Consider the following 90,448-nt stretch of genomic DNA (forward strand, 5'->3'; position numbering starts at 1 on the left):
GCAAGACGAGGCGGAGGACGAGGCGAGCCAGTCGCCGGGCGGCGCGAATGATGCCGATTCGGCGCCGGAGTAGGGCACCGGAGTAGTTGCTGCCGGCACCGGGAACGCGGCTCGGCCTACGGCGGTTCATCGCTGAGCGGGGTGGCCCCTCGAGGGGGCAAGGGGACCGAACCGATGTAGCCCGGAGGACCTGTCCGCCCGTGCTTCCCCCAAAGCGAGTTTGAAAGCAGGCGGGCGAGCGGATGAGGGGAAGGACGAGGAGCCGAACACGAACATCAACCTTCGAAACCGCCGCTACCGGCGTATGCAGCGGCGGGGCCATTGCCCTGGCCAATCAAAGACGATCGTCGCGGGTATCTACTACGCGTGATCGTAGATGTCTACTAGAGTGACCAGTGTGACTAGGGAGAATAACCTGCCCACCCCCGGTTTGGGTCGTCGACCCTTTCTCAAAGTGGCGGCTGGAGGCGCTGCCGTGACGTCGGTAGGTGTTGCGGCGCGCCTGTACCCCGGCGGCGGGCCCACGACGGACGGAGTGCTTGCTCTTTCGACGCACGCCGGCAGCGACGTGCAGTCGTTGCACGTGCCATTGGGGGACGAGCTGCTCCTGCAGGCAGGTTCGCGCCGGTGGGAGTCTCGCCGTCTCCCCACATCGACCCACTCGATGGTTGCCTTCACCTGGAGCGACCAAGATCAGCCGCCGGCGGCGCGAATCCGCGCTCGCCGTGGCGGCTCCTGGACGCCATGGATGTTGGTTCCCGCCGATCTTGACGTACCGGACGGCGAGGATGTCGGGGGCAACCGTGTGCGGGGCACCGATCTGATGTGGATCGGCCGCGCCGACGGCGTCCAGATCCGCATTGATGGTCGCCGTCCCTCGGACCTCGTGCTGGTGCTCTTGTACCCCGAACCGCGACTCAAAGATGACTTGCTGGAGGGTCCCGCCGGGCGGGCAGTTGCACCGAGGAGCACCGATGACGCACGGGTCCCGTGTCCCGAGCTGGTGACTCGCAAGGACTGGGGCGCCAACGAGTCCCTCCGTGACGGCGATCCGACGTACAACCACACTCTCAAGCAGGTCCACATCCACCACACCGTCAATGCGAACGACTATTCTCGCCGTGACGTGCCCGCGCTGATCCGGGGGATGTACGCCTACCACACCCAGACCCTGGGATGGTCCGACATCGGCTACAACTTCCTCGTGGACCGATTCGGGCGTGCCTTCGTCGGCCGCGCCGGCGGTCCCCGCAGGCTCGTCCGTGGGGCTCACACTTTGGGCTTCAACGCCGAGTCCACCGGCGTGTCGGCGATCGGCAACTACGAGACCGCACAACCGACTGACGCCATGCTGAACGCCATCGCAGGCATCGCGGCGTGGAAGTTGGATCGGTTCGACCGGGACCCCCGCAGTACCGTCCGGGTCGAGTCGGAGGGCAGTGACAAGTACCCCGCTGGGCGGACGGTCCGCCTGCCGGTGATCGACGGACACCGCGACACCAACGACACCGCCTGCCCCGGCCGCCATCTGTACGAAGCTCTGCCCAAGATCAGACGGCGTACAGCACGACGCATCGAAGCGGCACACCAGCGTCCCATCGTCGTGGAACGACCCGCCGAGATCACGGGAATTGCGAGCTTGGGCGAAGCTCTCAGGATCGAGCCTGGCATCTATCAGCCCGAAGAAGCCACGCCCACTTACCAGTGGCTGCGAGGCGCGGAACCCATATCCGGCGAGGTAGACCAGACCTACCTGCTACGCGCTAAGGACGTCGGGAGCACTGTGGGATGCGCGATGACCCTGACCCAGCCCGGCGTGGATGCCGTCGTACAGCGACCAACACTCTCCGCTGCGGTGACCGCTCGTCCGGCGCTGGATGTGGTGTCGACTGCGCGCCGTCGCGTGGTGCGTGTTGCCGTCAGTGTCGTCGCGCCCACAGGTGTCACCGCCTCACCCGAAGGACAGGTGACTGTCACGGTCGGCGAGCGCACCCGAACGGTCGAGCTCACGGACGGCCGCGCCGACGTTCAGTTCGGCCGCCGGCGGCGGATGGCCTTGGGAAAGCACGCAGTGCGAATCGTCTATGGGGGGAGCGCGACCTTCCTCGCCGCGGACTGGTCGGGAAGCGTGAGAGTCGACTGATGAACGTGGTGCGCTTGGGGCGACCGATGTGTGAGCAGGGAAAATCATGAGTCGTCGAATCTTGGGTCTGGCTGCCGCGGCGGCGATGGTTGCGCTAGGAGGCTTTCTCACATTCTTCGGACTCGGCGGCCTCGACGGCGAGGCAACGTCTCGATCGTGGGCGACCCTTGGTCCGGTCCTGGCCGGTCTCGGTGTGGCGCTGGCCATCGTGACCTTCAGACCGCCTGGCTGACCACGGCGCGGCCGTGTCCTGACCTTGGCGGGCTGCGCGGACGACAGCGAGCCGAGCAGCGACGACCAGAACAACGCCGAGGTCACGTTCGCCCAGAGCATGCCCAGACGGCCCGCGGTGAAGAGGACTCCTGGCTTAGGGGTTCTTGAAGACGTCGTGGTCACCCGCGCGGCGCCAGCGCACGCGCAGCTCGCCGTCGACGGTGAGGAGCTCGAACGTGGCACGGCCGTCGGGACTGGCGAACGACCAGGTCATCTCCAGCACTCCGGCGGCCGAGCGGACCGGCTTGACCCGCAGTGAGGCCGGCCAGGGTGTCGCGGGATCCGTGGCGAAGGCGTCACATGCCGGGACGAACTTGTCCCGCACGACCTTCTTGAACGCGGCCGCGTGCTCTGCCTTGAGGCGCCGGTAGTCGGCATCGAAGGCGGGGGTGGTCTCGAACTTCACTCGGCCGCGTCGAGGTCGTCGAGGTGGGCGAAGAAGTCCTCGCCAGTCTCGTGGACGAGCACCCGGCCGGCGGCCACGTGCGCGTCGACCTCACGCTCGCGCTTCTGCCACTGCTCGGTCCAGAACCACGCCTGGTCGGCCGGCACCGGTAGCGCTGGCCGCAGCTCGACGACGCCGTCGGAGCGCTCGGTGATCTCCAGCTGCGCCCCGGGCTCGTCCAGGTGCAGGCGCTGGCGCAGGTCGGCGGGCAGCGCGATCACGCCGCGGCGCTGGACGCCGACGTAGCCGTGGAATCCGGGGGGCTCGGCAGTCATGATCCCATCATGCCTCATCGGCCGTTCGGCCGCAAAACCGCTGGGCGGCAAATCGCCGATAACTAACCTTCCGTCTTCCTCATGCGCCCGACGGCGTGGGCTCTGTCGCCATGATCTTGCCTCCCTTGCCAGGTCCGCTTCGGTCTGCAGCGCTCGACCCGTCGAGGCGCTCGAGGTTCAGCACGTTGCCCCGGGGGCCACGTCCATCCCCTGATGGCACGCGCTCGGAGTCGCGGGGTTCCCGGCGGCCGTCTGTGCCCTCGGGCGTCATCGCCCAGTTTGCGGCGCAGCCAACCCAGGTGCACGTCGATCGTCTTCGAGGTGTCTCGATTCGGCGCCGCCCAGCCGGCCGCGGACCGAGCCGCGGCCGCGGGCAGCACTGCTGCCGTCGAGCGGCGCTGGGCACTGGGCTGGGTCGGGCAGTTCTCCACCGCCTGCATGCGGCGAGGGTAGCCGGAGGTCGCTGAGGCTTCGCCGGGAGGCCTACGCCGGTTTCGAGTCTCCGTCGTTCGATGATGTCCACGGCTGTGGGGGAGTTCATGTGGCGATACTCGAGCTCGCCGCCGTTGCCCAGCGGGCGGCGGACAGAACATCGGGCCTCGAGGGCCGCCTATGAGGCGTAGCCATGAGCGGGACTCTGTCCCACGACCGTCCTGCGCCGAAACATGCCAATCTGACCCTATCGAGAGGGACCGGATGGCCGTGTGCCCGACATCGCGTGGGGCTCTCGGACCTCATGACCCATGCGCCTATCCGAACCGACAGGCGACGGTCCTCCCCCCAGACCGTGCAGCGCCGCGACCGCGGAAGCGGCGATCGCGGCAGCACTCGTGGCACTACTGGCTGCGCGCATCGCCTCCGAGACTGGCGCCGGGACAGGGACCAGTCGTTTGGCGAGGATGTCGGCGGGGGAGACCCAGACGACGTCGCGGCCGAATGCCGGAGCAGTTGCAAGTCCGGCCTCGACGTCGTTGTGCGCCCTGCGCGACAGGGCTCGGGCCGGGCCGGTGAGGTCGGGTGCGTCGGCCTTCTCGGCGACGATCACTGCGAGCTCGGACCCGGCCTCGATCGCCCGCAGCGTTGCGGAGACGGCTTGGGGCAGCCCTGGGCGTCCGGCGATGACCTCGGGGATGGCCAGGGTGGTCTTGTCGTGGGTGATCTGGCGGAATGCAGCGCGGACCTCCGCGGCCGCGCGAGCCAGCGGCTCCTCGAGGCAGACTCCCGGGGGAGCGAGGTCGCTCCAGCGGCTGGCCAGGTTGCTCCAGGACCGCCCTGCCTCGGCGATGGCGGGGACCAGGCGCTCGGAACACTCGAGCACGCCGGCGGCCGCGGCCGCGTCGACGAGGACCAAGGTCGCGCCGGCGATGAGCCCCTGGGTGCGGGTGAGCAACAGGATGTTGGAGGGCTCGAGATTCCGGGCCAGCGCGCGGTGGGTCTGGATGTCCCAGTTGGCCAGTGCTTGCGCCAGCCGGCCGGGGTCGTCGGCGGGCCGCATCGCCTCGCCGGCGAGGGCTTGGGGGAATAGGGCGGTCAGGTAGCTGCGGGCGGTGTTCTCGCAGGCGGACATCCGGTCGATCCAGACACCGGTGGGGGCGATCGCGTAGGGGGAGTGGTGCTGTGCCAGGTGGATCCGTCGGCCGGCGCTGCGGGCGTCGTTGACGCGGTCGCGGCCGTGCTCGTGGAGCGCGACGTTGACGGCGTGGGCGGTCAGGTAGAGCCCGTGCATGATCCTGGTGCGTGCTGCCTCGAGGTCGCGGTGAGCGTCAGGCTGCTCGTGGGGGATCTCGGCGCCGTAGCGGCGGACCAACGAGGCGGCGTTGAGGAAGGTCTGGGTCATCTGGTCGATGCGGGGGCTGGTCGGGCCCTGCCTTGGCCAAGCCTTGCGGCCGGAGAGGCTGGTCTCGATGGTTGCGGCCTGGGCGGAGAGGCTGGTGATGGGCCGGTCGCGCTCGTCGGCGCCAGGACGCCGACCGGGCAGGGAAGCCCACAGGTCCTCGGCGGCCGCGACCATCGTCGGCCAGCTGCGCAGCAGCGGGCCGGCGGCGTCGCCGTCGATGTCCATGAGGAGTTGGCGCGCCAGGTAGTCGACGTCGAAGAGCATCTCGCCGACGCTGCGCACGTCGCGCGAGGTCATCGGGATCTGGTCGACGTCGAAGAGCTTCTCGTCGATGTCGGCGTACGCCAGCCGCAGGTCAGTAGCCAAGGCCGCGGGCTTCCCGGATGAGGTCGCACAGGTCGACGACCAGCTGGGAACCGTGCACCAGGTCGGGCCGGTGCAGCGGCAGGGGACGGGTAAGCTCCTCGGCCTCGGCGAGCAGCTGCAGCGGCGTGCGCTCCTCTAGCTCCGCGTCCTCGTCGTGGTCGGGCAGCTCGTGGTCGTCGGGCAGCAGGGCGCTGGCCTGGGAGTGTGCGAGATAGACACCGAGCCCGAGGTCGTGCAGCGGTGAGTCGGCGGCGGCCCGGTCGGCGTCGCTCCACACCTGGGTGGCGGCCTGGTGCAGCAGGAGGGCGATCGAGCCCAGGCGGTCCCAGGTGCCGTCAGCGTTGAGGGTGTCCACGGGTGTTCCTTTCGGTCGGAGGTCGGTCTGGCTCATGAACCCACGTCCGGGTCGGTCCTCGCTCTGCTGAGCGGCGGGCTGTGGATAACTCGGGGTCGTGTCGGCGGCTGGGCACAAACTGGTCTCGTTCGCCTATGTCGTACGGCGTTCGCCGGACGATCACCGCGAGCAAAGTCAAGAGATTCGCACTAGTGCTGACAGATGGAGGAGGGTCGCGATGATGAGGTTCCCGATGACCGTGCTGAGGGTGGTGACGCTGGCGCTGGCGCTGCTGGTGAGCCTCATCCTCACCGTGGTGGTGTGCGCCCTGCTCCCGCCGGCGCTCGGCCTGGTGGCGTTCCTGGCCGCCGTCGGCCTGCTCGTTGCACTGGCGATCGGCCAGCTCGAGGTGCCGGCGATCGCGGCACTGACCCGGTCGCGTCCTGCGACCGCAGCTGAGCTCCAGGTGATGGCGCCGGTGCTCGCCGAGCTGGGCGGCCGCGGCGTCGACGTCGGTGCCCTGTTCGTGCGCCGGCGTCAGGGTCCGAGCCCCCCGGTGGCTGTGGCGATCACGGATCGCGCGGTCGTGGTCACCCCCGGGCTGGTGGAGGCCACGTACCGCGGAGGAGTGACCACTGCGGAGGCGGCCGCCGCGATGGCTCATGCTGTCGGCCGGCGGCGAGCGATCCGGCCGCGGCTGGAGCTCGCTGTGCTGGCGGCGACGACGCCGTGGCGGCTGGTGGTCGCGACGTTCCGTGGCGTGGGCCGGGCCTTCGCCTGGCTTCCGTTCATGAGGCTGGCGTGGACACTGCGGGGTGTCGTCGGGGTGATCTGCATCGTGCAGTCGGTCGCTGAGGGCCGGGCCGCTCCGGGAATCCTCGGCGGTGCGGTGATCGCCCTGACCTACCTGGTGCCGGCGGCCGTCCGGCGGATCGAGGCCCGGTCGGAGGCCGCGGCCGACCAGCTGGTGGTCGCCCTCGGCCTGGGCTCCGTGCTGGCTGGCCTGCTCCAGCGGCATGGGCATCCGATGACGCTCGAGCGGCTGCAGCGCCTGGAGACGGCCGTCGAGCAGCCTCAGCGGCCGCGGCTGCACCTGGTGCACGGCTGAGGACACTCTCCGGGCGCTGCAGGTCCGCGGGCTACTGGTCTTCCTGGAAGCCGGACGTGGAGTGGTGCACGCAGCCGCGGCCGTTGCCCTCGTGCGGCTTTTGGTTCATGCAGGGCAGCGACCCCAGCTTGTGGGAGCAGTCGACCCAGCGGACCGTCGTGCGGCCGCTGATGCGGCGGGCATCCGATGATCCGAGTGCGGTAGCCATCGCGACCTCCTAGCGGCGCGGGCCGCGGCGGCGGCCGAGCTGGGGCCGCTGGTAGGCGGCCGCGTCGGTGTGGTCGTGCTGTCGACCGGACCGGTGGACCTGCGCGATCTCAGCGTCGGGGGAGGGGTCGGTGTCGGCGGCCGCGGCCTGGACGGCGGTCTTCTCGGTGGCCCTGATCTCCTCAGCGCGCTGACGAGCCTCTTCCTCGAGCGCGGCTTCGTCGCGAGCGGCGTCACTCATCTGAACTCCCATGGATCCCGTGGACCGGCACCGGCTGCGCCAGTCCTTCTTGGTCTCCTAAGTGCGGACCAGCGGTGGGAGCGATCACTTCGGCTGATCCGGTTGGCGGCCCCGGGCCGGTCAGGCCGACTGTGCCAGCAGCGTGGCTCCCAGCAGCTGCGCGGTGTGCTCGACGAACGCCAGCGATCCGTGCTCACCGGGGCGGTCGCAGCACGGATGGGTGTCGAAGCCCTCGTTAACGACGACGCGGTGCAGCTGGCCACCGCAGGCACGACATCGCCGGCCGGCGTGGGTGGGGCACTGGTCGACCGCCACGACGCAGGGCAGGCACGCTGCGGGCGTCGGTGGGCTCACTTGGTGATCACGGTCCCAGTCGCGTCGCTGGCGCAGCAGCGTGGCGGTCTGTCGCCACAGCGAATGCTCAAGGTGCGCCGGCGCCGGTCGACCGAGCGCCTGGTCGACGGCTGCTTTGAGCAGCTGCTCACCGCAGCCGAGGAGTCGTTCGTCGACGCCACGGGCGTAGCATCACTGGGCCAGCGTCTTCGCGGCCATCGTCAGCTGCTCGTCCATGACTTGCCTCCCTGGCTCTCAGCAGATGCCCCACAGGCCGCGCTCAGCGCCCTGGGCGTCCTCGGCGGCCGCCGCGTACGCCTCTTCCCGGGCAGGCGCCCGGTCGGCTTCGTAGCGGCGGGCGGCGCCGCTGGACAGGAGCTCGCGAGCTACGTCGACGTCGTCGTGGTCGACGTAGCGCAGCATCCGGTCGTACCGGTCGCGGCTGGGCTGGGCGGTGTCGGTGACTAGCTCGACGGTGCTGCCGACCGCCGCGAGTTGCGCGAGGAGGTCGGTGGCGTCCTCGGCGTAGCACTCGGCCGGCTCCGGCGGGCGGGCGACTTCGGGGGCGTCGATGCCGAGTAGCCGAACTCGGCCGAGCTGGCGGCCGGCGAGGGTCTCGACGCGGGTCGTGTCGCCGTCGACGACCGCGGTTACGCGCACCCGGCTGGTCGTGCCCTCGGCTGGTTCCGGGCCTGTCTGGGCTCCGGGAAGGGCGGCCTTGATCCCGTCGGCGGTCAGCGCGAGGATCGCGGCCGCAGCCAGGCCGATCAGGGCTTTCACCGGGCGACCCTCAGCTGCGGACGCTCGCCGGCAACGGGGATAGCAGGCTGCTGCTCGCGCAGCCCGGGGGAGCGGAAGCCGGTCTCCGGGGCCCGCTCGCCGACGTCGAGCCGGCCGGCGCCCGTGCCTGCCGGCTGCTCGGGGAGATCCGCGGCGATCTTCGCGGCCAGGTCCCGCAGCGGCGGGGTCTTCTCGATGCGCCGGGTCGCCTGCAGCACCGTGGTGTGGTCGCGGTCGAAGTGCCTGGCGATCGTGGGCAGGCTGTGGCCGTGCAGCCGGGCGGCGGTCATGGCCACAGCGCGGGCGTCCGCGGCAGCCCGGCTCCGGTCGGCACCCAGGAGGACCTCGGGTGTGGTGTTGAAGGCCGCGGCGGCCGCCACCACGGCGTGCTCGACCGAGCCATCGGACTTGAACATCGAGGCCGGCGGCTGCCGGTGGAGGTTGACCACGTTCTCCTCGGCGCGGGGGAGCCGGGCGGTGTAGCGGCTGTTGACGTGCTCGCTCACCCGGGCCGCGGCGTCGGCCAGCCGGGGCCGCTCGGCGGTGCGGCGGACTGCATGGATCACCGAGCCGTGATCCTTGTTGAAGTGCTCGGCGATCGCCGGGAGGGACAAGCCGGTCTCGCGGGCGGCGGTCATGGCCACCGCGCGGGCATCGCTGACCGGTCGGCTGCGTTCGGCGCTGAGGATCGCCTCCGGTGTGGTGCCGAACATCGGCGCTGCGGCGTTCATGGCCAGCTCGCACACCGCGGCGGGGCCGGTTGCCGAGGAGGCGGGGACGCTCTGGTCGACCCGGACGGCCAGCACCGTCACCAGGGATCGCAGCTGCTCGGCATCGAGCGGTGCGATCAGGTCGGCGAGCTGGTCGTGCTGGCCGCGGCCGGCCGCGTCGAGGATGAGGCCCGCCAGCTGGCGGCCGCCCTGGTCGAGGTCCATGGCTCCCCTACCGACTCGGGGACCGGGGCGTCGGGAGCGACGATGCGCTCGGGATCGGGTCCCGGCTCTGCTCGGACATCCGCCAGCGGGCGTTGTCGCTGATCTCGCTGGCGATCCCGGCCGACTCCCGGGCGCTGGCCGCGGCGTGGTCGACGACATTGCCGAGCAGGCGCACGTCCTCGTCGGCGCGGCCGAGCTCCTTGCCGGCGGTCGCGATGCTTCGCTCCAGGCTGACCGGCTCCAGCAGGCCCAGGGCAGTGACGTCCCGGCAGGCCTGGTGCGCGGTCTCGACGTGCTGGGCAGCCAGCTGGGCGACCGGCTTCGCGAGGGCGACCATCTCGCCGACGACCGCGATGCGCGGCTTGAGCCGCGCGATCTCGCTGGCGATGACGGGATCGGAGGTGTCGGCCAGGTCGAGGAGGGTGCGGGCGTCGGTGACGGACTGCCATGCACGGTTGAGGTGCGCGAACAGGTCGTGGGTGAGCTCCGGCATGTCGTTGCACCGTGTGCGCAGCCGGCCCAGGTGCTCGCCGGCGGCCTCGAGGTAGAAGGAGCCGCGCTCGGACAGCTTGGCCTTGGCCGAGTCAAGCTCGGCGTCGTCGAGCACGCGGAGTGCGGAGGCGACGGTCTCCTGGAGCTCCTCCACGACCCAGCACGCTCTGCTCACGGCCTGCTCGGCCTCGAACACAGCGTCGGCGCCGCTCAGCGTGGTGTCGGTGGTCATGCCGACTCACGGTCACCGGTTTCGGGCGGGGGAGCGGTGGTAGGCGGCAGCACCTCGCGGAGTCGATCGAGCGCAGCCAGGGCCTGCTCGAGGTGGGCGCGGGCCTCCTGAACCGGGTCACGGTCGCCCGCGGCGGACGGGGAATCGGTGGGCGTGCTCACGGGCAGCTCCTTGGTGGACCGGGGTCATCTCTCAGTCACCAAAGGAAGGTCGACCCGTCGGGGCGATCACCCGACGCGAAGAAATCTCGCGATGCTCAAGTGGGGCGGGTCAGGGCTCCTGCCAGGACATCGACTCCTGCACGTCGTCGACGCCCTGGCTGATGATGTGCGCGGTCGCGTTCCGCGCCGCGTTGAGGTGCTTGTGGAGGTTGACCGCGAGACCGCGGGCCTCCTCCAGGTGGAGGCGGGCGACGCCGATCGCCATGGCCGGGTCGGACTCGTCGGTCATCGAGTCCAAGCTGAGCACCTGGTGAGTCAGGGCCTGCTCGAGCGTGCTGGAGAGCTGCGAGAAGGCCTGGGGGAGCGCGGCCGTGAGGTCGGCGAACTCCGCCAGCTGGTCGGAGGTCTCGGCCGGGATCTGGTCGCGCTCCCACATCGTGGCGCGGTTGAAGCCGTAGACGTGCTCGCGGGCGGCCGTCGCGTGTCCGCCCGCTTCGAGCTGGTTGTTGTCGTCCACCGGGTTGTCCTTCCTGCCGAGAGGTGTCGCTGACTCGAGTCTCGCGGATCTCGCAGGCAGACGCGTGGCCGCCGGCGGCCGGCTGTGGATAACCGCAAGGTCCCCTCCATTCCTGCGAGGCGGGAGACTGAGCAGCATCGAGGACAAAGGGGCCCTGATCGCGTGGCGCGTTGCGATGTCCGCCCTGCGTGGTTCAACGCCCCCAGGAAGTCGAGGCCCGATCGCCGGCTCGCCTCGGCGGTCAGCGAGTGGAACGCCTACTGCGCCCCGACGACGGAGACACTGACGTCAGACGACTCCGAGTTGCTCGACGAGCTGGCCGATGTCGCGCCGCCGCAGCCCCTTGCCGCGCTGCTGCCCGACGCGACAGGGCCCATGTTGCGACGGGCCAGCCGCCAGCTCTAGCGCTATCGCGGTCCGTGTCGGCCCGCTCCAAGCCCCTTACACAGCTGCGTTATGTAACCGAATGTATGCCACCACCGGTCTGGTAGCGGTGCGCGCCGCCGCTCAGGAACGCGGCCGCCCAGATCCGCCGCTGGGCGGTGGCAACTGGCGGGGTTCGTTCTGCTCGCTTCGGCGAAGCATGTGCCGACCCGCGTGCGCTGCTGAGGGATCCAGCCCGGCGTTCGCGATCATCTTCTGCAAGCTCAGCAGTTCGGTCGCTGCTTCGGGTCGCGTGCGTTCGTAGTGGCTCAGAACGAAGCGGTTGAAGAGCGGGACCGCCATCGCCAGCTGGCCGCGCTTGGGTGCGTAGACGTCGCCCTCCTCGATGAGCTCCTCACGGAGCCAGGACAGCTCTTGCTGGGAGCGACCGAGAGTCTTGGCGATCGCCGCTGTCGAGGCCCGCCCGCCGTGCAGAGCGAGGGCGGCAAGGAACTCCATCTGTCGATCGCTGATTCGGTCCCATCGGGGGCCAAGGGTGCGGCGCTCGAGCATGTCGGCGACCTGGGGGAGTGCGGCTTCGACGTCGCCGAGGGTGATCTGGTCGGGCCCGGGCGCGGATGTCCAAATGGCGTGGGCGAACAGCTGCACGTGGGCCGGGTAGCCGTTGCTCGCCTCGACCACGGCTGCCGCCGCCTCGGGGGTCCACGCGACACCGGCCCGGCGTGCCGGCTCCACCACGGCGTAGCGGGCGTCATCGGGTTCGAGAGTGAGGGGGATGGGCTCCAGCACGAAGAGGCGATCTGGGTGGGTCACGCCAGCCTTGCGGAGCGCATCGGGAGTGAAGGGCAGCCCGGTGCCGGCGAAGAGGACCGGCGCGGAGGGGTGGTCGACGTTGAGTCGGTGCAGCGTCGCCGCGAGCAGGGCGAGGTCGGGACCAGAGGCGACCTGGAGCTCATCGACGGTGATCAGCAGGCCCCCGCTGTGGGCGTCCTTGCGGACCTCGGCCGCCAGCGTGGCCAGGGCGTCAGCGAGCGTTCCCGCGTCCGAGCCTGGTGCTGCGGCGTTGGATTGGCGAGTGGAGATCCCGGCACCGATGCCCGCGATGCTGAGGTTGACCCCACCGATCCGCTCGAAGGCCTTGCGGGCGCGCTGCCACGGGCCGGCCTCCTCGGCCATACGGGTGCGAGCGCGCTGGAGCAGCGCCTCTACCAGACCGGCGTGGCCCGAGACAGCCTGGAGGTTGACCACCTCGAAGCCTTGCTCCTTGGCGAGGTCCGCGAACGCGCTCACCGTGACGGTCTTCCCCACGCCGCGCGGGCCGGCAAGGATCATGTCCTGGGCGCGGACGCGGCCGCCAGAGACAATGTCGTTGAGCACCAAGTGCCAGTCACGGAGAAGGCCGTCGCGTCCTGCCAGGACGGGCGGGTTGTGGCCAGCGCCGGGCGTGTACGGGCTCTGATCCACCAGCGCCACCTTCCTAGACTCACCTAGATTTAGAGGGTTTTCTAGGTCAGTCTAGGTGGCAGTCGGCTCACTAGGCCGGAGGAGCGCTTCGCGCTTGCGACCGGCGCGTCAACGGCCGATCCGGGGTGGCGGGACAGGAGCCCCGCCGGCAGTGGACCGGTCAGCGCCGAGGCGGCGACGGGCTGCATGGTCGGGACTCTCAGGGGCTGGGCCGCACTCCTCGGCCCGGAGGGATTCGCCGAGCCTGTCGGCAAGCTCGGCGATATCGGCCAACAGCACCTGCTCGAGGATGTCGGCGATGCTGGCGGCGGAGCCGTCGCAATGGTCGACCAGATCGGCGGCGAGGCGATCGAGGGCGCGGTCGCCCTGCTGGGTGAAGGTGACGATGCCGGAGCCCGACTGCTCCGCAGGTGAAGTGCTCATTGGGTCCTCCTCTGCTTGGTCACCTAGGTGATCCCGGACCTTGGGAGCGATCAACTATGCGAGGGCGTTCGCCAGCTCCGCAGCGGGCGGCGGCCGGCAGGTTCGCCGCTCGCCGTGCCGCAGAACGCGCAGCGCACGGCGGAGTGGCACGGGGGGCATCGGATCCCCTGCAAGTTGCGCTCGACTCGCGGGGCGATGATTCGCCACCCGCAGGTTGGTTCGGGCGGGCTGAGTCCTTACTCGGGCGGCGATCCCCAGCAGAGAGTTTGTGATGTCGACGTGGCGGTCAGGATATCGCTGCGTTAGTCCAGTCAACCTTGCGTTGCCGGGCTAGCGCCCGCTAGCAGCGAGAGGGTTGCCCGAGTTCTCTGTCGGCCCTCTTCCACGTGGCGCCCGGCTGCGAAGGCCGCATCCACTGCTGCCCGGGTTCGCTCCGTGCTGCTGGGCATGAGATGGGTATAGGTGCGCAAGGTGAAGCCGGGGTCGCTGTGGCCGAGGTACTCGGACACAGCGCGAATCGATTCGCCGGCGTCTAGCAGCACGGAGGCGTACCAGTGCCGTAGGGCGTGCATGCCGTTGTCGCGCGATTGCTCTATAACGACACGGCCTTGCGCGGGCTTCCAGAGCCGTGTGTTGAAGTAGTTGCGGTTGAGAGCCGAACGCTCGCGCGTCGTGAGGATGAGCCCTGCGCTCGACTTCTTGTCCGCCTGGGGCATTCCCCACGGGAGCGTGACGCTTCGCCGTGGGTAGGTAGCGAGGTGGCTGCTGAGTTCCGTTGCGACACTCTCGGGCAAGGGGACGGTCCGGGTCTTGTCGCCCTTCGGCAGGCCAAAGACGAGGCGGTTTCCTCCGAATACCTTGACTTGTCGCCTGACCTCGACCACCCCGCGGAGGAAGTCGATGTCCTCGACCGCGAGCCCGAATACCTCGCCTTGGCGTAGTCCCAGCCCCGAACCTAACGTGACTGCGATCCTGTATTGGGGCGGAAGCGCGTCGTGCATGGAGGAGACCCATTCGGTCGGCCAAGGCACCACCTTGCGGCGCGACGTTGCGGGCCTTGTCACTGAACTGGCCTTGCACGGATTCTTGGCAATCATGTCGTCGTCGACCGCAGCCGAGAAGATGGCAGACACATTGGAGAAGATGACGCGTCGGTAGGTCTCGGCCATCTCCATCGATCGCAGGAGCTTCTGGATGGTCGACGGCTTGATCTGTCGCAGCTCGAGGTGTCCCAGCGTCGGGAACACATGGAGCCTGAGTCGCAACTCCGTCGCCTCATAGGTCAGTGGACTGAAGGTCCGGCTGTCGAGCCACTCCTCGGCATAGGCCCGAAACGAGATTCTGCCGGCGTCGACATCAAGGTAGGTTCCACGGAGTTTGTCCGCCTCAACCGTGTTGCGGAACGCGACCGCCTCGGCTTTGCGTCTGAAGGTCTTGCGGCGCTGCCGCCCCTCGGGATCTCGATAGTTCACAACGTAACGGGGGCTCCCGTCGCCCGCTGGCCTACCGGGACTAACGCTGGCCATGGCTGTCCTTGGCAGACTCCGACCGGGTGACCAGCAATGCTGACGAGCATCTGCGGCCTGGTCGCGCTGGAACCGATTCCGCCTGAGGCTGACGGCCTCTCGGGATCACTGATTCTCCTCGAGTTGCACCGTCCAATTGATCACGGTTGCTGCCCGCCAGCGCAGGTGCTTTCCGACACGGAAGCCGGCCGGGCCGTAGCCCGTCGTCCGCCAGGAGTAGATGGTCTGCTTGGTCACGCGAAGGTAGGACGCGACATCGTCGATGTCCCACAACTCTTGGGCGTCGACCAGCCTGGGTGCCCGGCTGCCGCGGCCTCCGCGCCGCCGCGGCCCAAAGATTCCCGATTCCATAGCCGGCACGTTCGAGTTCGTTGTCATCATCAAGCCCCTCCTTGCGGCGTTGACGGACAGTTGGTCTACGGGCACCTAGGTCCGACGGCGGCACCGGAGCGATCACGTCGGTGGGAATGATGTGGCAGCAAGATGACTCGGGCATCGCGGCGACGGTCGCCGAACTGTGCCATGCCAGGCTGGTGGCTGGGCCAACCGACCCGGGCCGCGACCTACCCGGAGTGGCTCCTAAGGACCGTGTGGCAAAGGAGGGCGCTACCCAAATTTGTACCGGATTTGTAACAGGCGAGCGGCTACCAACAGCAAACGCCGCCGAACGACCAAAAGGTCGCTCGGCGGCGTTTGTGCAGGTCAGCGGCTGTTCTTTGCGGTTGTTCGGCGTTGCTGAATGACCGCAGCCGGAGGCCCGGTTAGATGTCGTAGTAGAGCTCGAACTCGTGCGGGTGCGGGCGCAGCTGCACGGGGGCGATCTCGTGGGTGCGCTTGTAGTCGATCCACGTCTCGATCAGGTCGGGCGTGAAGACGTTGCCGACCGTGAGGAAGTCGTGGTCGGCCTCGAGCGCCTCGAGGACGGCATCGAGGGAGGTCGGCACCTGGTCGATCTCGGCCATCTCGTCCGGCGGGAGCTCGTAGATGTCCTTGTCGATCGGGGCGGCCGGCTCGATCTTGTTCTTGATGCCGTCGACACCGGCGAGCATCAGGGCCGAGAAGGCGAGGTAGGGGTTCGCCGACGGGTCGGGGAAGCGGGCCTCGATGCGCTTGGCCTTCGGGTTCGAGCCGGTGATCGGGATGCGGACCGACGCGGAGCGGTTGCGCGAGGAGTACACCAGCGAGATCGGGGCCTCGAAGCCCGGCACCAGGCGGTGGTAGGAGTTCACCGACGGGTTGGTGAAGGCCAGCAGCGCCGGGGCGTGCTTGAGGATGCCGCCGATGTACCAGCGGGCGAGGTCGGAGAGGCCGCCGTACCCGGTCTCGTCGTAGAACAGCGGGTCGCCGTCCTTCCAGAGCGACTGGTGGACGTGCATGCCCGAGCCGTTGTCGCCGAAGATCGGCTTCGGCATGAAGGTGACCGACTTGCCGGCCTCCCACGCCGTGTTCTTGATGAGGTACTTGAACTTCATCACGTCGTCGGCGGCCTTGAGCAGCGTGTCGAAGCGGTAGTTGATCTCCGCCTGGCCCGCGGTGCCGACCTCGTGGTGGGCGCGCTCGACCAGGAGGCCCGACGCCTCCAGGTTCTTCACCATCTCGTCGCGCAGGTCGCCGTAGTGGTCGTACGGCGCGACGGGGAAGTAGCCGCCCTTGAAGCGGGTCTTGTAGCCCCGGTTGTCGCCCTCCTTGCCCGAGTTCCACCAGCCCTCGACGGAGTCGATGTGGTAGTAGCCCTCGTTGGCGGTGGTGGAGTAGCGGACGTTGTCGAAGATGTAGAACTCGGCCTCGGGGGCGAAGAACGCGGTGTCCGCGATGCCGGTGGTGTTGAGGTAGGCCAGCGCCTTGCGCGCGATGTTGCGCGGGTCGCGGGAGTACGCCTCGCCGGTGATCGGGTCGTGGATGAAGAAGCTCAGGTTCAGCGTCTTGGCGGTGCGGAAGGGGTCCACGTACGCCGTGGACGGGTCCGGGAACAGCGCCATGTCGGACTCGTTGATCGCCTGGAAGCCCCGGATGGAGGAGCCGTCGAAGGCGAGACCGTCGTCGAAGACCGACTGGTCGAACGACGAGACCGGGACGGTGAAGTGCTGCTCGATACCGGGCAGGTCGACGAAGCGGACGTCGATCATCTCGACGCCCTCGTCCTTGATGAACTTGAGCAGCTCGTCGCTGTTCTGGAACATGCGTCCTCCTTGGCTGCTCTCGGGCGCAGCCGACATGGGTCACGGGCGGCCGGGGCGACGCTGCGCCGGACGTTGACCGCAACGTATGCACGGGCAGTTTCCCGACCGTATCCGCTTTGTTTCGGGCATGTAACAGGTGCCCGGCGACCGGACTTCCGAACCCTCCGCCTACGCTGACGCCCGTGCCCGAGCAGCCCCTGCCCTACGAGACCGCCTCCTGGGGACGCCGCGTCATCGCCCTGCTCGTCGACTGGCTCGTGTCGACGCTGGTGGTGGTCTTCTTCATCGGCTGGGACGACTACTCCCGGACCGGCAGCCCGAGCGGCCTCCTCGTCCTGCTGGTCTTCGTCGTGGAGTCGGCGCTGTTCACCGCCACCGTCGGCGGCTCCTTCGGCAAGATGGCGACCCGTCTGCGGGTGGTCCGGGTCGCCGACGGAGGCCGCCTCGACCCGCTCCGCGCCCTCGCGCGCTCGGTCGCCGTGGCGCTGGTGATCCCGCCGCTGGTGTTCAAGCGCGACCGGCGCGGCCTGCACGACCTGATCGCCGGGTCGGCCACGGTGACCCTCCAGGTCCAGAAGGCAGCCCAGAGGACAGCCGGGTAGCCCGTCCGGGCCAGGTTTGGCCCTGGGGTCGGCGGTTAGCCTGACTGGTATGCGCCAGACCACCCGCCACCTCGCCGTACGCCGTGCGGCCGCCGCGACCGTCTCCGTGCTCGCCCTCGGCGGGCTCGCCGCCTGTGGCGACGACTCCGGTGAGGGCGACGCGGGGACCGACTCCAGCAGCCAGGTCGCGGGGGAGAGCGGCGACCTCGAGGAGGGCGACGAGGTGGACGCGGCCGAGTTCGTCCGGACCGTCACCGACGGGCTCGAGGCGAGCACGACCGCGCACGTCACGATGACGATGAGCCTCGGCTCCTCGGGCGAGATGACCGCGGAGGGCGACCTCGACTACACGACCGACCCGCCGAACGTGGCGATGACGATGTCCTCGCCGCTCGGCGGCGGCGACATGGACATCCGCCTGGTCGACGGGATCGTGTACGTCTCGATGGGTCAGGTGACGCGGGGCAAGTTCATCGAGATCGACCCCGCGGACCCGCAGGGACCGCTCGCGGGCATGGGCCTGGACGGCATGGTCGACCAGATGGACCCGGGCAAGGCGCTCCAGAACCTCGAGGGCAGCATCTCCACGGTCGTGTACGTCGGCGAGGAGGACGACCTCGACCACTACGAGATCACCGTCGACCCGCAGCAGATGCTCGACCAGATGGGCAGCGACCTGCCGCCGGCCGCCGAGTCCGAGGTGCCGGACTCGCTGACCTACGACCTCTGGCTCGACGACGAGGGTCGATTCTCGAAACTCAGCATGGACGAGTTTCCGCTGGGCGGCACCAGCGGCTCGATGGAGATGACCGTCTCCGGCTGGGGCGAGGAGGTCGACATCGAGGCCCCCGCCCCGAGCGAGATCACCGAGATGCCCGAGCTGGGCTCGATGATGCAGGGGATGAACGGCGCGGCGTAGGCCTACCGGCCGCGCATGTTCTGCCGCATGCCCTTCATCGACGTCGGCACGGGGCCCTTGGGCAGCGGGATGTTCGAGCGGTTGGCGTCCAGCGCCTTGAGCCGGTTGATGATGTCGGTCATCTCGGCCGGCTTGACCTGGCGCCCCAGCTTGGTGATGTGCTTGACCAGCTTCGGCAGCGGGACCTCACCCTCGCCGTTGCCGCAGATGACCTCGTGGATCGGGGTCTCGGCGGCGACCCGCTCGTGCTTGCGGCGCTCGGTGGCGAGCAGCCCGCGCAGGCGGGTGTGGTTGCCCTCGCCGACCAGCACGATGCCCGGCGGGCCCACCACGCGGTGCACGATGTCCTGCTGCTTGTTGAACCCGACCATCGGGTAGGACCGCCAGCCGCGGCGCAGCATCCGGAGCGCGGCCGCGGCCGCGCCGGGCTGCCCCTCCATCTGGGCGTACGCCGCCCGCTGGGCGCGCCGGCCGAAGACGATCATCGCCAGCAGCGTGCCGAGGAGCAGGCCGCCGACGACGGCGAGGACGATGCCGAGCAGGCCGTCGGTCAGGAACCAGAAGGCCGCGAAGCCGATCGCGAAGCCGACCACGAAGCAGCCGAGCATCCAGAAGGGCAGCGCCCGGTCCGTGCGCTTGGCCATCCGGTAGGTCTCGAGCATCTGCCGGCTGCGGCCCATCTTCTCGGGGTCCACCGCCTGTGCGTCCTTCGCCATGCTTCCTCGTTCTACGTGTGGTGGGTCGAATCAGACGGCCGCGCGGGCGTCCATTGCCTGACGGTACAGGCGACCGGCGCGGTAGGACGAACGCACGAGCGGGCCGGACAGGACGCCGGAGAAGCCGATCTCCTCGGCCTCGGCGGCCAGCTCCACGAACTCCTCCGGCTTCACCCAGCGCTCGACCGGGTGGTGGCGCACCGACGGGCGGAGGTACTGGGTGATCGTGATGAGCTCGCAGCCCGCGACGTGCAGGTCGCGCAGCGCCTGGCTGACCTCCTCGCGGGTCTCGCCCATGCCGAGGATGAGGTTCGACTTGGTGACCAGGCCGAAGTCGCGGGCCTGGGTGATCACGTCGAGCGAGCGCTCGTAGCGGAACGCCGGGCGGATCCGCTTGAAGATCCGCGGCACGGTCTCGACGTTGTGGGCGAGCACCTCGGGTCGGGACTCGAAGACCTCGCGGAGCAGGTCCGGCTTGCCGTTGAAGTCCGGGATGAGGTTCTCGACGCCGGTGTCGGGGTTGAGCTCGTGGATGGCGCGGACGGTCTCGGCGTACAGCCAGGCCCCGCCGTCCGCGAGGTCGTCGCGCGCGACGCCGGTGATCGTGGCGTAGCGCAGGCCCATGGTCCGCACCGACTCGGCCACGCGGCGCGGCTCGTCACGGTCCAGCGGCTGCGGCTTGCCGGTGTCGATCTGGCAGAAGTCGCAGCGCCGGGTGCACTGGTCGCCGCCGATGAGGAAGGTCGCCTCGCGGTCCTCCCAGCACTCGAAGATGTTGGGACAGCCCGCCTCCTGGCACACCGTGTGGAGTCCCTCGGACTTCACCAGGCTCTGGAGGTGCTTGTACTCGGGGCCCATCTTGGCCCGGGTCTTGATCCACTCCGGCTTGCGCTCGATCGGGGTCTCCGCGTTGCGCACCTCGAGCCGGAGCAGCTTGCGTCCTTCTGGGGCAACCTGCGTCACGTGCACCAACTGTACGCCGGGGGAGAAGCGGGTCTCACGGCACGTCGCGGCGGCGGAACGACACCACCGAGCCGGCGACCGTGCCCAGCAGCGCGACGCCGTAGTAGCCGACCCCGTGCCACGGCGAGAGGTCCCGCTCGGGGTCGCACTCCGACTCCGGCTCGGGCTCGCGGTGGACCCGCCCGGAGTAGCAGGACTCCGGCACGGCCACGTAGTACGTCGTGCCGTCCTTGACGATCGCGGCGACGTTCTTCTGCGGCTGCCACTGCTCGCCCAGGCCGAGGGTGGCGATCACGATGCCGCCGGCGATCGCGACGCCGAAGAGCACGCCGACGGTGGCGACGGTGCTGCGGAACAGCATCGTCAGGGCGTAGCCACCGAGCGCCGCCGCGGCGGCGAAGCCGGCGCCGCGCAGCGCGAAGAGCGTCGTGTCCACGAGGCCCCCGTCGGCGACCGGGATGTCGCGCAGGTGCATCGTCCCCCACATCGCGAGCCAGTACGCCGCGCTGACGACCACCGCGGTCAGCAGAGCGACCAGCGTCACCGCGAGCGCCTTGGCCGTCCAGACCCGCCCGCGTCTGGCCTCGAACAGCAGCTGGTTGCTCATCGACCCGCTGTTCCAGTCGTGGCCGGCGAACGTGGTGCCGACCAGCAGCAGGAGTGCCGTCAGCACGGCGACCAAGCCCATGCCGACGCCGCCGAGCCGCTCGCGCGTCAGCGTGAGCTCCTCGCGGTGGGTGTTCCAGCTGACGATCTGCTTCTCGCACCGCTCCTCGTCGGCGGTGCTCGGCAGGCCGTAGCGCCGCGGCCGCTCGACGCAGCGCTCGATCTCACCGGCGTTGTTCTGGAGCACCGAGGCGATCTCGCTCTCGGAGACCGGGCGGGTCGACCAGGCGCGGGTGGTCCCGATCAGCGCCGGGATCGCGATGCAGAACAGCAGCAGCAGGACCACGGCGCGGCGCCAGCGCAGGCGGGTCAGCTCGACCCGGACGAGGCGGATCACCGGTCCGCTCCCGGTGTCGAGCCCAGCTCGGTGCCGGCGGTGAGCTCGAGGAAGACCGCCTCGAGGTCGCGCCGGACCGGGGTCAGCTCGGTGAGCCAGATGCCGGCCGCGCCCAGCGCTTGGGTCACGGTGGCCGGCCGGTCGGTGTCGACCACCAGTCCGTCGTGGACGGTGAACCCGGCGTCGGTGAGGACGCGGGTGGCGGCGGCGGGGTCGGGGGCGCCGACGCGGTACGCCGTGCTCGCCCCGACGAGCTCGTCGACCCGTCCGCTGGCGAGCAGCCGGCCCTGGCCGATGATCGTGGCCGACGTACAGACCTGTTGGACCTCGGCGAGGATGTGCGAGCTGAGCAGCACGGTCACGCCGGACTCGCCCAGGCCGCGGATGGTCTCGCGGATCTCGCGGATGCCGGCCGGGTCGAGGCCGTTGGTCGGCTCGTCGAGGATCAGCAGGTCGGGATCCTTGAGCAGCGTCGCGGCGATCGCGAGCCGCTGCTTCATGCCGAGCGAGTAGGACTTGTAGCGGTCCCGGTCGCGCCCGGTGAGGCCGACGGTCTCGACGGCGGCGTCCACCCGTGCGGATCCCGCGCCAATCGAGCGGGCGAGCAGCAGGAGGTTCTGCCGGCCGGTGAAGTTCGGGGAGAACTTCGGGCTCTCGACGACCGCGCCGACGCGGTCGATGACGTGGGCGAGCCGGCTCGGCACCGGTTCGCCGAAGAGCCGCATGCTGCCGCCGGTCGCCCGGGCCAGGCCGAGCAGCATGCGGATCGTGGTGGTCTTCCCCGAGCCGTTGGGGCCGAGGAAGCCGTGCACGCCGCCGGCGGGCACCGCGAGGTCGAGGTCCGCGACGGCCACACGCAGCCCGCGGCGCCCGCGGAACTCCTTGCGCAGCCCCGTCGCCTCGATGACGAGGTCGGTCACCACTCGATCCCAGCACGCGGCGCGCGGCCCGTGTGGAGGCGCGCCGGGTGCAGGCCTACCGCTGGGGCGTGAGCAGCTCGATGCGCGGGCCCTTGGCCGGGTCGGGGCGCGGGTCGTAGTCGGGGGTGGCGTCGTAGGGCGCCCAAGCGAGGAGCTCGACGAGCCGCCGCTGCACGATCGGCGTCACCTCGGCCACGGTGACGTCGCGCCCCAGCTCGCGGCTGAGCGAGGTGACGCCCGCGTCGGCGATGCCGCACGGGACGAACCGGTCGTACCACGCGAGGTCGACGTCGCAGTTGAGCGCGAAGCCGTGCATGGTCACGCCGCGGCTGACCCGGATGCCGATGGCGCCGACCTTGCGCTCGGGGCCCCGGTCGTCCTCGCGCAGCCAGACCCCGCTCCGTCCGGGCACGCGCGCGGTGGTGACGCCGAGGTCGGCGCACGCCCGGATCAGCGCCTCCTCGACCCGGCGGACGTAGTCGACGACGCGCACGTGGTCGGGGAGCGTGACGATCGGGTAGCCCACCAGCTGGCCGGGGCCGTGGAAGGTGATCTTGCCGCCGCGGTCGACGTCGATGACGTCGGCGCCCCCCGGGTCCAGCGGCCGCTCGTGCGGCTCCGTGCGCTTGCCCGCGGTGAAGACCGGCGGGTGCTCGAGCAGCAGCACCGTGTCGGGCTGCGCCCCGGCGGCGACCCGCTCGTGGACCTCGCGCTGGAGGTCCCACGCGGCGAGGTAGTCGACCAGCCCGGCCTCCTGGAAGTTCACGGCCTCGAGCCTACTGCGGCGCCGAGGAAGGCGAGCTCGTCGGGCAGCATCCGGCGCCAGTACGCCGCGTCGTGGGCGCCCGGCTCGAAGCTGACCTCGGCGTCGTCGGGCAGACCCTCGGCGTAGGCCTCGACGTCGCGGTAGAACGGGTCGCCGGTCCCGCAGTCCACGCGGACCGCGATGCCCTCGAGGTCGGCCTGGGCACCCATGATCGAGTACCGCTCGTACTCGGCCGCGTCGACGAAGCCCGACGTCGAGGCCTCCTCCGGGTCGCGCCACAGGGCCGGGCTCGCCGCGACGACGGCCGCCACCCTCCGGGACCCGAGCTCGCCGGCGAGCCGGAGCGCGCCGTACCCGCCCATCGACCAGCCGATCAGCCCGATCCGGCGGGTGTCGAGCCCGCGCTCGGCCAGCAGGGGCAGCAGCTCCGTGGTCACCATCGCGCCGGCGTCGTCGCCGTCCGGGCGCAGGTGCCAGTAGGTCGACCCGCCGTCGGCGGCGGCGATCGCGAAGGGCGGGACGCCGGCGGCGACCGCGGCGGCGAGGTACTGCGGCAGCCCCATCTCGGGTGACACGAGCGTGGCGTGGTCCTGGCCGAGCCCGTGCAGCGCGACGACGACCGGGAGGCGCTCGTGCTTGCCGGGCGGGCGGACGAGGCACCAGCCGGTCTCGGTGGCCAGGCGCGCGGAGGAGACGAACCGGCCGTACTCGACCGGCCCCGGCGCGACGTCGGGCACGGTGCCGGCCGGGCCGTTGAGGTGCAGGGTCGCCTGGAGCCACGGGCGTCCCGGGAGCACGCCCTGCTCCACGCCGTACCCGGCTCCGGCGACCAGGGCGGCGGCGGTGCCCCCGAGCAGGAGCGAGCGACGGCTCAGCACGCGGTGAGTGTGCCACCCCTGTGGAGGAGCGCGGACGCGACCCTCCGGGTGGGTATCCCTCTCCCCATGCTGCCTCTGATCCTCGCCCTCGCGGTCTCGCCAGTCGCCGTCCTGCACGCGTGGGACGAGCAGCGCGCCGGTGCCTGGGCGGCGGCTGACGCGCCCGCGCTGCGGGCGCTCTACACGCCCGGCTCGGAGGCCGGGCGGCGCGACGTGGCGATGCTGCGGGCCTGGTCGGCCCGGGACCTGCGGGTCGACGGGCTGCGGACCCAGCTGCTCGACGTCGACGTCCGCCGGCGTACGCCGGACCGGCTGGTGCTCGCCGTCACCGACCGCCTCGTCGGCGGCGTGGCGGAGCCCGCCGGGCTCGCGCTGCCGCGGGACCGGCCGAGCCGGCACGTGGTGGTGATGCGCGTCGTGGACGGGCAGTGGCGGGTCAGCGCTGTCCGGTCAGCCCGGCCCGGATGACGTCGTCGACGGTGCGGTCGCGGAAGGCGTAGCCGCTGTCCTCCAGGACAGCCGGGCGCAGGTTGATCGAGCCGAGCGCCTCGGGGGACAGCGGGCCGGCGCCGAGCCTGATCGCGGCCGACGGGGCGACGAGGAACGACTTGCGGTGGACCGCCCGGGCGAGGGCGTCGGTGAACTCCTGGTTGGTCGGCGTCTGCGGGCAGCAGAGGTTGGCGGGGCCGTCGACGTCGTGCTCGACCAGGTGTGCCGTGGCGCCGACCCAGTCGCGCAGGCTGATCATCGCCATGTGCTGGCGGCCGTCACCGAGCCGGGCACCGAGCCCCAGCCTCGTGAGCAGCGCCAGCTGCTTGAGCGGGGCGCCCGACCGGTCCATCACCGGCGCGGTGCGCAGGACGCTGACCCGGGCGCCGGCCTCGACCGCCGGTGTCGCCGCGTCCTGCCACTCGCGGGTGACCTCGGTGAGCAGGCTGTCGCCGCGGCTGTCGGACGCCTCCGTCACGACGGCGTTGCCGTGGTCGCCGTACCAGGCGATGGCGTTGCCGGCCAGGAACGCGGGCTTCCGGTCGCTGTCCGCGATCGCCCGGGCCAGCACCCGGGTCGTGGTGACCCGGCTCTCGCGCAGGTTGCGCGCCCACGTCCGGGAGTGGGGGTTGCCGATGGTCGGCGTACCGGCGAGGTTGACCACGACGTCGGCGCGCTCGAGTATCTCGCGGTCGTAGGTTCCGGCGTACGGGTCCCAGGAGGACTCGTGCGACGAGAGCGCCGGCCGGCGGACCAGCGAGACCACCGCGTGGTCGCGCGCCCGGAGCTCGTCGGACAGGTGGCTGCCCAGGAAGCCGGAGGCTCCCGCGATCACGACGTTCAGCGGCATGCGGTCAGCCTGACACGACCGTCAAACGCCGAGTCGGCGCCGTCTCAGCTGAGACAGCGCCGACTCGGCATGACGAGAGGGGCTCAGACTTCGAACTGGCCGGCCTCCAGGCGCTGCTTCACGTCCTGCAGGAAGCGGCCCGCGTCGGCGCCGTCGACCAGCTGGTGGTCGTAGGTGAGCGCCAGGTAGACCATGTGACGCACCGCGATCGTCTCGCCGAGGTTCGGGTCGTCGATCACGACCGGGCGCTTGACCACCGCGCCGGGGCCGAGGATCGCGACCTGCGGCTTGTTGATGATCGGGGTGTCCCAGAGGGCGCCGACCGAGCCGAGGTTCGTGATCGTGAAGGTGCCGCCCGACAGCTCGTCCGGACCGATCTTGTTGGTCCGGGTGCGCTGCGCGACGTCGGCGATCTTCTTGGCCAGGCCCGCGATCGACAGGTCGCCCGCGTCCTTGATCACCGGGGTGATCAGGCCCTTCTCGGTGTCCACCGCGAACGCGACGTTCTCCCGGTCGTAGTAGGTGATCTCGCCGGCCTCGGTGTCGATCGTCGCGTTCAGGGCCGGGTGGCTCTTGAGCGCGTCGATCGCGGCCTTCGCGAAGAACGGCAGGTACGACAGCTTCACGCCCTCGCGCGCCAGGAAGTCGGCCTTCACCGACTCCCGGAGGCGGGCGATGTTCGTGACGTCGACCTCCACGACCTGCGTGAGCTGCGCCGAGGTCTGGAGCGACTCGACCATCCGGCTCGCGATGATCTTGCGCAGGCGCGAGATCTTCTCGGTGGTACCGCGCTTCGGGTCCGGCGTGGCGGGCGCCGGGGCCGACGGGGCCGCAGCCGCCGCCGGGGCGGCCGACGCGGGCTGCTGCTTCTGCGAGGCGGCGTCGAGGACGTCCTGCTTGCGGATCCGGCCGCCGACACCGGTGCCGGTGACGCTCGCCAGGTCGACGCCGTGCTGCGCGGCCAGCTTGCGCACCAGCGGGGTGACGTAGCCCGGGCCGTCGCCACCGCCGACCGGCTCGGACTGCTCGGACTGCGCGGACTGCGCGGACTGCGCGGGCTGCTCCTGAGCGGGCTCCTGGGCGGGCTCGGGCTTCTTCTCGGGCTCGGGCTCCGGCTCCTTCTCGGGCTCCGGCTCGGGCTCGGGCTCCTTCTCCTCCTGGGCCGGGGCGGCGTCCGCGTCGCCGATCGTCGCCAGCTCGGCGCCGACCTCGACCGTCTCGTCCTCCTGCACCTTGATCTCGAGCAGCGTGCCCGCGACCGGGGAGGGGATCTCGGTGTCGACCTTGTCGGTGGAGACCTCGAGCAGCGGCTCGTCGACCGCCACCTCGTCGCCGACCGACTTCAGCCACCGCGTCACCGTGCCCTCGGTCACCGACTCGCCCAGCGCGGGCAGCGTGACCGACGTACCGGAACCGCCCGAGGACGGCTTCGCCTCGGCGGCCGGCTTCTCGGCCTCCTCGGCGGCGGGGGCGGGCTCCTCGGCGGCCTCGGGCTCCGCGGCCTTCTCCTCCTCGGGCTCCGGCTCCTGCTCCTGCTCGGCGGACTCGCCGCCACCGGAGTCGCCGGAGTCGCCGGAGGACTCACCCTCGTCGCCGATCAGCGCCAGGACGGCGCCGACCTCGACGGTGTCGTCCTCGTTGACCTTGATCTCGAGCAGCGTGCCCGCGACCGGGGAGGGGATCTCGGTGTCGACCTTGTCGGTGGAGACCTCGAGCAGCGGCTCGTCGACCGCCACCGTGTCGCCGACCTGCTTCAGCCAGCGGGTGACGGTGCCTTCGGTGACGGACTCGCCGAGCGCCGGCAGGTTGACTTCGGTGGCCATGGAGTTCCTTCGCTTCTCTTCAGTTTCGGGTCAGGTCTTCGGGGATCAGGAGTGTGCGTGGAGCGGCTTGCCGGCGAGCGCGAGGTGCGCCTCGCCGAGGGCCTCGTTCTGCGTCGGGTGGGCGTGGACGAGGGGAGCCACGTCCTCGGGGTACCCCTCCCAGTTGTAGATGAGCTGGGCCTCGCCGACGAGCTCGCCGACACGGTCGCCGACCAGGTGGACGCCGACCACCGGGCCGTCCTTGCGCCGCACGAGCTTCACGAAGCCCTGCGTCTTGAGGATCTGGCTCTTGCCGTTCCCACCCAGGTCGTAGGTGATGCTCTCGACGCCGTCGGCACCGAACCGCTCGGCGGCGGCGTCCTCGTTCAGGCCCACCGACGCGACCTCGGGGTGGGAGTAGGTGACGCGCGGGATGCCCGCCTCGTCGACGGGCCGCGGGTCGAGACCCGCGATGTCCTCGGCGACGAAGATGCCCTGCTGGAAGCCGCGGTGCGCGAGCTGGAGGCCGGGCACGATGTCGCCGACGGCGTACACGCCCTCGACGTTGGTGCGGCAGCGTTCGTCGGCCAGGACGAACCCGCGGTCCATCGCGACGCCCTGCTCGTCGTAGCCGAGGCCCTCGGTGACCGGGCCGCGGCCGACGGCCACGAGCAGCAGGTCGGCCTCGATCACGTCACCGCCCTCGACGGTCACGGCGACACCGGTGTCGGTGTGCTTGACGCTCTGGAACGGGGTGCCGGTGCGGAAGGCGATCTTGCGCTTGCGGAACGCCCGCTCGAGCGCCTTCGAGGACGCCTCGTCCTCGACCGCGAGCAGCCGGGGGAGCGCCTCGACGATCGTGACCTCGGCGCCGAAGGAGCGCCACACGCTCGCGAACTCGCAGCCGATCACGCCGCCGCCGAGCACGACGACCGACGACGGCGAGGTCTCGAGCTTCAGCGCCTGCTCGGAGGTGATCACGCGCTCGCCGTCGATCTCGAGGCCGGGGAGGCTGCGCGAGTAGGAGCCGGACGCGAGCACGACGTGCTTGCCGGTGTAGGCCCGGCCGTCGACGGTGACCTCGCGCGGGCCGGTGAGCCGGCCGGCGCCCTCGACGACCGTGATGCCGCGGCCCTTGATGAGGCCGGTGAGGCCCTTGAAGAGCCGCTGGACGACGCCGTCCTTGTAGGCGTTCACGCCCGCCATGTCGATGCCCTCGAGGCTCGCCCGGACGCCGAACTGCTCGGACTCGCGGGTCTGGTCGGCGACCTCGGCCGCGTGCAGCAGCGCCTTGGTCGGGATGCAGCCGACGTGGAGGCAGGTGCCGCCGAGGTTGCCCTTCTCCACCAGCCCGACGGTCAGCCCCAGCTGGGCCGCACGGAGGGCGCAGGCGTAGCCGCCGGAGCCGGCGCCGAGGATGAGCACGTCGAAGTCGGGATCGGCCACGGGCCCATCCTTGCACTTCTGGTCAACGTGTCCACGCCCGACCTCCTACGCCTCGGTAGCGTCAGGAGGCACACTTGTCCCCATGTCGTTCATGGACCGGTTCCGGCGCAGCGCGGGCACGAAGATGCGGGGCCCCGCGAAGGATGCCTACCGCATCGGCTCGACCCGCGTCCGGGCCTCGGACGCGACCGACGTCGAGCACCTCCAGACCTGGGTCTCGCAGCGTCGCGGGGTCGAGGGGTTCGTCGAGCCGCGCACCGCGGTCAGCGACGTGACGCTGCTGCTGGTCGCGCACGACGGCGAGTGGACGCGCCGCCGGGTCCCGTCGGTCGCCTGGGCGCACGACTTCTGCAACCGCTTCCAGATCCCGTCGTACGACGCCGCGGTCGTCGGCATCCCGCAGCGGATGCGCGACTACAACCGCCGCAAGAAGCTCGAGGGCGGGCTGTAGGCCGGGTCCGACCCAGGCCACCGCGCGTGGTCCTCGACGGCGAGGCGGCGGGGGCCGGCCGCTGCCGATTCATCACGGTAGGCAGGCCAGTCCGCGCTCCCCGGGGTGGGTATGCCGAGGGGAGTGCCGATCCATCTGCCTACCGTGATGAATCGCCGCCGGCGAGCAGCCCCCCACCGACGAGTCGACCGCCCGGAGGCGACCCCCCGCCTGCTCGGCGGGCGAGCAGCCCTACTTCTCCGCCGACATCGTCCGGGCGAAGTCGACCAGCGTGGCGACGGCGACGCCGGTGCCGCCCGGGGTGACGTGACCCCACGCGCCGCCGGAGTTGAACGACGGGCCGGCGATGTCGAGGTGCGCCCACGGGAGACCGGCGGTGAACTCGCGGAGGAAGGCCGCCGCGAAGAGCCCGCCGCCCCAGCGGACCCAGTCGTGCTGGGCCAGGTCGGCGATCTTGCTGCTGTGCACCCGCTCGGTCATCTGGTCGGGGATCGGCATCGGCCACATCTCCTCGCCGGCGGTGCCGGCGGCGGCGAGCACGGCGTCGACGACCTCCTCCGAGCCCATGACGCCCGAGACGCGGTCGCCGAGCGCGACGACCATGTGGCCGGTGAGCGTCGCGACGTCGAGGATGACGTCGGGCTTCTGCTCGGTCGCACGGACGAGGGCGTCGGCGAGGACCAGCCGGCCCTCGGCGTCGGTGTTCGAGATCTCGACCGTGGTGCCGCCGTACTGCGTCAGCACGTCGCCGGGCCGGGTCGCCGCGCCGGAGACCATGTTCTCGGCCATCGGCGCGTAGGCGGTGACCTTGATCGGCAGGCCCAGGGTCGCGATGGCGTAGGTCGCCTGCACGACCGCGGCCGCGCCGGCCATGTCGGACTTCATCTCGTGCATGCTCTGCGCGGGCTTGATGGTGAGGCCGCCGGAGTCGAAGGTGATGCCCTTGCCGACCAGCGCCAGGTGCCTCGTGGCGCCCTTGGGGGAGTAGCGCAGCTCGACCAGGCGGGGCGGGGCGGACGACCCGGCGCCCACACCGAGGATGCCGCCGCAGCCGAGCCGCTCGAGCTCCGCCTCGTCCAGCACCGTGATCGCGACCTTCGGGGCGCCGCGGCCCTTGGTGAGCTCCTTGGTGGCCTCGGCGACCGCGTCGGCGAACTTCGGCGGGGTCAGGTCGCCCGGCGGCGTGTTCACCCAGTCGCGGGTGGCCGCGACCGCCCGGGTCACCACGCGCGCCTCCTCGAACGCCGTGACGACGTCCTTCTTCCGCGCGGCGGGGCTGAGCACGACGACGTCGCCCGGAGCGTTCTTCTCGGACTCCTTCTTGTACGCCGTGAAGGTGTAGGCGCCGAGCTCGTAGCCCTCGGTCACCGCGCGCACCAGCTCGGGGGAGTCGGCCGGCAGGGCCAGCGCCACCGAGGCCGCGTTGGTGACCGAGCGGGCGGCGACACCTGCCGCGCGGCGTACCGACACGGCGTCCTCGGTCTTGCCCAGGCCGACGAGGACCAGCAGCGCGGACGAGATCGCACCCGACGTCGGCACCTTGACCGACTCGCCCGCCTTGCCGGTCACCCCGAGCGAGGAGAGCAGGGGCCGCAGCTTGCGCCCGTAGGCCTTGCCGACGTCGGCGCCGGCGTCGGTCAGCGCCGGCCCGTCGGAGGTCTGGAGCACCCCGACGACCACGGCGTCGCATCGGGTCTTGGCGGGGCTGGCGCTGCGCAAGGTGTACGAGGTCACCGGGGCAGGATAGGTCAGGCGATCGTCAGGTAGGTTCCGAGCCATGGCCGAGCTCCTCCAGTCTCCCCTCCACGACCGGCACGAGGCACTCGGTGCGAAGTTCGCGGAGTTCGGCGGCTGGTCGATGCCGATCGAGTACGCCGCCGGCGTCGTCAAGGAGCACACCGCGGTCCGCGAGTCGGTCGGGATCTTCGACGTCAGCCACCTGGGCAAGGCCAGCGTGACCGGCCCCGGCGCGGCCGACTTCGTCAATCGCACCCTCACCAACGACCTGGGCCGGATCGGGCCGGGCCGGGCGCAGTACACGCTCTGTTGCGACGACGCGACCGGCGGCGTCGTCGACGACCTGATCGCCTACCTCTACGCCGACGACCACGTCTTCCTCATCCCGAACGCCGCCAACACCGCGGAGGTCGTGCGGCGGCTCCGCGCGGAGGCCCCGGACGGCGTCGAGGTCACCGACCGGCACCACGAGCTGTTCGTGATCGCCGTGCAGGGCACGAAGTCCGACGAGGTGCTCGACGCGAGCGGGCTGCCGACCGGCCACGAGTACATGTCGTTCGCGGAGGCGCCCTTCGAGGGCGAGACCGTCGTGGTATGCCGCACCGGCTACACCGGCGAGCGCGGCTACGAGCTGGTCGGTCCGAACGCCGTCGCCGGCGCCCTCTGGGACGCGCTGCTCGCGGCCGGCGAGCCGTACGGCGTCCTGCCCTGCGGGCTCGGCGCGCGCGACACCCTGCGCACCGAGATGGGCTACCCGCTGCACGGCCAGGACATCTCCCTCGACGTCACGCCGAACCAGGCCCGGCTGGGCTGGGCGGTCGGCTGGCAGAAGGAGGCGTTCTGGGGTCGCGAGGTGCTGGCCGCCGAGCGGGCCGAGGGCCCGAAGCGCGTGCTGCGCGGCCTGGTGGCCACCGGGCGCGGCATCCCGCGCCCCCACATGGGCGTCAGCCTCACCGCGGACGTGCTGCTCGGTGAGGTCACGTCCGGCACGTTCTCGCCCACGCTGCGCAAGGGCATCGGGCTCGCGCTCGTCCCGTCGTTCGTCGACCCGGAGGCCCAGGTCGGCGTCGACATCCGCGGCCGCCGCGAGATCTTCCAGCTGACCAAGCCGCCGTTCCTCGAGCCGTCCGTCCGGGAGTCCTGACATGAACCTGCCCGACCAGCCGTCCACCGTCCGCCCGCCCTCGGCCGCCGACCGGCCGTGGTGGTGGCGCCTAGAGAACGCCGACGGTGCGGAGGTCGAGGTCACCGGCGACCTCGCGGGACAGCGGTTCGCCTCCCAGGCCGACGCCGAGTCCTGGGTCGGTGAGACCTTCACCGACCTCGTGGCCGAGGGCGTCGACGGCGTCACGCTCTTCGAGGGCGAGCGCCGGGTCTACGGACCGATGTCGCTGCACGCATAGGCACGCCTGACCTTCCCGTCCTTACCCGGCCTAGCCTGAGACATGGCCGAGGACGGCGCCGACTTCGCCGCGTACGTCGCCGCGCGCTGGTCGGACCTCGTGCGCACGGTCGTGCTCGTCGGCTGCCCGCGCAGCCACGCGGAGGACGTCGTGCTCGACGGCGTCGCCCGGTGCAGCGGCGACTGGGAGCGGGTGCTGCGGACCGACGACCCCGAGGTCCACGTCCACCGCGCCGTCGTCCGGGCCTGGCGCCAGCGGAGGCGGCTGCCCGCCGAGCCGCCCCCGACCGACGAGGTCGCCGAGCTCGAGCCGCTCCTGGCCGGCCTGACGCCGGAGCAGCGCGAGGTCCTCGTGGTGCGCGCGCTCTCCGGGCTGGCGCCCGACCAGGTCGCCGACGTGCTCGACACGAGCGAGGACACCGCGCGCAGGACCGTCCCGGGCGCGCCTCGCGACGAGGCCGTGCGGCACGCGGCGGCATCGGTCGAGGTACTGCCGGCGCCGTACGCCCACGTGACCGAGCGCGCCCGCGGCCAGCGCCGCCGGCGCCGCCGGATCGTGCTCGGCTCCGTGGCCGCGGGTGCCCTCGTGCTCGGGCTCGCGACGTGGGCCGGCGCCGCCCTGTCGCGCGAGGGCGTGGGGGAGCGGCCGACGCGCCCCGAGCGGGTGCTCAGCCCCGCCTCGATCGCGTGGTACGCCGAGGGCCGGCTGCACCTGCGCGAGGTGACCGTGCCGATCCCCGGCGTCACGGACCTCGTCGCGGTCGGCGACACCATGGTCTACCTCGACGAGGACGGCGTCGTCGGCCAGGTGTCGCCCGACGGCGACGTGGTCGAGGTCGGCCTCGCCCTCCCGGGCGCGCAGCTGCTCGGCGCGACCGACCACGGCTGGGCGGCGTGGGTGGAGCCGGGCGACCCGGAGGCGCGGCTGGTCGTGTGGGACGTCGCCCACCGGGTCGAGGTCGGCGGGCTGCCGGTGGAGGAGTCCGTGCGCCCGATCGCCCTCGACCAGGGGCTCGTCCAGTTCAGCACCGCGAGCGGCGACTACGCGTGGGACCCGCCCGACGCCGACCCGTACCGGCTGCCGCCGACGGGACTCATCGACCAGGCGTCGGCCACGCGGGTCTTCCAGCGCGAGCAGCGGATCGAGATCGTGCAGCCCCTCTTCGGCCTGAGCTTCCTCCGCGCCGGCGAGGGGGCCCAGCTGTCCTTCGGCGGCCGCTACGTGCTCAGCCGGGCGCCCGGGAGCACCGACGCTCGCGGGGCGTGGGAGCCGTTGCTCTACGACAGCCGGACCGGCGAGGCGATCGACCCCGGCGTCGCGCCGGGGGAGAGGGTCGTCGCGGGCGGCTTCACCCCGCTCCAGGAGGTCGCCTACCTGGTGGTCACCGGCGACGAGGAGCTGCTCCTGCTGCGCACCTGCGAGCCCGGCTCCGGCGCCTGCCAGGACGTCGCGCCGGTCGCGACCGGCGGCGACCCGGTGCTGCTCGCCGAGTAGGCCCCGCTGGATAGCGTCGGGCGCATGAGGTTCAGCCAGGTCGACGTCTTCTCCGCGCAGCCCCTGCTCGGCAACCCGGTCGCGGTCGTCCACGCCGCCGACGGCGTCACCGACGAGCAGATGGCGGCGTTCGCCCGCTGGACCAACCTGTCCGAGACGACGTTCCTGCTCACGCCCACCGACCCCGCGGCCGACTACCGGCTGCGGATCTGGACGCCGGGCGGCGAGCTGCCGTTCGCGGGGCACCCCACGCTCGGCAGCGCGCACGCGTGGCTCGAGGCCGGCGGCGTACCGGCGGGGGAGGACGCCCAGGACGTGATCGTGCAGGAGTGCGGCGCGGGCCTGGTGCGCATCCGGCGCGGCGAGCGCCTCTCGTTCGGCGCACCGCCGCTGACCCGCTCCGGCCCGGTCGACGATGCCGACCTGGCCGCGATCGGCGCCGCGCTCGCGATCCCGCGGGCCGACATCGTCGACAGCGCCTGGATCGACAACGGCCCCGGCTGGGTCGGCGTGCTGTTGCGCGACGCCGAGGCGGTGCTCGCCGTCGAACCGGACTGGGCGGCCTTCGGCGACCTCAAGATCGGCGTCGTCGGGCCGTACGCCGACGGCCCGCTCGCCGCCGAGCTGCGCGCGTTCCGTCCCGGCTACGGCATGCCGGAGGACCCGGTCACCGGCTCGCTCAACGCGGGCGTCGGGCAGTGGCTGGCGGGCCGCCGGCTGCCCACGTCGTACGTCGCCTCGCAGGGCACCGCCCTCCAGCGGGCCGGCCGGATCCACGTCGAGCTCGTCGGCGACCAGGTCTGGGTCGGCGGCGACACGCGCACGACCATCACGGGAGAGGTCTCGCTGGACTAGGGTCGGTCTCGTGCAGCAGTACCTCGACCTCCTCCAGCGCGTCCTCGACGAGGGCGTCGAGAAGGGCGACCGCACCGGCACCGGCACGCGCTCGGTGTTCGGCCACCAGATGCGCTTCGACCTGACGGCCGGCTTCCCGCTGGTCACCACGAAGAAGATCCACACCCGCTCGGTCTTCGGCGAGCTGCTCTGGTTCCTGCGCGGCGACACCAACGTCAAGTGGCTCCAGGACCGCGGCATCTCCATCTGGGACGAGTGGGCCGACGAGAACGGCGACCTCGGGCCGGTCTACGGCTACCAGTGGCGCTCGTGGCCGGCGCCGGACGGCCGGCACCTCGACCAGATCGCGCAGGTCGTGGCCGACATCCGGGCCAACCCCGACTCGCGCCGGCTCATCGTCTCCGCCTGGAACGTCGCCGACATCCCGGAGATGGCGCTCGCGCCCTGCCACGCGTTCTTCCAGTTCTACGTCGCCGACGGCCGGCTGTCGTGCCAGCTCTACCAGCGCTCGGCCGACGTGTTCCTCGGCGTCCCGTTCAACATCGCGTCGTACGCCCTGCTGACCCACATGGTCGCCCAGGTGACCGGCCTCGAGGTCGGCGACTTCGTGCACACGCTGGGCGACGCCCACCTCTACCTCAACCACCTCGAGCAGGCGCGACTCCAGCTCACCCGCGAGCCGCGGCCGCTGCCGACGCTGGTGCTCGACCCGTCGGTGAGCGAGCTCGACGCCTTCGATCTCGAGCACATCGCGGTCGAGGGCTACGACCCGCACCCGGGCATCAAGGCGCCGATCGCGGTATGAGGGTCGGCATGAGGGTCGTGCTGGTCGCCGCGGTGGCGCGCAACGGCGTCATCGGCAACGGCCCCGACATCCCGTGGAAGATCCCGGGGGAGCAGGCCGACTTCAAGCGGCTCACCATGGGCCACACGCTCGTCATGGGGCGGACGACGTACGAGTCGATCGGCCGACCGCTCCCGGGCCGCACCACCATCGTCCTCACCCGCGACCCGTCGTGGTCCGCCGAGGGCGTGCTCGTCGCGCACTCCCTCGACGAGGCCCTCGCCCGGGCCGCCGACCTGCCCGGCGACGTCATGGTCGTGGGCGGCGCCCAGGTGTACGCCGACGCGCTGCCCGTCGCCACCGAGCAGGTCATCACCGACGTGCCGCTGGAGCCCGACGGCGACGTGCTCTACCCGGCGTACGACGCCGACGACTGGGTCGAGTCGGCGCGCGAGGCGGGCGACGGCTACGAGCGCGTCTTCCTGCGCCGCCGGGGCTGAGCGGGCTCGGCGCCGCTCGCTGTAACGCCGGGTTATCTGCTGTGCCCACCGGGTTGCAGCACCGTGGGTACAGTGAGTAACCCGGCGTTACAACGGCTTGGACGCGCCTGACAGGCTGACGCCATGGAGCTGAGAGTCTTCACCGAACCCCAGCAAGGCGCGACCTACGACGGCCTCCTCGCGGTGGCGCGGGAGGCGGAGACGCTCGGGTACGGCGCGTTCTTCCGGTCCGACCACTACCTGACGATGGGCGGCGACGGCCTGCCCGGCCCCAGCGACGCGTGGGTGACGCTGGCCGGCCTGGCGCGCGACACCAGCACGATCCGGCTCGGGACCCTGATGACCAGCGCGACGTTCCGCCTGCCCGGCCCGCTGGCGATCTCGGTCGCCAACGTCGACCAGATGAGCGGCGGACGTGTCGAGCTCGGGTTCGGCGCCGGCTGGTTCACCGAGGAGCACACGGCGTACGGCATCCCGTTCCCCGGCACGCGGGAGCGGTTCGACCGGTTCGAGGAGCAGCTCGCGATCGTCACCGGCCTCTGGGCCACGCCGGAGGGGGAGCGGTTCTCCCACGACGGCACGCACTACCAGCTCACCGACAGCCCGGCGCTGCCCAAGCCCCCCCAGGCGAAGCCGCCGATCCTCATCGGCGGGCTCGGCAAGAAGCGCACGCCCGAGCTGGCGGCGGCGTACGCCGACGAGTTCAACCTGCCGTTCGTCGACCTCGACGTCATGAAGGCGCAGTTCGCGCGCGTGCGGGAGGCCTGCGAGCGCGCCGACCGCGACCCGTCGAGCATGCGCTGGTCCAACGCGCTCGTCGTCTGCGTCGGTGCCGACGAGGCGGAGGTGGAGCGGCGCGCGGCCGCCATCGGCCGCGACAAGGACGAGCTGCGGGAGAACGGCATCGCCGGCACGCCCGACGAGGCGATCGAGAAGATCCGGGCCTACGGCGACCTCGGCGCCGAGCGCGTCTACCTCCAGTTCCTCGACCTCGCGGACCTCGACCACCTCCGGCTCGTGGCCCACGAGGTGATGCCTCACGTCGGGTGAGGACACGGAGCGATAACCTGTAGGACATGACCGCCGCGCCCACTGCCCCGTTCGGCCACGTCCTCACGGCGATGGCCACCGCCTTCAAGGCGGACGGCTCGGTCGACCTCGAGGGCACCGCGCGGATCGCGACCCACCTGGTCGACCACGGCCACGACGGCGTCGTGGTCTCGGGCACGACGGGCGAGTCGCCGACCACCACCACCGAGGAGGACGGCGCGATCCTGGCGGCGGTCAAGGACGCGGTCGGCGACCGCGCGAAGATCGTGGCCGGCGTCGGCACCAACTCCACCGCCCACTCGATCGAGCTCGCCGAGCAGGCGGCCAAGATCGGCGCGGACGGCCTGCTGCTGGTGACGCCGTACTACAACAAGCCCGGCCAGGGCGGCGTGCTCCACCACTTCCGCTCGGTGGCCGAGGCGACCGACGTGCCCGTCATGCTCTACGACGTCCCCGGCCGCACGGGCACCCAGATCGCGCTCGAGACCTACGAGCAGGCGATCCGGTGGGACAACGTCGTCGCGGTCAAGGACGCGGTCAACGACTTCGCGCGCGGCGTGAAGCTGACCGAGCTCGGCTACGCCGTCTACTCTGGCGACGACGCCTGCAACCTCGGCTGGCTCGCGCACGGCGCGGTCGGCTTCGTCTCCGTCGTCGGCCACGTCGCGGGCGACGAGACGCGGGCGATGGCCGAGGCCTTCTGGGCCGGCGACCACACCAGGGCCCTCGAGATCTTCACGCGGCTGCTCCCCGCGATCGACGCCGTGATGGGCGTCCCCAACTACGGAGCGACCACCGCCAAGGCAGCCCTCCAGCTCCTCGGCGTGCTCGACAACCGCCACGTGCGCGGCCCCCTGGTGCCGCTCGACGACGACGAGGTGGCCGCCCTGCGAGCTGGGCTCGCGGCCTCCGGCCTCCTGTAAAGGACAGACATTGAGTCACCCCCACCCCGAGCTCTCCGAACCGGCCGCACTGCCTGAGGGGGGCCTCCGGGTCATCCCCATGGGCGGGCTCGGCGAGGTCGGCCGGAACATGACCGCCTTCGAGTACGACGGCCGGCTGCTCATCGTCGACTGCGGCGTCCTCTTCCCCGAGGACCACCAGCCCGGCGTCGACCTGATCCTCCCGGACTGGAGCTCGATCCGGGACCGCCTCGACACCGTCGAGGCGCTGGTGCTGACCCACGGGCACGAGGACCACATCGGCGCGACGCCGTACCTCCTCCGCGAGCGGCAGGACATCCCGCTGGTCGGCTCCGAGCTCACGCTGGCGCTGCTGGACTCCAAGCTGCGCGAGCACCGGCTCCGCGAGACCGTGCACCACAAGGTGCGCGAGGGCGACCGGCTCCGGCTGGGCCCGTTCGACCTCGAGTTCGTCGCGGTCAACCACTCGATCCCGGACGCGCTCGCGGTCGCGATCCGCACCGGCGCCGGCATGGTGCTCCACACCGGCGACTTCAAGATGGACCAGCTCCCGCTGGACGGCCGGATCACCGACCTGCGTGCGTTCGCGCGGCTGGGGGAGGAGGGCGTCGACCTCTTCCTCACCGACTCGACCAACGCCGAGACCCCGGGCTTCACGCCGGCGGAGAAGTCGATCACGCCGGTCATCGACCAGGTCTTCCGCGACTCCCAGCAGCGCATCATCGTGGCCTGCTTCGCCTCGCACGTGCACCGGGTCCAGCAGGTCATCGACGCGGCCGTCGCCCACGACCGCAAGATCGCGTACGTCGGCCGCTCGATGGTCCGCAACATGGCGATCGCCCGCGACCTCGGCTACCTCGAGGTCCCGGCCGGCGTCCTCGTCGACGCCAAGGAGCTCGCGGACCTCCCGCCCGAGCGCCAGGTGCTGATCTCGACCGGCTCGCAGGGCGAGCCGATGTCGGCGCTGTCGCGGATCGCGCAGCGCAACCACAACTTCGTGCACATCGAGGAGGGCGACACCGTCCTGCTCGCCTCGAGCCTGATCCCGGGCAACGAGAACGCCGTCTACCGGGTCATCAACGGCCTGGCCCGCTGGGGCGCCCGCGTCGTGCACAAGGGCAACGCGCTCGTGCACGTCTCCGGCCACGCCAGTGCCGGCGAGCTGCTCTACTGCTACAACATCGTCAAGCCGCGCAACGTCCTGCCGGTCCACGGCGAGATCCGGCACATGCTGGCCAACGGCGCGCTCGCCACGGCCACGGGTGTCGAGAACGTCGTCATCGCCGAGGACGGCGTGGTCGTCGACCTGGTCGACGGCGTCGCGGCGATCGCCGGCAAGGTCGAGTGCGGCTACGTCTTCGTCGACGGCTCCTCGGTCGGCGACATCACCGAGTCCGACCTCAAGGACCGCCGGATCCTCGGCGAGGAGGGCTTCATCTCGGTGATCGTGGTCGTCGACTCGGTCAGCGGCAAGGTCTCGGCCGGCCCGGAGATCCACGCCCGCGGCTTCGTCGAGGACGAGCACACCTTCGACGAGATCAAGCAGCCGATCGTCGACGCCCTCGACGCCCAGATCCGCGAGGGCAACACCGACTCCTACCAGCTCCAGCAGACCGTCCGCCGCGTCATCGGTCGCTGGGTCAGCAACACCCACCGCCGCCGCCCGATGATCATCCCGGTGGTCATCGAGGCCTGAGCGGGCGGCTGCCGGCGAGGCCGTCGTCAGCAGCAGGAACAGCGTCGGCGCCGTCCCACCCGGCCGGGTGGGGCGACGCCGACGCCTCTTGCCTACGGGGTGTGGACTACCTCTTCCTCACGACCCTCACCGTGAACCTGTCGCGGCTCGGCTCGGACGATGCGTTGCCGAGGTACGTCGCCACGAGCCGGTGCCTGCCGACCGCGAGGACCTTCTTCACGATCACCTGGGCAGTGCCGTTCGGCTTCAGCCTGGCCGACCCGAGAACCGTACGGCCCTTCACGACCTGCACCTTGCCGGTCGGGTCGTCGTCGCCGGTGACCTTGATCCTGACCTTGAAGGCGTCGCCGCGCTTGACCGGGTTGGGCTTGACCGACGTGACCTTCGTCGTCGTCGCCGACGGGGTGGCCTGCTCGCAGACCGTGACCTCGAGATCGTCGACGTACCAGCCGTCGACGCCGTTGCAGCCGTCCCGACCGAAGTCGAAGCGGAACTGCACGAGGTCGCCGGGGTGTGCCCCCATCCTGCCGAGGCTGATGACCGACGTGCCCCAGGACCCGGTCGGCTCGCCGCCGTCCGTGCCGGTGAAGGCGGTCTGTCCGGCGAGCGGGTTGCTGTTGCCCTCGGCTGCCGCAGCCAGGTGGCCCTGCGGTCCGTTGAGCAGCCAGGCGGCCGCCGGAATCTCGACGTAGTCGCCTCCGTTGATGCTGACCTTGACGTTGCCGCCGTCCCAGGTCGTCTCGCTCGCCATCAGGTGGTCGAAGGAGAGCCGCGGCTGGTACCCGTCGGGCACCTCGATCTCCGGGCTGATCAGACCGTCGCGCGAAGACTCGTCCTCCTCGTCACCCGCGCAGCTTCCCGTTGTCGGGTCGGCGGCGTAGGCGACGTTCGAGGCCGGGTGCTCGCCGGCGTCGCCGGGCAGGTCGGTCGTCAACGGGAGGTCGTCGGTCGTCACCCACGGGTGGTGGACGGCGCCGCCGAGATCGGGGAACCCGACGCCCGCGTAGTTGCCGAACTCGAAGTCCTGCTCCCAACCCTCGAGGCCGTCCTCGAAGTCCTCCGACCAGGTGGTCACGGACTCGAATCGAGCACCGCAGTCGACGTCGCCCTGCTCGAGCATCGGCTGGAAGTTGCACTGCACGGGCGGAACACGCAGCTCGGTCTCCGCGATCGCGTCGGCCACCGCGGCGCAGTCGGCCGCAGTGATCGGGTCGGCCGCCGCCGGGGTGGCCGCACCGTCGGAGCCGTCCGGCTCCGTCGGGTTGCCGAGCGTGACCGCGTTGATCGGGTCGCCCTGGAGGTCGGTGCACGAGGCCTCGAGGCCGTCGGCCAGGTTCTCGAAGTCCGAGATCGGCGTCAGGTAGTTGGTCTGCGTGTGCCAGAACAGGTTGGCGGCCTTGTCCAGACCGATCGCGGCGACGCCCGACGGCTCGTAGCCGTCGACCATGATCGCGAAGGTCCGATTGACGACGCCGGAGTTGGTGTGGACTCCGCCGTTGTCGTCGACGTCGCAGTGGTACTCCGCGTCCGAGACCTGCCCCGGGTCACCGAAGCAGTTCGGGTTCCACATGTCGCGGATCGCCCCGCCGAACGCGGGATCGGACTCGCCGGACAGCCACCGGTAGGTGTCGTCGACCGCGTTGGGATCCTCGAGCCGCTCGATCGTCATCGTGACCGGGCCCTCGGCGGACTCGACGTCGTCACCTCGCTCCGTCGTGATCATGAAGCCCGGGATGTCCGCGGTGCCCGACATCGACACCAGCCCGTCCTGGTTGTTGCCCACGACGATGCCCAGGGCGCCGTTGGCCTCGGCGTTGTCGACCTTCTGCTGGAAGGTGCAGAAGCCACGTTCGACGTAGACCCAGTTGCCGGCGACTGCAGCGGCGTTGTCGTAGGGGGTGCTGCAGCCGTTGACCGCGGTGTCGCCGGCGTCCGGGTCCTCCGCGTCCTGGGCCACGACGACGTCGACCGTCCGACTGCCGGTGAGCTCCGGGCCGAAGGCCGCGGGAGCCGCCTCGCACGGACCGGCGATATCGGCCGGTGCGTCGATGGTGACCCCGAGCTCGTACGAGGCAGGCTGGTAGATCGAGCACTTGCCGGGCTCGCGCAGCGTCGGGTCGTCCTGAGTCTCGCCACCCTCGTTGTGGCGGGTGTTGAGCATGTCGACCACCTCGCCCCAGATGTCGGAGTAGGCCTCGTTCATCGCTCCGGACTGCCACTGGTAGATCAGGCCGGAGGTCGACTCGGTGTAGGCGTGGCCCCACTCGTGCGCCACGGTGTCGTCACCGGTGACGCCGGTGCAGTAGTTCGTGGTCACGCCGTTCCAGTTGGCGTTCGGGCACTCGATCGTGGGGTCGTTGTTCACCGTGATCATCTGGCCGCCGGCGCCGTCCCAGGCGTCGTAGCCGAACGTGTTCATGAACATCCAGTAGGCCTCGGCCGTACCGAGCAGCTCGCTCTGCTGGTCCTCGTCGAGCGCGCCGGGGAACGCGTCTCCCTCGCTCCAGACGAGGTGCTCAGGGTCGTAGGCCTCCTCGTACAGCTCCCGGTCGAGGGCGTGGGCCATCATCGACCAGCGGTTGAGGTACTTGCCGGTCTGGGCGTCGAGGATCACGGTCTCGCGGACCGTCGATCGGTTCCAGACCTCGACCACCCACGCGAGCTTGTTGGCGCCGGCGATGCCGCGCGTCGAGCCCATCCGGTAGACCGAGAGCTCGGTGGAGCGGGCCTCGAGGCCGTGAGCGGCCGGCTCCGGCAGCGCCGACTCGTGGCCACTGGGCCGAGCGCGCACCATGCGGATCGCGCGCTCGGTCGCCTCGGACTCGCTGATCCGCGGGCTGGTGCTGAGGTTGATGTGGGGAGCGACGAACCCGGTGACGGCGCTGAGCCGGCCCTGGCGGTCGACGTGCGCCTTCAGCTCGCCGGCGAAGACCGGGAGGCCCTGGTAGGTCTGGTCGTAGGTGATCGACCAGCCGTACCGGTCGGTGAAGACCTCGCTCCGGTCCAGCTGGGCCGCCGTCGCCCCGAAGGCGAGCGCGTAGGTGTCGACGTACTGGTCGGCCTTGGCCAGCGCCTCGGCACGGGAGTCGGCGGCCACGCTGGGCAGCAGGTCCCCGCGCGGCGTCGTCGCTCGCACGAGGCCGACCTTGCCGGTCGCCGAGTCGGCGCGGACGGCGACCTGGCCGTCTGCCGTGGTGCGCATGCGTTGTACGAGGGTGGTGTCATCGGGGGCGGAGGCGCCGGACGCTGCGGTCTGCAGCGCCGGGACCGCCGCGAGGCTCGTGCCTACGAGTAGCAGGCCGAGCCCCTGGAAGAGGGGTCGCACAGGGAGGTCCTTCCGAGAGCAGGATGACGTGAGATCTGACTCACGTGGAGTGGAACCCTAGGCCTGTAGGCGCGAGCGGTCCAGAGGTGAGCTCGCGCGATCCGGGGGCCAAGACACGCGCTCCTGTGATACGTGTGACGGGAGTGACTGCTGCGTAGGGTGGACACCATGGCGACCCGTACGTCTTCCCCGCCGGGGTCGCGGAGCAAGAGCACGTCCACGACACGCAGCACCGGCAGTTCCTCGTCGCGGAGCTCGAGCACCCGATCCCGGAGTACCAGCCCCCAGCGCAAGCCTGCCTCGACGAGCTCGCGGAGCACGGCGAAGCGCAAGCCTGCCCCGCGGAAGACGACGCGCCGACCCGCGCCGCGGGCGGTCCGCAGCGGGCCGGGACCGGTCGCCCGCCTGTTCACCGCGCTGTTCCACGGCGCGGCCGCGGTCTGGCTGGCCGTCGCCCACGGCGTCGGCGCGGTGGCCCGCAGCGTCGGGCACACCGCCCGCGACCTGGAGCCGGAGCACCGCCGCGACGGCGTCGGGCTGTTCCTGCTCGGCATCGCCGTCGTCGTCGCCGGCGCGGTCTGGTGGCAGCTGCCCGGGTCGGTCATGGACGCGGCGCGCACCGTCGTCGCGGGCTCGGTCGGCAAGGTCGGCTTCCTGGTCCCGCTCGCGCTGCTCTTCGTCGGCTGGCGCACGATGCGCGATCCCGAGCACAACGGCCCGGTCGGTCGCCAGGTCGTCGGGTGGACGGCGTTCGCGTTCGGCCTGCTCGGCATGGTTCAGATCGCGGCGGGCAACCCGCAGCCCGAGCTGGGCGACACCTCCGACCTGCGCACCGCCGGTGGCGCGATCGGCTACGTCGTCTCGAGCCTCCTGCTCGACCTGCTGCGCTCCGAGTACATCGTGATGCCGATCCTCGCGCTGCTCTGCTTCTTCGGCGTCCTCATCATCACCGCGACGCCGCTCTACCAGGTGCCGGCCAGGCTGGCCGAGACCCGCGACCGGCTGCTGGGCCGTGAGCTCCCCGAGGAGGACGCGGACGCCACGCAGCCGGCCCGGGCGACCAGGAGCCGCCGCAAGCCGGCCGCGGACGAGACCGGCGAGATCGACCCGGAGATGGGCGACCCGGCGTACGACAGCCCGGTTCTCGCCGACCGCGAGATCCGCAAGCGCAAGAAGCGCCTGGAGACCACCGACGACGGCCTCGACATCTTCGCCCCGGAGGCGGCGCCCGCGCCGGTCAGCCCGGACCTGGTGGAGACGAGCACCGAGCTCGAGCCCCCGCCGCACACCCCGCTGCCACCGCGCGTCGAGCAGCTCGCGCTGTCCGGCGACATCGCCTACACGCTGCCCGGCAACGACGCACTCAAGCCGGGCTCGCCGCACAAGGCGCGCTCGAAGGCCAGCGACGACGTCGTCGAGCGGCTGACGCAGGTGCTCGAGGAGTTCTCGATCGACGCGCAGGTCACCGGCTACACCCGCGGCCCGACGGTCACCCGCTACGAGGTCGAGCTCGGCCCGGGCGTCAAGGTCGAGAAGATCACGAACATCCAGAAGAACATCGCGTACGCCGTCGCCTCGGCCGACGTCCGGATCCTCAGCCCGATCCCCGGCAAGTCGGCGGTCGGCGTCGAGATCCCCAACGTGGACAAGGAGATCGTCTCCCTCGGGGACGTGCTCCGCTCGAACACCGCGCGCGGCGACCACCACCCGATGGTGGCCGGCCTCGGCAAGGACGTGGAGGGCGGCTTCGTCGTCGCCAACCTCGCGAAGATGCCGCACCTGCTGGTCGCCGGTGCCACCGGCTCGGGCAAGTCGTCGTTCATCAACTCGATGATCACCTCGATCCTCATGCGGGCCACGCCCGACGAGGTGCGGATGATCATGGTCGACCCGAAGCGGGTGGAGCTGAACGCCTACGAGGGCGTCCCACACCTGATCACGCCGATCATCACCAACCCGAAGAAGGCCGCCGAGGCGCTCGCCTGGGTCGTGCGCGAGATGGACCTGCGCTACGACGACCTGGCCAACTTCGGCTTCCGGCACATCGACGACTTCAACAAGGCCGTCCGGGCCGGCAAGGTCACGCTGCCGCCGGGGAGCGAGCGCGAGCTCGCGCCGTACCCCTACCTGCTCGTGATCGTCGACGAGCTCGCCGACCTGATGATGGTCTCGCCGCGCGACGTCGAGGACTCGGTCGTCCGGATCACCCAGCTGGCCCGTGCCGCCGGCATCCACCTGGTGCTCGCGACGCAGCGGCCCTCGGTGGACGTCGTCACCGGTCTGATCAAGGCCAACGTGCCGTCCCGCCTGGCGTTCGCGACCTCGTCGCTCGCCGACAGCCGGGTCATCCTCGACCAGCCGGGTGCGGAGAAGCTGGTCGGCCAGGGTGACGGCCTGTTCCTGCCGATGGGAGCCTCGAAGCCGGCGCGCATCCAGGGCTCCTGGGTCTCCGAGGCGGAGATCGCCCAGGTGGTCAAGCACTGCAAGTCCCAGCTGGAGCCCACGTACCGCGACGACGTCACCGCCCCCGCGGCCAGCAAGCGCGAGCTCGACGACGACATCGGCGACGACCTGGACCTCGTGGTGCAGGCGATCGAGCTGGTCGTCTCGACGCAGTTCGGCTCGACGTCGATGCTGCAGCGCAAGCTCCGGGTCGGCTTCGCCAAGGCCGGCCGCCTGATGGACATCATGGAGAGCCGTGGCGTGGTCGGGCCCAGCGAGGGCTCGAAGGCCCGCGACGTGCTCGTGAAGCCCGACGAGATCGATGCCGTGATCGCGACCCTCCAGGGGGAGATGTGACCAGCCTGATCGAAGAGAAGACCGACGAGCAGCAGTCCCCGGTCGAGGTCCGGGCCGATGCCCGCCTCGCCGGCGGAGTGGGCGTGGTCGCCGCGATCGTGGCGCTGGCCTACCTGACCCGCGCCATCGGCGGCGGGGGCTGGCTCGACTGGGCTCTCGCCGTCGTCGTCGGCGCCATCGCGGCCGCGCACCTCCAGTCGCTGCTGGACGCGCGCGTGCCGCTGCTCGTCGTCGACGAGCAGGGCGTGCGGCTGCGCCGCGGGCGCACGTGGCACGGCCTGCCGTGGGCGGACATCGAGCACGTCGAGGTCGAGCCGCGCGGCGGCCTGTTCCGCGACGGCAGCGTTGTCCTGGTCCCGCGCGACGCCGACGCCCCGACCCAGGCCGTCCGGCTGTCGCTCTCGACCTGCGTGGTCGGCGACGACGGCGACCTGGTCGCGACGCTCGAGCAGCTGGCCGACCACCCCGGGCAGGTCGTCGAGCTCGGCGAGGTCGTCGAGGTCGACGAGGCCGGCGAGGTCGACGAGGCCGGCGAGGTCGTGCCCGAGGACCTCGAGGAGTGGGACGAGGAGTACGCCGACGATCTCGAGCTCGCCGACGAGCTCGACGAGGAGTCCGGCGAGGCGGACGAGCACCACGTGACCCGGCACGACCCGCGCCCCACGATCGCCCGGGGGATCGGCTTCCTGGCCGACCGGCTGACCCTGCGCCGCGACACCGCCCCCCAGGCGGCGCCGGTCGCCGAGGAGGCCGCGGAGGAGGCCGCGGAGGAGGCCGCGGAGGAGGCCGCGGAGGAGGCCGCGGAGCCCGAGCCCACGGTCGCGCTGCCCCCGATGGTCGCCAGCGCCACCCCGCTCCCGCTGCGCGACGCCGTGACCGGCGTGCGCTCCGAGGTGCGGTTCGAGGGCGCGGCGGCGCTCAAGCGGGACCCGATCGAGGACGAGCACGTGGCTCGGTTGGACCTCCCCGAGGCGCGCCAGCTGCGCCGCCCCGGCAGCGTCGACCTGGTCGAGGAGCCGCTCGACCTCGAGGGGACCGTCGTCTGGAGCGACCGGATCAGCCCGATCGCCCGCGAGGGCCACCCGGTCGAGCCGCTGGTGATCGACGACCTCGCCCCGGCCCCGGCCGTCGACCCGGTCATCGGACCGGAGCTGACCGCGGCCCGCACCCGGCTCTCGCTGAGCGTCGACCAGCTCGCCGACCGCACCCGCATCCGCCCGCACGTGATCGAGTCGATCGAGGTCGACGACTTCGCCCCGTGCGGCGGCGACTTCTACGCCCGCGGCCACCTGCGCACGCTGGCGCGGGTCCTCGGCGTCGAGGCCGCACCGCTGCTGGCGGCGTACGACGAGCGGTACGCCGACGCCCCCATCGACGCCCGCCGCGTGTTCGAGGCCGAGCTCGCCACCAGCGAGGGCGGCCCGATCCGGAGCACCCGGGGTGGTCCGAACTGGTCGGTGCTCGTCGCGGCCGTGATGGCCGTCGTCCTCGCGTGGTCCATCGCCCGGCTGATCATGGACAGCCCGATCGAGCTGCACGCCAAGCCGGTGCTCAACGGCTCGCCGTCCAGCGCCGCGAAGGTCGGCCCGCCGGTCCCGGTGGTGCTCGACGCCGGCTCGGGCGGGGCGCACGTGGTGGTCCGCGACGGGGCCGGGCAGATCGTCTTCAACGGCGACCTGGCCTTCGGCGACTCGCAGACCGTCGAGGCCGCTCCGCCGGTCCGCATCCAGTCCTCCGACGGCGGCCTCGTGGTCACCGTCGACGGCCAGGACCGCGGCCCGCTGGGCGCGCTCGGCCAGCCCGCGCAGAACACCTTCGCCGCCGCCGAATAGGCCCCGGCACCGGCCGGTTGCGATACTGGCTCGGTTATGACGACGGAGACTCAAGCCCTGCTCTCGGTGGCGATGGTGACCCTCGGGTGCGCCCGCAACGAGGTCGACTCCGAGGAGCTCGCCGGGCGGCTCGAGGCGGGCGGCTTCCTCCTCGTGGCGGACCCGGAGGACGCGGACACCGTCGTCGTCAACACCTGCGGCTTCGTGGAGTCGGCGAAGAAGGACTCCGTCGACACCCTGCTCGAGGCCGCGGACCTCAAGGCCTCCGGCCGGCCCCAGGCCGTCGTGGCGGTCGGCTGCATGGCCGAGCGGTACGGCAAGGAGCTCGCCGACTCGCTGCCCGAGGCCGACGCCGTGCTCGGCTTCGACGACTATCCCGACATCGCCGCGCGGCTGCGCTCGATCGTCGCGGGGGAGACCCACCAGGCCCACACCCCGCAGGACCGGCGGCTGCTGCTCCCGATCACCCCGGTCGAGCGATCGCTGTCCACGGCTCCGGTGCCCGGGCACGCCTCCGGCCCCGCGTCGGTACGCCGCCGCCTGGAGTCCGGCCCGACGGCGTCGCTGAAGCTGGCCAGCGGCTGCGACCGGCGCTGCTCGTTCTGCGCCATCCCGTCCTTCCGCGGCTCGTTCGTGAGCCGCCGGCCCTCCGACGTCCTCCAGGAGGCCCGTTGGCTGGGCGAGCAGGGCGTGCGCGAGCTGTTCCTCGTCAGCGAGAACTCCACTTCCTACGGCAAGGACCTCGGCGACCTGCGACTGCTCGAGACGCTCCTGCCCGAGCTCGCGGCCGTCGACGGCGTCGCCCGGGTGCGCGTCTCCTACCTCCAGCCCGCCGAGACCCGGCCCGGCCTGATCGAGGCGATCGCGACGACGCCGGGCGTCACGCCGTACTTCGACCTCTCGTTCCAGCACGCCAGCAACGCGGTGCTGCGGCGGATGCGCCGCTTCGGCGACCCGGACAGCTTCCTCGGCCTGCTCGACCAGGTGCGGTCGCTCGCGCCGGAGGCGGGCGTGCGCTGCAACGTGATCGTGGGCTTCCCGGGTGAGACCGAGACCGATCTTCAGGTGCTCTGCGACTTCCTCGTCGCGGCCCGTCTCGACGTCACGGGCGTCTTCGGCTACTCCGACGAGGACGGGACCGAGGCGGCGACGTACGACGACAAGCTCGACGAGGACGAGGTCCGGGCGCGGACGGAGCACGTGAGCGCGCTCGTCGAGGAGCTGACCTCCCAGCGGGCCGCGGAGCGCGTGGGGGAGACCGTCGAGGTGCTCGTCGAGCGCGTCGACGCCGACGGCACCGTCGAGGGCCGGGGCGCCCACCAGGGGCCCGAGGTCGACGGGTCGACCTACCTCGTCGACAGCGACGCGCGGGTTGGCGACCTCGTGCGGGCCACGGTCGTCGGCTCCGAGGGCGTCGACCTCTACGCTCGGGCACTGTGATGTCCACCCCACGAAAAGACTCGCTGCGCTCGCTTTCCGCGGGGACCCCGGAGAAGCCATGACCGAGGCGACCGAGACCAAGCCCAGCAACTGGAACGTTCCCAACGTCCTCACGACGCTGCGCATCGTCCTGGTGCCGTTCTTCGGCTGGGCGCTGCTGGTCGACGGCGGTGACTCGATCATGTGGCGCTGCGTCGCCTTCGCGATCTTCTTCGTCGCGATGGTCACCGACAAGATCGACGGCGACCTGGCCCGCAAGCACGACCTGATCACCGACTTCGGCAAGATCGCCGACCCGATCGCCGACAAGGCGGTCACCGGCATGGCCTTCATCGGCCTCTCGATCGTCGGCGACGTGTGGTGGGCAGTGACGATCGTCGTGCTGCTGCGCGAGTGGAGCGTCACGCTGCTGCGCCTCTCGATCCTGAAGAAGGTCGTGATCGCGGCCGCCGACCTCGGCAAGCTGAAGACCACGTTCCAGGCGATCGCGCTCGGCACGCTCTGCCTTCCGTTGAGGAACGACGACCTGGCCGGCTGGCTGGTGGTCCCGGGCGAGGTGCTCTTCTACGCCGCCCAGGCCTGCCTCGCGGTGGCCGTCGCGCTGACCCTCTGGTCCGGCTGGGAGTTCTACCGGGACGTGTGGAAGCAGCGGGCGACGCTCCGCAGCCGCTGACGTACCGGTCGGGAACGGCGTCGGCCCGCCCGGCGGTATGCCGAGCGGGCCGATGCGCATCGATCCGGTGATCAGTCCTGTCGGGTGATCCGGTCGGTCACCGGCGTGGTGACCGGGTCGTGGGCCTCCAGGTACATCCGCAGCGAGTCGATGTCGAGCCCGCCGAAGTAGGTGTTGGTCGCGTCCCGGAACACCGTGAAGCCGTCACCACCGCCGGAGAGGAAGTTGTTCGCGACGACGCGGTAGGTCGTCGCGTCCACGATCGGCACCATGGGGGTCGCCGGGTCACCGTCGGCGTCCACCATGACCGTTCCCGGCACCAGGGCGTCGGTGTCGGCCAAGGCGGCCTGCGATGCGTCCCAGGTGTAGGTCAGGCCCGAGACCTGGAGGATCTTGCGGCTCGACTCGTTGGCGCCGTTCCACTGCTGGTTCAGGATCGCCTTGATCTGGGCGCCCGTCAGGTCCATGGAGACCATGAAGTTGTTGAACGGCTGGACGGTGAACGCCGCACCGTAGGTGACGTCGCCCGCCTCGTTCTCGACCAGGTCGGCCCGGATGCCGCCGGGGTTCATCAGCGCGATCACCGGCTGGTTCGCGGTCGATCCGCTCGCGCCCGCCTCGATCGTGGTGGGGTCGGCGACCTGCCCGTCGGCGATCAGGTCACCCAGCGGCGACTCGCCGTCGGCATCCTGGGTCCGCGAGATCAGCGTGCCGTCGGCGATGTGCCCGATCACCTTGTTCGCGATGGCGGACACCAACGTCTTGTACGTGTCGATGATCGACTGGACCTTCGCGAGCGGCGAGACCGACTCGTCGTTGGTCGCGATCAGGTTCTCCGCGAAGGCGGCCGGCCGCACGATGTCGTGCGTCTTCCGATCGATGAGCAGGTGCAGCTTGGTGACCATCCGGCCGAACGAGAACGCGCTCGTGAACAGCCGGGGCTGGCCCTTCGGGTCCTGGACCACACAGTTGTAGGGCTGGTGCGTGTGACCGGTGACGACGACGTCGATCGCCGGGCTGAGGTTCTGCGCGATCTCGAGCCCCGCGCCGCTGACGCCCGAGCAGGAGTTGTAGGCCGTGGGGTCCGTCGGCGTGGCGCCTTCGTGCAGCAGGACGACGATCGACTTCACGCCCCGTTCGCGCAGCTTCGGGACGAGCGCGTTGGCCGTCTCCACCTCGTCGGCGAAGGTCAGGCCCTGGACACCCGACGCGGTGACGATGTCGGGCGTGCCCTCCAGCGTCATGCCGATGAAGCCGACCTTCTCGCCCCTCACCTTCATGACCTTCGTGGCCGGGAGGAGCGTCTTGCTCTGGTGGGCGCTGGGGTCGGTCCACCGGACGTTCGCGGCGAGGAACGGGAAGTCGGCGCCGTCGAAGTCCTGGTCGCCGGGGCAGGAGTTCTGCCCGTTGGCGCCGTCGGCGCCGTCGGCGAGGCAGCCACCGCGCTGGAGGCGGCGGAGCTCCTGCCAGCCCTCGTCGAACTCGTGGTTGCCGACCGAGGCGACCTGGAGCCCGAGCGCGTTCATCACCTTGATCGTCGGCTCGTCGTGGAACGCCGCGGAGAGCAGGGGCGAGGCGCCGACGATGTCGCCCGGTGCGACCGTGATCGGGACGGCTCCGGCCGCCCGGGACTTCGTCCGCTCGTTCGCCAGCAGGCGGCCGAGGTAGGCCGCGCCACCGGCGTTGGTGTTGTTCACCCGGCCGCTCGACCCGCTCGGCGGCTCCAGGTTGCCGTGGAAGTCGTTGAACGCCAGCAGGTCGAGCTTGACGAACTGCTTCTTGCCCTTCTTGCCCAACTTGTGGGCCAGCTTCGCGTAGGACGTCTTGGCTGACAGGCCGGACGTCCCGGCCCTGTCGGACTGGGCAGCGCCCCGATCGGGGGCGGCGGACGCGGTGGTGGTCGCGGTGGTGGCCGCGGCCCCGGCGAGCACCAACGATGTGAGCGCAGCCGCGACCGGGATGGCCCGAGCGGTACGACGGTTAGGTTGCATGTCGTCTCCCTAGGAATGGTTCCGAGGGCGGTAACTTAACCCGCTCGGGCGGTGTCGCGGGGCGTTCATCGGGGCGGCTCCTGATTCTCACCTCCGGACAGTGGTCAGCAGCCCGACGACGTCATACGGTCGTCACTCCACACCTGCATTCTCGGAAGGTCACCATGTCTCAGACGTCTCGGGCGTCGCGGGGGCTGGCGGTCGTCGCGGGCCTCGCCGCGACGGTCTCCGGTCTCGCGCTCCTCTCCAGCCCACCCGCCACCGCGGCCAGCACGGGCCTCGTCATCAGCGAGGTGTACGGCGGCGGCGGCAACTCCGGCGCCACGTACACGCACGACTTCATCGAGCTCTACAACCCGACGTCCGCGCCGATCAGCGTCGACGGCATGTCGGTGCAGTACCGCAGCAGCGCCGGCACCGGCGCGGGCAGCGTCACCCCGCTGAGCGGCTCCGTCCCGCCGGGCGGCCACTACCTGGTCCAGGAGGCGCAGGGCGCCGGCGGGACGACCCCGCTGCCGACCCCCGACGCCACGGGCACCATCGCGATGAGCGGCACCGCCTTCACCGTGTGGCTCGCCACCGGCACGACGGCCCTGAGCCCCACGGCGGACGGCGCCGCCGTCCGCGCCGGGATCGTCGACCTGGTCGGCGTCAACAGCAACACGTTCGAGACCGCGAAGGCGGCGGGCACCGCCAACGCGACGTCGTCGAGCCGGAGCGGCGCCGACACCGACAACAACGCGAACGACTTCGCGACCGGAGCGCCGAGCCCGCAGTCCGCCGGCTCCACCCCGCCGGAGGAGCCCGAGCCGGTCGAGGCGACCATCGCCGAGATCCAGGGGACCGGGGACGCCTCGCCGCTCGCCGGCGACCCCGTCATCACCGAGGGCGTCGTCACGGCGGCGTACCCCACCGGGGGCTTCAACGGCTTCTACCTCCAGACCGGAGGCACCGGCGCCGGCGCCGACGCGACGCCGGGTGCGTCCGACGCCGTGTTCGTCTACGGCAACGGCGGCGCCGGCCAGGTCGCGATCGGCGACTCGGTCCGCGTCACCGGGGAGGTCACCGAGTTCCAGGGGCTCACCGAGATCAACCTGGACCAGGTGACGCCGCTCGCGACGCCGCTGGCCCCCGTGGTCCCGCACGCGACCAGCGTCCCCGCCGCGGCCGACCGCGAGGCGCACGAGGGGGAGCTCTACGCGCCGACCGGCGACTTCACGGTCACGGACAACTTCTCGACCAACCAGTACGCCGAGATCGGCCTCGCCGCCGGCGACCACCCCCTCATCCAGCCGACCGACGTCGCGGACGCCCAGGACCACGCGGCGATCGCGGCGGTCGTGGCCGACAACGCCGACCGGGGGGTCGTGCTCGACGACGGCGCCAGCATCAACTTCCTGCCGTTCGGCGGCGGCGCCAACCAGGACGTCCCGCTGCCATGGCTCTCGAAGGCCAACCCGGTCCGGGTCGGCTCGGCCGTGGACTTCACCGGTCCGGTGGTGCTCGACTTCCGCAACAGCACCTGGAAGTTCCAGCCGACGTCCCGGGTCACCGGCAGCGGCGCCGAGGTCGCGACCTTCGAGAACACCCGCGCGGAGAACGCCGCCCCGGCCGCTGTCGGCGGTGACATCCGCCTGGCGACGTTCAACGTGCTCAACTACTTCAACACCACCGGGGCGGACTACGAGGCCGCGCACCCGGGTTCGTGCGAGTACTTCGTCGACCGCGACGACGACCCGGTGACCGTCGACGACTGCGGACCGACCGGACCTCGCGGTGCGGCCGAGGACGAGGACCTCGCCCGCCAGCAGGTGAAGATCGTCCACGCGATCAACGGCCTGCACGCGAGCATCGTGTCGCTGGAGGAGATCGAGAACTCGGTCGCCCTCGGTGAGGCGGACCGCGACGACGCGCTCTCCGAGCTCGTCGACGCGCTCAACGCCGACGCCGGTGCCGGCACCTGGGCGTTCGTGCCCTCGCCCGACCCGGCGGACCTCCCGCCGGTCGCCGAGCAGGACGTCATCCGGACGGCCTTCATCTACCAGCCGGCGGCGGTCGAGCCGGTCGGGGAGTCGGTGGTCCTCACCGGGAGCCCGGCCTTCGGCAACGCCCGCGAGCCGCTCGCCCAGGCCTTCAAGGGTGCCGGCCTGCCCGATGCCGAGGCCTTCGCCGTGATCGTCAACCACTTCAAGTCCAAGGGCTCCGGGACCCCGGACCCCGACGGTCAGGGCAACGCGAACGTCGACCGGGTCGCCCAGGCCGAGGCGCTGTGGCCCTTCGCCGAGCAGTTCGCGGCGTCGCGCGGCACCGACGAGGTGTTCCTCACCGGCGACTTCAACTCCTACACGCAGGAGGACCCGCTGCAGGTGCTCTACGGACACGGGTACACGAACCTGGAGTCCACGAGCGACCCGGACGAGACGACGTACTCCTTCGACGGCCTGTCGGGCTCGCTCGACCACGTGCTGGCCAACCCGGCGGCGCTGGAGATGGTCACCGGCGTCGACATCTGGCGGATCAACGCCGACGAGTCGGTCGCCTTCGAGTACAGCCGCGACAACTACAACGTGACCAGCTTCTACGAGGAGAACCCCTTCCGCGCCTCGGACCACAACCCCGAGATCGTCGGCCTGGAGCTGCCGGACCTCGGCCCGGTGGCCGCGACCGTGGAGGCCCAGGACACCGAGGCCGTCTACAGCAAGGAGCCGGTGCGGGTGCCGGTCCGGGTCATCGCCGAGGGCGTCGTGCCCACCGGGGTCGTGTCGCTCCTCGACGGCCACCGGGTGCTCGGCACCGCCACCCTCCAGGACGGTGCTGCCGTGATCTCGCTGCCGAAGAAGGCGCTCAAGCGGGGCACGTACACCTTCACGGTGACGTACGCGGGCGACGAGCAGGTCGAAGCGGGGTCGACGGAGGTGACGGTCCGGGTCACGAACCCCGCGGGGCACTAGCCTGACCGGCGTGACCGACCACGCCTCCGGGATCCACCAGCAGCTCCGCGCGGTCGGGGCGACCGTGGCCACCGCCGAGTCACTGACCGGCGGACGGCTCGCGGCCGCCCTGACCGCGACGCCCGGCGCCTCGGAGACGTACGTCGGTGGCGTGGTCACCTACGCCACCGAGCTCAAGGTCGCGCTGCTGGGCGTGCCGGAGCGGCTGGTCGACGAGCACGGCGTCGTGTCGCCCGAATGCGCCCGCGCGATGGCCGCCGGCGTGCGCACGCTGACCGGGGCGACGTACGGCATCGCGACGACGGGGGTCGCCGGCCCGGCCGAGCAGGAGGGCAAGCCCGCGGGCACCGTGTTCGTCGGGATCGCCGGCCCGGAGCTGGTGGAGGTGGTCGCGCTCGAGCTCAGCGGCCGGCGCGAGCAGGTCCAGGAGCGCACGGTCCGGGAGGCGGTCGAGGCCTTCGAGGGCGTCCTGCGCCGGGAAGAAACATCCCTCGGGTAGCGTTGGGAAGAACGAATCGGAAGGAGACGCGCATGGTGCTGTTCCGCCGCCTGCTGGGCGACGTGCTCCGTGACCTACGGATGCAGCGTGGCCTGACCCTGCGCGAGGTCTCCGCCGAGGCCCGGGTCAGCCTGGGCTACATCTCCGAGATCGAGCGGGGCCAGAAGGAAGCGTCCTCCGAGCTCCTCGCCTCGCTGTGCGCGGCGCTCGACGTCCCGCTCTCGGAGGTGCTGCGCGACGTCTCCGGCGCGGTCGCCCTCGAGGAGGCCGCCGCGAGCCTGTCCCGCATCCCGGTCGCGGCCGCCAACGGCCCGGTCGTCACCTCGGCCGCCTGACGCTCTCCCGCGCCGGCTGGCAGGTCGGGCACCAGTACGCCACGCGCTCGACGCCCGGCTGGCCCAGCTCCGCGCGCTCGATGCGCGTCCCGCAGCGCAGGCACCGCTCCTGGCCGCGGCCGTAGATCCACAGGCTCCGCCCGCGGCGCTTGTCGCCGGTCGTGACGATCTGCGCGTGGTGCCGGTTCTGCTCGAGCATCGTGTGCGCGAGCCGGACCATCCGCAGGGGGTCCTGGACGACCCGCACCGGGTCCCGGGGGTCGTACCCGGTGAGGAAGCACAGCTCGGTGCGGTAGATCGTGCCGATGCCCGCCAGGTTGCGCTGGTCGAGCAGCGCCTCGCCGAGCGGCCGGTCCGGGTCGGCGGTGAGGCGGCGGACCGCCTCCTCGTCGTCCCAGTCGGGGCCGAGCAGGTCGGGCCCGAGGTGGCCGACCACGTCCTCCTCGCGCTCGCGGGGGAGCAGCTCGACGATCCCGAGCTGGAAGCCGACCGCGGTGCGGTCGCCGGCGTCGAGCACGACCCGCACGAGGTGGCCGGGCTTGCCCCAGCGCTCGCCGGGCCGGTACACGCGCCACGCCCCCTCCATCTTCAGGTGGGTGTGGAGCGTCCAGTCCTCGGCCCCGTGGTCGGAGCGGGTACGGATGCGGGTCAGCAGGTGCTTGCCGCGCGAGACCGTCTCGACCACGGTGCCGCCCGCCAGGTCGGCGGTGGCGTGCTGCGGGACCCGGAAGTCGGTGCGGACCAGCGTGCGGCCGTCGAGCGCCTTGCGCAGCCGGTCGGCGGTGCGCCAGACGGCGTCGCCCTCAGGCATCGGTCGACCTCAGCCGGAGTCCCTTCGGTGTCGCGACGAATCCGGCCGCCTGGAGCGCCTCGCGCAGCGGCGTCGACCCCGACCCCAGCAGCTGCTCGCCGTCGGCCTTCTCGACGGTCATCCGGCCGAGCGTGCCCCGCCGCGCGGCCTCGGCCAGCGTGGCCGCCGAGGGGGTCAGCCGGTCGAGGTCGTCGGTCCAGGTGAGCAGGGTGCGGCCGCCGCGCTCGACGTACATCGTGAGGGCACCGTCGACCATCACCACGACCGCGCCGGCCTTGCGGCCCGGCCGATGGCCGCTGGTCTCGGGCCACGGGAGCGCGGCGCCGAAGGGGTTGGCGGGGTCGGTCGCCGCGAGCGCGACCGCCGTCGGCTTGGCCTCGGGCGCCACCTCGGAGAACGTACGCAGCCGGTCCACCGAGCCGGCGGTGCCGAACTGGGCCGCGCCCAGCCCGTCGACGAAGTAGCCGCGCCGGCACCGGCCGGTCTCCTCGAACGCCGCCAGGACCTTGTAGACGGCCGCGAACCCGCCGGCGACCCGCTCGGAGGTGACCGCGCCGCGGGTGACCACGCCGTGCCGGTCGAGCAGCCGCTCGGCCGTCGCGTGCGCCCGGCGCGTCGGGTCCGTGTCGACCTCGGGCAGCAGCGCCCAGCGGCCCGCGGTCTCGGGCGGACCGGTGCGGACCGGGCCGCCGCCGGGACGCCGGCCCAGCCGCGGCGGTGGGCGGCGGCTGCGGTGCGACGGGGAGCCGCTGCGGGTGAGCGCGCGGAGCGGGGCGAGGGTGTCGTTGCTGATCCGGCCCGCCCACACCAGGTCCCAGAGGGCGGCGGACAGCGCGGGGTCGCTCGTCGCGCTCACCTGGTCGGCGAGCTGGCGGAAGAACCACGCGCCGCCCGGTGCGAGCGCGTCGAGCACCGCCTGGTGCAGGTCTCCCAGAGATTCAGGGGAGTGCTCGAAGGGCGCCGGATCGGGGAGCGTGAGCGGCGCCTGGTCGGCGAGGTGGAGCGACACCCAGCCGTCGCTGCCGGGCAGGGACGCGTGCCCGGCCCAGACGACCTCGCCCGAGGCCGTGAGCTCGTCGAGGTACGACGGCTCGTAGTCGCGCACCCGGGAGGCCAGCACCAGCGGCTCGAGAGCACTGGCCGGGACCGCGCAGCCGGCGAGCTGGTCGACCACGGTGAGCACGCCGTCGATGCCGCGGTGCCGGCCGCCGACGTGCTGCCAGGCGGGCAGGAACCGGCCCAGGGTCTCCGACTCGACCGGCTCGATCTCCTGCCGCAGCCGGGCCAGCGAGCGGCGGCGGAGCCGGCGCAGGACCTCGGCGTCGCACCACTCGGTGCCGCTGCCGGAGGGGCGGAACTCGCCGTCGAGCACCCGGCCCTGCGCTCCGAGCCGCTGGAGGGTGTGCCGGACGACCGCGGTGCCCAATCCGAGCCGGGCGGCGACGTCGTCGACGGTGAAGGGGCCGTGCGTCCGGGCGTAGCGGGCGACGAGGTCGCCGAGCGGGTCGTCGACCGGGTCGGTGAAGGCGTCCGGGGTGCCGTGCGGGACCGGGACGCCGAGCCCGTCGCGGAGGCGTCCGATGTCCTCGATCGCGGTCCAGCGCTCCTCGCCGGCCATCCGGACCTCGGCGATCCGCCGCTGGTCGGCGAGCGCCTGCACCCAGGCGCCCACGTCGGCGCCCGCCACGCTGCGCTCGGTGATCTCGGCGGTGCTCAGAGGGCCCAGGAGCCGGAGCAGGTCGGCGACCCCCTCGGCGTCGCGGGCCCGACGGTCCTCGGCGGTGCGCTGGAGCTCCGCCTCGACCTCGGCGAGCACCTCCGGGTCGAGCAGCTCGCGCAGCTCGGCGCGGCCGAGCAGCTCGGCGAGCAGGCCCTGGTCGAGGGAGAGCGCGGCGGCCCGCCGCTCGGCGATGGGGGAGTCGCCCTCGTACATGAACTGGGCGACGTACCCGAACAGCAGGCTGCGCGCGAACGGCGACGGCTGGTGCGTGGCCACGTCGGCGACCTGCACCTCGCGGCGGTCGATGCCGCGCATGAGGGCGACCAGGGCCGGGAGGTCGTAGACGTCCTGGAGGCACTCGCGCACGGCCTCGAGCACGATCGGGAACGACGGGTACTTGGCGGCGACCTCGAGCAGCACGGCCGAGCGCTGCCGCTGCTGCCACAGCGGGGAGCGGCGGCCGGGGTCGCGCCGGGGGAGCAGGAGGGCGCGGGCCGCGCACTCGCGGAACCGGCTCGCGAACAGCGCCGAGCCGCCGACCTCGTCGGTGACGACCGCCTCGATCTCGTCGGGCTCGAAGACGATCACGTCGCCGCCCGGCGGCTCGACGTCGGTGTCGGGGATGCGCACGACGATGCCGTCGTCGGAGGCGACCGCCTGGCCGTCGACGCCGTAGCGCTCGCGCAGCCGGGCGTTGATCGCCAGCGCCCACGGGGCGTGCACGGGGACGCCGTACGGCGAGTGCACCACCAGCCGCCAGTCGCCGAGCTCGTCGCGGAACCGCTCGACGACCAGGGTCTGGTCGCTCGGCAGGAGGTTGGTGGCCTCGAGCTGCTCGTGGAGGTAGGTGACGAGGTTGCCGGCGGCGTAGTCGTCGAGGCCGTCGGCGCGGGCGCGCGCCTCGGCCTGCGGCCGGGGCAGGGCGCCGAGCTCGCGGGTGAAGGCGCCGATCGCGGCGCCGAGCTCGGCGGGCCGGCCGAGGGCGTCGCCCTTCCAGAACGGCAGCCGGCCCGGGACGCCGGGCGCGGGGGTCACGAGGACGCGGTCGTGGGTGATGTCCTCGATCCGCCAGCTGGTCGCGCCCAGGGCGAAGACGTCGCCGACCCGCGACTCGTAGACCATCTCCTCGTCGAGCTCGCCGACTCGGCGGCCGGGGCCCTCGCCGCCGACGAGGAAGACGCCGAAGAGCCCGCGGTCGGGGATGGTGCCGCCGCTGGTGACCGCGAGGCGCTGCGAACCCGGGCGGCCGGTGAGGGTGCCGGTGACGCGGTCCCAGACGATCCGCGGCCGGAGCTCGGCGAACTCGTCGGACGGGTAGCGGCCGCTGAGGAGGTCGAGCGTGGCGTCGTACGCGCTGCGGGGGAGGTTCGTGAACGGCGCGCTGCGCTTGACGAGCTCGTAGAGGTCGTCGGCGGACCAGGCGTCGAGGGCGGTGGCGGCGACGACCTGCTGGGCGAGCACGTCGAGCGGGTTGGCCGGCACGCGCATCGACTCGATGGCGCCGGTGCGCATCCGGCCGACGGCGACCGCCGTCTGGGCCAGGTCGCCGCGGTGCTTGGGGAACAGCACGCCGCGGGAGACCTCGCCCACCTGGTGGCCGGCACGGCCCACGCGCTGGAGGGCGCTGGCGACGCTCGGCGGGCTCTCGATCTGGACCACCAGGTCGACCGCCCCCATGTCGATGCCGAGCTCGAGGCTGCTGGTGGCGACGACGCAGGGGAGCCGCCCGCGCTTGAGGTCGTCCTCGATCAGCGCCCGCTGCTCCTTGGACACCGAGCCGTGGTGGGCCTTCGCGATCAGCGACTCGGCGCCGCTGCTCTGACCGGACTGGGCCATCAGCTGCGCCGGGCTCTGCCCGGGCAGGAGCTGCTCGCCGGTGGCCCGCTCGAAGGCGATCTCGTTGAACCGGGCGGTCAGTCGCTCCGCGAGGCGGCGGGAGTTGGCGAACACGATCGTCGACTTGTGTTGCTCGATCAGGTCGACGACCCGCTCCTCGACGTGGGGCCAGAGGCTCTGCGAGCGCTCGGGGTCGTCGCCGTCCTCGTCGTACTGCTCCGGAGCGGTCATGTCCTCGACCGGCACGACGACCTTGAGGTCCCACTCCTTCTCGCTGGGCGGCGCCACGATCTCGACCGGCGCCGAGCCGCCGAGGAAGCGGGCGACCTCCTCGAGCGGGCGCACCGTCGCGGAGAGGCCGATACGCTGGGCGGAGCGGTCGAGCAGCCCGTCGAGCCGCTCGAGGCTGACCGCGAGGTGGGCGCCGCGCTTGGTGCCGGCGACCGCGTGCACCTCGTCGACGATCACGGTCTCGACGCCCCGCAGCGACTCGCGCGCCTGGCTGGTCAGCATGAGGAAGAGCGACTCGGGCGTGGTGATGAGGATGTCCGGCGGGGCGCTGGTCAGCTTGCGCCGGTCGGCCGCCGGGGTGTCGCCGGAGCGGACCCCGACGCTCACCTCGGGCACGCTGGCGCCGAGCCGCTCGGCGGTGTGGCGGATGCCGGTCAGGGGCGCCCGGAGGTTGCGCTCGACGTCGACGCCCAGGGCCTTGAGCGGGGAGATGTAGAGGACCCGGCAGCGCTGCTGCTTGTCCTCCGGGCGCGGCTGGCTCATCAGCCGGTCGATGCTCCACAGGAACGCGCTCAGCGTCTTGCCCGAGCCGGTGGGCGCCACGACCAGCGCGTGCCGCCCGGCGCCGATCGCCTCCCACGCGCCCAGCTGGGCCGGCGTGGGCTCGGCGAACGCCGCACCGAACCAGGTGCGGGTGGGTTCGCTGAAACGGTCGAGCGCGGTCACCGACCCAGTCTGGCTCATGGCACCGACAGTGCCCGTTGGGACGGGAGTTGTGTCCTTGGACGGCGATGGCGGCCGTGGCCGTGGCCGTCAGCCGAGCACGGCGTCGAGCTCGACCTCGACCTTCCACCGCGGGTCGAGCAGCGCGGCGACGACCACCATCGTGCTCGCCGGGCCCACGCCGCCGAACACCTCGCCGTGCACGGCGCCGACCGCCTCGCCGTCGGCCGCGTCCACGACGTACTGCCGGGTGCGGATGACGTCGGCGACCGTCCCGCCGAGCTCCTCGAGCGCGGTGACGGCGATCTCCCAGCAGCGGCGCGCCTGCACGGCCGGGTCGGGGTCGACGTCGCCGTCCGGCCACACCGGTGCGGTGCCGCTGACGGCGATGGTGCTGCCGACGCGGACGGCGCGGCTGAAGCCGATCGCCGCCTCGAACGGCGATCCGCTGCGGGCGTGCTGGCGGGTGGTGTCGGCCATGGCGGGCAGCGTAGGGCATGTGGTCCGGTCCTGCGGTTTGGTCACCAACCGCAGAACGGGAGCGCTCCCAGCTGCGGTTGGTGACCAAACGGCGACCTCTGCGGCGGTCCGCGGGACAGGTTGTGGCGGGCGGCGCGGCGCGGGAAGCGGCTCGACGCGGGGTGTTCGCTCAGCGGACGCGACCGGCAGGGCCGTGGTGCCCGACTCCCGCGGTTTGGTCACCAACCGCAGGTCCCGGGGGCCGATGTCTGCGGTTTGGTCACCAACCGCGACACCGGACCCCGCCCGATAACCGGAGGCGGCTGTCGGCGGGGCGTCCTAGGGTTCTGTCACGTGACCGCCGCCGACCCCACGACCGACTCCATGATCTTCGCCGCCGGCCTGCGCAAGGCGTTCGGGAGCTTCGAGGCGGTGCGCGGGATCGACGTCGACGTACGCCGCGGCGAGGCGTTCGGCTTCCTCGGCCCGAACGGCGCCGGCAAGTCGAGCACGATGCGGATGGTGGCGGCGGTGTCGCCGGTGAGCGGCGGCACGCTGCGCATCCTCGGTCTCGACCCGGCGACCGACGGGCCGGAGATCCGGAGCCGGATCGGGGTGTGCCCGCAGGAGGACACCCTCGACCTGGAGATCTCCGTACGCGACAACCTCTACGTCTACGGCCGCTACTTCGGCCTTCCGCGCAAGGTGGTGCGCGAGCGCGTCGACGAGCTGCTGGAGTTCGTGCAGTTGAGCGAGAAGGCCAACGCGATGGTCGAGGACCTCTCGGGCGGCATGAAGCGCCGGCTCACGATCGCGCGCAGCCTGATCAACCGGCCCGAGGTGCTGCTGCTCGACGAGCCGACCACCGGCCTGGACCCGCAGGCGCGGCACGTCGTGTGGGACCGGCTGTTCCGGCTCAAGCAGCAGGGCGTGACGCTGGTGCTCACCACCCACTACATGGACGAGGCCGAGCAGCTCGCCGACCGCCTGGTCGTCATGGACAAGGGCGTGATCGTCGCCGAGGGGTCGCCGCTGGCGCTCATCGCCGAGCACTCCACCCGGGAGGTGGCCGAGCTGCGGTTCGGCGTCGCCAGCGAGGGCAACAGCCACGAGGCGCTGGCGAGCAAGGTGGAGGACCTCGCCGACCGGGTCGAGGTGCTGCCCGACCGGCTGCTGCTCTACACCACGGACGGCGAGGAGACGGTCGCCCGGGTCCACGAGCGCGGGCTCCGGCCGGCCGCGACGCTGGTCCGCCGCTCCACGCTCGAGGACGTCTTCCTCCGCCTCACCGGCCGGACGCTGGTCGACTGATGAGCGACGCCGGCCAGCAGGGCACCGCGCCCACCAGCGTCCTCGCCGGCGCCGGGCGCCTGGTCGACTACTGGGCGACCGTCTACCGCCGTAGATGGAAGGGCTCGGCGGTCTCCTCGTTCGTCCTCCCGCTGTTCTACGTCCTCGCGATGGGCGTGCTGCTCGGCGACTACGTCGCGAACGACCCGGCGCAGCTCGAGGGCGCGTCGTCGTACCTCGTCTTCATCGCGCCGGGCCTGCTCGCCGCGCAGGCCATGCAGACGGCGTTCGGCGAGACGACCTACCCCGTCATGGGCATGGTCAAGTGGCACAAGACCTACTTCGGGATGACGGCCTCGCCGCTGAGCGTCCGCGAGGTGATCCTCGGTCACCTCGGGTTCGTGCTCTTCCGCGTCGGCCTCAACTCCGCGGTGTTCACGATCGTGATGGCGCCGTTCGGCGTGTTCTCGACGGTGTCCGGCGCCGTGCTCGCCTTCCTCGTCCAGCTCCTCGTCGGGCTGGCCTTCGCCACCCCGATCTACGCGTTCTCGGCGGGGCTGAAGGACGAGAGCCCGTTCGCGATCGTCTACCGGCTGGGGATGATCCCGCTGTTCCTGTTTTCCGGAGCGTTCTTCCCGATCGAGCACCTCGACCCGTGGATGGAGGCGCTCGCCCAGGCGACCCCACTGTGGCACGGCGTCGATCTCACCCGGATGCTCACGCTCGGCACCGTCGACGCCGGCGCCGCGCTCGTGCACGTCGCCTACCTGGCGGTGCTCGCCGCCCTCGGCTGGTTCTGGGCCATCGCCCGCCTCACGAAGCGGATGTCGCTCTGATGGCCGCCGTCACCACGACCGTCCTGCGTGCCCGGCCCCTGTCGGCGGGCGAGGCCACGGGCCTGCTGATCTACCGGAACTACCTGAGCTACCGGCGCGCCTGGTACATCTTCCTCACCGGGTTCCTCGAGCCGGTCTTCTACCTGTTCTCGATCGGCATCGGCGTCGGCCAACTGGTCACCGGCTTCCAGTTCAACGGCCAGGACATCCCGTACGCCGAGTTCGTGGCCCCCGGCATGCTGGCCGCCTCCGCGATGAACGGCTCGCTGCTCGACTCGACGTTCAACTTCTTCTTCAAGCTCAAGTACACCAAGCTGTTCGACCAGATGCTGGCCACGCCGCTGACCACGATGGACGTCGCCCGCGGCGAGCTCAGCTGGTCGCTGCTGCGCGGCGGCATCTACTCCGCCGGCTTCCTCGCGGTGATGGTCGCGATGGGGCTGGCGTCGTCGTGGTGGGCGCTGCTCGCCGTCCCGGCCGCGCTGCTCATCGGCCTGGCCTTCGGCGGCATCTGCATGGCGCTGACGACGTTCATGCGCAGCTGGCAGGACTTCGAGTGGGTGAACCTCGCGGTGATCCCGATGTTCCTGTTCTCCGCCACGTTCTTCCCGGTCGAGGCCTACCCGACCGCCGTGCAGTGGGTCGTCGAGGCCACGCCGCTCTACCGCGGCGTCGTGCTCTGCCGCGAGCTGACCACCGGCGCCGTCTCGTGGGCCTCGCTCGTCTCCGTGGTCTACCTCGTCGCGATGGGCGTGGTCGGCCTGATGGTCGTCGGCCGCCGGCTCGACCGGCTGCTGCTGAAGTGACCGGAGTTGGCGCCATCTTCCCGCCCCCTGGCGGGATCTCGGGGGCGGCCCGTTGGTCGTGACTGCGAGGATCGGTCCATGGGTGGGACGGTCGTGGCGGACACGAAGGACTGGACGTGGGTGCTCGACGCGCCGTGCCCCGAGTGCGGCTTCGAGGCGGCCGCGGTGACCGTCGACCGGATCCCCGTCGTCATCCGTGACAACGCGACCACGTGGGAGGCGGTGCTGACCCTCCCCGACGCCGCGAGCCGTCCGGCCCCGGGCACCTGGTCGCCGCTGGAGTACGCCTGCCACGTCCGCGACGTGCACCGCATCTTCGACCTCCGCGTGGGCCTGATGCTCGAGGAGGACGAGCCGCTCTTCCCCAACTGGGACCAGGACGCGACGGCCGTCGAGGAGCGGTACGGCGAGCAGGACCCCGCCACCGTCGCGACCGAGCTGCTGGAGGCCGCCGAGCGGGTCGCCGAGCGCTACGAGTCGGTGCCGCCGGGGGACTGGAGCCGGCGGGGCCTCCGCAGCAACGGCAGCGAGTTCACGGTCGAGAGCATCGGGCGGTACCACCTCCACGACCTCGTCCACCACGCCTGGGACGTCCGGGCCGCGGTCGCCCGCGCGACGGTCGCGGCCTACGACGCCTCCGCGGCGGCGTACCGCGACGGCCGGGGCGTGACGGAGGTCGTCGACGCCGCGATCCTCGCCTTCGCCGAGGCCGTCGGCCGCGGGGGACGGGTGCTCGAGATCGGCAGCGGCGGCGGGCACGACGCCCGAGCGCTCGAGGATGCGGGGCTCAGCGTGCGCCGCACCGACGTGTCCGCGGCCTTCGTCGAGCTGCTGCGCGGCGACGGTCATGCCGCCGACGTGGTCGACCCGCTCACCGACGACCTCGACGACCCCGAGCGTCCGGGCACGCCGTACGACGGGGGCTGGGCCAACGCCTGCCTGCTCCACGTCGACCGGACCGACCTGCCCACCGTGCTGCGCCGCCTGGCCGGTGTCGTCGTGGTGGGCGGGCCGCTGCGGCTCAGCCTGAAGGAGGGCGACGGCGACGCGTGGTCCACGCACGGGCACGTGACGGGCCGGCGCCGGTTCACGTACTGGCGCGCCGAGCCGCTGCGCGAGGTCCTCGAGGACGCGGGCTGGTACGTCGAGGAGATCGACCGCTTCGTCGGCGCCCAGACCGGACAGCCGTGGCTGGAGGTCAGGGCGCGCCGGGCATGATGCACCCGTGAGACATACCGAGTTCTGGGCCCGGATGGACGACGCGCTCGGGAAGTCCTACGCGCGCTCCTGGGCCGACCTCTACGTCATGGGCGACCTCGGCGGGCGCACCGCCAACGAGGCGCTCGCCGCCGGCGTGTCCCCGAAGGAGGTGTGGGCCGCGGTATGGCGCGTCCTGGAGCTGCCGCAGAACAAGCGCTGAGCGTTCCCGAGCGCCTCGCGGCGGTCCAGCGCCGCACCGTCCGCACGCTCGTCGTCGCCCAGGCGGTCGGCGCGGTCGGCATCACGATCGGCATCGCCACCGCGTCGCTGCTCGCGCGCGACCTCTCCGGGTCGGAGAGCCTGGCCGGGCTCGCGCAGACCTTCCAGGTCCTCGGAGCGGCGGTGGCGGCCTACCTGCTCGCGCGGACGATGTCGCGGCGCGGCCGCCGCACCGGCCTCGCGACCGGCTACCTCATCGGGGCCGGGGGCGCGGTGCTCGCGGTCGTCGCCGGCGTCCTCGGCTCGATGGCGCTGCTGCTCGTCGGCGCCGTGCTGCTCGGCGCGACCACGGCGGCCAACAGCGGCGCCCGGTACGCCGCCACCGACCTCGCCGCGGACGAGCACAAGGGCCGCGCGCTCTCGACGGTGGTGTGGGCGACGACGATCGGCGCGGTCGCCGGGCCCAACCTCACCGGCCCGTCCGCGGCCTTCGCCGACGCGCTCGGCATCCCCGAGCTGACCGGGCCGTTCGCCCTGGGCAGCATCGGCATGGTCGCGGCGGCGCTGGTGATCTGGCTGCTGCTCCGGCCCGACCCGCTGCTGCTCGCGCGCGAGGCCGCCGGCGTACCCCTGACGGAGCCGCCGGGCACCGCCTGGAACCGCGCGATCACGGCGGCCCGCGAGCGGCCGGTGCTCGCGTTCGCCGTGCTGGGGATGGCCTGCTCGCACGCGGCGATGGTGGCCGTGATGGTGATGACCCCGCTGCACATGGAGCACGGCCATGCCGAGCTCCGGGTGATCGGGCTGGTGATCAGCCTGCACGTGCTCGGCATGTTCGCGTTCTCGCCGCTGGTCGGCATCCTCGCCGACCGCACCAGCCGGCCGGTCGTGCTCGTCGAGGGCGCGGTCCTGCTCCTGGCCGCGCTCGTGCTCTGCGCGGTCGCACCGGAGGGCAGCAGCTGGCAGATCTTCGCCGGCCTGTTCCTGCTCGGCCTGGGCTGGTCCTTCGCCACCGTCTCCGCCTCGACGCTGATCGCCCAGCACGCGCCGCTCGAGGCCCGCACCGACGTCCAGGGCTCCGCGGACCTGGTCATGGGCATCACCGCGGCCGGTGCCGGTGGGCTGGCCGGCGTCGTCGTCGGCGCGTGGGGCTACCCCGAGCTGGCCGTCTGCGCGATCGGGCTCGTCGTCCTGGTCGCCGTCGGCGGGCTCGGTGCGCGGGCGACCTCACTGACAGGCTGGGCGCCATGAGCACCGCTGACGTCGCCGTGATCGGCGGCACCGGCTTCTACTCGTTCCTCACCGACCACGACGAGCACGCCGTCGACACGCCGTACGGCGCCCCCTCGGCGCGCATCGCCGTCGGCACCGTCGCCGGGCGGCGGGTGGCCTTCCTGCCGCGGCACGGCCCGCACCACGAGTTCCCGCCGCACGCGATCCCGTACCGCGCGAACCTGTGGGCGCTCCGCGCCCTCGGCGTCCGGCAGGTGCTCGCACCGTGCGCGGTCGGGGGCCTGTCCGACGCGGTCGCGCCGGGCGACGTCGTCGTGCCCGACCAGCTCGTCGACCGCACCTTCCGGCGGATCCCGTCCTACGTCGAGACCGGGGCGGTGCACCTGCCGTTCGCGGACCCCTACTGCGCCGGCGTCTCGGCCGCCGTCCTGGCCGCCGACGGGGACGTCAAACCCGGTGGCGCGATGGTGGTGGTCGAGGGCCCGCGGTTCTCCACGCGGGCGGAGTCGCAGCAGCACGCGGCGGCGGGCGGCACCCTCATCAACATGACCGGGGCGCCCGAGGCGGCGCTCGCCCGCGAGCTGCGCATGTGCTACGCCGCGATCGCGTTGGTGACCGACATGGACGCGGGTGCGGAGTCGGGTGGGGGAGTCGGCCAGGAGGAGGTGTTCGCGTTGTTCCGGGCGAACCTCGAGCGGCTCACCGGCCTGCTGACGGCCACGGTGGCGGGGCTGCCCGACCCGGCCGGCTGCTCGTGCTCGACGTGGGCCGACGGCATCGAGCTGACCTACGACACGCCCTGACGCCTCCCGAACATCTGTTCGACCGTGGGCTAGTTTCTCTCCACAGGCATGACGTGGAGCGAGGTTGTCCACAGCAGTCGACGGCGCTGATCAGGCACTGTCGGTGGCTCGCTCTAGCGTCGTCGACGTGCCTGGAACCCGACGACAGACAAGGAAGACCAACACCATGGCTGGTGACCGAGAGAAGGCGCTCGACGCCGCGCTCCTGAACATCGAGAAGCAGTTCGGCAAGGGCTCCGTGATGCGCCTCGGCGACGAGACCCGGGCCCCCCTGGAAGTGATCCCCACCGGATCGATCGCGCTCGACGTCGCGCTGGGCCTCGGTGGCCTGCCGCGCGGTCGCGTGGTCGAGATCTACGGTCCCGAGTCGTCGGGCAAGACGACCGTCGCCCTGCACGCCGTGGCCAGCGCCCAGCGCCAGGGCGGCATCGTCGCCTTCATCGACGCCGAGCACGCGCTCGACCCCGAGTACGCCAAGGCGCTCGGCGTCGACACCGACGCCCTCCTCGTCTCCCAGCCCGACTCGGGCGAGCAGGCGCTGGAGATCGCGGACATGCTGATCCGCTCCGGCGCCCTCGACCTGATCGTCATCGACTCCGTCGCCGCGCTCGTGCCGCGCGCCGAGATCGAGGGCGAGATGGGCGACAGCCACGTCGGCCTCCAGGCCCGCCTGATGAGCCAGGCACTGCGCAAGATGACCGGTGCCCTCAACAACTCCAAGACGACCGCGATCTTCATCAACCAGCTGCGCGAGAAGATCGGCGTCATGTTCGGCTCGCCGGAGACCACGACCGGTGGTCGCGCGCTGAAGTTCTACTCCTCGGTGCGCCTCGACGTGCGCCGCATCGAGACGCTCAAGGACGGCACCGACATGGTCGGCAACCGCACCCGCGTCAAGGTCGTCAAGAACAAGGTCGCGCCGCCGTTCAAGCAGGCGGAGTTCGACATCATGTACGGCAAGGGCATCAGCCGCGAGGGTGGCCTGATCGACGTCGGCGTCGAGGCGGGCCTCGTCCGCAAGGCCGGCGCCTGGTACACCTACGAGGGCGACCAACTCGGCCAGGGCAAGGAGAACTCGCGCAACTTCCTGCGCGACAACCCCGACCTCGCCAACGAGCTGGAGAAGAGGATCCTCGAGAAGCTCGGCGTCGGCCCGACGGTCGACAACGAGGTCGCGCCCGCCGAGCCGGTCGGCGTCGGCGACTTCTGAGCATGAGCCTCGGTGAGAACCGTCCCCCGCCGGAGTGGCTGGGGGACGTCTCGGCCGGCGTCGACGCCTGGACCCGGCGCACCGGCGCCGAGCCGGCGGTCGAGGAGGGCGCCCCGGCGCCCGTCTCGAAGCCCCGGGGCCGGCGCCGGACACCGCCGCCCGAGGACGCCGCCGCCCAGGTGCCCGAGGCCGACCCGGAGGCGGTGGCCCGCAAGATCCTGCTCGACCAGCTCACCGGGCAGGCCCGCAGCCGCAAGGAGCTGGCCGACAAGCTCACCGCACGGAACGTCCCGTCCGACGTCGCCACCCGCCTCCTCGACCGGTTCGAGGAGGTCGGGCTGGTCGACGACGAGGCCTTCGCCCGGTCCTGGATCGCCTCGCGCCAGCCGGGCAAGGGCCTGGCCCGACGGGCGCTGGCCCAGGAGCTGCGTCGCAAGGGCGTCCAGGACGAGGTCGCCCGGGAGGCGCTCGACGAGATCGACCCGGCCGACGAGGAGGACGCGGCCCGCGCGCTGGTGCGCAAGAAGCTGCGCTCGCTGAGCCGGGTCGACGACGTCACCGCCACCCGCCGGCTGGTGGGCATGCTGGCCCGCAAGGGCTACGGGTCCGGGATGGCGTTCGCGGTGGTCAAGGACGAGCTGGCGGCGTCGGGCCGTCGAGGTCTGGACGACTGACCGGTCCGACGGGCGAGAATGTCCCGTGGCCGGCGAGCGCGAGATCCTGACCTACGAGCTGTTCGGAACGTCCGTGCGCGAGCTCGCCGAGCAGGTGGTGGACAGCGGGTACGAGCCGGACCTGGTCCTCTCGATCGCCCGCGGCGGCCTCGGGCTCGGGATGGGCCTCGGCTACGCGCTCGACGTGAAGAACCTGTCCGCAGTGAACGTGGAGTTCTACACCGGCGTCGACGAGCGGCTCGACGTGCCGATCATGCTGCCGCCGACGCCGGCCGCGGTCGACCTGGCCGGGCTGAAGGTGTTGATCACCGACGACGTCGCCGACACCGGCCGGACGCTGGAGATCGTCCGGGACTTCTGTGCCGACCACGTCGCGGAGGCGCGGACCGCGGTCATCTACGAGAAGCCGTGGACCGTGGTGCGGCCGGAGTACGTCTGGCGGCGTACCGAGCGCTGGATCGACTTCCCCTGGTCCGCCGAACCGCCGCTGGTCAGCCGGTCCCGCACATGAGCCAGCTCCACCTGGTGGTCCACGACCGGGGCCGGGGCCTCGCCGGGGTCGTGCATGACCGGGAGTCCTGGGCGGCGGCCGCCCGGCGCACGGTCGCGAGCCTGCACGTCGACCCGGTCCCGGTGGACCTGTCGGGGGAGCCGAAGCAGTTCCTGGTCGACCATGACAACCGGGTGAGCGTGCGGGCGATGACCCGCGGTGACCTGCCCGACGTCACCCGCTGGCGCCAGACCGACCACCTGCACCGGTGGTGGGCGTCGGACGGCGAGCCGACGACCGACCGGGTGGCCGAGCAGTACGGCGCCAGCATCGACGGGATGACGCCGACCCGGATGTGGATCGCGGAGGTCAACGGACGCTCGGTCGGGTTCCTCCAGGACTACCGGATCGGCGACTACCCGGAGTACGCCGTGCTCGGCCCCGACCCGGACGCGATCGGGGTCGACTACGCGCTGGCCGAGGAGTGGAGCGGGCGCGGCTTCGGCGTGCGCGTGCTGTGGGCGTGGATGGCCCGGGCGCAGCGCCGGTTCCCGACCGCGACCACGTTCTTCTCCGCCCCCGACCACCGCAACGCCGCGTCGCTGCGGATGCTGGCGAAGGCCGGGTTCGAGCAAGGCCTGTGGTTCGACGAGCCGCAGGAGGACGGCAGCGTGCAGACGGTCATCGGTTGCACGCTCGACGTCCGGCGGGTGCTGGGATGATGTGCCGATGACGGCGCACCCGCTCCGCGTCCCGCCGGGCCCCGTCGACCTCGCGGCGATCCCGACCGACGCCACGCCCGGCTTCGAGGGCGGGAAGGCGGTGGGCAAGCTCGCGCTGCTCGGCATGGGCGACGAGCTCGCCGACCTCCAGGAACGGCTGTTCGCCGAGGGCGTCGCCACCGGGTCGCGGCGCCGCCTGCTGCTGGTGCTCCAGGGCATGGACACCTCCGGCAAGGGCGGGACGCTCAAGCACACCGTCGGCCTGGTCGACCCGCAGGGCGTGCGCATCACGTCGTTCAAGAAGCCGACCGCGGAGGAGCTCGAGCACGACTTCCTGTGGCGGGTCCGCCGGGCGGTCCCGGCGCCCGGCTACCTCGGCGTGTTCGACCGCTCGCACTACGAGGACGTGCTCGTCGGTCGCGTCGACGGGCTGGCCCCGCCCGACGAGATCGAGCGGCGGTACGACGAGATCAACGCGTTCGAGCGCGAGCTGGTCGACGACGGGACCCTCGTGCTCAAGTGCATGCTGCACATCTCGAAGGAGACCCAGCGGGAGCGGCTGCTCGCGCGGCTGGACAACCCCGCCAAGCACTGGAAGTACAACCCCTCGGACCTGACCTCCCGCGCGCGGTGGGACGACTACCAGGCGGCCTACGCCACGATGCTCGAGCGCACGAACACCGAGCAGGCGCCGTGGCACGTGGTGCCGAGCGACCGGAAGTGGTTCCGCAACCTGGCCGTGGGACAGCTGCTCCTCGAGGCGCTGCGCGGGCTGGGGCTGCAGTGGCCGGTCGCCGACTTCGACGTGGCAGCAGAACGGGCCAGGCTGCTCGGGGAGACCCCGGGCGCCTGACCCGTCCAGGAGGAGCTGTCAGTACTTGGTCGTGTAGTACGTCGGGCTGTTGGTGGTCGCGAACGCCTTGCTCGAGGCGATCTGGATCCTCCAGAAGTACTTGCCGCGGCGCGGGGCCGGGAGGTACACGGCGAACCGGCTCTTCTTGTTCGTGCGGACCGTCTTGAACTTCTTCCACTTCTTGCCCTGCTTCTTCAGCACCAGGACCTTGCCCTTGAACTTCGGGCTGACCTGGCCCTTGAGCCCGGCGCGCTTGCCGCTGACGCTGGAGAGGTCGAGCTTGCGCTGGATCTTGCCGCTGAGCGCGGCGCTCGTCGGGGCGTAGTCGCCACTGCCGCTGTAGAGGACCCGGTAGGTCGCGTTGCCGACGGCCTTGGTGGAGTCGTAGAGGTACGCCGAGGACGAGGTCGCGATGGTCTTCCAGTCACCACCCGGCACCAGGCGCTGGACGGTGAGGGAGCCGTTGTACACCTGCGTGCCGCCGTCGGTGACGACCTCGATCGAGAGCGACAGGGTGTCGCCGTAGCGCGGGACGCCCGGCTGGGAGCGGTAGGAGCTCGGGTAGATCCAGCTCTTGCCGTCGGTGCCGCTGACGATCTTGGTGGCGGTGGCGGCCGACGCGGGAACGGCGGTGGTGAGCAGGGCGGCGGGCGCCGCGAGCGAGGTGACGACCGCGGCGGCGAGGATGCGACGAAGGCGCATGACAGGTCCTGTCTTGTTGGTCCGAGTGGGGTGGGCCCCGAGCGCCCACCGCCGACTACCCGACGCTCCGGGTCGGCAAACCGGATCGTTAGGGTGAAGCCGTGATCCCGACCGTGGCCGTGACCCGCTACGTCACGCCGCTGCGTGAGGGCGGCAGCCTGCCCGGCATCGTCGAGGGCGACGACCTCGGCACCTACGTCTGCAAGTTCCGCGGCGCCGGCCAGGGCGTGCAGGTGCTGGTCGCCGAGGTGGTCGTCGGCGAGCTCGCGCGCCGGATCGGGCTCCGCACCCCCGCGCTGGTGGCGCTCGACCTGGACCCGGAGATCGCCCGCTACGAGGCCGACGAGGAGGTCCAGGACCTGCTCAACGCCAGCCCCGGCCTCAACCTGGGCGTCGACTTCCTGCCGGGCGCGTTTGGCTTCGACGGCGAGCTGCCCACAGGCGACGGCGTCGCGGCGAAGGTGCTGTGGCTGGACGCGTTCACCGCGAACGTCGACCGCTCGTGGCGCAACCCGAACCTGCTGTTCTGGCACGGCGACCTGTGGGTGATCGACCACGGCGCCGCGCTCTACTTCCATCACGCCTGGGGCGGGGGCGTCACGGATCCGGACCGGTTCGCGCGCCAGCCCTGGAGCGTCGAGGACCACGTCTTCGCCGGGAAGGCCGGCCAGCTGCCGGCCGCGGACGCGGAGATCGCGGCGACCCTCTCCGAGGACGTCTTCGCCGAGATCCTGGCGCAGGTGCCGGACGCCTGGCTCGAGCCCGTGACCGGTGCGGAGACCCCGGAGGCCGTCCGGGCCGCCTACGTGCGCTTCCTGACCGCCCGCCTCGCGACGCGGCAGTGGCTGCCGGAGGTGGCCGCCCGATGACCAGGCTCGCCTACCAGTACGTCGTCCTGCGGTGCGTGCCGCGCGTGGACCGCGAGGAGTTCGTGAACGTCGGCGTGGTGCTCTACTGCCAGGCCACCGACTTCCTCGGCGTCGCCTGGCACGTCGACCGCGACCGGCTGCGTGCCTTCGACCCGCGGCTCGACCTCGACCAGGTCTGCGAGGCGCTGACCTTCGTCGAGGGTGTCTGCGCCGGCGACGAGCGCGGGGGAGCCGCGTCGCAGAAGCCGATCGGCCAGCGCTTCGGGTTCCTGAAGGCTCCGCGCAGCACGGTCCTCCAGCCCGGCCCCGTGCACGGCGGCGTCACGGCCGACCCCGAGCGGCAGCTCGAGCACCTGATGGAGAAGCTCGTCTCCTAGACGGTCCTCAGGTGCCGACCTGTCATGAATGGTCCCCAGGAGGCCGCTGACCTGTCACTTCTGGCCCATCCCAAGCAGCCAGAAGTGACAGGTCAGCGGGCTGGCAGTGACCAGAGGTGACAGGTCGGCGAGCCCGAACGCTCAGACGGGGACGAGCTCGACGGCGCCGACGGCGTACCGCGCCAGGATCGCGCGGGCCAGCTCGGGGTGCGCCCCCAGCGGGTCCGACACGGCGATCGCGCCGGCCTCGATCGCCAGCTCCGCCGCACGGTCCGGCAGGAAGCCGGGGGCGAGGAACAGCGACGCGACCGCGATGTGGCGGCGGCCCTCGGCGCGGAACGCCCGCACCGCCTCGCCGGTGGCCGGGGGGGAGGAGGAGGCGAACGCCGCCGTGACGGGCAGCTTGTGCTTGGCGCCCCACACGCGGGCGAGCCGGGCGACTGCCTGGTTGGCGAGCGGGTCGCTGGAGCCGGCCGCGGCCAGCACCAGCGCGTCGAGCTCGCGGATCCGCGCGGCGCGCAGGGCCTCGCGCATCCGGACGTCGAGCACCTCGAGGAACTGCGCCTCCAGGCCGAGGATGTTCGTGGCCCGGATCCGCAGGCCCTCGTGCCGGGCCTGGGCCTCGGCGACGGCGCTGGGGACGTCGACCTTCGCGTGGTAGGCGTCGGTCAGGAGCAGCGGTACGACGACGATCTCGTCGTACCCGGCCTTGACCAGCCGGTCCACGACCGTCGTGAACGACGGCTTGGACAGCTCGAGGAAGGCCTGCTCGATGCGCAGGTCGGGGCGCATCGCCCGGACCTCGTCGACGAGGGCCTTGATCGTCGCGGCGGACCGGGGGTCACGGGATCCGTGGGCCAGGGCCACCAGGGCAGGAGCAGTCATCGCACTGCCTCCTTTGGGGTGCGTGTTCCTTCGTGGGGTGCGAGGCCGGCCACGCTGCCGGTCTGCTGGGAGTGCGAGATCATGAGTGGATCCCGCACTCGGTCTTGTTGGTGCCGGCCCAGCGCCCGCTGCGCGGGTCCTCGCCGGGGGCGACGCGACGCGTGCACGGCCAGCAGCCGATCGAGGGGTAGCCGTCGTAGACCAGCGGGTTCACGAGGATCCCGTTGTCCGCGATGTACCTCTCGACCTGCTCGTCGGTCCACCGCGCGAGCGGGGAGACCTTGACCTTGCCCTTCTTGGCGTCCCAGCCGATCACCGGCGCGATCACCCGGTTGTGGGTCTCCGCGCGGCGCAGCCCGGTCGCCCAGGCGTCGTACTGCTCCAGCGACTCGGCCAGCGGGGTGACCTTGCGCAGCTTGCAGCACAGGTCCGGGTCGGTCTTGTAGAGGTCCTTGCCGTACGTCGCGTCCTGCTCGGCCACGGACTGCACGGGCGTGATCGTGAGCATGTTGACCGGCATGGTCGCCTCGACGGCGTCCCGGGTGCCGATGGTCTCGACGAAGTGGTAGCCGGTGTCGAGGAAGACCACGTCGATGCCCGGCGCGACCTTCGACGCGACGTCCGCGAGCACGGCGTCACCCATCGAGGAGGTCACGCAGAAGCGCTCGCCGAAGGTCGCGACGGCCCACTCGATGATGTGCTCGGCGGGCGCGAGCTCGAGCTCGGCGCCCCAGTGGGACACCAGCTCGCGCAGCTCCTCCGGCGAGCGGCCGGCGGTCTCGGTGCCGCGGAAGGCGCGCGCCGAGCGGGTGGTCGCGGCGGTCACGAGGGCGCACCTCCCGGTCGTAGGAGTCCGATGAGCTTGAGGGAGAAGGCGCGCATGCACGCCCTGCACTCCCAGGCGCCGTGCGCACCCTCGTGAGGACGCAGGTCCTCCTCCCCGCAGTAGGGGCAGTGGAAGGGCACGGCGCGTTCGCTCATGCGGAGACCCCCTCCAGGGTCTTCTCGCCGCGGACCAGGTCCTCGTCGGCCCGCAGCACCCAGGTGGTGAACGACTCGCCGTCCTCGCGGTCGACCAGGTAGTTCGTGACCAGCGAGGTGACGTAGTCGTCGAGGCCGGCGCTGGTGACCTTGTGGGCGCGCAGCTTGCGACCGAAGTTGGCCTGGAGGCCGGTGGCGCCACCGAGGTGCACCTGGAAGCCCTCGACCTGCTCGCCCTCGTGCATCACCAGCTGGCCCTTGAGGCCGATGTCGGCCACCTGGGTCCGGGCGCAGGCGTTCGGGCAGCCGTTCACGTTGACCGTGATCGGGGTGTCCAGGTCGGGGAAGCGCTTCTCGAGCTCGGCGACCAGGGCGCGGGCGCGCTCCTTGGTGTCGACGATGGCCAGCTTGCAGAACTCGATGCCGGTGCAGGCCATCGTGTTGCGCCGCCAGTTCGACGGGCGGCCGGACAGCCCGATCCCGTCGAGCGCGTCGAGCAGCGGGTCGACCACGTCGGGCTCGACGCCGATGAGCACGATCTTCTGGTACGGCGTGAGGCGGGCGCCCGCGACGCCGTACTCCTCCATCAGGTCGGCGAGCTGCACGAGGAGCGTGCCCGACACGCGGCCGGCGGTCGGCGCGATGCCGACGTACTTCTTGCCGTCCTTCTGGTCGTGCACGCCGATGTGGTCGCGGTGGCCGACCGGCGACTCGGGGGACGGGTTCGAGACCAGGGCGCGACCGAGGTACTCGTTCTCCATCACCTCGCGGAACTTCTCCACGCCCCAGTCCGCCACGAGGAACTTCAGGCGGGCCCGCGAGCGCAGCCGGCGGTAGCCGTAGTCGCGGAAGATCGAGGCGACGGCCTCCCAGGCGTCCGGGACCTCGTCGAGCGGGATCCACACGCCCAGCTTCTGGGCGAGCATCGGGTTCGTCGACAGGCCGCCGCCGACCCACAGGTCGAAGCCGGGGCCGTGCTCGGGGTGGACGGTGCCGACGAACGCGACGTCGTTGATCTCCGGCGCCACGTCGTGCGACGGGTGGCCGGTCAGCGCGGTCTTGAACTTCCGCGGGAAGTTCGCGAAGTCCGGGTTGCCGATGTAGCGGCGCTCGATCTCCTGCAGCGCCGGGGTGCCGTCGATGATCTCGTCGACGGCGACGCCGGCGACCGGGGAGCCGAGGAACGGTCGCGGGGAGTCACCGCAGGCCTCGAGGCTGTGCAGCCCGGAGGCGTCGAGCCGGTCCCAGATCGCCGGCACGTCCTCCACGCGGATCCAGTGGTACTGGATGTTCTCGCGGTCGGTGACGTCGGCGGTGTTGCGGGCGTAGTCGACGCCGATCTGGCCCAGGGTGCGCACCGTCGCGGGGGAGAGCAGCTTGCCGTCGGAGCGGACGCGCAGCATGAAGTAGCGGTCGTCGAGCTCCTCCTCCTCCAGGATCGCCGTCTTGCCGCCGTCGATGCCGGGCTTGCGCTGGGTGTAGAGGCCCATCCAGCGGAAGCGGCCGCGCAGGTCGGCGGGGTCGATCGAGTCGAAGCCGCGCTTGGAGTAGATGTGGAGGATCCGGTCGCGGACGTTGAGCGGGCTGTCGTCCTTCTTGGACTGCTCGTTCTTGTTCAGCGGCTCGGTGTAGCCGAGCGCCCACTGGCCCTCGCCACGCTTGGGGCGGGGGATCTCGGTGCGCTCGGCGCGCTTGGCGGTGAAGCGGAGGTCGGACATGTGCGTCGGTTCCTTGACGGTCCTGGAGCGGTCGGCGCGCGACCTGCGACCGGCGTCGTTGCCGGGAGGTCAGCGGCCACGGGGGCGGCTGGTCAGGAGTGCCAACACATCGAGCTGCGCGTACGACCGAAGTCCACGTGGCGTCGGACCACGAGGTGCTTGTGCGTCGCAGCGAAGGTCATGTCAAGGAGTCTCAGGGGTCGGACGCCGTCCCCACAAGCTGAAATCCCATGAAGTGAGACGGGTATCCGCGATGTGAGACACGGCGCGAGCGTTGCCGGTCGGGGGTCGGAACGCCTGCGGTCCACGTCACATTCCCATCACCACTACGCTTCTGCGCATGAGCGACGAGCGCATCGATTCCCTGACCAGCAGCGCCTACCGCCAGGCCCTCGAGGTGATCGCCTCGGTCGAGCCGCGGATCGCGGAGGCCACCCGCCAGGAACTCGTCGACCAGCGAGGTTCGCTCAAGCTGATCGCGAGCGAGAACTACGCCTCGCCGGCGGTCCTGCTCACGATGGGCACCTGGTTCAGCGACAAGTACGCCGAGGGCACGGTCGGCCACCGCTTCTACGCCGGCTGCCAGAACGTCGACACCGTCGAGGCGCTCGCCGCCGAGCACGCCCGCGAGCTGTTCGGGGCGCCGTACGCCTACGCGCAGCCGCACTCCGGCATCGACGCCAACCTGGTCGCCTTCTGGTCGATCCTGGCCCACCGGGTCGAGACGCCCGCGCTGGCGAAGCTGGGCGCGAAGAACGTCAACGAGCTCACCGAGGAGGACTGGGAGACGCTGCGCCACGAGCTCGGCAACCAGCGCCTGCTCGGCATGTCGCTCGACGCCGGCGGCCACCTCACCCACGGCTTCCGCCCGAACATCAGCGGCAAGATGTTCCACCAGCAGCAGTACGGCACCGACCCGGAGACCGGCCTGCTCGACTACGACGCCGTCGCGGCGAAGGCGCGCGAGTTCAAGCCGCTCGTGATCGTGGCCGGCTACTCGGCGTACCCCCGCCGGGTGAACTTCGCCAAGATGCGCGAGATCGCCGACGAGGTCGGCGCGACCCTCATGGTCGACATGGCGCACTTCGCGGGCCTGGTGGCCGGCAAGGTGTTCACCGGTGAGGAGGACCCGGTGCCGTACGCCCACCTCGTCACCACCACCACCCACAAGTCGCTGCGCGGCCCGCGCGGTGGGCTCGTGCTCGCACAGGAGGAGTACGCCGGCGACGTCGACCGTGGCTGCCCGATGGTGCTCGGCGGCCCGCTGTCGCACGTGATGGCCGCGAAGGCCGTCGCGCTCGCCGAGGCCCGCCAGCCGGCGTTCCAGACCTACGCCCAGCAGATCGCGGACAACGCGAAGTCGCTGGCCGACGGGTTCCTCTCGCGCGGCGCGACCCTGGTCACCGGCGGCACCGACAACCACCTCGTGCTGCTCGACGTGTCGCCCTTCGGCCTCACCGGCCGTCAGGCGGAGTCGGCGCTGCTCGACGCGGGCGTGGTCACCAACCGCAACTCGGTCCCGCAGGACCCCAACGGCGCCTGGTACACCTCCGGGATCCGCCTCGGCACCCCGGCGCTGACGACCCGCGGCTTCGGCCACGACGAGTTCGACCGGGTCGCCGAGCTGATCGTGCACGTCCTGCAGAACACCCAGCCGGGCACGACCAAGGACGGCAAGCAGTCGAAGGCGTCGTACACGCTCGGCGACGGCGTGGCCGGCAAGGTCCGCGACGCGTCGGCCGAGATGCTCGACAAGCACCCGCTCTACCCGGGCATCGACCTGTCCTGACCGCCGGGGTTAGGCCCCGTCACGCCACGGGTACGCGACCAGCATGGCTGAGACTCGGGCGCAAGCCGGCACCACCAGCACCGCAGCACCGCGCAAGAACCGCACGCACTGGCTCTACGTGGCGGTCATCGTCGCGGTGGCGCTCGGCATCCTCGTGGGGATGCTCTTCCCGGACTTCGCCGTCAAGCTGAAGCCGCTGGGCGAGGGCTTCGTCGGGCTCATCACGATGATGATCCAGCCCGTGATCTTCTGCACGATCGTGCTCGGGGTCGGGTCGGTGGCGAGCGCCGCGAAGGTCGGCAAGGTCGGCATCGGCGCGCTGCTCTACTTCCTGCTGATGTCCACCTTCGCGCTGACGATCGGCCTGGTGGTCGGCAACCTGCTGCACCCCGGCGACGGGCTGAACCTCGACGACGACGTGGCCGCTGCCGGCGCCGCGCAAGCCGAGGAGGGACATGCGAGCACGACCGACTTCCTGCTCGGCATCATCCCGGACTCGCTGTTCTCGTCGCTGACCTCCGGCGACGTCCTCCAGACCCTGCTGGTCGCGCTGCTGATCGGCTTCGCGCTCCAGCAGATGGGCGCGGCCGGCAAGCCGATCCTCACGGTCGTCGGGTACGCCCAGAAGCTGGTCTTCCGGGTGCTCGCGATGATCATGTGGGTCGCCCCGATCGGCGCCTTCGGCGCGATCTCCGCGGTCGTCGGCGAGACCGGCGTCGACGCGCTCAAGAGCCTGGCCGTGCTGATGGTCGGCTTCTACCTGACCTGCGTCGTGTTCGTCTTCGGCATCCTCGGCACGGTGCTCAAGGCGTTCGCCGGCGTCAACATCTTCGCGCTGTTCCGCTACCTGGCCCGCGAGTTCCTGCTGATCCTCGCGACGTCGTCCTCGGAGTCGGCGCTGCCGCGGCTGATCGCCAAGATGGAGCACGCCGGGGTGGACCGGACGACCGTCGGCATCGTGGTGCCGACGGGCTACTCCTTCAACCTCGACGGCACCGCGATCTACCTGACGATGGCCACGCTCTTCATCGCGGAGGCGATGGGCGACCCGCTGAGCATCGGCTCGCAGATCTCGCTGCTGGTCTTCATGGTGATCGCCTCGAAGGGCGCCGCCGGCGTCACCGGCGCCGGCCTGGCCACGCTGGCCGGCGGCCTGCAGTCCCACCGTCCCGAGCTGGTCGACGGCGTGGGCCTGATCGTCGGCATCGACCGGTTCATGTCCGAGGCCCGCGCACTCACGAACTTCGCGGGCAACTCCGTCGCCACCGTGCTCATCGGCAGCTGGACCGACAGCGTCGACCGCGAGCGGCTCGACCGGGTGCTCGCCGGCGACCTGCCCTTCGACGAGGCCACGATGATCGACGACGCGCCCACTGACGACGCGGACGCTCAGCGTGAGGCTGCGTCGATCGCCAGTCGCACGTAGCCGCACGTAGGCGGACGGCCGTCAGGCGACCGGCGTCGCGCGGGCCACGATCGAGCGCAGGTCACCGCCCTCCAGGGCGCCGAACGTGCCGTCGAAGGACGAGCCCAGGCGGGAGGCACAGAACACGTCGGCGACCTCGGGCGGTGCGTAGCGGACCAGCAGCGAGCCCTGGAGCACGGCCGCCATCCGGCCGGCCAGGCGTCGGGCGTTGGCCTCGAGCCGGTCGGGCTCGCCCATGAGCGAGCCGAGCAGCGCGAGGGTCTCCTCGATGGCCCGGTCCAAGCGGTGGTCGCCGCCGCGGGCACGACCGACCTCGGTGATCCACGCGTCGAGCACCTCCGGCTCGCGGCCGAGCGCGCGGAGGACGTCGAGGGCGTTGACGTTGCCGGACCCCTCCCACACCGAGTTGAGCGGCGCCTCGCGGTAGAGCAGCGGCAGGCCGGACTCCTCGACGTACCCGTTGCCGCCGAGGCACTCGAGCGCCTCCGCGACGAGGTACGGCGTGCGCTTGCACACCCAGAACTTGGCGAGCGGCAGCGCGATCCGGCGCAGCGCGGCCTCGTGCGGGTCGCGCACGTGGTCGACCGCCGAGGCGAGCCGCATCGCGAGCGCGGTGGCGGCCTCGGTCTCGACCGCGAGGTCGGCCAGGACGTTCTGCATCAGCGGCTTCTCGCTGAGCAAGGAGCCGAACGCGGACCGGTGCGCGGTGTGCCAGGTGGCCTCGTTCACCGCACGGCGCATCAGCGAGGTCGAGCCGAGCACGCAGTCGAGGCGGGTCGCGGCGACCATCTCGATGATCGTGCGGACGCCCCGACCCTCGTCGCCGAGCCGCTGCGCGACGGTGCCGTCGAACTCCAGCTCCGACGAGGCGTTCGAGCGGTTGCCGAGCTTGTCCTTGAGGCGGACGACGTCGAGCTGGTTGCGCGTGCCGTCGGGCAGCACCCGCGGGACGACGAAGCAGGTCACGCCGCCCTCGGCCTGCGCCAGCACGAGGAAGACGTCGTTCATCGGGGCGGACGTGAACCACTTGTGCCCGTGCAGGGTGTACTCGCCGTCCACGGAGGTCGGCCGCGCCTCGGTGACGTTGGCCCGGACGTCGGAGCCGCCCTGCTTCTCGGTCATGCCCATGCCGGCCAGCGCGCCGCGCTTCGACGACGGGAGGCGTACGCCGGGGTCGTAGGCCGTCGAGGCCAGCAGGGGCGTCCACTCCTTGGCGAGCGTCTCGTCCGCGCGCAGGGCGGGCACGGCGGCGTACGTCATCGAGATCGGGCAGCCATGGCCGGGCTCGGTGTGCGACCACGCCATGAAGCCGGCGGCCCGCCGGACGTGGGCGTAGGGGGAGCCGGCGTCCTGCTGCTCCCACGGCCGGGCCGCGAGCCCGTGCCCGACGGCCCGCTCCATCAGCCAGTGCCACGAGGGGTGGAACTCCACCTCGTCGACCCGGTTGCCGTACCGGTCGTAGCTCACCAGCCGCGGGTGGTGCTCGTTGGCGAGCATCCCGTGCTCGCGAGCCTCGGCCGACCCCGCCTCGGCGCCGATCCCGGCGAGGTCCTCGACCACCTCGGCGGACGCGTGGCGCGTGACCGCCTCGACGAGGGCGTGGTCGCCCGTGACGATGTTGTGACCTGCCAGCAGGGGTGGCTGGTTCGTGGCTACCCGGATCTCCGAACGCATGCCCTTACGTTAGAACCATGTCCGGGGCCGAGAGCGTGGAGCGTGCCGTCGTGGCCTGGTTCCACCGCACCCGGGAGCTCGTCTGGCGGCTCGTGGTCACCACGGTGGCCTCGTGCCTGAAGTACCGCGTGACCGGGCTGGCCGCCGAGGCGGCGTTCTTCGCGGTGCTCTCGGTGCCGCCCCTGATCTTCGCGATGGCGGGCGCGATCGGCTTCGTCGCCGACCGGTTCACCGCCGACCAGGTCGCCGACGTCCGCCAGGCGGTCATCGACCTCTCCAGCCGGGCGCTCACCGAGAACGCCGTCAACCAGATCATCGTGAAGACCATCGACGACGTCCTGCGGCCCGGACGCTTCGACATCGTCTCGCTCGGCTTCGTCCTCGCGCTCTGGTCCGGCTCCCGGGCCCTCAACGTCTTCGTCGACACCATCACGATCATGCACGGGCTCGGCGGGCACCGGGGGATCGTCAAGACCCGAGCGCTGTCCTTCCTGCTCTACCTGCTGGCGATGGTCACCGGCGTCGTCTCGATCCCGCTGGTCGTCGCCGGCCCGAGCCTGGTCGCCGACTGGCTGCCCGAACGGCTCGACTTCCTCATGGCCTTCTACTGGCCGATCGTCTTCGTGGTCTGCATCTGCTTCCTCGCGACGCTCTACCACGTGTCGGTGCCGGTGCGGACCAACTGGAGCTTCAACCTGCCGGGGGCGACGTTCTCCCTCGTCTGCTGGATCCTCGGATCCTTCCTCCTGCGCTGGTTCCTGACCGCCACCGCCGCTGACTCCGGCTCCGTCTACGGTCCGCTCGCGGCGCCGATCGCCGTCCTGCTGTGGCTCTACCTGCTCTCGATCGCCGTGCTCATCGGGGCCGCGGTCAACGCCGCGTTCGACGAGGTGTTCCCGCAGAAGGCGACGACCCGCGCGCGACTCGAGCTGATGCAACGGCTGCGTCGTCTCGGCTCGCGCGAGCAGACCGAGTAGGTTCACCCCCGTGCCGGAGGACTCCAGCGACATCACGCAGGGCCGCGTTCGCGGGAAGCTGGTGCTTCCCGAGCCCGGCCGCTCCCCGTGGTGGGAGCTCGGCCGCCGCCTCCTGCTGGCGCTGGCGATCCTGGTCGGCACCGTGCTGCTGGTCTGGTTCGACCGCCGCGCCTACATCGACGGCAACGACCCGACCGGCGCGGTCGACCTGGTCGACTCGATCTACTACACGACCGTGACACTGAGCACGACCGGGTACGGCGACATCGCGCCGGTCGAGCCGCACGCCCGGATGATCAACGCCTTCGTCATCACCCCGCTCCGCATCGCCTTCCTGGTGCTGCTGATCGGGACCACCCTGGAGGTGCTCGCCTCGCAGGGTCGCGAGCTGTTCCGCACCGCCCGCTGGAGGAAGCACATGAACTCCCACGTCGTCGTCATCGGCTACGGCACCAAGGGCCGCGCCGCCGTCGACACGCTGGTCAACAACGGCCAGGACCGCGAGGGCATCATCGTCGTCGACCCGGGCGCCCACGCCCTCCAGGAGGCGCACGCCGACGGCCTCGCGGTGGTCACCGGCGACGCCACCCGCCAGGACGTGCTGCGCCGCGCCGGGGTCGAGGACGCCAGCCAGGTCATCATCACCACCAACCGCGACGACTCGAACGTGCTCGCCACGCTCACCGTCCGCCAGCTCAACCCCGAGGTCTGGATCGTGGCCGCGGTGCGCGAGCAGGAGAACGTCGCCCTCATGCGCCAGTCCGGCGCCAACTCCGTCATCACCTCCTCCGACGCCGTGGGCCGCCTGCTCGGCCTCTCGTCGCTGTCGCCGACGCTCGGCTCGGTGATGGAGGACCTCCTCACGTACGGCGAGGGGCTGGAGGTCGCGGAGCGCGACCTGCTCGTCAACGAGGTGGGCCAGCAGCCGCAGTCGCTGCCCGACCAGGTGATCGCGGTGGTCCGCGACGAGAAGGTGTACCGCTACTTCGACCCGGTCGTGACGCTGCTCGCCCGCGGCGACCGGCTGATCGTCGTACGCCCCGCCAAGGAGCTGCCGTGGGCACCCCGGCCGGGCACCCACAACGAGGCCCTCGCCGACGGCGACTGATCTCGCTGCGGCGCGGTTCCCACACTCGGGGCCGTTTCGGGGTCTAGCCTGCTCACATCAGTGGGGGCTGAGTGTGGGAGTGGGGATGCCGGGAGACCGGAGCATGCCGCGTGCAGTCGTGCGCCCGGGCTGGACCGTCGGGTTCGCCGGGCTGCTTGTGCTGCTCGCCGCGGCCACGAGCCGGGCGGGCTACGAGGGACCGGGCTTCAGCACGGCCCTGCCCACGGGCGGCTTCGCGATCCTGTGGTTCCTGCTGCGCGGTGCCCGTGTCCTCGGTGTCGACACCGTCCTGCTCGCCCTGGTGGCCTTCGTCGCCAACCTGATCCTGGGCTCCGAGCCGGCCCTCGCGGGTGCGATGGCCGGCGCGGTCGTGGTGCAGGCGCTCGCGGCCGTGCTCCTCCTGCGGCGCTGGTGCCCGGAGCTCTGGGGCTGCGGCGGCGACCGGCCGCTCGACCGGCCTCGGCTCCTTGCCCGGTACGGCGCCGCGCTCGTCCTCGCGACCGCCCTCGGTGCCGTCCTCGCGACCGTCGGCTGGACGCTCGTCACCGAGGAGGTGCTCGACCTCGGGGGCCCGCTGTGGTTCGGCCGCAACCTCTGCAGCGCCCTCGTCGTCGTGACCGTCGGCCTGCTCGTCGGCGAGCGCGCCACCTCCGAGAGGCCGCGTCCGCGCCTGCTCAGCGGCGCCGGATGGCTGGAGCTGGTCGCGGCGACGCTCTTCACCGCCGGCATGTACGTGCTCGCCTTCTGGTTCGACGGACTGCCGCTGGCCTTCCCGCTGCTCGCCGCGACGGTGTGGTTCGGGCTGCGGTTCTCGACGCTGCTCAGCGGCGCGCACTCGTTCCTCGCCGGCGTGGCCACGATCTTCCTGACCATGTCCGGCATCGGCCCGTTCGCGGCCGTCGACCGGGCCGACCTCGGCTACCTCCTCGCCGAGTTCTACGTCGGCACCATCGTCATCTGCGGGCTCGCGCTCTCGACCGGCCGCGACGAGCGGCAGGCGCTGGCTGAGGAGCTGCGCCGCACCCGCCAGGAGGCGGAGTACCAGGCGAGCGTGCGGGAGGCCGTCATCGGCTCGATGAACGAGGGCCTGTTCGTGCTCGACGACCGCGGCCAGGTGCTGCTGCACAACGCCTCGGCCGCCGCCCTGTTCGGCGTCGCGGAGGGCGAGGTCACCCGCGACGAGCTCGCGTCGCGGTCGAATCGCTGGGCCGACGGCAGCCCGCTGCTCGACGCCGACCGGCCGTCGGCCCGGGCGCTCGCGGGGGAGGCGGTGCACGACGCGGAGGTCATGCTGAGCGTGCCCGACCAGCCGGACCGGGTGGTCGCGGTGTCCGCCGTACCCCTGCCGCGCGACGCGCGCGGCCGGGCCCGGGCGCTGGTGATCTTCCGCGACGCCACGACCGAGCACGCGCGGCGCGAGGAGCTGGCGGCCTTCGCCGGCGTCGTCGCCCACGACCTGCGCAACCCGCTCGCCGCGATCGACGGCTGGACCGAGATGATCGCCGACGAGGTCGACTCCGGAGCCCTCGACGCCCAGCTCGCCCGCGAGTTCGTGTCCCGCGTGCGCTCGTCGTCGCGGCGGATGCGCGAGCTGATCCGCGACCTCCTCGCGCACGCCACGAGCAGCGCCCGGGACCTCGAGATGTCCCGGGTCGACGTGTCCGCGCTGGCCCGGGAGATCGCCGCCGCCCGGCACGCCGAGCAGCACGTGTCCTGCGAGGCGGTCCCGGCCGTCATGGGCGACCCGGTGCTGATCCGGCAGGTGCTCGACAACCTCGTCGGGAACGCCCTCAAGTACGTCGCCCCCGGCGTCGAGCCGTGCGTGTCGGTGCGCGGCAGCATCGAGCAGCCCGGCTTCGTCACGGTGCGCGTCGCGGACAACGGCATCGGCATCCCGCGGGGCGAGGAGGAGCAGATCTTCGAGGAGTTCCACCGCGCCCACCACCGCGACTACGAGGGCAGCGGGCTCGGGCTCTCCATCGTCCGCCGGATCATCAGCCGGCACGACGGGGCGATCGTCGCCCTCCCGAACCCGTCGGGGCAGGGCACCGTCTTCGAGCTCACGCTGCCGGCGTACGACGCCTGAGCTCCACCCGGTCGGGTGAGCCGCCGAGGACCTCTCGTCACGGATGCTGCAGGTCCAGCGATGCTGCCCGCCTGTTCGCACTTCGGGGGCGTGGGCACGGCGGGCGGCCGCTGGACCACCTCGCCGATCTTCCTCCAGATTCCCGCAACCGGCCACGCGGACCGGCTCGTTCTGCCTACGCTCTTCTCGGACCGCGCCGGTGACCCGAGACGCCGGCGCGGTCCACCTCCCGGGGACGGAACCCGGGACGCATCGTCGACAGGGAGGTGGCCCGAGGTCGTCGCTGCCCTCGGGCCCTCCCTGTCCTCGAGGCCCGGCATGACCCGGCAGAATGTCGGTGTGCTCGTGCTCGACGGTGGTCTCTCGACGGCGCTCGAGGAGCAGGGTGCCGACCTCTCCGGCGCGCTGTGGACCGCCCGGCTGCTCGCGGACGAGCCCGAGCGGATCGCCGCGGCCCACCGGACCTTCTACCGCGCCGGCGCCCAGGTGGCGACCACCGCGAGCTACCAGGCGAGCACGGAGAACCTCGGCGACGACGCGCCCCGCCTGATCGCGCGCAGCGTGGCGATCGCCCGCGAGGTCCGCGACGAGCTCGGCGGCGAGCTCGGCGGTGACCGGCTGGTCGCCGCGTCGGTCGGGCCGTACGGCGCCGTCCTCGCCGACGGGTCGGAGTATCGCGGCCGCTACGGCGTCAGCGCCGCCCGGCTGCGCGAGTTCCACCGCCCACGGCTCGAACTGCTCGCCGCGGCCGGCCCCGACCTGGTCGCGGTGGAGACGATCCCGGACGTCGACGAGGCCGAGGTGCTCGTGGCGTTGCTGGACGAGGTCGGGCTGCCCGCGTGGTTCACCTACGCGGTCCGCGGGGACACCACCTGCGCGGGCCAGCCGCTGTCGGCGGCGTACGCCGTGCTCGCCGGCAGCAGCACCCTCGTCGCCGCGGGGGTGAACTGCTCGGCGCAGGAGGACGTGCTGGGCGCCGTACGCACCTCGGTGGCGGTGACCGGCCTGCCCGCCGTCGCCTACCCGAACCGCGGCGGCAGCTGGGACCCGGTCGCCAAGCGCTGGGCGTACGGCGACCCGCTCGACCTCGACCTGGTCGGGGAGTGGGTGCGGGCCGGAGTGACGCACGTCGGCGGGTGCTGCGGCACCGGGCCCGCGGACATCGCCGCGCTGGCCGGCCGGGTCGCCGCGCTCAGCTGACCTCGCTCACGCGCGAGGGGCTCCTGGTCCGGCGGGACCGGCCGGGCGGATCTGCTCCGCGCGCAGCCAGCCCTGATGTGCCTCGACCTCGTGGTGCCCGCCCCCGGACGCCCACACCACCCAGGCCAGCCACTCCGCGCCACCCACCGCGGGCAGCCCCCACCAGAAGAGCAGCAGGCCGGGATGTACGTCGAGCGAGTCCGGGCCCAGCCGCACCATCACGTGCCGCGGCGCCCGCGGAGCCGGGGGAGGACCGCTCGCGATCACGTGCTCGGGCCGCGTCCAGCCCTCGCGGACCCGTAGCGTCCCGCTCGGCTCCACGACCGCCGTCATCGTCCACGACTCGCTCCGCGGCCCCACGCTCCGCGTGGTCAGCTCGAGCCCGGGCCGCGCCCACCGCGCGTCGGGGGTCACGTTCACCCACACGTGGCGAGGGGTGGACGTCGGCGGCACGGCGTCAGATTAGAACAGGTGTTCGAACCACCGAGGCGCGACCCTGCCGTGGCCCGGAGGACTGGACCGGTGCGCGCCGATCCTTGCCCCGGCTCGTCTCCGTGGGTCTACTGGCGGGATCAGGCCGGCGAGGGGGACGGTTCCGTCCTCGTCCCCGGAGGGTCGCCATGGAGTGGAACGCGGTGTTCCTGGTCGCCGTGGCGATCGCCCTCCTGGTCGGCCTCCTCAGCTGACTCGAGCTCGCGCATCCGTCGCGTCGGTCTCGCCGGTCAGGGCCGACGGGCGATCACCCGGCACAGGACCGGGTCCTCGTCGCCCCACGGCGCCAGGCCGGACGACTCGACGTCGTAGTCGACCTCCCAGCCGCGTTCGCGGAGATCGGCCAGGAACTCCGCCGCGTTCTGGTAGCGGCGGTAGTGCTTGGGGTGGGCCTTCGCCAGCTCCTCGTCCTTGTCGGTGCGGAACTCGGCGACGAACAGGTCGCTCGGCCGGGCGTGGGCGTCGATCGCGTCCAGGAGCGCGGCCTGGGTCCGTGCATCGATCGCGTGCAGCACGAATCGGCTGTAGAAGACCCGAGGACGCTCGTCCTCCTCGCTGAGCGCGGCGGCGAGCGCGGCCTCGTCGGCGAGATCGCACACCGCGAAGCGAGCTCCGTCCAGACCCGCCTGGTCGGCCTTCTCGCGCGCGTGCTCGATCGCGACACCCGCACGGTCCAGCCCCAGGACCTTCCGTCCGCGGGTCGCGAAGAAGATCGAGTCCCGACCGTCCCCGCATCCGATGTCGACCAGGGTGACCGAGTCCGCACCCAGGCGGTCGTGCACGAACTGTGCGAACGACGACGCCTCGGCATGGCCGTGGTGGGCGTAGTAGTCGGCCCAGTAGACGTCGGTGACGCGTGACGGGGTCATCACTCCCGTCCGGTCGTTGCCGCGCTTCTCGACGTTCCAGCTGAAGGCGGTCTTGGGCTGGCGCCAGTCGTCACCGTAGAAGGTGGCCAGCAGTTCCTTCGCGCAGACCGGCACCAACGCCGTACGCCCCACGAACTCGATCTCCCGCGTGCCCTTCCAGGTCGCGGTCGTGATCTGCGTGTCGCCCGCGTAGCCGAACGGGTGCTGCATCACCCCGTCGGCGTCGAAGTAGACGTGGAAGATGTCGATGCGATGGCCGGGCCGAGCCGGGTCGATGACGTGGAGCCCGCCGCCCATCGCACCCACTCGGTAGCCGCGGGCGATCAGCACCTTCGCGATCCTGACCATCTCGTCGGCCGCTTCCGGACCGGTGGTCGCCGAGCTCACGAAGCTCGCGTCGTAGTCGTTGTCGTGCGCGAGGAACCCACCTTCGCGGATCGCGCCCAGCAAGGTCCCGTAGGTGATGAACAACTCGTAGCCGAACTCCTCGGCGAGCAGCGCGCGCATGGACTCGTAGAGCGAGGCGACCGCGAGCTGCCACTCCTCGTCGAGGCCCTTGGAGACCTGCACCAGCCCGGTGCGTCCCAGGAGGTAGCCCTCGTCGAAGCGCTTCTGCAGGTCCTCCGGCGTCCGGCCCCCGGACTGAGGGGCTCGCACGAACATGCCGTGCCCGTGGATGGGGAGGACCTGGGAGCCGACCACGACCCGCAGGGGCGTCCCCTTGGGCGCGTACTCCCACAGCTGGGTGATCGCGAAGGTGAAGGTCCGGATCTGCTGCCGGCTGTGTCGCTTGTCGCCCTTGGGTGAGGGCAGCGAGGGCGTCGGCGAGCCCGAGGCGTGCTTCCGGTTGGCGGACATGGCGCCGTCCGGCGTCGCGGTCGTCGTGCTCACCGTCATCGCCCCCAGCCGCAGCTGGACCTCCGTCGGCGGGCTGTCGTGCGGGACCGACACCCACCCGCGTACGGCCTGCTCCGTGAACGCCTCGACCATCCCGTTGACGTGGACCGGTGGAACCGGTGTGGCCTCGGGCGACCTGCGACGACGAGCTCGGCTGAACAAATTGCACTCCCATGATCGAAGAACGGGTGGCGACCGGAGCGCCACCCTCACGACAGCCGGGGTACACCGGACCGTCACATGTCAGCCAACCGTGCCGCGGCAGGCGAGGCAAGGACGCTGGTCGGCGCGTGGCCAGGTCGCGAGGTGATGGCGACACCGTCGGCGATCGCAGAGTGTCAAGGGACAGTAGGAACTGCCCGGTGGCGGACATGAGACCTGCCCGCTGACGGCCACGAGAACTGCCCGGTGGTGGCCATGGGATCTGCCCACGGGGCTGTGGGCCACCACCGACCAGATCGTCAGCTCAACGGGCTCACCCCCTGGCCGGCCAGTGCCTGGGTCAGCCGGACGCTGTCGCCGCTGGTTTGGCAGACGTGGGCATGGCGCAGGAGTCGGTCGACGGTGGGTCCTACCCCCGGATCTTGGACACGGGGTGTGATTACGCGGCGGTTGGCAGCGTAGCGGCGTGGCCGGTCTCGTAGGCGGTCGGCGACAGGTAGCGACGCCAGGAGTGGCGCCGCCGGGTGTTGTAGCGGGTCAGCCACTTGAAGACCTGGCGGCGGCAGGTGAGCTCGTCGGCCCAGGTCCGCTCGTCGTGGAGGACCTCGCGCTTCAGCGCGGCGTTGAATGACTCCGCGAGCGCGTTGTCGGCCGAGGACCCGACGGCACCCATCGACTCGATCACGCCGAGCTTCGCGCAGAGCTTGGCGTAGTCCTTCGAGCAGTAGACCGACCCGTGGTCGCTGTGGAAGATCGCCCCGGGCAGTGATCCGCGGGTCGCGGCCGTGGCCTTGAGCGCGTCCTCAACGAGCTCGGTGCGCATGTGATCCGCGATCGCCCAGCCCGCGAGCCGACGGCTGTAGCAGTCGATCACGGTGGCCAGGTACAGGTTGGCGCCGTCTGCGATCGGCAGGTAGGTGATGTCACCGACGTAGCGCTGGTTCGGCGCCGGGGCGGTGAAGTCCCGCTTGAGCAGATCGGGCACCTTCTGTCCCGATGGGTCGGGGATCGTGGTCCGCACGCGTCGCTTCTTGACGTAGCCGCAGATACCGGCCGCACGCATCACGCGGGCGACGCGCTTGTGGTTGACCCGCTGCTCAGGCGGTGCGCCGTCGTTGAGGTCGGCGGTGATCCGAGGCGCGCCTTGGGTGTTGCCAGCCTCGTGGACCTTGCGGATCCGCTCGACCAGCGCGGCGTCCGCGGCGGCCCGCTCGGCCCGCGCTGGTGCCCCGGCCTTCCACGCGTAGTAGGGGGAGCGCTCGATCTCGACCAGCTCACACAGTCGCTTCACCGTCCAGCCAGGGCGGGAGGTGGCGGAGTTGTCGGCGACGAACTGGAAGCGACTCACCAGCGCGTCTCCCCGGCGAAATAC

Annotated in this window: 83 protein-coding genes and 1 pseudogene; 42 read left to right on the forward strand and 42 right to left on the reverse strand. The window is 71.7% G+C overall.

From position 1 onward, the window contains the following. Positions 1-664: 664 nt before the first annotated feature. A complete protein-coding gene (locus tag ACYQ0U_RS15875) occupies positions 665-2,143 on the forward strand; it encodes a peptidoglycan recognition protein family protein (protein ID WP_459974619.1) in 1,479 nt (492 codons plus the stop codon). Between the two features lie 367 nt (positions 2,144-2,510). Here the strand turns inward: ACYQ0U_RS15875 and ACYQ0U_RS15880 are convergent, their stop codons facing one another. From ACYQ0U_RS15880 to ACYQ0U_RS15895, 4 genes are all read right to left on the reverse strand, one after another. Continuing rightward, positions 2,511-2,822 (reverse strand): hypothetical protein, encoded by a 312-nt coding sequence (locus ACYQ0U_RS15880; RefSeq protein WP_459974620.1) that lies wholly within the window; start codon positions 2,820-2,822, stop codon positions 2,511-2,513. Continuing rightward, positions 2,819-3,136, reverse strand: a complete 318-nt coding sequence (locus ACYQ0U_RS15885; RefSeq protein WP_459974622.1) for a hypothetical protein — start codon at positions 3,134-3,136, stop codon at positions 2,819-2,821. Before ACYQ0U_RS15885 ends, ACYQ0U_RS15880 begins: the two co-directional genes overlap by 4 nt. 679 nt (positions 3,137-3,815) lie before the next feature. Then, complete coding sequence (locus ACYQ0U_RS15890) at positions 3,816-5,339, reverse strand: hypothetical protein (protein WP_459974624.1); 1,524 nt, start codon at positions 5,337-5,339, stop codon at positions 3,816-3,818. After that, complete coding sequence (locus tag ACYQ0U_RS15895; RefSeq protein ID WP_459974626.1) at positions 5,329-5,694, reverse strand: hypothetical protein; 366 nt, start codon at positions 5,692-5,694, stop codon at positions 5,329-5,331. Before ACYQ0U_RS15895 ends, ACYQ0U_RS15890 begins: the two co-directional genes overlap by 11 nt. 232 nt (positions 5,695-5,926) lie before the next feature. Here ACYQ0U_RS15895 and ACYQ0U_RS15900 point away from each other — a divergent pair, with 232 nt between their 5' ends. Further along, positions 5,927-6,781 (forward strand): hypothetical protein, encoded by an 855-nt coding sequence (locus ACYQ0U_RS15900; protein WP_459974627.1) that lies wholly within the window; start codon positions 5,927-5,929, stop codon positions 6,779-6,781. A gap of 31 nt (positions 6,782-6,812) precedes the next feature. Here ACYQ0U_RS15900 and ACYQ0U_RS15905 read toward each other — a convergent pair whose 3' ends face one another. The 13 genes from ACYQ0U_RS15905 to glnA form a co-directional block, all read right to left on the reverse strand. Next, entirely contained in the window at positions 6,813-6,989 is a 177-nt protein-coding gene (locus tag ACYQ0U_RS15905; RefSeq protein ID WP_459974629.1) for a hypothetical protein, read from the reverse strand. Between the two features lie 9 nt (positions 6,990-6,998). Next, positions 6,999-7,229, reverse strand: a complete 231-nt coding sequence (locus ACYQ0U_RS15910; protein WP_459974631.1) for a hypothetical protein — start codon at positions 7,227-7,229, stop codon at positions 6,999-7,001. A 120-nt stretch (positions 7,230-7,349) separates the two neighbouring features. Beyond that, positions 7,350-7,583 carry a hypothetical protein gene (locus ACYQ0U_RS15915; RefSeq protein ID WP_459974633.1) on the reverse strand — a complete coding sequence of 78 codons (234 nt, stop codon included), beginning with the start codon at positions 7,581-7,583 and terminating at the stop codon, positions 7,350-7,352. Positions 7,584-7,817: 234 nt separating this feature from the next. Continuing rightward, positions 7,818-8,342 carry a thermonuclease family protein gene (locus ACYQ0U_RS15920; RefSeq protein WP_459974635.1) on the reverse strand — a complete coding sequence of 175 codons (525 nt, stop codon included), beginning with the start codon at positions 8,340-8,342 and terminating at the stop codon, positions 7,818-7,820. Then, positions 8,339-9,277: a helix-turn-helix domain-containing protein gene (locus ACYQ0U_RS15925; protein WP_459974637.1), complete on the reverse strand. Its 939-nt coding sequence runs from the start codon at positions 9,275-9,277 to the stop codon at positions 8,339-8,341. Before ACYQ0U_RS15925 ends, ACYQ0U_RS15920 begins: the two co-directional genes overlap by 4 nt. A 7-nt stretch (positions 9,278-9,284) precedes the next feature. Then, positions 9,285-10,001 carry a hypothetical protein gene (locus tag ACYQ0U_RS15930; RefSeq protein ID WP_459974639.1) on the reverse strand — a complete coding sequence of 239 codons (717 nt, stop codon included), beginning with the start codon at positions 9,999-10,001 and terminating at the stop codon, positions 9,285-9,287. Then, positions 9,998-10,162, reverse strand: a complete 165-nt coding sequence (locus tag ACYQ0U_RS15935) for a hypothetical protein (protein WP_459974640.1) — start codon at positions 10,160-10,162, stop codon at positions 9,998-10,000. Before ACYQ0U_RS15935 ends, ACYQ0U_RS15930 begins: the two co-directional genes overlap by 4 nt. A gap of 109 nt (positions 10,163-10,271) precedes the next feature. Then, a complete protein-coding gene (locus ACYQ0U_RS15940; RefSeq protein WP_459974642.1) occupies positions 10,272-10,679 on the reverse strand; it encodes a hypothetical protein in 408 nt (135 codons plus the stop codon). A gap of 507 nt (positions 10,680-11,186) precedes the next feature. Further along, complete coding sequence (locus ACYQ0U_RS15945; RefSeq protein ID WP_459974644.1) at positions 11,187-12,536, reverse strand: ATP-binding protein; 1,350 nt, start codon at positions 12,534-12,536, stop codon at positions 11,187-11,189. A gap of 99 nt (positions 12,537-12,635) precedes the next feature. Next, positions 12,636-12,950 carry a hypothetical protein gene (locus tag ACYQ0U_RS15950; protein WP_459974646.1) on the reverse strand — a complete coding sequence of 105 codons (315 nt, stop codon included), beginning with the start codon at positions 12,948-12,950 and terminating at the stop codon, positions 12,636-12,638. Between the two features lie 311 nt (positions 12,951-13,261). Continuing rightward, positions 13,262-14,422, reverse strand: a complete 1,161-nt coding sequence (locus ACYQ0U_RS15955) for a tyrosine-type recombinase/integrase (RefSeq protein ID WP_459974648.1) — start codon at positions 14,420-14,422, stop codon at positions 13,262-13,264. 159 nt (positions 14,423-14,581) lie between these two features. Then, positions 14,582-14,857: a helix-turn-helix transcriptional regulator gene (locus ACYQ0U_RS15960; RefSeq protein WP_459974650.1), complete on the reverse strand. Its 276-nt coding sequence runs from the start codon at positions 14,855-14,857 to the stop codon at positions 14,582-14,584. A 380-nt stretch (positions 14,858-15,237) separates the two neighbouring features. Further along, positions 15,238-16,656 (reverse strand): type I glutamate--ammonia ligase, encoded by a 1,419-nt coding sequence (gene glnA, locus ACYQ0U_RS15965; RefSeq protein ID WP_459974652.1) that lies wholly within the window; start codon positions 16,654-16,656, stop codon positions 15,238-15,240. 182 nt (positions 16,657-16,838) lie between these two features. On the opposite strand from glnA, the gene ACYQ0U_RS15970 reads away from it, so the two are divergent. Both ACYQ0U_RS15970 and ACYQ0U_RS15975 read left to right on the forward strand, forming a co-directional pair. Continuing rightward, the gene (locus ACYQ0U_RS15970) at positions 16,839-17,258 is read left to right on the forward strand and encodes an RDD family protein (protein ID WP_459974654.1); all 420 of its coding nucleotides are present in this window, start codon (positions 16,839-16,841) and stop codon (positions 17,256-17,258) included. Between the two features lie 49 nt (positions 17,259-17,307). Continuing rightward, positions 17,308-18,177: an SCO4651 family lipoprotein gene (locus ACYQ0U_RS15975; protein WP_459974656.1), complete on the forward strand. Its 870-nt coding sequence runs from the start codon at positions 17,308-17,310 to the stop codon at positions 18,175-18,177. Between the two features lie 2 nt (positions 18,178-18,179). On the opposite strand, the gene ACYQ0U_RS15980 is transcribed toward ACYQ0U_RS15975, so the two are convergent. The 6 genes from ACYQ0U_RS15980 to ACYQ0U_RS16005 are packed head-to-tail and all read right to left on the reverse strand — an operon-like array spanning position 18,180 to position 23,423. Beyond that, complete coding sequence (locus ACYQ0U_RS15980; protein ID WP_459974658.1) at positions 18,180-18,893, reverse strand: DUF4191 domain-containing protein; 714 nt, start codon at positions 18,891-18,893, stop codon at positions 18,180-18,182. Positions 18,894-18,923: 30 nt separating this feature from the next. Continuing rightward, entirely contained in the window at positions 18,924-19,856 is a 933-nt protein-coding gene (gene lipA / locus ACYQ0U_RS15985) for a lipoyl synthase (RefSeq protein ID WP_459974660.1), read from the reverse strand. 34 nt (positions 19,857-19,890) lie between these two features. Further along, on the reverse strand, positions 19,891-20,859 hold the full coding sequence (locus ACYQ0U_RS15990; protein ID WP_459974662.1) for a hypothetical protein: 969 nt from the start codon (positions 20,857-20,859) through the stop codon (positions 19,891-19,893). Continuing rightward, positions 20,856-21,779 (reverse strand): ABC transporter ATP-binding protein, encoded by a 924-nt coding sequence (locus ACYQ0U_RS15995; protein ID WP_459974664.1) that lies wholly within the window; start codon positions 21,777-21,779, stop codon positions 20,856-20,858. Before ACYQ0U_RS15995 ends, ACYQ0U_RS15990 begins: the two co-directional genes overlap by 4 nt. Positions 21,780-21,834: 55 nt before the next feature. Next, on the reverse strand, positions 21,835-22,545 hold the full coding sequence (lipB, locus tag ACYQ0U_RS16000; RefSeq protein WP_459974666.1) for a lipoyl(octanoyl) transferase LipB: 711 nt from the start codon (positions 22,543-22,545) through the stop codon (positions 21,835-21,837). Further along, positions 22,542-23,423, reverse strand: a complete 882-nt coding sequence (locus ACYQ0U_RS16005; RefSeq protein ID WP_459974667.1) for an alpha/beta hydrolase — start codon at positions 23,421-23,423, stop codon at positions 22,542-22,544. Before ACYQ0U_RS16005 ends, lipB begins: the two co-directional genes overlap by 4 nt. Before the next feature lie 66 nt (positions 23,424-23,489). Here ACYQ0U_RS16005 and ACYQ0U_RS16010 point away from each other — a divergent pair, with 66 nt between their 5' ends. Then, on the forward strand, positions 23,490-23,891 hold the full coding sequence (locus tag ACYQ0U_RS16010; protein ID WP_459974670.1) for a hypothetical protein: 402 nt from the start codon (positions 23,490-23,492) through the stop codon (positions 23,889-23,891). Here ACYQ0U_RS16010 and ACYQ0U_RS16015 read toward each other — a convergent pair. From ACYQ0U_RS16015 to lpdA, 3 genes are all read right to left on the reverse strand, one after another. Next, positions 23,860-24,762: a TIGR01777 family oxidoreductase gene (locus ACYQ0U_RS16015; RefSeq protein ID WP_459974671.1), complete on the reverse strand. Its 903-nt coding sequence runs from the start codon at positions 24,760-24,762 to the stop codon at positions 23,860-23,862. The genes ACYQ0U_RS16010 and ACYQ0U_RS16015 overlap by 32 nt on opposite strands. A gap of 83 nt (positions 24,763-24,845) precedes the next feature. Beyond that, positions 24,846-26,585 carry a 2-oxoglutarate dehydrogenase, E2 component, dihydrolipoamide succinyltransferase gene (gene sucB, locus ACYQ0U_RS16020; protein WP_459974673.1) on the reverse strand — a complete coding sequence of 580 codons (1,740 nt, stop codon included), beginning with the start codon at positions 26,583-26,585 and terminating at the stop codon, positions 24,846-24,848. 45 nt (positions 26,586-26,630) lie between these two features. Further along, the gene (lpdA, locus tag ACYQ0U_RS16025) at positions 26,631-28,010 is read right to left on the reverse strand and encodes a dihydrolipoyl dehydrogenase (RefSeq protein ID WP_459974675.1); all 1,380 of its coding nucleotides are present in this window, start codon (positions 28,008-28,010) and stop codon (positions 26,631-26,633) included. Between the two features lie 82 nt (positions 28,011-28,092). Between lpdA and ACYQ0U_RS16030 the strand changes: the two genes are divergently transcribed. Then, on the forward strand, positions 28,093-28,461 hold the full coding sequence (locus ACYQ0U_RS16030) for a hypothetical protein (RefSeq protein WP_459974677.1): 369 nt from the start codon (positions 28,093-28,095) through the stop codon (positions 28,459-28,461). A gap of 231 nt (positions 28,462-28,692) precedes the next feature. Here ACYQ0U_RS16030 and ACYQ0U_RS16035 read toward each other — a convergent pair whose 3' ends face one another. Next, positions 28,693-30,195, reverse strand: coding sequence for a leucyl aminopeptidase (locus tag ACYQ0U_RS16035; protein WP_459974678.1), 1,503 nt, complete (start codon positions 30,193-30,195; stop codon positions 28,693-28,695). A 43-nt stretch (positions 30,196-30,238) separates the two neighbouring features. Between ACYQ0U_RS16035 and gcvT the strand changes: the two genes are divergently transcribed. The 9 genes from gcvT (at position 30,239) to ACYQ0U_RS16080 (ending at position 38,903) form a co-directional block, all read left to right on the forward strand. Continuing rightward, positions 30,239-31,342, forward strand: a complete 1,104-nt coding sequence (gcvT, locus tag ACYQ0U_RS16040) for a glycine cleavage system aminomethyltransferase GcvT (protein ID WP_459974680.1) — start codon at positions 30,239-30,241, stop codon at positions 31,340-31,342. A 1-nt stretch (position 31,343) separates the two neighbouring features. After that, positions 31,344-31,601, forward strand: coding sequence for a hypothetical protein (locus ACYQ0U_RS16045; protein WP_459974682.1), 258 nt, complete (start codon positions 31,344-31,346; stop codon positions 31,599-31,601). A gap of 42 nt (positions 31,602-31,643) precedes the next feature. Further along, positions 31,644-33,095 (forward strand): SigE family RNA polymerase sigma factor, encoded by a 1,452-nt coding sequence (locus ACYQ0U_RS16050; RefSeq protein WP_459974684.1) that lies wholly within the window; start codon positions 31,644-31,646, stop codon positions 33,093-33,095. Positions 33,096-33,119: 24 nt separating this feature from the next. Beyond that, positions 33,120-33,950 (forward strand): PhzF family phenazine biosynthesis protein, encoded by an 831-nt coding sequence (locus ACYQ0U_RS16055; protein ID WP_459974686.1) that lies wholly within the window; start codon positions 33,120-33,122, stop codon positions 33,948-33,950. Positions 33,951-33,960: 10 nt separating this feature from the next. Continuing rightward, complete coding sequence (locus ACYQ0U_RS16060) at positions 33,961-34,755, forward strand: thymidylate synthase (protein ID WP_459974688.1); 795 nt, start codon at positions 33,961-33,963, stop codon at positions 34,753-34,755. Positions 34,756-34,763: 8 nt separating this feature from the next. Beyond that, positions 34,764-35,234: a dihydrofolate reductase gene (locus ACYQ0U_RS16065; protein WP_459974690.1), complete on the forward strand. Its 471-nt coding sequence runs from the start codon at positions 34,764-34,766 to the stop codon at positions 35,232-35,234. A gap of 123 nt (positions 35,235-35,357) precedes the next feature. Continuing rightward, positions 35,358-36,284: an LLM class F420-dependent oxidoreductase gene (locus tag ACYQ0U_RS16070; RefSeq protein WP_459974692.1), complete on the forward strand. Its 927-nt coding sequence runs from the start codon at positions 35,358-35,360 to the stop codon at positions 36,282-36,284. Positions 36,285-36,310: 26 nt separating this feature from the next. After that, entirely contained in the window at positions 36,311-37,207 is an 897-nt protein-coding gene (gene dapA / locus ACYQ0U_RS16075; protein WP_459974693.1) for a 4-hydroxy-tetrahydrodipicolinate synthase, read from the forward strand. A gap of 10 nt (positions 37,208-37,217) precedes the next feature. Next, entirely contained in the window at positions 37,218-38,903 is a 1,686-nt protein-coding gene (locus ACYQ0U_RS16080; RefSeq protein WP_459974695.1) for a ribonuclease J, read from the forward strand. Positions 38,904-39,009: 106 nt separating this feature from the next. On the opposite strand, the gene ACYQ0U_RS16085 is transcribed toward ACYQ0U_RS16080, so the two are convergent. Continuing rightward, positions 39,010-42,105, reverse strand: a complete 3,096-nt coding sequence (locus tag ACYQ0U_RS16085; RefSeq protein ID WP_459974697.1) for a M4 family metallopeptidase — start codon at positions 42,103-42,105, stop codon at positions 39,010-39,012. Between the two features lie 291 nt (positions 42,106-42,396). Here ACYQ0U_RS16085 and ACYQ0U_RS16090 point away from each other — a divergent pair, with 291 nt between their 5' ends. The 4 genes from ACYQ0U_RS16090 to pgsA are packed head-to-tail and all read left to right on the forward strand — an operon-like array spanning position 42,397 to position 48,972. After that, entirely contained in the window at positions 42,397-45,027 is a 2,631-nt protein-coding gene (locus ACYQ0U_RS16090) for an FtsK/SpoIIIE family DNA translocase (protein WP_459974699.1), read from the forward strand. Continuing rightward, complete coding sequence (locus ACYQ0U_RS16095; RefSeq protein WP_459974701.1) at positions 45,024-46,859, forward strand: helix-turn-helix domain-containing protein; 1,836 nt, start codon at positions 45,024-45,026, stop codon at positions 46,857-46,859. Before ACYQ0U_RS16090 ends, ACYQ0U_RS16095 begins: the two co-directional genes overlap by 4 nt. 36 nt (positions 46,860-46,895) lie before the next feature. Beyond that, on the forward strand, positions 46,896-48,299 hold the full coding sequence (gene rimO, locus ACYQ0U_RS16100; protein WP_459974703.1) for a 30S ribosomal protein S12 methylthiotransferase RimO: 1,404 nt from the start codon (positions 46,896-46,898) through the stop codon (positions 48,297-48,299). Positions 48,300-48,357: 58 nt separating this feature from the next. After that, the gene (gene pgsA, locus ACYQ0U_RS16105) at positions 48,358-48,972 is read left to right on the forward strand and encodes a CDP-diacylglycerol--glycerol-3-phosphate 3-phosphatidyltransferase (RefSeq protein WP_459974705.1); all 615 of its coding nucleotides are present in this window, start codon (positions 48,358-48,360) and stop codon (positions 48,970-48,972) included. Positions 48,973-49,043: 71 nt separating this feature from the next. On the opposite strand, the gene ACYQ0U_RS16110 is transcribed toward pgsA, so the two are convergent. Further along, positions 49,044-50,963, reverse strand: coding sequence for a bifunctional metallophosphatase/5'-nucleotidase (locus tag ACYQ0U_RS16110; RefSeq protein WP_459974707.1), 1,920 nt, complete (start codon positions 50,961-50,963; stop codon positions 49,044-49,046). 164 nt (positions 50,964-51,127) lie between these two features. Here ACYQ0U_RS16110 and ACYQ0U_RS16115 point away from each other — a divergent pair, with 164 nt between their 5' ends. From ACYQ0U_RS16115 to ACYQ0U_RS16125, 3 genes are read left to right on the forward strand one after another with little or no spacing between them, the layout of a single operon-like run. Continuing rightward, positions 51,128-53,914 (forward strand): ExeM/NucH family extracellular endonuclease, encoded by a 2,787-nt coding sequence (locus tag ACYQ0U_RS16115; protein ID WP_459974709.1) that lies wholly within the window; start codon positions 51,128-51,130, stop codon positions 53,912-53,914. A 10-nt stretch (positions 53,915-53,924) separates the two neighbouring features. Continuing rightward, on the forward strand, positions 53,925-54,413 hold the full coding sequence (locus ACYQ0U_RS16120; protein ID WP_459974711.1) for a CinA family protein: 489 nt from the start codon (positions 53,925-53,927) through the stop codon (positions 54,411-54,413). A gap of 32 nt (positions 54,414-54,445) precedes the next feature. Beyond that, complete coding sequence (locus ACYQ0U_RS16125; RefSeq protein ID WP_459974713.1) at positions 54,446-54,748, forward strand: helix-turn-helix domain-containing protein; 303 nt, start codon at positions 54,446-54,448, stop codon at positions 54,746-54,748. Here ACYQ0U_RS16125 and ACYQ0U_RS16130 read toward each other — a convergent pair. From ACYQ0U_RS16130 to ACYQ0U_RS16140, 3 genes are all read right to left on the reverse strand, one after another. Next, the gene (locus ACYQ0U_RS16130) at positions 54,732-55,559 is read right to left on the reverse strand and encodes a DNA-formamidopyrimidine glycosylase family protein (protein WP_459974715.1); all 828 of its coding nucleotides are present in this window, start codon (positions 55,557-55,559) and stop codon (positions 54,732-54,734) included. The two genes, ACYQ0U_RS16125 and ACYQ0U_RS16130, sit on opposite strands and share 17 nt — an antisense overlap. Continuing rightward, positions 55,552-60,090: an ATP-dependent helicase gene (locus ACYQ0U_RS16135; RefSeq protein ID WP_459974717.1), complete on the reverse strand. Its 4,539-nt coding sequence runs from the start codon at positions 60,088-60,090 to the stop codon at positions 55,552-55,554. Before ACYQ0U_RS16135 ends, ACYQ0U_RS16130 begins: the two co-directional genes overlap by 8 nt. A 69-nt stretch (positions 60,091-60,159) precedes the next feature. Further along, a complete protein-coding gene (locus tag ACYQ0U_RS16140; RefSeq protein WP_459974719.1) occupies positions 60,160-60,549 on the reverse strand; it encodes a RidA family protein in 390 nt (129 codons plus the stop codon). A 333-nt stretch (positions 60,550-60,882) separates the two neighbouring features. On the opposite strand from ACYQ0U_RS16140, the gene ACYQ0U_RS16145 reads away from it, so the two are divergent. The 12 genes from ACYQ0U_RS16145 (at position 60,883) to ACYQ0U_RS16200 (ending at position 70,864) form a co-directional block, all read left to right on the forward strand. After that, positions 60,883-61,839, forward strand: a complete 957-nt coding sequence (locus ACYQ0U_RS16145) for an ABC transporter ATP-binding protein (RefSeq protein ID WP_459974721.1) — start codon at positions 60,883-60,885, stop codon at positions 61,837-61,839. Further along, positions 61,839-62,654 carry an ABC transporter permease gene (locus ACYQ0U_RS16150; protein WP_459974722.1) on the forward strand — a complete coding sequence of 272 codons (816 nt, stop codon included), beginning with the start codon at positions 61,839-61,841 and terminating at the stop codon, positions 62,652-62,654. The genes ACYQ0U_RS16145 and ACYQ0U_RS16150 overlap by 1 nt, the downstream gene beginning before the upstream one ends. Next, positions 62,654-63,460: an ABC transporter permease gene (locus tag ACYQ0U_RS16155; RefSeq protein ID WP_459974724.1), complete on the forward strand. Its 807-nt coding sequence runs from the start codon at positions 62,654-62,656 to the stop codon at positions 63,458-63,460. Before ACYQ0U_RS16150 ends, ACYQ0U_RS16155 begins: the two co-directional genes overlap by 1 nt. 78 nt (positions 63,461-63,538) lie before the next feature. Further along, on the forward strand, positions 63,539-64,678 hold the full coding sequence (locus ACYQ0U_RS16160) for a DinB family protein (protein WP_459974726.1): 1,140 nt from the start codon (positions 63,539-63,541) through the stop codon (positions 64,676-64,678). 7 nt (positions 64,679-64,685) lie between these two features. Beyond that, positions 64,686-64,880 (forward strand): DUF3046 domain-containing protein, encoded by a 195-nt coding sequence (locus ACYQ0U_RS16165; RefSeq protein WP_459974728.1) that lies wholly within the window; start codon positions 64,686-64,688, stop codon positions 64,878-64,880. Then, positions 64,844-66,130, forward strand: coding sequence for an MFS transporter (locus ACYQ0U_RS16170; RefSeq protein ID WP_459974730.1), 1,287 nt, complete (start codon positions 64,844-64,846; stop codon positions 66,128-66,130). The genes ACYQ0U_RS16165 and ACYQ0U_RS16170 overlap by 37 nt, the downstream gene beginning before the upstream one ends. Continuing rightward, positions 66,127-66,915: an S-methyl-5'-thioadenosine phosphorylase gene (locus ACYQ0U_RS16175; RefSeq protein WP_459974732.1), complete on the forward strand. Its 789-nt coding sequence runs from the start codon at positions 66,127-66,129 to the stop codon at positions 66,913-66,915. Before ACYQ0U_RS16170 ends, ACYQ0U_RS16175 begins: the two co-directional genes overlap by 4 nt. A 166-nt stretch (positions 66,916-67,081) precedes the next feature. Beyond that, positions 67,082-68,125: a recombinase RecA gene (gene recA, locus ACYQ0U_RS16180; RefSeq protein WP_459974734.1), complete on the forward strand. Its 1,044-nt coding sequence runs from the start codon at positions 67,082-67,084 to the stop codon at positions 68,123-68,125. A 2-nt stretch (positions 68,126-68,127) separates the two neighbouring features. Continuing rightward, positions 68,128-68,799: a regulatory protein RecX gene (locus tag ACYQ0U_RS16185; RefSeq protein WP_459974736.1), complete on the forward strand. Its 672-nt coding sequence runs from the start codon at positions 68,128-68,130 to the stop codon at positions 68,797-68,799. Positions 68,800-68,824: 25 nt separating this feature from the next. Beyond that, complete coding sequence (locus ACYQ0U_RS16190; RefSeq protein WP_459974738.1) at positions 68,825-69,310, forward strand: phosphoribosyltransferase; 486 nt, start codon at positions 68,825-68,827, stop codon at positions 69,308-69,310. Next, positions 69,307-70,011, forward strand: a complete 705-nt coding sequence (locus ACYQ0U_RS16195) for a GNAT family N-acetyltransferase (protein ID WP_459974740.1) — start codon at positions 69,307-69,309, stop codon at positions 70,009-70,011. The genes ACYQ0U_RS16190 and ACYQ0U_RS16195 overlap by 4 nt, the downstream gene beginning before the upstream one ends. A gap of 7 nt (positions 70,012-70,018) precedes the next feature. After that, positions 70,019-70,864 carry a polyphosphate kinase 2 family protein gene (locus ACYQ0U_RS16200; protein WP_459974742.1) on the forward strand — a complete coding sequence of 282 codons (846 nt, stop codon included), beginning with the start codon at positions 70,019-70,021 and terminating at the stop codon, positions 70,862-70,864. Between the two features lie 18 nt (positions 70,865-70,882). On the opposite strand, the gene ACYQ0U_RS16205 is transcribed toward ACYQ0U_RS16200, so the two are convergent. Continuing rightward, the gene (locus ACYQ0U_RS16205) at positions 70,883-71,566 is read right to left on the reverse strand and encodes a hypothetical protein (RefSeq protein ID WP_459974744.1); all 684 of its coding nucleotides are present in this window, start codon (positions 71,564-71,566) and stop codon (positions 70,883-70,885) included. Positions 71,567-71,667: 101 nt separating this feature from the next. Here ACYQ0U_RS16205 and ACYQ0U_RS16210 point away from each other — a divergent pair, with 101 nt between their 5' ends. Together ACYQ0U_RS16210 and ACYQ0U_RS16215 are read left to right on the forward strand one after the other, a co-directional pair. Then, a complete protein-coding gene (locus tag ACYQ0U_RS16210; protein ID WP_459974746.1) occupies positions 71,668-72,435 on the forward strand; it encodes a HipA family kinase in 768 nt (255 codons plus the stop codon). After that, entirely contained in the window at positions 72,432-72,812 is a 381-nt protein-coding gene (locus tag ACYQ0U_RS16215; protein ID WP_459974748.1) for a DUF3037 domain-containing protein, read from the forward strand. Before ACYQ0U_RS16210 ends, ACYQ0U_RS16215 begins: the two co-directional genes overlap by 4 nt. A gap of 141 nt (positions 72,813-72,953) precedes the next feature. Here ACYQ0U_RS16215 and ACYQ0U_RS16220 read toward each other — a convergent pair whose 3' ends face one another. The 4 genes from ACYQ0U_RS16220 to ACYQ0U_RS16235 all read right to left on the reverse strand — a co-directional run bounded on the left by ACYQ0U_RS16220 (position 72,954) and on the right by ACYQ0U_RS16235 (position 76,396). Continuing rightward, positions 72,954-73,697: a sirohydrochlorin chelatase gene (locus ACYQ0U_RS16220; RefSeq protein ID WP_459974750.1), complete on the reverse strand. Its 744-nt coding sequence runs from the start codon at positions 73,695-73,697 to the stop codon at positions 72,954-72,956. Between the two features lie 79 nt (positions 73,698-73,776). Then, a complete protein-coding gene (locus ACYQ0U_RS16225; protein WP_459974752.1) occupies positions 73,777-74,523 on the reverse strand; it encodes a phosphoadenylyl-sulfate reductase in 747 nt (248 codons plus the stop codon). Beyond that, complete coding sequence (locus tag ACYQ0U_RS16230; protein ID WP_459974754.1) at positions 74,520-74,678, reverse strand: hypothetical protein; 159 nt, start codon at positions 74,676-74,678, stop codon at positions 74,520-74,522. The genes ACYQ0U_RS16225 and ACYQ0U_RS16230 overlap by 4 nt, the downstream gene beginning before the upstream one ends. Continuing rightward, positions 74,675-76,396, reverse strand: coding sequence for a nitrite/sulfite reductase (locus ACYQ0U_RS16235; protein ID WP_459974756.1), 1,722 nt, complete (start codon positions 76,394-76,396; stop codon positions 74,675-74,677). The genes ACYQ0U_RS16230 and ACYQ0U_RS16235 overlap by 4 nt, the downstream gene beginning before the upstream one ends. A gap of 340 nt (positions 76,397-76,736) precedes the next feature. On the opposite strand from ACYQ0U_RS16235, the gene ACYQ0U_RS16240 reads away from it, so the two are divergent. Together ACYQ0U_RS16240 and ACYQ0U_RS16245 are read left to right on the forward strand one after the other, a co-directional pair. After that, positions 76,737-78,185 (forward strand): glycine hydroxymethyltransferase, encoded by a 1,449-nt coding sequence (locus ACYQ0U_RS16240; protein WP_459974757.1) that lies wholly within the window; start codon positions 76,737-76,739, stop codon positions 78,183-78,185. Positions 78,186-78,228: 43 nt separating this feature from the next. After that, positions 78,229-79,611 carry a cation:dicarboxylate symporter family transporter gene (locus ACYQ0U_RS16245; protein ID WP_459974759.1) on the forward strand — a complete coding sequence of 461 codons (1,383 nt, stop codon included), beginning with the start codon at positions 78,229-78,231 and terminating at the stop codon, positions 79,609-79,611. Between the two features lie 21 nt (positions 79,612-79,632). Here ACYQ0U_RS16245 and ACYQ0U_RS16250 read toward each other — a convergent pair whose 3' ends face one another. Then, complete coding sequence (locus tag ACYQ0U_RS16250; RefSeq protein WP_459974761.1) at positions 79,633-81,285, reverse strand: acyl-CoA dehydrogenase family protein; 1,653 nt, start codon at positions 81,283-81,285, stop codon at positions 79,633-79,635. A 17-nt stretch (positions 81,286-81,302) separates the two neighbouring features. Here ACYQ0U_RS16250 and ACYQ0U_RS16255 point away from each other — a divergent pair, with 17 nt between their 5' ends. From ACYQ0U_RS16255 to mmuM, 4 genes are all read left to right on the forward strand, one after another. After that, positions 81,303-82,262 (forward strand): YihY/virulence factor BrkB family protein, encoded by a 960-nt coding sequence (locus ACYQ0U_RS16255; RefSeq protein WP_459974762.1) that lies wholly within the window; start codon positions 81,303-81,305, stop codon positions 82,260-82,262. Positions 82,263-82,272: 10 nt separating this feature from the next. Next, the gene (locus ACYQ0U_RS16260) at positions 82,273-83,370 is read left to right on the forward strand and encodes a potassium channel family protein (protein ID WP_459974764.1); all 1,098 of its coding nucleotides are present in this window, start codon (positions 82,273-82,275) and stop codon (positions 83,368-83,370) included. A 103-nt stretch (positions 83,371-83,473) separates the two neighbouring features. After that, positions 83,474-85,456 carry a sensor histidine kinase gene (locus tag ACYQ0U_RS16265; RefSeq protein ID WP_459974766.1) on the forward strand — a complete coding sequence of 661 codons (1,983 nt, stop codon included), beginning with the start codon at positions 83,474-83,476 and terminating at the stop codon, positions 85,454-85,456. A 318-nt stretch (positions 85,457-85,774) separates the two neighbouring features. Next, the gene (gene mmuM, locus ACYQ0U_RS16270) at positions 85,775-86,656 is read left to right on the forward strand and encodes a homocysteine S-methyltransferase (RefSeq protein ID WP_459974768.1); all 882 of its coding nucleotides are present in this window, start codon (positions 85,775-85,777) and stop codon (positions 86,654-86,656) included. A 6-nt stretch (positions 86,657-86,662) separates the two neighbouring features. On the opposite strand, the gene ACYQ0U_RS16275 is transcribed toward mmuM, so the two are convergent. The 4 genes and pseudogenes from ACYQ0U_RS16275 to ACYQ0U_RS16290 form a co-directional block, all read right to left on the reverse strand. After that, the gene (locus tag ACYQ0U_RS16275) at positions 86,663-87,109 is read right to left on the reverse strand and encodes a hypothetical protein (protein ID WP_459974770.1); all 447 of its coding nucleotides are present in this window, start codon (positions 87,107-87,109) and stop codon (positions 86,663-86,665) included. 269 nt (positions 87,110-87,378) lie between these two features. Beyond that, positions 87,379-89,007, reverse strand: a complete 1,629-nt coding sequence (locus tag ACYQ0U_RS16280) for a class I SAM-dependent methyltransferase (RefSeq protein ID WP_459974772.1) — start codon at positions 89,005-89,007, stop codon at positions 87,379-87,381. Positions 89,008-89,375: 368 nt separating this feature from the next. Then, positions 89,376-89,480, reverse strand: a pseudogene (locus ACYQ0U_RS16285) (ATP-binding protein); the annotation flags it as partial. Between the two features lie 35 nt (positions 89,481-89,515). Then, positions 89,516-90,448 (reverse strand): IS3 family transposase (locus ACYQ0U_RS16290; RefSeq protein ID WP_459974774.1); only part of this gene is annotated, 933 nt, incomplete at its 5' end.

This window comes from Nocardioides pyridinolyticus (assembly GCF_054653575.1).

Coding starts and splice junctions, on each gene's coding strand:
- ACYQ0U_RS16155 (WP_459974724.1), top strand. CDS start 62,654: ATGGCCGCCGTCACCACGACCGTCCTGCGTGCCCGGCCCCTGTCGGCG.
- ACYQ0U_RS15900 (WP_459974627.1), top strand. CDS start 5,927: ATGACCGTGCTGAGGGTGGTGACGCTGGCGCTGGCGCTGCTGGTGAGC.
- ACYQ0U_RS16235 (WP_459974756.1), bottom strand. CDS start 76,396: ATGTCCGACCTCCGCTTCACCGCCAAGCGCGCCGAGCGCACCGAGATC.
- ACYQ0U_RS16015 (WP_459974671.1), bottom strand. CDS start 24,762: ATGCCGCTGAACGTCGTGATCGCGGGAGCCTCCGGCTTCCTGGGCAGC.
- ACYQ0U_RS15885 (WP_459974622.1), bottom strand. CDS start 3,136: ATGACTGCCGAGCCCCCCGGATTCCACGGCTACGTCGGCGTCCAGCGC.
- pgsA (WP_459974705.1), top strand. CDS start 48,358: ATGACCGAGGCGACCGAGACCAAGCCCAGCAACTGGAACGTTCCCAAC.
- ACYQ0U_RS16175 (WP_459974732.1), top strand. CDS start 66,127: ATGAGCACCGCTGACGTCGCCGTGATCGGCGGCACCGGCTTCTACTCG.
- ACYQ0U_RS15975 (WP_459974656.1), top strand. CDS start 17,308: ATGCGCCAGACCACCCGCCACCTCGCCGTACGCCGTGCGGCCGCCGCG.
- ACYQ0U_RS16065 (WP_459974690.1), top strand. CDS start 34,764: ATGAGGGTCGTGCTGGTCGCCGCGGTGGCGCGCAACGGCGTCATCGGC.
- ACYQ0U_RS15925 (WP_459974637.1), bottom strand. CDS start 9,277: ATGGACCTCGACCAGGGCGGCCGCCAGCTGGCGGGCCTCATCCTCGAC.
- ACYQ0U_RS16055 (WP_459974686.1), top strand. CDS start 33,120: ATGAGGTTCAGCCAGGTCGACGTCTTCTCCGCGCAGCCCCTGCTCGGC.
- ACYQ0U_RS16205 (WP_459974744.1), bottom strand. CDS start 71,566: ATGCGCCTTCGTCGCATCCTCGCCGCCGCGGTCGTCACCTCGCTCGCG.
- ACYQ0U_RS16200 (WP_459974742.1), top strand. CDS start 70,019: ATGACGGCGCACCCGCTCCGCGTCCCGCCGGGCCCCGTCGACCTCGCG.
- ACYQ0U_RS15960 (WP_459974650.1), bottom strand. CDS start 14,857: ATGATGACAACGAACTCGAACGTGCCGGCTATGGAATCGGGAATCTTT.
- ACYQ0U_RS16185 (WP_459974736.1), top strand. CDS start 68,128: ATGAGCCTCGGTGAGAACCGTCCCCCGCCGGAGTGGCTGGGGGACGTC.
- ACYQ0U_RS16170 (WP_459974730.1), top strand. CDS start 64,844: ATGGCGCGTCCTGGAGCTGCCGCAGAACAAGCGCTGAGCGTTCCCGAG.
- recA (WP_459974734.1), top strand. CDS start 67,082: ATGGCTGGTGACCGAGAGAAGGCGCTCGACGCCGCGCTCCTGAACATC.
- ACYQ0U_RS16250 (WP_459974761.1), bottom strand. CDS start 81,285: ATGCGTTCGGAGATCCGGGTAGCCACGAACCAGCCACCCCTGCTGGCA.
- ACYQ0U_RS16230 (WP_459974754.1), bottom strand. CDS start 74,678: ATGAGCGAACGCGCCGTGCCCTTCCACTGCCCCTACTGCGGGGAGGAG.
- ACYQ0U_RS16140 (WP_459974719.1), bottom strand. CDS start 60,549: ATGGCCGACACCACCCGCCAGCACGCCCGCAGCGGATCGCCGTTCGAG.
- dapA (WP_459974693.1), top strand. CDS start 36,311: ATGACCGCCGCGCCCACTGCCCCGTTCGGCCACGTCCTCACGGCGATG.
- ACYQ0U_RS16150 (WP_459974722.1), top strand. CDS start 61,839: ATGAGCGACGCCGGCCAGCAGGGCACCGCGCCCACCAGCGTCCTCGCC.
- ACYQ0U_RS16245 (WP_459974759.1), top strand. CDS start 78,229: ATGGCTGAGACTCGGGCGCAAGCCGGCACCACCAGCACCGCAGCACCG.
- ACYQ0U_RS16110 (WP_459974707.1), bottom strand. CDS start 50,963: ATGCAACCTAACCGTCGTACCGCTCGGGCCATCCCGGTCGCGGCTGCG.
- ACYQ0U_RS16220 (WP_459974750.1), bottom strand. CDS start 73,697: ATGACTGCTCCTGCCCTGGTGGCCCTGGCCCACGGATCCCGTGACCCC.
- ACYQ0U_RS16045 (WP_459974682.1), top strand. CDS start 31,344: ATGAACCTGCCCGACCAGCCGTCCACCGTCCGCCCGCCCTCGGCCGCC.
- ACYQ0U_RS15930 (WP_459974639.1), bottom strand. CDS start 10,001: ATGACCACCGACACCACGCTGAGCGGCGCCGACGCTGTGTTCGAGGCC.
- ACYQ0U_RS15910 (WP_459974631.1), bottom strand. CDS start 7,229: ATGAGTGACGCCGCTCGCGACGAAGCCGCGCTCGAGGAAGAGGCTCGT.
- mmuM (WP_459974768.1), top strand. CDS start 85,775: ATGACCCGGCAGAATGTCGGTGTGCTCGTGCTCGACGGTGGTCTCTCG.
- ACYQ0U_RS16135 (WP_459974717.1), bottom strand. CDS start 60,090: ATGAGCCAGACTGGGTCGGTGACCGCGCTCGACCGTTTCAGCGAACCC.
- glnA (WP_459974652.1), bottom strand. CDS start 16,656: ATGTTCCAGAACAGCGACGAGCTGCTCAAGTTCATCAAGGACGAGGGC.
- sucB (WP_459974673.1), bottom strand. CDS start 26,585: ATGGCCACCGAAGTCAACCTGCCGGCGCTCGGCGAGTCCGTCACCGAA.
- ACYQ0U_RS16280 (WP_459974772.1), bottom strand. CDS start 89,007: ATGGTCGAGGCGTTCACGGAGCAGGCCGTACGCGGGTGGGTGTCGGTC.
- ACYQ0U_RS16030 (WP_459974677.1), top strand. CDS start 28,093: ATGTCGTTCATGGACCGGTTCCGGCGCAGCGCGGGCACGAAGATGCGG.
- ACYQ0U_RS16160 (WP_459974726.1), top strand. CDS start 63,539: ATGGGTGGGACGGTCGTGGCGGACACGAAGGACTGGACGTGGGTGCTC.
- ACYQ0U_RS16240 (WP_459974757.1), top strand. CDS start 76,737: ATGAGCGACGAGCGCATCGATTCCCTGACCAGCAGCGCCTACCGCCAG.
- ACYQ0U_RS16265 (WP_459974766.1), top strand. CDS start 83,474: ATGCCGCGTGCAGTCGTGCGCCCGGGCTGGACCGTCGGGTTCGCCGGG.
- ACYQ0U_RS16050 (WP_459974684.1), top strand. CDS start 31,644: ATGGCCGAGGACGGCGCCGACTTCGCCGCGTACGTCGCCGCGCGCTGG.
- gcvT (WP_459974680.1), top strand. CDS start 30,239: ATGGCCGAGCTCCTCCAGTCTCCCCTCCACGACCGGCACGAGGCACTC.
- ACYQ0U_RS15980 (WP_459974658.1), bottom strand. CDS start 18,893: ATGGCGAAGGACGCACAGGCGGTGGACCCCGAGAAGATGGGCCGCAGC.
- ACYQ0U_RS15950 (WP_459974646.1), bottom strand. CDS start 12,950: ATGAGCACTTCACCTGCGGAGCAGTCGGGCTCCGGCATCGTCACCTTC.
- ACYQ0U_RS16255 (WP_459974762.1), top strand. CDS start 81,303: ATGTCCGGGGCCGAGAGCGTGGAGCGTGCCGTCGTGGCCTGGTTCCAC.
- ACYQ0U_RS16195 (WP_459974740.1), top strand. CDS start 69,307: ATGAGCCAGCTCCACCTGGTGGTCCACGACCGGGGCCGGGGCCTCGCC.
- ACYQ0U_RS15905 (WP_459974629.1), bottom strand. CDS start 6,989: ATGGCTACCGCACTCGGATCATCGGATGCCCGCCGCATCAGCGGCCGC.
- ACYQ0U_RS16130 (WP_459974715.1), bottom strand. CDS start 55,559: ATGCCTGAGGGCGACGCCGTCTGGCGCACCGCCGACCGGCTGCGCAAG.
- ACYQ0U_RS16070 (WP_459974692.1), top strand. CDS start 35,358: ATGGAGCTGAGAGTCTTCACCGAACCCCAGCAAGGCGCGACCTACGAC.
- ACYQ0U_RS16085 (WP_459974697.1), bottom strand. CDS start 42,105: ATGCGCACCACGGCAGACGGCCAGGTCGCCGTCCGCGCCGACTCGGCG.
- ACYQ0U_RS16090 (WP_459974699.1), top strand. CDS start 42,397: ATGGCGACCCGTACGTCTTCCCCGCCGGGGTCGCGGAGCAAGAGCACG.
- rimO (WP_459974703.1), top strand. CDS start 46,896: ATGACGACGGAGACTCAAGCCCTGCTCTCGGTGGCGATGGTGACCCTC.
- ACYQ0U_RS16215 (WP_459974748.1), top strand. CDS start 72,432: ATGACCAGGCTCGCCTACCAGTACGTCGTCCTGCGGTGCGTGCCGCGC.
- ACYQ0U_RS16125 (WP_459974713.1), top strand. CDS start 54,446: ATGGTGCTGTTCCGCCGCCTGCTGGGCGACGTGCTCCGTGACCTACGG.
- ACYQ0U_RS16010 (WP_459974670.1), top strand. CDS start 23,490: ATGCTGCCTCTGATCCTCGCCCTCGCGGTCTCGCCAGTCGCCGTCCTG.
- ACYQ0U_RS16115 (WP_459974709.1), top strand. CDS start 51,128: ATGTCTCAGACGTCTCGGGCGTCGCGGGGGCTGGCGGTCGTCGCGGGC.
- ACYQ0U_RS15875 (WP_459974619.1), top strand. CDS start 665: ATGGTTGCCTTCACCTGGAGCGACCAAGATCAGCCGCCGGCGGCGCGA.